Origin of the sequence: Christiangramia crocea (assembly GCF_022410465.1) — a bacterium.
GTDB lineage: Bacteria > Bacteroidota > Bacteroidia > Flavobacteriales > Flavobacteriaceae > Christiangramia > Christiangramia crocea.
In genome coordinates, this window is sequence record NZ_JAJSON010000025.1 from 519,044 (window position 1) to 634,386 (window position 115,343).

Here is a 115,343-nt window from a genome sequence, read left to right on the forward strand (position 1 = left end):
CTATATGGTTGCCGTTGCTGCGGAAAGTCCTGAGGCTATGGAGAAAATGCGTGAGGAGAATATGGAATTACTCGGAGAGGAAGGAAAGAAATTATTCGATGAAATAGAGAATAGCACCTCAAAACAGGAAAGAGTAACCGGTTATTTAAAACCTGAACTATCGTACGTTACCAATAATTAGCATATCTGAACTTTTATTTAACTAAATATCAATCATAAAAACCATTATCATGAAAATCATTCAAAAATTCGGGGCTTTATTTTTCTGCCTCACCATGTCAATTGGCCTATGGGCTCAGGAAACTAAGAATCAGGCATTCTGGATCCATGAAGATAAGGTAAAACCTTCTATGATCGCAGAATATGATAAAGTCTCTAAGGACTTTGTTGAAATCTGTAAAAAACATGATCTAAAAGATGTAGAATGGTCTGTAGCCCAAATGGACGACGGCACTTTTATGTCTATTACTCCTATTGAAGATCTGGCTGATATCCAGAACATTTCTTTTAATCCCTTAAGGGAAAAGATGGGAGACGAAGAGTTTTCAAAGATCTTTGAGAAATTCAATAAATGTTATGATAAGCATGGAGATTATGTGGCTATACTAAACAGTGAGCTTTCTTATATGCCCGATGGACTTACAACTGAAACTGCCGGAAAAAATTATCGCGTCTGGCACCGTATGGAGGTGACTCCCGCAAATATTCAGGATCTAAGAGGGAAAATGAAGGAATTAAAAACCCTTTTTGCTGACAAAGGCTCAAAGATGCACTATCGCATTTATCACAGCGGATTTGGCAATATGGGAAATTATTATGTTGCGGTGATCTCGGCAAAAGATGCCCAGGATTACGATAGGATGTCTGACGAAAATAACAAATTACTCGGTGCAGATGGTCAGAAACTTTTCGAAGAAATGTTTGATTATGTGGAAGCATATTCGGTAAAACGAGGAGGTATGCGACCAGATCTGGCCTACAAGGGCGCTCCAAGCGGTACTAAGATCACCAAAAATTAAGCAAATGAAAAAGCTAATAATATTAAGCCTTTTTATAGGCCTGATCTCATGGTCATGCAAAGATGCCAATGAAGATAAGGAGCTTAGATATACCCAGGATTCTGAAGAGATCAACACCCTGAAGGCTGCCATTAGTGATTATGAAAAAGGAGATTGGGAATCTATGAAATCACATTATGCCGATACGGCTCAGATTTTTCATAACAGCAAGGAAGGACAAGATATAGATGCAACTATTAATTCACATAAAGAATCCCTTACAGGATTATCGAATTATGGATTTTTAGATGAGGAGGAAGAATTTGAAATGGTTTTAACCGATGATGATCATACCTGGGTAAATTACTGGGGTGACTGGCAAGGAACTATTTCAGGCAGTAATGAAGAAATAATAATTCCTGTTCATTTAACGGCTCGTTTTGTAGATGGGAAAATTGTAAGAGAATATGGTTACTGGGATAATTCGGCGATGATGATGGCCATGCAGACAGCAGATACTACCAGAACTGATACCATTAATTGACAGAGATCATGAGAATATTTAAATTTTTGAGCAGCAATTTCCTGTTTGTTCTTCTCTTAATACCTCTTGCAGGGATAAAAGCTCAGGATGCTGTAAAAGTCGATCCTGAGCATTATAAGGTTGAAGTGGATAATCCTCAGGTGAGGATTCTGCGCATAAGCTATAATCCAGGAGAAGAATCGGTAATGCATGGCCACCCGGAAGGAGTTGCGGTGTTTCTTACAGACCATACCGCTAAAATGAAGACAGATGATGGTAAGTCATTTGAGATGGCCGGACAAAAAGGTGATGTAATGTGGTTGGAAAAGTCTAAACATCAACCCAGTAATATTGGGGATAAACCTTTTGAACTTATTCAAATTGAGTTAAAGAATAATATAGCCGGGCAAAAGAGCCTGCATTTGTTTGAACTTCCCGAAGGCGTTACTGAAAGGCAATTAAGTGATCATTTAAAAGAGATGAATCAGGCCATTCGTGAAGAAGGCTATCCGCAAGCCGGATACCATTTATATAAGCTTCAGGGAACCAATAATGAAAATTATCAGTATTTTCTGGAGGGTGTATGGCCGGATGCTGCCACCTATGATAAAATTCATAACTCCGAAAAATGGAAAGAGATAGCCGAAAAAGGAAAGGAGATGATAGAAAAGGTAAGAGCCAGTGAGCTTTATTTAAAAGCTACAAGAGTTGAATAAACTACCTTTTCTTTATGGTTAAACGCTTAAAAAGGAGATCCTTTTTAAGCGTTTTTCATATATAATAGATTAATGAGGTAATTTATCCTTTAATATTCCATAGACAAAAGTTCCTAGGATCGCGGCAAGAAATACCACTATCACAGAAATATATCCTGCCCCAATAAGGGTGTATATAGGGCCGGGGCAGGCTCCTGCCAGTGCCCAGCCAAGTCCGAAAACGATACCTCCCATTATATTCGCGGTGTACTCTTTTTCCTTTGGTGCTATTCTAATATCCTGTCCACTAAAGTCCTTAAGTTTTTTCTTTTTTATAAGCTGGATTCCAAGTACACCAATCACCAGTGCCGAACCCATGATCCCATACATATGAAAGGAATCGAACTGGAACATCTCATAGATCCTGAACCATGAAGCCGCTTCAGATTTGAACATTACGATTCCAAAAAATATACCTGTCAACAAATATCCTACTACTCTCATATCTTAAAATATTAATGGAAATAATAAATGAATCATCATTAGGCCTCCTATGAAGAATCCTACCACTGCGATTAGTGAAGGTAACTGAAGATCACTCAGGCCAAAAATGGCATGACCGGAGGTACAACCTCCCGCCCATCTGGCACCAAAACCTATCAGGAAACCACCAACAATAAGAATACTCAGTGCCTTCCAGTCGGTCAAAGCTTCGAGGCTATATATTTCATCCGGTAGATAAGCCTTACCCGAACTTTCAAAGCCTAATTCATTAAGAGTTGTAACCGTTTGCGGATTGATATCTACAGCAGGATCTGCAGTTAAAAAATTGATCGCTATAAATCCGCCAATGGCAGCACCCAGGATCACGATAAGATTCCATCTTTGCTCCCGCCAGTTAAATTTGAAATAATCGGCCTTCCTGTCAGCCCCGCACATGGTGCAGAGTGTTTGAAGATTGGAGGACATTCCAAATTTCTTTCCCATGAAAATTAGAAGGAACATAATCAAAGCTATCAGAGGACCTGAAACGTACCAGGGCCAGGGTTGTAATATCATTTCCATAATGCATTTTTTTTGGGGGGATGGCAAAAGTAAGTATTCTATACTGTATTTTCAGAACAGAATTCCCTAATTGAAAAGAATTGATCAGGAGTTCCCTTTAATATATTCTTTAATATTCTGTATTACCTTTTCTGAAAGTCTTTCCAGGGTTTGTTCAGACCAGCCTGCACTGGAGTCAGAAACTATAACCCGCGGCATCATTCTCGTCTCTGAGGTCAATTCTTTCTTGCCGTCTGCATCAAAGATCGCAAAATTGCCGGAATTCTTTATCCATTTTTTAAAAGCACGTTTCTCAAAAGGCAACCCAAGCGAAGTATTGATAAGGATTTTCCCGTTTCCAAATATCCTGAATTCATTTTCTGCAATCAATATAGTATTCTTCGGAAGGTGAAATGATATCACCTCGGAAGTTTTTAATAATTCATTTAATGGACGGTATTCAACTCCCTTTTTCTCCCATTCAGTTTGCCTGGACCGACTATAATAAGACAGTTCTGCACCAAACGGTAGTAAACATTTGGCTAGCAGCTGGCCGGTAACACCCATGCCTACAATTCCAATCCTAAGTCCCGTAAGTTCCTGAGGTAGTTCTTTCCATTGTTCTTCCTTATAGCCATTGAGCAATTGTATAAGTTCAGAAATTATGAATTCGGCCACCCCGGGATCGCCATAATCCCTAATTCCTTTTACTGATATTCCATTTTGTCCTGCGAATTTCACTGCTACATTAGCCGACTCATCATCATACAGGCTGCAGGCCATGCCAATATATTTTAATTCAGGACAGGCTTTAATGACCTCCTCGTCTATTTCTGTACGCCATGAAACAATGATAGCTTCAGCATTACCAATACGATTAATGATCTCTTCCTTTTGCTTTGGATAGTCCGAATAAACCACCACCTCCCCGGAAAGTTTTTCCAGTTCTGATAAGGCTTGCTTATTAAGCCTGGTATTGTCCACACAGATTATCTTATTGAATTTCATATACTTTATTTATAGAAAACCACTCGACTTCGCCCGAGGTGACCTAAACAACGTAACTGCGAGGGAGCAAGGCGACCGAAGCAGTCTCATGATGACACCAGCTCCGAAGAGATTGCTTCGCTCTGCTCGCAATGACTCGCGAAACGTCACTGCGAGGGAGTGAAACGACCGAAGCAGTCTCATGATAATTCCTAGAACAAAGTAGAGATTGCTTCGTTTCACTCGCAATGACCTGGACAACGTCACTGCGAGGGAGCAAGGCGACCGAAGCAGTCTCAAGATGATTCCTCGAACCAGGAAGCGATTGCTTCGCTCTGCTCGCAATGACCTTACAATGGAATATTCCCGTGTTTTCTGTTCGGTCTTAAAACATGCTTATTCTCCAGGGCACTGAATGCCTTGATCAGCTTACGACGTGTATCTTTAGGCATGATCACCTCATCGATGAATCCCCGCTGAGCTGCTTCGAAAGGAGTCGCAAATTTCTCTGCATATTCTGCTTCTTTTTCGGCAAGTTTCTTTTCCGGATCATCCGCTTCAGCAATTTCCTTTCGGAAAATAATTTCTGAAGCTCCTTTGGCTCCCATTACCGCAATCTCGGCAGTAGGCCAGGCAAAGTTAAAGTCGGCCCCGATATGCTTGGAATTCATCACATCATAGGCTCCGCCGTATGCTTTACGGGTAATTACGGTTACCTTCGGCACGGTAGCTTCGCTCAGGGCGTATAGCAATTTCGCTCCATGAAGGATGATCCCGTTCCACTCCTGATCGGTTCCCGGCAGGAAACCAGGCACATCCACAAGCACAAGCAACGGGATATTAAAACAGTCGCAAAATCGTGTGAACCTGGCTGCTTTTTTTGAAGAATCAACATCAAGTACCCCGGCGAGGCTCATAGGCTGATTGGCGATCACTCCAACGCTCCTCCCTCCTATCCTGGCGAAACCAACAATAATATTATCGGCATAATTCTTATGTATCTCAAAGAATGAATCCTCATCTATAATGCCTTTAATCACCTCATGCATATCATAAGGCTTATTGGAGCTATCAGGAACTATGCCTTCAAGAACCTCCCGGTGCTCATCACCCAGTTCAAAAGGAAGCTTCTCAGGTGCCGCTTGATTGTTCTGCGGCATATAGCTTATTAATTGTTTGATGTTCTCCAGGCAAACAATATCATTTGCACAGGTAAGATGCGTAACCCCAGATTTAGTGGAATGTGTGCTGGCTCCTCCAAGTTCTTCAGAAGTCACCGACTCATTGGTCACGGTCTTCACCACGTTAGGCCCCGTAACGAACATATAGGAAGTATCCTCAACCATCAGGGTAAAATCGGTCATGGCAGGTGAATAGACCGCTCCACCGGCACACGGCCCCATAATTGCGGATATCTGTGGTATGACCCCGGAAGCCTTTACATTTCTATGAAAAATATCGGCATAACCTCCAAGAGACTTTACTCCTTCCTGTATCCTTGCACCACCGGAATCATTCAACCCTATCATGGGAGCTCCGGTCTTAACGGCAAGGTCCATAACCTTACATATCTTTTCGGCATGAGTTTCAGAGAGTGAACCTCCAAAAACTGTAAAATCCTGAGCGAATACATAGACAAGCCGGCCATTGATGGTGCCATAGCCCGTCACAACACCATCTCCGTAATATTTTTGTTTATCCATACCAAAATCAGTGGTACGGTGGGTAACTAAAATGCCTATTTCTTCAAATGAATTTTCATCCAGCAGGTATTCTATCCGCTCGCGGGCGGTAAGTTTTTTCTTTTCGTGTTGTTTGGCAATCCTCTTTTCGCCACCTCCTTTATGAGCTTCGGCAATCTTTTCTTTTAATTTATCAAGGTTGTTACTCATTACTTCGATTCTGAATTAAAAAAATCTATTTCCCGGTATTCTAATTATGAGGTAATCTTAATTGTTCCCTATCCTTAAAATATTGTTTTAATGCCATGAGAGCAGCCAGGCGGGCTTCTTTCTCTGTTTCTTCTTTAAGTGCCTCAGGTGAATAATACTTCTTAACGAAATGCGTATCGAATTTTCCGCTTCGGAATGCGTCGTGCTGAAAGACAAATTTTCCAAAAGGCAGGGTTGTACTCACTCCCTCTACTATATAATCATCGATGGCCTTTATAATCAACTGTATGGCTTCCTCACGGGTTCTTCCATAAGTGATGAGTTTGGCAAGCATTGGGTCATAATAGATAGGCACATCCATACCTTCCTCAAAGCCATTGTCCAGCCTTATGCCCTCTCCGGAAGGCAGACGGTATTTTTCCAATTTTCCCGTACTCGGCATAAAATCTTCCAACGGATCTTCGGCATACACCCTAAGTTCCATCGCATGACCGTTTATTTTAAGATCTTCCTGTGAGAATGCAAGTTTCTCCCCGCGTGCTACCAGAATTTGTTGCTCTACCAGATCCACTCCTGTGATATATTCGGTTACCGGGTGTTCTACCTGTAACCTGGTGTTCATTTCAAGAAAATAGAAGTTCCGATTCTCGTCAAACAAAAACTCCACAGTACCTGCACCAACATAATCACAGGCTTTTGCCACTTTAACCGCGGCCTCTCCCATTTCCTTTCTTAATGCTTCATCAAGTACGACTGAAGGTGCTTCTTCCACCACTTTCTGATGTCTTCGCTGAATGCTACATTCTCTTTCGAAAAGATGAACAATATTTCCGTGGGTATCTGCCAGTACCTGAATTTCAATATGTCTGGGTGATGCCACATATTTCTCGATAAATACAGAACCGTCTCCGAATGCCGATTCGGCCTCACTAATGGCGCGCTTCATCTGATCCTCTAGATCCTTCTCTTTTTCAACGATTCTCATCCCTTTACCCCCACCACCTGCAGAGGCTTTTATAAGTATGGGGAATCCAATATCATTCCCAATCTTCTTCGCTTTTTCCGTATCGGTGATAGCTTCATCGATTCCCGGCACCATGGGAATATTATATTTTTTGACCGCGTCTTTAGCTGCCAGCTTGCTCCCCATGACCTCAATGGCTTTTGAACCAGGGCCTATCCAGGTAATGCCGTTCTTTTCGACTTTCTCGGCAAACGCAGCATTTTCGCTTAAAAATCCATATCCGGGATGTATCCCGTCAACATTAAGCTCCCTGGCTACTTCTATTATTTTATCTGCTTTAAGGTAAGATTCACTGGAAGGCGCTTCTCCAATGCAAACCGCTTCATCAGCAAACTTCACATGGGGCGCATTCCTGTCGGCCTTGGAAAAAACCGCTACGGTATCGATTCCCATTTTTTTGATGGTTTTCATCACCCTCAATGCGATCTCTCCCCTGTTGGCTACTAATATTTTCTTCATATTTATTTTTTAACAAGACCTCGACTATGCTCAAGGTGACTTCTCATTAATTTTATAATTTTTATTTCGGAAATCCCACTTCCAGTTACTCCATTTCTATCAATAACTGATTCTTCTCTACAGTATCTGTCTTATTTACAGTTATTGATTTTACCACTCCATCTCTGGGAGCTGTAAGGGTATTCTCCATTTTCATCGCTTCCAGTACCAGAAGGTAGTCACCTTCTTTTACCTCATCCCCTTCTTTCACATTCACTTCCAGGATAAGACCTGGCATCGGCGCCTTGATATCGTTTACCTGATGAAGACTTCCCAAAGACAGCCCCATATCATCGATAAGCATATCAAGGTCATTATTGATCCTGACCGAATATATATTGGAGTTTATTTTAATATCATATTTCCGGCTAAGGAAATCGGGTTTAAGTATCTCCGCAGTGAAAGACCGTTTATGTTTAAGAAGATGATAGTGAGAATTTGAAGTTTGCTGTGTGTCAAGAGCATCTACCTCTTCCTGGGTGAATTCAAAATTGTAGGTATCATTAACTTTTACCCTGTATTTTTTATCCATAAAGTTCTGTGTTCTTTTTGAGCATGGTAGCGTAAATATAGAAAAATTAAGCTGTTTCAAATGTTGTAGAAATCTCAAATTATTGAAGGTCCTGGTGAAACCGGATGAGATTGCTTCGCTTTGCTCGCAATGACTTAGGAAACCTCACTGCGAAGGAGCAAAGCGACTGATGCAGTCTTATGATGATCCCAACTCCGAAGAGATTGCTTCGCTGCGTTCGCAATGACCTGGGAAACGGCACTGCGAGGGAGTGAAACGACTGACGCAGTCTCATGATGATCCAGCACCCCTTTAAAGATTGCGTCGCTTCGCTCGCAATGACTGGAATTAGAATTATATTTAATGAATGAGGAAAAGTTATGTTTATATACTCACCAATAAAAACAAAAAAGTACTTTACACCGGAGTAACTTCCAATCTCATTAATCGAGTCTTTCAACACAAAACCAAATATTACAGAGGAAGTTTTTCTGCCAGGTACAATTGCGACCGACTGGTTTTTTATCTTGAATTTGAAAATATTGTTGAAGCCATCAATTTTGAAAAGAAAATTAAAGCCGGAAACAGAGCCCGAAAAGAAAATTTGATTAATGATCAGAACCCCGAGTGGGTTGATCTTGCTGAGGATTGGATACTCCCTATTTGATGAGATTGCTTCGCTTTGCTCGCAATGACCATGGAAACGTCACTACGAAGGAGTGAAACGATTGATGCAGTCTCATTAAGACCCCAGCTCCAAAGTGATTGCTTCGCTGCGTTCGCAATGACCATGGAAACGTCACTGCGAAGGAGTGAAACGACTGACGCAGTCTCATGATGACGCCAGCTCCGAAGAGATTGCTTCGCTTCGCTCGCAATGACCTGGGGAAAGTCATTAGCTTCGTGGGCAATGACACATAAAAAAACCCGGAAGGTTACTTCCGGGTTTAGATAATGGGTGTGATAAGCTTATTGCTTAAACTCCTTTATTGCTTCACTAAGATCATAAACCTTTGTATTTTCAAAACGATTCTCCAGGATACTGCTTCCCGCAGAAGATCTGTAACCTCCTGCACAATGAACCACTACCGGCTTATGTGACGGGATCTCTGTAGTATTATCCCTCAGCTCATTCAAAGGAACGGTAATCGCATCTTCAAAGATCTTCCCTTCACTTACTTCGCTCTGATTCCTGATATCCACAATGGTATAATTATCCTTGTTTTTCTTGAAATCTTCAAGATCAAACTGATCTGATTTTTCAGACAGTTTATTACCTAAAGTAACCACTGCTTTAACCTGTTTCTCATATCCTATCTTGGCTGTTCTTTCAAGTATTTCTTCAAGGCGATCTACGGATTCTATAACCAGGTAAAACTCCTCTTCAGGCTTGATAATGGCTCCAAGCCAGGTTTCATAACTGTCATCTTCAGATCTTGCCATGATGTTGATACTGTTTGGAAGGTGACCTGCTTTATAAACATCTCCATTACGTGTATCAACCACCACAACTCCTTCTTCCGGCTTATCAACATTCAGTCTGAGCTTATTGGCCCATTTGGTTCTCTGAACATTTTCAGGTCCTGTTTTATTGATATCCACATTGAAACCGAAGTAATAAGGAATGAAAGGCTGATCTTTAAGGATCTCTTCCACGAACTCTTCTTCGGTCTGCTCTTTAAAAGCCCAGTTCCCCTGACGCTCATTTCCAAGTGTACTTGAAGAAGCGTCACTCATATTCTTTCCGCAAAGCGAACCTGCTCCGTGAGCCGGATATACCAGGGCATCATCAGGAAGATCGTTGAATTTCGTTTTAATGGTATTATACATCTGCTTGGCAAGGTCTACTCTCTTCGCCTTCATATTCCCGGCCTTTTCCCTCAGGTCTGGCCTTCCTACATTTCCAATGAAGAGTGTATCACCAGTGAATAAAGCGGTCTCATCACCTTCTTTAGCAACAACTGTGATACTATCTGGAGAGTGTCCCGGAGTATTTATTGCGCTGAATTCTATATTCCCAATATTCACAGTATCTCCATCATCAAAGCCTTTATGCGGATAATCGGCTCCCACCAGTTTGCTTACATAAATTGTAGCACCAGCTTCTTCATGTATCTGCAAGTGGCTGCTAACGAAGTCTGCATGGGGATGCGTTTCAAAAACCGCAACTATCTTTGCACCCTGTTCTTCAGCATACCTGTAATATTGCATAGGATTTCTTGAAGGGTCTACCAGCGCCATCTCTCCATCACTAACAACGGCATAAGAATAATGGGCCAGTGGGCTATCTTTAAACTGTTTTATGATCATATTTTTCAATTTTTATATTTTATCTGGTTTTACTTTATTTTTATTTCTGAAAGGGAAAAGCATCTGATTCCCAAAATCTTCCGGGAAATCCTTATCTCCTTCAAATCCAAGTTCTATATTCTTTCCATTCTTTGGAATATGCGCCGTACCAAAAATATAATCCCAGATACTCAGGCTTAAGCCATAATTCATTCCAAAGGGTCTGTCTTCAGGAAGGTCTTTTGAATGATGCCAGATATGCATCTTCGGGTTATTCAAAACATATTTTAAAGGCCCGTAGTCCCACCCAACATTAGCATGGTTAAGGTGTCCTATAAATACCGTTAACATATGAACCACAAAGAATTCCTGTATTCCGAAACCTATCATAGCTAAAGGAATATACTGCACGGTCTTATAGATAATAGTTTCCATAAAATGAAACCTGAACTGAGCTGCGAATCCCATTTCCTTCACGCTGTGGTGTACCTTATGGAATTCCCAGAGCCATGGCTGGCGGTGTAATTGCCTGTGAACATTCCACTGAATGAAATCGGCAATAACGAACATTATGAGTAATTGAACCCATCCCGGCAGATCATCTATCTCTATTGCCACGATATTCTCTATTCCGAAGAGGTTAAGAAAATCATTGAACAGCTCCACTCCAACATTACTCAGGGCATTATAACCTATAAGCGAAAAAAGAAAGAAATTGAAGAGAATGTAAAAAGTATCCAGCCAGAAGCCCTTTCTAAAAAGTTTTTGATCCTTCCTCCAGGGAATCAGGACCTCAAGACCCCATACCAGCAGGGAAAGGCCTATCAGCCAGTAGAAATAACTCGTCCAGGCAGGATGCATAATCTCATTCACCAGGTAATTAAAATATCCGGAAAATGATTCCTGAATTATGTTTATATACTTCTCCAGCACTTTTAAAATTTTGAGATACAAAAATATAAATATAGCTAAGTAAAAGCAGTAACCTTTGTTACAGTTTCTCAAGCTATTTGCTGCCAGTATTTTTTAAGAGAAAACCATTCTGATTTCGGTTATTATGCTCTTTCCATAAGTCTTAAATAATGCTTACGTCCAAAAGTCATGAAATAAACCAGATAGCCAAAAAAGAACATTAAAACACTGGCCAGAAAAAGACTGTTGACCTTAAAATGAAAGTAGATGGCCATATAAATAATCAATGTGGAGAGGGCTGAAGGAAAAAGATATTTAGAAAAAACAAAGCCTGTTATTTCCACCTTCCGTATTTCTCCTTCTTTAAATTCAAGCTCCAGCGGCTGACTGCCACACCAGTCGACCCTGGCCTCTAAACGATATTTACCTTCAGGTATTTCAAATGATAATACCTCGTCATGCCTTATCTCAGTAAATTCCCGGCCATTCAGATAAAGGTGGTAAGTCTTCATCTTATTAGCCCATTCAGAATTTCTTTTTAAAAGAAGCTTTGGCATTTTCCAGATTCTAATTTACTGTGTAACATAGGTTACTTAAAAACATAATCAAGAATTATAAATTGCGACTTCTAAAAAGGAGAAGCCTTTTTGCCCCAAAAAATTGTGTTTTTTCATAGATACCGATGCCAGTTTCGCCCTACCGGAACTGGCATCTTTATTTATAGAATTTGCTTATCTCATCTAATTGTTTTCTATGAATATCGGGTACCAATGCATCTTCTGCCGCATAGCCTACCGGTAAAAGCAGGAAAGCCCTTTCGTTGGCCGGGCGTTCCAGTAGCTCTGCCAGAAAATTCATGGGACTCGGTGTGTGCGTTAGTGTAACGAGCCCGGCATTATGTATGGCCGATATCAACATGCCGCAAGCGATCCCAACCGATTCGTTCACATAATAATTATTATACTTCTCTCCCTTTTCGTCCAGCCCATAAACTTCTTTGAAAACCACGATAAGCCAGGGGGCCATTTCCAGAAATTCCTTGTTTTCATCTGTTCCTAAAGGAGCAAGGTCTTCAAGCCAGCGTTCACTCATTCGGCCGCTATAATTTTCCTTTTCTTCCTGCTCTGCCGCCTTTCTTATCTTCTTTTTTAGATCTGAACCGGAAACCACACAAAACTTCCAGGGCTGTTTGTGCGCTCCGGAAGGGGCTGTTCCCGCAGTTCTGATAATATTCTCAATGACTTCCCGGGGCACCGCTTTATTTGAAAAATGCCGCACAGATCTTCTTTTATCAAGCCACTTATAATATTCCTCTGATCGCTTGAGCATTTCTTCCAAAGAAAAATTCTCTGCCTGATAAGGCACATGTCTGAATCCATTGACTAGTTTTTCCCTGGCGGACATAAATTAACAAGTGTTCATTCAAATTTATTAAAAGGAATTGAAGATTTAGGGTTCCCAACCAGGAAAGTGAGATTGCTTCGCCTGGCTCACAATAAAGAGATTGCTTCGTTTCGTTCGCAATGACTCAGACCACAAGAGATTGCTTCGCTTTGCTCGCAATGACTGAAACAAGGAGTGATTGCTTCACTACGTTCGCAATGACCGAACTAGTCTCATGAAGACCCGGGGGCACAATTGAAGATTGCTTCGCCTTGCTCGCAATGGCTATTACACCTTTGAGAGTGTGCCTAAAACCTGGATGAGCTTTTTCTTAAGGTTGGTATAAGGTGGATGTAAAAGATCTGATGCTGCCAGTCTCTTTTGATGCATTACTGCTCTTTTCTTTGAAAAGGTCTGAAAACCATCAAATCCATGGTAATGTCCCATCCCGCTGGCTCCTACCCCTCCAAAAGGAAGGTTATGCTGCGCTAGATGATATACAGTATCATTGATGGTCACCCCGCCGGAGAGCGTATGCTTAAGCAGCCAGTCTATACGTTTCTTGTTAGTATCAAAGTAATATAGTGCCAGAGGTTTTGGTTTCTCATTTACGTATTCTATAGCCTCTTCAACAGTCTCCATATTTAACACTGGTAAAATAGGGCCAAAGATCTCTTCATGCATGATCTCCATCTCGTCGTTAACATCAAAGACCAGCTTAGGCGTCATAATTCTTTTTTCATCTGAAGAGGTATTGGAAGCCAGTTCTGTAATTGAAGCTCCCTTGTTTCTGGCATCTTCGAGCAGACTTTCAAGGCGGTTATAATGATCCTCATTTATGATCCCACTATACTGCTTGTTATTTAAAATATCAGGGTAAAATTTCCGGGCTGAGTTAGTTGCAGCTTCCTTAAATTCCTCATTTAGTTTACGGGGCAGAATAATATAATCGGTAGCTACACAGGTCTGCCCGCAATTGAAGAGTTTACCGGCCATGATTCTTTTAGCCGCCAGTTCCACCGAATATGAATCGTGAAGGATCGCGGGAGATTTACCTCCCAGTTCAAGAGTCACAGGAGTAAGGTTTGGTGCGGCGGCGGCCATGATCATCTTCCCAACATTGGTTGGACCAGTAAAGAAAAGATGATCAAAAGGCATTGAAGAAAAGTCTTTGGCCAATTGCGTATTTCCTGTTACGCAATGGATATATTCCGGCTGAAAATTTGAATTTATGAGCTCTTTCAGCACTTCGGCAGAGGCCGGTGCAATCTCAGAAGGTTTGATAATAGCATGATTCCCTGCCGCAATGGCATCTAAAAGCGGACTTAAGGTTAACAGGAGCTGGTAATTCCAGGCTCCCATTATACCCACACTACCAAGAGGCTGATATTGATAATAAGCTTTACTGGGCAGCAGAAACCAGGAGCCCGTAACATACTGTTTCTTCATCCAGCTTCTCATGTTCCTCGTCGCATGTCTTATCTGATCATGCAATGGAAATATTTCCAGTACCAGTGTCTCCTCCCGCGACCGCAAACCAAAATCACGGGAAATTGCTTCAATAAGGCTCTCCTTGTTCTCATCAATAATATCGGAAAGCTTTTTCAGGGCTTTAAGGCGCTTTCCGAGATCCGGAGGGGAAGCTTTAAAAGCAGCTTTTTGCTGTATGAGTAATTGCTCTAATTCAGTTCTGGTCATTGGTCCTGCCTTTAAATGTGTTCATTGAACTATAAATCCCGAATAATTTTCCTATCACTAGATCAAGCATCCTTTTGGGAAGAATCCCCTTAACAAAAGGTAATAAATAGATGATCTCAGGAGTTCTTAATATAATCTTATCCTTCTCGATTGCTTTGATGATCCTTTTTGCTACTTTTTCAGGTTTCAATATTGGTATAAGAGGTGAACTTACGCCTTTAAACATGCCCGTATCAATATAATATGGGGTCACCGTAAGGACCTTTACACCTGTTCGTTCCCGTTCCATTTCAATACGCAATGAATCAGACCAACCACTAAGAGCCCATTTGCTGGCGCAGTAAACTGACATTCCCGGGTTGGCGAGCATCCCGGCGGCCGAAGAAATATTCACAATATGCCCACTGCCCTTTTTTATCATCTGCGGAAGCAAGGAAAGGCTAAGTTTCATAGGTGCAATTGAATTTACCTTCATGGTCCTGTCTATTTCCACTTCAGAGTGATCTTTAAAATCCTTACCCGTAACCACCCCGGCATTATTTATAAGGATATCCACCATCAGTTTCCGCCTGTTAATCTCATGTATGGTGGTGGTTAATTGCTCTTCATTTGTAAGATCTACAGGGAAAATAATAATCTCGCATCCGGAACTTTTCAGCTGCGTTTCAGCTTTTAGAAGAGCCGTTCTGTCAATATCAAGAATGATAAGACTGGCTGCTCCATTTTGAATACTGAGTTTGGCCATTAGAAGGCCGATGCCTGAAGCACCTCCGGTAATAAGTATGGTTTTATCTTTAAATTTCGTCAAGTCTCTGATTGAAGTACAGGTTAAATTTAGGAATTTTCAGACGTAACTCCTGCAATGATAAAAAATCTTATTTTTTCCGAAATAAGCCGAAGTTAAAGTTTTGAACCGCATTCCAGGGCGTTACATGATCCACATTTCTGAAATCCTGCATTTGAAAATCATTTTGCATGAGGCTCTCCATATCTTTCTTCGAATATTTCTTTATTTGGATACCGCTACATTTATCCGGGCCATTTTCGGAAAACGTCCCAAGGATAAGATAGCCTCCAGGTTTTAAGGAACTATTTAAACTGGAAATATAGGCCCTGATCCTTTTTTCATCGGTAAGGAAATGAAAGGCTGCCCGGTCGTGCCACAGGTCAAATTTCCGATCCGGGGTAAATTCACTGGCATCGCTTACTATCCACTTAACCTCTTTTGAAATTTCGACTATTCTATCTTTAGCACGTTCAATAGCATTCACTGAGATATCCAGGACATTAAGGTTAGTATAACCAAGATGCAAAAGATTATCAACCAGGAAACTGTCTCCCCCGCCCACATCAATTATTTCCGCGTCTTTTGAAAGGTTCAGGGCTTCAATAATTTCCAAGGAGGTTTCAGGTTTACCCTGATACCAGCTGGTTTCACGGAATTCCTTTTCCGAATAAATATTTTCCCAATGAGATTTAAGGTCTGTCATGCTTATCAATTAAATTCCGTACAGTCTTCAGAAGGCACATACACCCCAGCTGCCTGCTGGTATACCAGCTCTGCTCCCAGATGGCCTACATAGGCCAGGGTTCCGGAGCCCACGAGTAAAACCAGTACAAGTATTAGGGAAAGCATTTTTGTTTTAAAAAGATCTATATAGGAGATAAGAAGCTCTATTACAAGAGCTGCCGAAAATATCCATGCGGTGATAAACGCGAAATTCTCATGATCTTTCAGCATGGTGGGATCGCATAATTCCCTGGAAACTATTCCATCAGCAAGATCTCCGGTATATACAGAGATCCAAACACCTATCACGCCAAGAATCAACAGAAATCTTCCACCCTGTTCCCAGGTGATCTTAGAAGACCAGAGGCCAATCAGTTTAAAGAGGGTGGCCATAAGCAAAAGAACTATCGGAAAATGAACGGACAGAGGATGATAAACCTCTGTCCGCCAGAATTCTGGTATCTCATTCATACCTACTCCATGATTTTCACTGAAATAGGATCCAGTCTTTGCCCTACTTTTTCCACTTCAACCTCAACCTTCTGACCTTCTTTCAGTTCAGAAAAATCTACCTCGCTGCCATTCCTCGTAAGGCTGGTGCTTTCGGTAAAATAAAGTTCGAGGGTCTTATCATCATCTGTAGTCACATAGATCTCAGTCTTTTCAGGCTCCACCTCCTTGATGGTTCCCTGGTAAGTACCTGATTCCACTACATCTGTACTTTCACCACAGGCAAAGAACAGGAGGATGGTATTGAACATTAATCCTTTTAAAATAGTAGATCTCATATCAAATTGTTTAAGATTAGTTTTCAGTTAAAAAGCTGTCTTGAAATTAGTCAAAAAAGCCCTCAAAGCAAAAGCTTAAGCACTATTTATATGTTTTTTAGTAGTTTCAGATTATTGCTCACTCAGCTTTCCTTTTTAGGGTTTATCATATTAAAGGATCTCATAAGGTGAAAAAGACCGGGCAGAATAATGGCACCTCCTATTATCAGTGAAATACCTAGTACCCTGATCACCGAATCTGGCGCTGCACCCGCCAGCAGATCCACTTCAGAAGTATCGGTAATTATGAGATTTGGAAAGTGCGTATTCACCGCCGCAAAAATAACCAGCAGTACCTGTAAACCGGCCAGAATCCTTGTGCGCATACTGTATTGTTTCTTTATTGCCTGCCATAAAGGAATAAGCAGGATGGCTGAAAGGGCTATCGCAATCAAAGAAAAAGGATTGTTCAGAAAGTCTTTCACAAAAACCATTTCGGTAAAATAGCCATAGGTCAGCACGGCTCCACCTATTAGGACCAGGCTTATGGTAAAAACGGCTGATTTACGGCTGTAGATCTTTCTCACTTCACCCGTAGTTTCACCTATTAAAAGGGTTGATGCCAGGAAAGCGCAAAGAGCGGCATAAAAAAGACCGGTAAGCAGGGTAAAAGTATTCAGCCAGGGAAAAATAAAGATATCGGCAAAACCTATTTCAGAATAATCTGTTGTGAGGATTATTTTTCCGCTCACAAGGGTCCCAAAGGACATTCCGAGAAAAACAGGTGTGATAAGACTACCAATCCTGAAAAGCCTGTTATACCATATTTGAGAGGCATCCACCACGGCATCATAATGCCTGAAAATAAAGGCAACGCCCCTGATAGTAATTCCCAAAAGAACCAGCGTTAAAGGAACATGCAGATAAATAATAATGATATTGAAATATGCAGGGAAAGCTATCCATAAGATCACGATTAGAATAATAAGCCAGATATGATTGGCCTCCCAAATAGGGCCCATTACCTGGTAGATAGTATCTCTGGTAAGCTTCCGGTTATTACGCGAGGAAAACAGTTCAACGATGCCTGCTCCAAAATCGGCTCCTCCAAGGAGTACATACAGGAAGAGCGAGAAAAAAGTAAAGAAAAGCACTACATACAGCATAATTATTCAGTTGAATTGTTAAGCGCCTTTATCTGCCTGTTCATTAGCCAGGTAACGGTCACCGCCAGGGCGAGATAAACAACCACATACATATAAAAGCTATATACAAGTCCAGGCATGGGGGTCACTGCATCTTTTGTTCTCATCACATTATAGACTATCCAGGGTTGCCGGCCCACTTCGGTCACCACCCAACCGGCTTCCACGGCAATAAATCCTAAAGGACTCAGAACCGCAAAAAGCCACCAGAACTTTTTGTTATCCCACCAGCCTCTTTTCCTAAGACTGATAAAAAAGATAAGTGCGGCCAGCATAAGCAAGGTTCCAATACCTACCATTAACTGAAAAGCATAGTGAACTATTGCCACCGGAGGTAATTCATCTTCGGGAAACTCATTAAGCCCCTTCACCTCTGCATCAAAATCTCCAAAGGCCAGGAATGACAAAGCCCCGGGTATCTCTATCTTGTGACTTACCTCTTTTTTATCTTCATCCACTATTCCCCCAATGAATAACGGAGCGCCTTTTTCCGTTTCATAATGAGCTTCCATTGCAGCCAGCTTTACAGGTTGTCTTACTGCAACATCCTTGGCCGAAAGGTCTCCGCTTAATGGCTGCAGAATAGCTGCCACCGCACCAAAGAAGATCGCGATCTTAAAAGCTTCTTTATGTAGTTCGGGATTTTTATTACGAAGTATCTGAAAAGCATGAATCCCTGCCACGGCAAAACCGGTAGCGGCAAAAGCAGCGAGCGTCATATGCAGAGCCTGGGTGAACCAGGCTTCATTAAAGAAGGCGGCTACAGGATCAATATTTATAAACTCTCCGTTCACTACATCAAAGCCAGCAGGAGCATTCATCCAGGCGTTGGCGGAAACTACGAGGATCCCCGAAGCCACCCCGGAAATACCAATTATGATCCCGGTGATCCAGTGAAAGGTCTCGGGAAGTCTCTTCCAGCCATAGAGATAGAAACCAAGGGCAATAGCCTCCACAAAGAAGGCCGCCCCCTCCAGGGAGAAAGGCATCCCAATCACCGGACCGGCATGTTTCATGAATTCAGGCCACAACATTCCAAGTTCAAAAGACAAGGCTGTACCGGAAACCGCTCCCGTAACAAAAAAAATAGCTACTCCTTTTTGCCATGCCTTTGTAAGATCAAGATAGACCGGTTTACGGGTATTCAGCCATTTCTTATGGGATACAACCATAAAAAAAGGCATCACCATACCAATACATGCGAAGATTATGTGAAAGCCAAGGGTAAATGCCATTTGAAGCCTGGCGTAATCGAGGTTTTCCATTCAAGGAATATTTTTCGGGCCGGATCAGCTGCAAATCTGCCGAAAAAGGCCTGTTTTTTCGGCTAATAAATTTAGGGAAAATTCCATGGCTTACCCTGGAGCCCGCTAAATATTTTGAAACTTTTAAGGATTGAAATATGGAAATGAAAGGCAGATAAATATGCGATTGAAAATATCCGGATAATGGGTCACCTAACCATTCTAAATAAGCATTGTTATAATTTAAGAATTATTCTTCAGGTATTGAAAGCAAGAGGTCTTTTACTTAAGTCTAAACGTTTATGCAAGCAATAATCAACCCTCCTCTCAGGAACCGGAAAAACACCCAGTTATCCGGATAAATCAAATATTTAACCAATCTATAATTCTGTATATAAACGGAATACCACCAACCATCAATGATAAGGCCGCTGCGTTGATTCCATTATAAACGGGGGGAGTTAAAAAAAAGAATTTACATCTTTCCCTAAATATTGAATGTAACAAATGTTACATTCGGCATGAAAAGGATCTAATTTTAACAGATAATTAATATAATTCCTTCCAGATGATATAAATTCCCATCAATAGCACAAACCAACCGAAGGCAGTTTTCAGTTTCTTACCATTTATAAAATTATTGAGATAGACCCCAAGCCAAATGCCCGCGATAGAGAGTCCGGTGAAAATCATAAGGAATATCCAGTCGATCTCCATATTCTGTACATCCCCAATAAAACCGATAAGAGACTTAATAGCTATAATAAGAAGAGAAGTTGCCACGGCCTTTTTCATAGGCAATTTTGCAAGTAGCACCAGTGCGGGAATAATGAGGAATCCACCTCCTGCCCCTACTATTCCTGTGAGCAGACCTACCACGATCCCTTCAGCAATGATAAGCGGATAATTATAAGTGACCTTCTCCTCTTTTATATTCTTGCCATTATCTCTCTCGCTAATCATTGAAATAGCGGCTACGACCATGATAATCGCAAAAAAGATCATGATCCCAATGTCTTTGGTTATTGTTATTCCAGATATCGTAAAGATCTCTTCAGGGATCGCCGGAACAAGGAATTTTCGGGTTAGATACACAGCTATGAAGGCGGGGATGGCAAAAACGATCCCCGTTCTAAAATCTATTAGTTTCTTCGGAATATTTCTAAGAGCACCAACGAGTGAAGAAGTTCCCACCACAAAAAGTGAGTATGCCGTTGCGGTTACGGGATTAATAGCAAGCAGATAAACCAAAACCGGAACCGTGAGGATGGAACCACCACCTCCAATAAGGCCGAGTACCACTCCAATTAATAATCCACCAAAATAACCTAATATCTCAAGTATTTCCATCCGCAATATTTTTCTGCGCTAAAATAGCCCCTTAATACAGGTATTGCAGTAACAATGGTTACAGAGCTACAGGTCTATTACTTTTATCTGGTTACGCTGAAGGGAGATCTTACCTTCCATCTCCAGTTTCTTTAATAACCTTGAGATAACCACCCTGGAAGTATGAAGATCGTATGCAATTTGCTGATGTGTGCTCTGGATCTCCACCTCGCCTTTTATTTTAGCTCTGTCCCTGAGATATTTCATGAGTCGCTGATCCATATTAAGAAAGGCTATGGCATCTATGGTATCCAGCATTTCCGAAAGTCTCGCATGGTATGCCTGAAAGACAAAATTACGCCATGTCTTATATTTAGAAGTCCACTCCTCCATTTTTGCAATGGGGATCATCACAAAAATAGTATCGGTTTCGGCTACGGCCCTGATCTCACTCTTCTTCTGCCCCAGGCAGCAGCTCAGGGTCATGGCACAGGTATCACCACGTTCCAGGAAATAAAGCAATAGTTCATCGCCCTTGTCATCTTCCCTAAGTATCTTGATGGCCCCATCGATAAGTAGCGGCATACCGGTTACATAATCCCCAATTTCTATGATAGTTTCCCCGGCTTTTACCCTTTTGAGGGTACCCACCTCGCTTATTTCTTCGAGTAGTTCCTTTTCAAAAAGAAATCCGTAAGCTTCCTTTATTTCTTCGTGCATTTATGGCTGATTAAAGGTTAAAATTAGTAAGAAAATTTCAGAATAAACCCTAGCGGTCTGCTAGGAAATAACTTCCTGACGAAAATTAAGCAAAATAACCGATCATTTACCAGGCTCATAATCAGCACCTATCTTCAGAAAATATAAATGCTTCCTTGTTGAAAAATTATACGGTGAAAAGAAACTGATTTTATCCATTAAAACATTCATAATCAGCAATTAACCCCATATAACTTTTACTGGAAATTGATTAAATTAGAATAACGAAATAACCGGAAAGTAATCCTGGAGATCATGATAAGCAATTCCAAATATTTTAACCGAAGTATTCTCTGGATAGCCAGGGGCTGGGGTGGTATCATCCTGGCTTTCATCCTATTTATCCTTATTGCACATATTTTTGGAAATGACGAAGGTGGATCCGGGTTTGCGAATACCAAAGAGGTGATCACTTTTATCCTGTTTCCTGTAAGCACGATCACGGGTCTGGCCATTGCCTATAAATGGGAAGGACTGGGCGGACTCATCTCAAGTCTTGCAATCTTAACCGCAATGTTCATAAATGACGGGATCGACCTGAAATTCCTGCTAACCATCTTCCCTCCGGGTTTCCTTTACCTTGTATACTGGTTCCTGGAACGCCGTGAAAACAGACATCCTGAAAGAATGAAACTTCATTAGGGAGCCGGACGGGACCAACTAACTCCGAAAAGCCTCATCCTTTGAGTCTTACCACGTAAGGTGAGTTCCCCCAGTTCATGCAGGCTGTATATATTTATTTTCTTCTTTGGAAGTATTTCCAGGAGCTGATTAGAGATGATAAGTTTCTCATTGTAGACCTTACACTGTTCCATCATGCGGGCAGCAGTATTAAGGATATCTCCGGAATAGACGATCTCTCTCTTGATCACTCCTATTTCCCCAACAACTACCTTCCCGCTATGGATGGCTGCCTTGAATTGTGGCAGTAGCCCATATTTCTCCATGTAATAAGCTTCCTTTTCTTTCACCTTTTCTTTTATTCTGAAGAAGCATCGCAGCGGCCGCATATGTTTACGCACTGAACGGCGCACCGGCCAGGTGACCACTATCTCGTCACCTATGTACTGATAGATCTCTCCCTGTGTATCCAGGATAGGATCTGTCATATCACTGAAAAAATCCTTCAGCAGATCAAAGAAACGAATATGCCCGAGTTTTTCAGCAATGCTTGTGGAGTCACTGAGATCAAGGAACATAAAGATCCTGCTCACCTCATGCGGGCTGTGATATCGTCCCAGGAAAAGGGAAATGAGTGTAGTTGGCGCATATTTTTCATAGATATTGAGGCCCTGCACGGTGATCCATGCAATGACAAGCCAGGAAACGAGGTTTCGCAGCGCATAAGGGTCAAGTATAAGAAGGTCCAGTGCCCGGGATAAGGGAGCATCTGCAGAATTTATCTCCTCCCGGTAATAGAAAAAGTAAGGGATAAGAGTATTGAGCACCAGGATAAAGCCCAGGAAGAACCAGAAATTCACAAAAACATAATACCAGTAGCTCCTTTTTCGAAGGTTCTCACTAAGGCGGAATATTAAAATACTGCCTCCAATGAAACCTCCCACCGCGGGACCGATTATATTTATAAGGAGAAAAGACCCGAATGACAACTTATTTGGAACCACAAAAATGAATTCATCTGTAGCAGGCATATAGTTCACGCATTTATAGAAAGCCATAAATGCGCCGCTGGCCATCCAGAAGAGCGTCATCCCGAGCACAAGATATAGCTGGGCCCTTATTTTTGATTGCAGATACATATCATCCCGAAGAATTGAAACTGAAAGATATTACCAAAAATCCAATTTCAGTAAAATAAACCAGGCAATGTAAACATCTGTATGACAGTTTATTATATATATAAGAACGTATATGACAAAATAGGCGGTACCGTTAGAAATAAAATAATTAACTTGACCATCAAACCAGGTCTTAGCCGACATCCCGATAGCTATCGGGACCGCACCCCTACTTCAGCTACTTGTGTTAACCGAGACCGTAATCCAGAATTAATATTGTGAGACAACTAAAAATAGAAAATTTAAAAAAGGAAATTGAAAGCTTCAAGGTTGATGAAAAAAATTCCTATTTAAATAGCTATCAGGAATTTATTGAATATTTCGATGAAGTATCAAAAATTGAAAAACACCATCTGATAATTTCAAGTCACTTCGTTTACGGATGGATGCCAACAATTCTAAAACTTAAACTGACTAATTTAGATGAAATACTTCTAATCCTTAATAAAGCCAAAACAGACAAGGTTTTAAATACAGAAGAGCTGGAAAAATTGAGATTTTCAATTAATAATTCTTTAGTAGGAGCCTCAAAATTACTTCACTTTATTAATCCCGGAATTTATCCAATTTGGGATAGCAAAATTTTCAAATACTGGTCAGGAAATAAATCAATTTATGGAATACAAAAACCTGAAAATTACTTAGAATTCACAAACCAGGTTAACAATACTATTCAACATACAGATTTTACTGAAATTCATAAAAAAATTAATAACCTGTTAAATTATAATGTAAGCCCAGTTCGCGCCTTAGAATTATTAATATTTCAATCTTATAATTAGAATCATTATGAGTAACAGCAAAGTGATCGACCTTAAAGTGAAGAAAGGTTATAGTAACAGATTGGATAAAATTGTAGATAAATTAGAGGCTTTTGATAAAGTGGTTTTTGGATCTATGATTGAACTTACTACTTCTGATAAAGTTAAGTAGTAAGTGAAATTCAAAAACAACAGGGCAAAGTATTTAACAAATTGGCCAACAAAAAATAAAAGACCTTTCTCTAAGAAATTGTAAAAAAGCATTAAATCGCATTTTACACCAGCCGTTAGGCAGCATAATTTTTTCGAGTTTAGAATATCTGATTTTTTTACTTATCTTTGACGTTAGTAACGTGAAACAAAATTATTTGTGATAAAATCATTTGCGGATAAAGAAGCTGACAAAATTTGGAATGGAACACAATCAAGAAAGCTTCCTGCTAATATTCAAAATGTAGCAAGAAGAAAACGAAGAATGATTAATAATGCTCAAAATATTAATGACTTAAGAATTCCACCAGCAAATCATTTAGAGAAACTGAGTGGAAATTTAGAAGGTTTTCATAGTATAAGAATTAATAAGCAATGGAGAATAATGTTCAAATGGCAAAATGACAATGCCTTTGAAGTTCAAATTATTGATTATCACTAAAAAAACAGAAAAAATGAAAAAGCTAGAAAACATACATCCTGGAGAAGTTCTAAAAGAAGAGTTTTTAGATCCAATGGAAATCACTGCTTACCGACTTTCAAAAGAAACTTTTATTCCTCAAACTCGGATTAGTGAAATCATTAAAAAGAAAAGAAGAATTACTGCGGATACCGCAATAAGACTTGCAAAATATTTTGGAACAACTGCTAAATTTTGGCTGGGATTACAAGCTGACTACGATTTAGAAGAAGAAAAATCTTTAAAGGCGAAAGAGTTCAATAACATAACCCCGTTAGAAAATAGCGCTGCCTAACAGCGGTTCATCGCAAATTACGGGTATTGGAGAAAAAGAGTAATTTCAGAAACCAGGAGTTTTGTTTCTCACTTACTCGAGTAAAAGCAGCTCTGTTTTATACCATCACATATAGCTTCTTATGGAAGTGCAAAAGCAAGGTATTCATCTCCCGAAGGGCTTCCAATTTTACCTCCACCACAGGCGATTACCAGGTATTCCTTTCCTTCTATAGTATAAACGGCCGGGGTGGCATAGCCTGGAACAGGAAGTTTTGCCTCCCACAGGACCTCACCGCTAGTTTTATCAAAAGCTCTGATCTTCGAATCTTTGGTTGCCGCTATAAAGACCAGACCTCCCCTGGTTACCACAGGTCCTCCATAATTTTCAGTTCCCGTAACCGGAATTCCCTTTTTGCTTAATTCAGGATATTCTCCCAAAGGAACTTTCCAGAGTAGTTTTCCTGTATTCAGGTTTACCGCATTCAGCGTTCCCCACGGAGGAGTGATGCCAGGATATCCATTTTCATCAAGAAACCTATTATAACCAGTCATGGTATAAGGCACCTCATTTACAAGGCTGTTTTCTTCTGAACTATTAAGCGGTTCTTTTATATCCTCATCCTGAAGATCCAGCATGTAGGCCAATAAAGCTTCTTTTTCATCTTTTTTGAGGTTCCCAAAAGCAGGCATCATATTCCTGCCATTTTCAATAATACTTAAAATGTGTTCTTTTTCATATTTTTCCCCCAGGTTATCCAAAGCTGGATAAGATTCACCATTGCCCTGGCGATCAATCCCGTGGCAGGACATACAGTATTTATTATAGACACCTTCCCCTTTATCCTGTAAACTTTTGGGAGCTGTATCTTCTTTGGGAACATCTATCATAGTTAGTGACCAGGGTAATTCACTGGAATTGACATACATTATTTGAGTTTCGGGATCTACGGCAGCTCCTCCCCATTCCCCTCCCCCGTCAAATCCGGGAAAGATCCATCCACCCTCTTTTGAAGGAGGAGTGAACATTTCGGCGTATTTTACACTATCATATTTCTGAAGCAGTTTTTGATGCGTTTCTTCATCTAAATTCGAAACATCTTCTCTACTGAAATGCTGCCTGGCAAAAGGTTCAGGTAAACTGGGAATCGGTTGAGTAGGCCATGGTTTTTCTCCCGGCAAATGCTTCTGTGGAACCGGTTGTTCTTCTATAGGATAGACCGGCTCTCCGGTCACCCGGTCAAAAATAAAAATATAGCCGTGCTTGGTGATCTGAGCCACGGCATCTATCGTTTTTCCATCCTTATGCAAAGTCACAAGATTCGGATTGGCCGGAAGGTCCCTGTCCCATAAATCATGATGAACAATCTGGTAATGCCATATATATTTACCTGTGGCCGCGTCTAAAGCGATCAGGGAATTTGCAAAAAGATTGGTTCCTTCCCTGAAACCACCATAAAAATCGCCGGAAACCGAACCTGTAGGCACATAAACTATACCCCGCTCTTTATCTAAAGACATTCCAGCCCAGCAATTGGCACCTCCCAGTTTTTTCCATGCATCCTTATCAGGCCATGAATCATATCCCTCTTCACCGGGATGGGGAATGGTATGAAAAATCCATTCCAGTTCACCGGTTTTTGTATTATAAGCCCTGATGTGTCCGGGCGCAGCATCGGCTGACTCTGCCACTCGCATACTAACGATCAGCAGGTTTTTAAAAAGAACACCAGGAGTTGTTTCAGCAATGAAAGAATTAAATTCATCTTCCTCCCTTCCCAGATTCCGGGAGAGATCAATAGCTCCATTGCTTCCAAAGTCGGGAAGGTGTTCACCATTTTCAGCATTTATTGCATAGATTTTTTTCCCTACTGCGTGAAATATAATGTCAGGGCCATTTTCTTCCTTCTTGTACACCAGGCCGCGACTAACTTTAAAAAAGGCCATAGGGTCCTCCTTATTTACAGTATCTAAAACTGCAGGGTCGAAAATCCATTTCTGTTTTCCGGTAGCAGCATCCAGGGCAAAAAGTTTCAGCCGTGGAGATATACCGTACAATATCCCCTCAACAATTACCGGATTGGTTTGGATCTGAGAGCGATTATCTTTGTCCCTGTCACCTGTGCTATACCTCCATACCTCCTGAAGATCTGCAACATTTTCCCGGTTAATTTCAGTTGCGGAAGAATACCTCATTCCGGAAACAGTGCCTGCATAGGTTTCCCAGCCAGAATAATCAGTAGTTTTTGAATGATCTTCATCAGAACAGGAAAGAAGAAAGAAAAAGCAACAATAAGCATAGAAAGGAAGGAATATTTTTCCCGCTAAATACATTTCAGAAGATATACGCATAAAAAAAGTTCACTTGAAATAATGTATATGGGAAGATATATTTTTTCTAATAAAGGATATCGCTCTCACCTACAAAAGTTAAAGTTTTCTATCCTTAAGCCTACTCCGCGGTGTTTTTTTACATATTCAGAAGTTTTTGGATCCCCTGATTCCCTGTTCAACAGTTTCTTTTTCTCCACCTTTTAGGAAATACCCCAACAGGAGGAAGTGATGAAATGCAACTAAAAGGGGAAAGGCGGAAAAGTCTTATTTCAGAAACCGGGAAATATGATCTACTGCATTTTAAAAACAGTAGTTTCAATAACACCTTCATTATTATCTAAAACAATCTTCAGTAATGTTCTTTTCTCTATTGCTTTAAGATCAAATGGCGGAGAAGACAAATTCAAGCCACTTTGTTTTTTTAGTCTTGTTCCCTGTCCTGAAATAATATCTTTATTGGGTTCAAAATCTCCTTGGGGAAAATGCTCGGTTAAAATAAGATATTTAAAGTCGCTCAACTTTTTCAATATAGACTGTATCTCTGCATTAGACAGATGCTGCAACACCTGTCTTAGAATTGCAATGTCTCCGGAAGGCAATGGATCTGCTGCAATATCCAGGCAATGAAATTCGAGGTCTTTCTGCCGGAATTTTTTAGTGTTATAGGCTATAAGTGGCTCTACAATATCTACCGCTATATATTTACAGGTGTACTTTACCAGTTCTTTCCCTACATTAAAATCACCACAGCCAAGATCACATACGCTCAGCGGATCTTCAAATGAATTTAAAAAGGAGCTTACCACCTCGATATACGGATTAATGATGTCCGGATGATGAGATCCGATTCCGGAATAAAATTCAGCTTTATTACCTCCCCAAAGGTTCATGCTATAAACCTGTTCCATAGCAGCTTTGGTGGGCCAGGGCTTCTTAGATCTTTTAATTGTCTTCTCTTTCTCCCGCATAAACCATGCTTTGCTAATGAAAGCTACGAATTTCGTTAAACCTCAATACAAATATAACAGAGGTTTCGAAACCTGAGTTTCATCTAAAAATAACGGATAGCTTTTCAATAAAATAATTAACCTGACCAACAAACTAATATTAACCATGCCTATTGCGTGGCAGGTCCGACATCCCGATAGTTATCGGGACCGCGTCCCTTACTCCGCCAACTAGTGATATATCCTATTTCGAGTAATGCGTGGGGACACCCATAAAGCTTTCCGCAGCTTCCATGATGGTCTCTGAAAGTGTAGGATGCGGATGAATGCTGAGCTCAAGATCTTCTGCAGTGGCTGCCATTTCAATGGCCAGGTTGATCTCCGGGATAAGGCTGCCTGCATTTTTTCCTGCCACTCCCCCACCAAGGATCCTTCCGTTTTCAGGATCGGTTATTAGTTTTGTAAGCCCGTTTGAAGTTCCCATGCTTACCGCTCTTCCCGATGCCGACCAGGGGAATTTGAGGATCTTCACTTCTATGCCTTTTTCCTTAGCCCCGGTTTCTGAAAGTCCGGTCCAGGCTATTTCAGGATTTGTAAATACGATTCCGGGGATAGCGGCCGGATCATAGGCTGCCGACTTATCGCCAGAGATCACCTCAGCGGCAATGCGGCCTTCATGGGTAGCCTTGTGTGCAAGCAGCGGTTCCCCGGTAAGGTCACCAATCGCATAGATATTTTCAATATTGGTCTGTCGTTTATCATCAACCTTTATAAAGCCATTTTCATCAGTTTTAATACCTGTATTTTCCAGGTTGAGCCCGGAAGTATTAGGTCTTCTTCCAACTGCCACCAGCACTTTGTCGAACTTAAGCTTATTTTTCTCCTCCTCTTTAGTGCTGAATTCAACTTCTATCTTATCCTTTTTGATCTCCAGTGATTCTACCTTAGTATTGAAATAGGTTTCTTTAAAGGGATTTTCATTTTCCAGGATCTTTACCAGGTCCCTGTCTGCTCCGGGTAAAAAACCCGGGGTCATTTCGGCGATGCTTACCTCACTGCCCAGGCTGGCATAAACGCTTCCCATTTCCAGGCCTATATAACCACCACCAATCACCAGTAATGTATCTGGAATTTCAGTTAGTTCCAGCGCATCTGTAGAATCGATCACCTTTTCATGATCAACTTTAATATCAGGAAGCTCAAGGTTTACAGAACCGGTTGCAATGATGAGATGATCAAATTCAAGTTCTTCTTTCCCTGCCTTGATCTTATTATCTGAAACAAATTCGGCCTTCTCCTGTATATACTCGATGCCTTTGCTTTTAGAAAGTTGTCCCAGGCCTCCGGTTAGTTTTTCCACGACCTTATCCTTCCATTTCCTGATCTTTTTAATATCAATTTCAGGCTCCCCGAATTCCAATCCCCATTCTGAAGCTTCCCTGGCTTCCTGCTTTATCTTACAAAGGTGGAGCAAGGCTTTGGAAGGGATACAACCACGGTAAAGACAAACTCCGCCGGGATTCTCCTGCGGATCTATAAGTGTCACTTTAAGGCCTGATTCAGCAGCCTGAAAAGCGGCGGCATAACCTCCCGGCCCGGCACCAATTATAATAAGCTCTTTATTTTTAGCCATAAGTCTTAGATTAAACGCCGAGTAAGGCTTTATAGGGGTCTTCCAGGGCCTTCGATATCCAGGTGAGGAAACGAACCCCGTCAGCACCATCTATCAGTCTATGATCATAAGAAAGGCTAAGGGGCAGTATATCCCTTGCTTGTAGTTCACCATCCATATAAACCGGTTTTTGCTGCGCCCTGGAAACACCCAGGATCGCTACCTGCGGATGATAGATGATTGGAGTGAAGTTGGTGCCTCCTATCCCGCCTAAATTAGAAATGCTGAAATTACCTCCCTTCATTTCTTCTGGTTTCAGTTTCCTGTCACGGGCTTTTTTAGCAAGGTCTTCTATTTCTCCGGCGATCTCGATAATATTCTTCCTGTCCACATCTCTTACCACCGGAACAAGCAGTCCTTCTTCGGTATCTACCGCAATCCCGATATTCACATATTTCTTCAGGATCATTTGCTCATTCTCCATATCTATACTGGCATTGAAATTCGGGAATTGTCTTAAGGCACTAGCCACTATCTTGGTAAGTACGGCGGTTAGGGTCAGGGAAACACCGGCTTTCTCTGCCTTATCCTTATTCTTTTCAAGGAATTCTTCTATCCCGGTAATATCGGCCTCATCAAACTGGAATACATGTGGAATGGAGCTCCAGGATGCCGCGGTTCCTTTGGCCGTCGCACTTCGTATCCCGGAAAGTTCCTTTGTTTCCGTTTCGCCCCATTTGCTGAAATCTGGTAGTTCAGATACCTGTGGCCCTGCCTTACTTTTACTTCCTTCTTTAGAATGTGCCTTAACATCGTCTTTACTGATGCGCCCATCCTTACCACTGCCTTTTACTTCTGAAAGATCTACTCCAAGCTCCCTGGCAAATCTTCTTACGCCGGGAGAAGCAGGTATTTTCTGTCCTTCCTCCCCGGTTTTATCATCCTCATCACTTTCCTTTTTATCTGAATCTTTCTTTTTCTCTGGCTCCCCGCCTGAATCTTCAGCTTCTTCCTTTGATGAATCTTTTTCTTCTTTATCTTCCTTCTCCTCTTCAGTATCTTCCTCAGAGGTTTCTTTCTTTTTCTTTTTTTCTGCAGAATCCTGCTTCTCTTTTTTATCTTCTGAATCCTCTGATCCATCTGAATCTTCAGAATCCCCTGAATCTTCTGAAGTTTCCAGCTTAATGATCACATCTCCAACATGTACTTCATCTCCTTCGCTAACTTCAACTGAAGCTACTTTCCCTGCTTCTGGTGACGGGATCTCTACTGAAGCCTTATCTGATTCCACGGTAATAAGGGAATCATCCTTTTCTATGCTGTCTCCTTCAGAGACCAGTACTTCGGTCACCGTGGCCTTATCCACTCCTTCTGCTATCTGCGGAATCTTAATTTCTTTCGCCATATTCAAATTTTTTGATCGGTATTATTTATCAGGACCTTCTGGGGTCTCCTTTTTCCGGGTTTATGTTTAGATCTTTCGCAGCCTTTTTAAGCGTATCATTTTTCAGGTCCTTCTTCAGGGCAAGTTCATATAAGGTTGCATATACAATATGGGCTGCATTAACCTCGAAGAATTTCCTGAGCTGTTTCCTGGAATCACTTCTTCCAAAACCATCGGTACCCAGGCTCACCGGTTTTTCAGGGAACCATTTCGAAATAGATTCGGGCAGGGCTTTTACATAATCTGAAGCCGCCACAAAAACACCTTTTTCCTTTTTCAGGCATTGTTCTATATAATTCCTTTCCGGATTCATTCTGGAGCTTAAGCGATTGCGACGATCGGTATCTATCCCGTTATCATAAAGGGCCTTGTAGCTGGTAATGCTCCAAACATCGGCACTTACATCATAATCTTCCTCCAGTATCTTTGCGGCTTCCAGCACTTCAGTCATGATGGCCCCGCTTCCAAAGAGATGAGCTTTATGATCTGAATCCTTTTCTGAACTTCTGAACCTGTACATTCCTTTAAGGATGCCTTCTTCAACATCTTCAGGCATTTCAGGCATAGGATAAGTGTCGTTCCCGGCGGTGATATAATAGAAATAAGATTCCTTATCTACGTACATTTCTTTGATACCGTGCTTCACGATCACTGCCATTTCATAGGCAAAAGCCGGATCGTAGGCTTTTACGGTAGGGAAGGCATAGGCATAGAGATGACTTTGCCCGTCCTGGTGCTGTAGACCTTCACCCGGTAAACTTGTCCTTCCGGAGATCCCACCTATCAGGAAGCCTTTGGCTCCTGCATCTGCCGCCGCCCAGATAAGATCGGCGGTACGCTGGAATCCGAACATGGAATAAAAGAAATAAAAAGGGATAATATTAAGGGCATGATTAAGATAAGCAGTTCCTGCGGCAATAAATTCAGCGGTACAACCGGACTCGGTGATACCTTCCTCGAGGATCGCCCCGTCCCTGACCTCCTTATAATAAAGCAGGCTGTCCTTATCTACTGGTTCATATTGCTGACCGCCGGGAGCATAGATCCCTGCCTGCTGGAAAAGGGACTCCATCCCAAAGGTCCTGGATTCATCAGGAATAATAGGGGTTATAAGGTCAGCTGTATTTTCATCTTTCAATAACTTGCTTAATATCTGAACCAGCACGCTGGTAGTTCCGGCTTCATCATCTCCCGAGCCTTCATAGAATTTGCTGAAAATGTCTTCAGATGGTTCCTTAAGAGGTTCAGAATGATCCTTCCTTTCCGGAATATATCCGCCCAGTTCTTCCCTGCGTTCGTTAAGGTATTCCAGCTCCTCGCTGTCCTTAGAGGGTTTAATGAATTTTATATCCTCCAGGTCTTCGTCTGAAAGGGGCACGTTGAAATAATCCCTGAACTGCTTAAGCCCGTCCATATCCATTTTCTTGGTCTGGTGAGAGACATTGCTGGCCTCGCCGGCCTCGCCCTGTCCATAACCTTTGATAGTATGAGCAAGGATAATGCTGGGCCCATCTGAATATTCGGTGGCTTTTTTATAGGCATTAAAGACCTTTACCGGATCATGACCTCCACGGTCCCTGATGAGTTCCTTTAACTGGTCATCTGAATAGCCTTTTACAAGTTCCGCAAGATCATCGTCTTTCGCGAAAAGATTTTCCCTGATGAATTCACCGTTCTCAAAGGCCAGTTTCTGCATTTCTCCATCGGTGAGTTGGGCAAGGCTATGTTGTAGTTTATTGCTTTTATCCCTGGCAAAGAGTTCGTCCCATTTTCTGCCCCAAAGCACTTTGATCACGTTCCAGCCGGCACCTTTAAAAAGGCCTTCCAGTTCCTGGATGATCTTCTGGTTTCCGCGCACCGGGCCGTCGAGTCTCTGCAGGTTACAGTCCACCACAAAAATGAGATTATCCAGTTTGTCCCGGGCGGCTATGCTTATAGCTCCACGGGCTTCTGGCTCATCCATTTCTCCATCCCCGAGAAATGCCCATACTTTCCTGTTATCATCTTCTATGAGTTCACGGTTCTGCAAATATTTATTGAACCTTGCCTGGTAAATGGCCATGATAGGACCAAGTCCCATGGATACAGTAGGAAAATTCCAGAATTCCGGCATTAATCTGGGATGCGGATATGAGGTAAGCGCTTTCTCTTCTTTGATCTCCCTCCTGAAATTCTCCAGATGCTCTTCGCTTAACCTGCCTTCCAGGAATGCCCTGGAATAAATCCCGGGCGAAGCATGACCCTGGAAATAGATAAAATCTGCCCTGTCTTTTTCGTGTACTTTAAAGAAATGATTGAAGCCTACTTCCCAAAGATGGGAAATGGAAGCATAGGTAGAAATATGCCCTCCAATACCGGCTTTCTTTTTATTGGCCTTTGCCACCATGGCCATGGCGTTCCAGCGAATGATGGCCTGTATCTTTGCTTCCAGTTCCAGTTTACCCGGGTAGGCTGTTTCCTCTTCTGTGGCTATGGTATTGACGTAGGGAGTAACGCGACCGGTTGGCAGATCGATGCCTTTTTTAGCGGCTTCTTCCTGCAATAACTGCAGGATCTCTGTGGCGCGTTCTTCGGGTTCATTGGCGAGGATCCAGCGGTAAGAATCCAGCCACTCCATGTTCTCAATCTCAAATTTCTCCTTTTCTGCCATGCCTTAGAGTTTAGGTTTTATCGAGGTCTCCCTTTCAAATTAGTTTTTAAAGGAATGAGAATCAAATGATTAACATAAGATTATCAGGAATCTAAAAGGGAGGTTAAGAAAAGTTGGTTGTTATCAAGATGTTTATAAGATTATTTAGAGTTAACCGTAACAGGAATTAGTATTCCTTAACTTAGCCTGAAACCTCTGTTTATCCCGGAACATTCTCGGATAAAAATGTATTTTTAGGGACATATAACGAGTTGGCAACAATTTATGAAAAGAGAAATTAGAGAAAAATTACTTCTTGCCGATCTTCCTGAACAGACGGAAGGCGATTATATTAATTTAAAAATCCCAGAACATTTAGAACCTCGTTGTTTAGGGTATGCTAATATGTTTGCAGACCTGGAAATTTGTAGTAATGCACTTGATAAATTAGAAAAGTCAGAAGACGAAATAATTACAAATGCTTTGTTTACAACTATAATAATTTCCTATGGAAGATGCTTTACAGACAGTAGTAGTTCAAAGACACCAAAACTTGAAGACAAAATTTTTAAGAACAATCCTGACTTAGAAAATTTACATAAAGATTTAATGGAAATGAGGCATAATTTTATTGCTCACCGAGGATTTTCAGACCACTCTGTCGGAAAAGCATTTTTACAAATTTCACCTTCAAAAATGCAGGGTAGTATTAAGGTAGGACATCTGTTCACAAATAATTTCTCAGTAGAAGAATTACCTAGATATAAAGCTCTATTTGATTTTACAATGCTGGAAATCAGGAAAAAATTCAGCAAGGCAGAAAAACATATAGTTCAAGAGATTTTTAAAGATTTGAAACCTGGTGATTTAAAAAGATTAGTAATTACAGATTACCCACAATAATGATAGATAATTTAAATGTTAATAAATAGCATCAATTATCTATCTCCTTAAACTTTAAAATTCTATAGTTTTAACGGTAAATATAAAACCAATGGACTTTAAAAAAGCAGTTGAAATTAAAGAGCAAAATCTAGAGTTAGTGGGTAAAAATGTAAATGGTGCTGTAATTGACGAAATTTTAATATACCCAACCAAAAATGAAAGCTTCCAAAGATTTTTACAATTATATAGACGCTACAATGATGCAGACTATGCAATTGCACCTTTCGTAAATGAAAATGTAGAGGTTAGATGCTTAATCGATAAAAGTAGATTCTTTACTCAAAACTTTTTTGCTCATTTAAGTATTGAAGAAGCAAAAAGAAATTAATTTTTGCTAATAATTTTATGCTTTAAATTCATAAACAGTTGCCAACAAAGAACTAAGGTAAAATCCAAGTAGTTTTAAGCTAATTTCGACATATAATTTTCCTGGTAATAAGTTCCGGACTTAGCTATTGCAAATGCCTGTTTCAGGAGCTTATTACATACGGCTATTAGTGCCAGTTTCTTACTCTTTCCCTTCTCTACTATTCGCTCATAAATTTCCCTGCAGGCCTTATTGGTTTTACAGGCAGTGAAGCTACACATGAATAATAAATTGCGAAGTTTTCGGTTCCCTACTTTACTTATTCTGCTACGGCCTCTTACACTTGTTCCGGATTGCCTAATCGTTGGTGTGATCCCGGTATAACAGCAAAGTTGCCTGGCATTCTCAAAACTGGTAAATCCGTCTGTAAGTACAATTAACAGCATCGCCGTTTTCTTTCCCATTCCCGGAATGCTGGTTAATTGCTCCAGTTGCTCTTCCTGGGCTTTTCTGATTAAGAATTCCAGCTTGGTTTCGATCTGAGCCAATTCCTTCTCTAATTGCTTCAACATTCTAACAAGAGATCTACTTACAGTCTTTGAGGGTGTTCCTAAAGCTTTTTCGCCATGGATCTTATTCTTAATAGCTGTTCGTTGTTTCAGGTAAAGATCCTGAAGACTCAGTAGTTGCAAGCATTCTGCCTGAACAGCATTCCTGGCTGTGTACAATGGAACTTCTGCTGCCTGTGCATATTCACAGATCGCCTTAGCATCGCTCTTATCCGTCTTGATCTTGGAGAGCTTCATTTGAATAAAACGCTTTACCGAAAGTGGATTCACAACCGATACCGTTATACCATTCTCGTATAGATATTGAGCCAGCCTGTAATGATAGTAGCCAGTAGCTTCCATAACAACTAAACTGTCTTTCTTAATGAACTTCAGTAAGCCTTTAAAGCCTTTTACATCATTGGAGAATTGATCATGCTTGCCATCCTGGTCAACTACATCAAAGAATGATTTACTGATGTCTACTCCGTAAAAATGTTTAATTTTATCCATAAGAGAATGATTGGAAAGAACAGCTACTTTGGTTTTCATCGACTTAAAAACGAGATCCAGGTCTCACAGAACTAAACGAAATTAAAGTAGAAAAGAGAGGGGATTATCATTGTTGACGGAATCTCTAGTTCCCACGGTTCATGTAATCTTATTCCTCTCTTTTGTTCTTTCTGGTTATACAATCAAAATTTAGAGAAATTAAACTTAAGACGGTTCATCGCCAATAAGCGGCACCGTTAGTAAGAGAATAATTAACTTGACCACCAAACTAATACTAAGCCGACAAATCCGCGTCCCCTACTCCGCCAACTGGCGATAACCGAGACCGTTGCCCACAATATGCAGAAAGATATGATCCAAACTTTATTTATTATAATAGTTCTCGTTATCGGACTATTTTTTGCATTTAATTATGGAAAGAAAACAAAGAATGAAGTTATTGAATATAAAGCTTCACAATCAGAAAAAACTTTAGAAGAAATATCTGAACAAAAAAGTTTAGATAAACCTAATAGAACTCCAGAGTTTGAATCCTTAAGTAAAAAAGCCTACGAATATTTGAATCAGCAACAAAAATATGCCGAAGAAGAATATGGAATTGGTAAATACGAAAAATGGTTTTACGACCAAGAAACAGGTTTGCTAACTTTTTCCGATAATGATGAAATCAAGCTGAAAATAAAATATGAATCAGTAGGGTCAATTTCAAAAATAAGTGAAACCTGGCTCTGGTCATGGGCAAATGAACACTTAGAACAAATAGTAAAATCTGATATTAAAAAAGTTAAGAAATATGGAGAAGAGAATAATATTGAAGCATTAACGAAAAGAAAATGGCATGCAGATCAATATGATGGTTGGGAAATGACAGCTATAAGTGCATATTTAATGAAAGCAAAAGGTGCTTATAGAGTTCCAACGGAGAATACATATTCTTTTATGATTTTTAAAGACATAATCGATTTAAGATAATTGGAAAAGCATACAGTGGGCAACAATGGTACATCGCCAATAGCCGGCACCGCAAGAAAGAAAATAATTAACTTGACCAACCAATACTAAGCCGACATCCCGATAGCTATCGGGACCGTGTCCTTTACTCCCGCAACTTGTATTAACCGGGACCATTGGCTGCAGGCAAATATGCTAGGAAAAGGAAGATGAGAGAAGATTTTAAAAATATTGAATATTTAAAAACCGGGAATTCTAAACAGAAAGAGGTTTATAGAATTTTAAAGGATAATTTAATATTAGAAAAACTTGCAAAATACTCTCCTATTCTGGTTGGAACAATCCCAATAAGAATTGACATTGAAAATAGCGATTTAGATATTATATGTTTTTCCAGGAATCTGGAAAAATTCGAAACTGATGTAAAGGCTAATTTTTCAAAAGAAAATCAATTCATGATTTCAATTAAAAATATTAATAAAAGAAAAAGTGTAGTTGCTAAATTCAGATTGGAGAATTATGATTTTGAAATATTTGGACAAAATATTCCTACTGATCAACAGGATGCCTTTCTCCACATGATCAAAGAAAATGAAATATTGAAAAATAGAGATACCGAGTTCAGAAGATCTATAATTGAATTAAAAAGAAGTGGTCTAAAAACTGAGCCAGCCTTCGCAAAATTATTGGACATAAAAGGAGATCCGTATTCCGGTTTATTAAACTACTAATGCCAGCAGCCAACAACGCATAACTCAAATAGGAGGCAGCCTTAGAAAGAAAATAGTTAACTTAGTCAGCATTCCAGGTCTTAAACCAACATCCCGATAGCTATCGGGACCGCGTACCTGGTACCGCTACTTGCGATAGCCGATACCCTTAGACATCATGAAATCAAATCCTCATAATACGAAATGAAAGCAATTGTACTTAATCAGGAAACTTATAAGCTTGAAATTAGCGATGTTGAACCTCCAAAAGTATCTGATTCTAATGTGTTGATTAAGTTAAAAGCTGCTTCAATTAATCATCATGAACTTTGGTCGCTTAAAGAAAAGGACCTGAAAAGCAATTCGAATATAATAATAGGGTCTGATGGAGCAGGGATTGTCAGGGAGGTTGGGTCTTTAGTGAAAACCTTCAAAACTGGTGATGAAGTTATTATTAACCCATCAATAAACTGGGGCTCAAATGAAAGAGCACAAGGCCCAAATTATCAAATATTAGGATTCCCGGGTCAGGGAACTTTTGCTGAATATATTAGCATCGATCATCAATATGTAGAGTACAAACCCAAACACCTTTCTTTTGAAGAATCGGCAGCTCTACCATTGGCAGGATTAACCGCATATCGTGCTCTATTTACCAGAGGGGAATTTGAAAGCAACGACAAGGTTCTGATTACTGGAATTGGCGGAGGAGTTGCTCTATTCGCTTTAAAGTTTGCTGTTGCCTCCGGGGCTGATGTATATGTTACATCGGGAAGTGAAAGTAAAATATCGAAAGCTATCGAATTAGGCGCGAAAGGTGGAGTTAATTATAAGGCCAATAACTGGAGTTCTGATTTGGAACAAATGGCTGGTGGTTTTGATGTAATTGTGGATAGTGCAGCCGGGGAGGATTTTGAGAAGTTAACTGAATTAGCCAATTCTGGTGGTCGAATTGCATTATTTGGAAGAACTGCGGGCAACATAACGAGCTTAAATCCCAAAACGATTTTTTGGAAACAATTATCTATTCATGGAACGACTATGGGAAATGGTCATGAATTTAAAAAAATGATTGAATTTGTTTCTTCAAAAAGCATACATCCGGTTATAGATTCCGTTTATCCAGCCAACAACATCAATCCGGGATTTGAAAAAATGAATAGAGGAGAGCAGTTTGGTAAGATTATTATTAATCTGGACGAATTCTGAACGACCTCTAACGAATGATATGGCACATGCCCCTACTGAGCCAATTTGGGATAACCGAGACCATTTTGAGCAAGACTAATCAAAATTTTTTAAATCTGATGAGATTAAATTTAGTTCTGTTTTTAATTTTAAACTGTTCAATAGCAACAGGCCAAAACTTCGATACCGAATTTAAATATTCTGATAGTTCCGGAAAAAATATAATAATTGAGAATAGTTTACCTAAAGGAGGAATAGGCTATACTGCTCCTTCTAATGAGAATTTCGTTTATGCAGTATTCTGGACTCGCATAACTAATGAAACTAATACTCCTATAGAATTAAAAATTGATTATCCTGAAGATGGGTTTCACTTACCAAATTCAATAGACAATTCTGTTAAGTTGCTGTTACCCACAAATAGAATGACATTAGAAAAGGTACCATTATTTAATTATGGTTTTACAGATATAGAAGTTTATCTAAATAAAAATTATAACAAAGAAAGTAGCTTAAGTAAGACAATACCCGCAAAGCAATCCTATCTGTTCTACGTGACTGCACTTTATGACAAAGGAGTAGAAGGAATAATTCGAGCAGGCTTTATAATGAAGAACAATCAGCTTTTTTATAAGATCTCAGGATTAGAAATTCCCTGTGGACGAATTAAACCAATTTAAATTAAGATATGGCCAGCTCACAAAAGCGGTTCATCTCAAATTACAGGTATTGTGGAAAAAGTGTATTTTTAGAAACCAGGAAAGGAACTGGTTAACCCAACATCCCGATAGCTATCGTGACCGCGTCCCTACTCCGTCAGCTTGCGATAATCGAGACCCGTTGTAATGCATTATAAAAGACGAAAAAAATGAAACAAGTAATTGGCCTTTTTCTTTTACTAATTATACTCAATTCCTGTAATGAGCAGCCTAAAGAGATGGGACTTTCCAAAGGGTTAAAAGCAACAGGTGAAAATTTGGATAATTATTTTTCAGCATTGACAGATCTTAAAAAATTCAATGGTGTTTTACTGGCATATAAAAACGATACTTTACTTATAGAAAAAGCCTATAATATTTACCAAAGTCCCGACAGTTCAAGTTATGTAACTACAGAACATCAGTTTGATATTCATTCTGTTGCTAAATTAATGACCCATTATTTGATTGTAAAATTAAATGAAGATGAAGTTATTTCTAAAAACGAACCCATAGCCAGGTTTTATCCTGACTTTCCAAATGCAAAAAGGATTACGATTGAAATGCTTCTTAATCATAGTTCTGGTTTACCACGAGAGTTGCAAAATTTAACACAAAAGGAAATCAATTTGACTTCTGATGAAATAGTTAATCTGGCTAAAAAAGAAAAATTACTTTTTCAACCAGGAACGGACGTTCAATATTCAAATGTTGGTTATGAATTATTGTACAACATCATTTCAAAAATTTATAAAAAGCCTTTTGCCGAATGTGTAGTAGACGAAATATTTAAGCCTTTAAATATGAATCAGAGTGGTTCGCATTTCTTTACAGATGAGAACCGATTACAAAATCTTGCAAAAAATCATATCCTGAAGGATTCCACTCTTTTTGAAGTGCCTAATATTCTAGAAGATGAATTTAAAACAGCCCGATTATATTCTACTGTTTCAGATTTGAATACTTTTCTTATTCAATTAGAAAATGAACCCTACAAATCAGCAATGATGAATAAAAATGGGATAATTGCTAAAGATGGCGGTTCAAAAGGAATACGAGCCCAGGTTTATTCTGATTTAGAACACGAATTCAGGTTTGTGCTTTTAGCTAATTATGACGGGATGCCATTTTTCAAAACTATTGAGGATGTTGCGAAAATATTAAAAGAAGAAGCCTTTGAGCTACCGAAAGAACTGAACAGACAGTCCATTGCTGTAAAAAGAGAAATTCTAGAACGCTATGTGGGCTCTTATTCCTTCGCTGATTTTGATGGATTAATTCTAAAAATAGACATAGAGGGTGATAATCTTGTTGTTTTTCAGGACAATGAAAAGATTGCTACACTTAAAGCTGAAACTGAAACAATCTTTTTTGAAAACCCCAAAGCAACTGAATCCTTTGAATTCGTTAAAAATGAATCAGGTTCATATAATGCTTTGATGGGCTGGAAAGGGATAACCGTTGAAGGGGAAAGAGAATAACGCATTACAACAATGTAAATAAGTCATTAAAACGGTCCATATACTAAACCGCTGTGTGTCCTATTTAATACGAATGAAAGATACTAATGATAAAAAATAAACTATATATAGTCATAATTTCATTACTTATTTTAAATTCTTGTAATGGAAAAAAAGGTAAGAGCGAGTTACAACCTATACATTCTGAAAAGAAAACAGAGAACCCTAAATCAAAAACTAAAAACGAAGAAAACACGTTTTTTTCAGATTTCGACAATCAGATAAGTCAAGTAGTAAGAACTATATTTCAGGATAGTAAAGGCAATTTTTGGTTTGGAACCCAAAATGGAGCATTTAAATTAAATGGTGATTCATTAATTCACATTGATAAAATAATCAGTGAATCCGGAAAAGGAGTAACCATAAAGGATATCACCGAAGCTAAGGATGGAAAAATATGGTTTGGACATACAGATGGAGTAAGTAGTATCGATGGAGACATTGTGGTTAATTACTATGAATCTGATGGATTGATCAACAATGACGTTTGGTCTATTGCCTCCGATAAAAAGGGCAATATATGGATTGGAACAATAGATGGCGTATGTGTTTTTAACGCTAAGGGGTTTACAGAATTCAGTCTTCCCGAAGGTAAAGTAGACTCGACTTCAGGTGTTTCAAGTTCAAAAATGGTTCACGATATATTTCAGGACAGTAAAGGCACATTATGGTTTAGCTCGAACGCTGGTCTGTTCTCGTATGCCAATAATTCGCTTACGCATGTTTCTCAAAAATTAGGGTTTGAAACAAATTTTGTCAATGAAGTATTTGAAGATAAAAATGGAGAATTATGGGTTTCTACCAAAGTCGGGCTATATAATTTAAAAGATAATAGTTCAAAAAATATCACAAAAGGGATAATTGAAACTGGAAAAGGGATAGGAAGTATAGCAGAAGATAAAGAGGGTAATCTTTGGTTCGTTTCAGATCAACATTTTTTATATACCTATAATGGAGAAAAGTTGATTGAATATGAGAAAACAGAAAACAATAAAGGTCCAGTAACTTTTGAAATATTTAAAGATCGGGATAACAGACTCTGGTTCGTGGGTTTTGGTGGTGCTTTTAGATTAAATAACGGGAAATTTATTAATGTAACGAGGAATGGACCCTGGTAAAAGAAATACGAACGCTCTACTACGGTTAATCGGTAAATAGGCAGGTAGCCTTAGAAAGAAAATAATTAACTTCACCAGCGAACAAGGTCTTAAGCCAATATTGTGGTGTATTTAAAAATAGATAAAAACTAGAATGGTTATTTCATTACTGTTAATAATTCTTGGGTTTGCAGCTTTGATTTTTGGGGCGAACTGGTTGGTGGATGGTGCTTCTTCACTAGCGAAAAAGTACAATGTCTCTGATCTAGTAATTGGATTAACAATTGTTGCTTTCGGTACTTCCGCACCCGAATTAGTGGTCAATTCCATTGCCTCTTTAAATGGATATCCAGATATTATATTAGGGAATATTATTGGGAGTAATAATTTCAATTTATTTATAATACTTGGTACGGCAGGTTTAATTTACCCTATCACTGTTCAATCCTCAACTGTCTGGCGAGAAATTCCAATTTCATTAGTAGTAGCTATATTACTGGTAGGACTGGCGAATAATTTCTTTTTAGATGAAATTTCTCAAATATCAAGACTTGATGGGGGAATTTTGATCATAGGTTTTACTGCGTTTCTGTTTTATATGTTCAGGCAGATGAAAAAAGATGAAAATATTGCAGTTTCTTACCAGCACAAATCAAATTTGAAAATATGGGGATTTATATTATTAGGTTTTACGGGTCTTATTGTTGGAGGTCAACTGGTTGTTGATAATGGAATACTGATAGCAACAAACCTGGGAGTAAGCGAAAAAGTTATTGGTTTGACTATAATTGCTGCAGGAACTTCTTTACCAGAATTATTAACATCAATTGTGGCAGCCACTAAGAAAAATAGTGATATAGCGATTGGAAATGTGATCGGTTCAAATATTTTTAATATTCTGCTAATATTATCTGTTAGTTCATTCATCAATCCAATTTCATATCACCCAAAATTTAATTTAGACATTCTTATTTTAATAGGAGGAAGCCTTTTTCTTTTTATGGCAATGTTTACAGGTAAAAGAAAAAGACTTGACAGATGGGAATCTGCTATATTATTAAGCTTCTATTTGATTTATACTATCTATTTAGTGTGGAAGGAAATACAATAAAAAACGTACAATCGCCCTATATGCGGAATTCGAACAAAATTGATGATCTAAACTCCCAAATAACAAAACAATAAGCCGACTCCAGAAGGGTCGGGATCACGGCCTTACGATAATCGAGGCCGTTCTAACCAATTTTCACAGGGATTTTTATAAAAGAAAGAATCTGAATATTAGCGAAAAAAAGAATGATACGACGTTATGTTCCCGAAGATAAATCGAAAGTAAAAGATTTATTAAAACGAAATACTCCAGAATATTTTGATCCGTCTGAAGAAAGAGAATTAGAAAAATATCTCGATGAAGAAATAGAAGATTATTTCGTTTTCGAGCAGAATTCTCAAATCGTAGGTGCCGGTGGAATAAATTACTTTCCCAAAGAAAAATTAGCCAGAATTTCCTGGGATATTATTGATCCTGAATTACAAGGCCAAGGAATTGGAAGAAAATTGGCACAACACAGAATTGATCATATAAAAAAGAATACTGGAGTAGACCTGATAATTGTCAGAACATCTCAACTAGCTTATAGATTTTATGAAAAAATGGGGTTCGAATTAGAAAAGATCGAAAGGGATTTCTGGGCAAAAGGTTTTGACTTATACCAAATGAAAAAAAGCAACAAGTCTTAATTCCTGTTCTAAGGTTTATAGAATGATTATTTGTTAGAAAAAGTAAAGCTAAGCCTTGAGAAGAAAACTGGTTATAATATCGGTAAGGGACCAGGATGCGGTATTTGAACAAAATCGATGATTTAAATCCCAAACAACAAAACAATAAGCCAGCAACTTACTATAAAACAGAGTCTTGCAAAGAATTGCTTAAAGAAAAATATTATCTTCAACATAATTTCAATGAAATCTAGCACTACGAAAAAACGTGGTTTTATTTTAAACAACTTACTGGTAAGAAATTTAATACAGGTATTATGAAAAAAGGAATGATCAAAGTAAGCGTATTGTACCCCAATGGAGAAGGTAAATCATTTAACATGGATTATTACTGTAACAAACACGTACCAATGGTTGGTAAATTATTGGGAGATGCAGTACAGGGTGCAACAGTTGAAAAAGGTCTCCAGGGTGGAGCACCTGACTCACCGGCAGCATTTGCAGCTATGGGAAACCTGTATTTTAATTCTATGGAGGAATTTGGAAACTCTTTTGGTCCGAATGCCGATAAAATAATGGCGGATTTACCTAATTTCACAAATATTGAACCTACTGTTCAGATTAGTGAGGTAATGATTTAACTGAAAAAATATAAAAATCGAATAATCTTAAAGTCAGTCCTCTGGTTTTAAGGGTATAAAGATGGAATAAAAAGCAGAACACTGACCAGTATTAATAATAAAAAATTATGAATTTCAATGCCTTCAGGTTTAAAACACTGACCTATATAGAAAAAGTGTAATTTTAGAAACCAGGAAAGAAAATGGTCAAGCCAACATCCCTATAGCTATCAGATCGCTTCCTTCCACACGCAACTTGCGATAACCATAAGGTTGAGAGTAATGTGAAATCATAGAAAATGAAAATAAAACTAATTAGCATTCCAGTACGAGACCAAGAAAAAGCCTTGAAATTTTATACTGAGAAATTAGGCTTTATCAAAAAGAAGGACGAACCTTTAGGAGGTGGTAACAGATGGCTCACCTTAGTTTCTAAAGATTGGCAAGACGGGCCTGAATTGTTATTGGAACCAGCACCTAATCATTTTGAACCATCTAAGGTATATCAAGAGGCATTAATGGAAGCTGGAATTCCCTGGACTCAATTTGACGTTCAGGATGTAGCCTCCGAATATGAACGTTTGACGAAACTTGGTGTAGAGTTTAGCACGAAACCAACTGAAATGGGGAAGGTAATTTTTGCCGTTTTTAATGACACCTGCGGTAATAATATTCAACTCGTGGAAGAATTGTAAAAACACTACTGCCAACAACGCATAACTTAAATAGGAGGCAGTCTTTGAAAGATCATAATTAACCTGACGATAATCCATCTCTTAATCTGACATCCCAATAGCTATCTGGACCTTTGGCTATAGGGACCACTTCCCTACTCCGCTAACTTGCGATAACCAAGACCGTCAGGCACAATATTAAACCAGTATTGTAACAAATAAAGAATTCCATCATCTTATAATTATAATCATCAATCAAAAAATATAATGAAGTACCTGAAAATTCCAGCTTTATTTCTGCTTATCAGTTTCCATTCAATTGCACAGAATAATTCAACATTAGAGACCAAAAATCTATCGCATAATGCTTACGTGATCAAAAACGTAAATATTATCCCAATGACTGCAGATAATGAAGTAATTGAGAATGCTACAATTGTAATCAGAGACAATATAATATCATCCGTTAATAGTGATTCTATTCCAAAAAATGTGAAAATAATTGACGGAACAGATAAATGGCTGATTCCCGGTCTAATTGATATGCACGTTCATAATCTGGCTGATATAAGAATGAGCTCAAATTATCCTACAAAGGGTGCTACCCTATTTTTTAATAATCAAGATTTTATGTTGCTCTACATAGCAAATGGAGTTACAACCGCTTTTGAACTTAATGGCAGGGTAGAACATTTCGGTCAGAGAAACGAAATTATAAATGGGGAAGTCATGGGACCTCGCATTGCTTTAGCATTTCTAATTGATGGTGGAAATTCCGGGAATTATGCCAATACCGCAAGTGACGGAAGACAAACGGTGAGAATTGCCAAACAGCAAGGCTACGAATTCATTAAAGTATATTCAAATCTAAATGCTGAAACATACAAAGCCATTGTTGATGAAGCAAGAATACAAAAGATGAAAGTCATAGGCCATATTCCAACAGTCTTTAAAGGAAATACAAGAGATGCATTTGTTCCTCATTTTGGTATGGTGGCTCACGCAGAAGAATTCTCAAGTCAGACTGATAGGTACACAAATGATGTTGCAAAAGAATTTGCCAAACTTGCCAAAGATAATGGCACCTGGGTTACTCCCAATCTATCGAATTTAGTTTATATAGCGAAACAGGCACGCTCACTTGATAGTGTTAGAAATTTACCTGGTTTTAAATACGTACATCCATTAATGCAAAGTAAATGGATAGTTTCTAACCAGTACAATAAAGGTACATCACCCCAGCGTGTGGCATATTTTGACTCCCTGGTAGATTTCCATATTCAGTTAGTTAAGGCCTTCAAAGAAGAAGGTGTACCAATGGTTGCCGGAACAGACTCAGGAACATCAGGAATCGTTTGGGGTATTTCACTACACGACGAATTAAAACTTCTGGTAGACGCGGGACTAACTACAAAAGAAGCGTTAACTTCTGCAACTCGTCTGCCTGCAGAATGGTTAGAAATAGATGACAGGATTGGAACTATCGAAACAGGAAAATTTGCAGATCTGGTTTTACTTGCTGAAAATCCTTTAGAAAATATAAAAAACACCAGGAAAATTGAAGGTGTATTTGTCAATGGAAAATGGATAGGAAAGGAAAGAATCAACATTATGCTTTCAGAATTGGAGAAGAAAAATGATTTAAATAAAAATGATTTTGACTGGAATAAAAGAGCAGAATATTAGCGATTGAAACTGTGCCTGACAACGCCTATCGGAAATAGGCGGCGCCGTTAGAAAGAAAATAATTAACTTGATCAGCAAACCAGGTCTAAGACATACCAATAGCTACGGAGCCATGTGCTAATTTCCGCACCATGTTGTTAACCCTAACCGTTAACATTAATTTTTAATATGAGAAAGTTATTGATAATAATTTTTTTGATTTTAAGCTACCTGCTTTTCTGGTCTAATTTCACTGCTACAGGAGTGATTATAGATACAAGATTCTTTGTAATAATTTTATCAATAATTTTAGTTTCAATTTTTATTTACTTTCTCTTAAAAGAAAGAAAACCATATTATTATATAGTTTTATCCCTCTCTCTCCTTCTATTAATTCTTTCAATTAAGGAATATTATTTCCTTTATGATGAAAAGGAAATTACTTTTCAAAATGATGGAAAAGACTTCTATGGCACTCTTTATAAGCCAAAGTTTACAGAAAGTAAATGTTTAATAGTTTTTATTCATGGTTCAGGAAGTGAAACGAGAAAGGAATATGCTTTTCATGCCCGCCATTTAGCCCGTAAAGGAATTGCCAGCTTTACTTATGATAAACGAGGTAGTGGAAAATCAGGTGGGGAAACTTATGAAGTTGGATACAGAGGTTATGCTAATGATGCTATTGCAGCAATTAAACGGGTGAAATCTCAAAATAATTTTAAACAAGTAGGCCTTTTTGCTGTAAGCGAGGGTGAATGGGTTAGCCTTATAGTTGACTCCCTGGAGAAAATAGATTTTATATTGATGGTATCGGCTTCAGGAACCTCTCCATTCCAACAAACCCTAAGAGAGTTAACCTATCGCCTGGAAAGAAAAAATTTCAACAATAAGGATATTAAGGAGGCTAAAAGTCTTTATCAGAAAATCTTGGCATTTGATAATGATTCATTGAATCGTAAACAAATAGAAAGCAAGATCATGAAATCACAGAATAAAGCCTGGTTTGAGGCAGGCGAAGATTTCTCTAATGAACTTTACTATTACCCATGGTGGCATAAGGTTATGAATTTTAATCCAAAGGAATATTTAGAAAAAACAAATACAGATATTCTCGTTCTAATTGGAGATGACAATCAATCATTTCCTCCATCAGAAACTATTTCAAACTTCAAAAGATATAAGAATATCAAAGTTGTGAAATTTGATAAAGGAGACCATTCCTTACTCCAGTGGAAGTTCGGAAAAGGTATTCCACCCCCGTTTTTTGTAAAAGGATATTTAAAAACATACACTAAATGGATTAAGAATAATTGCAATAAAAACTAATTGAAACATCGGTTAACAGTTAGCCTTCAGTTAGATAAAAAGAGTTATTTTAGATACTAACAGGCAAAATAACCAGGCCGGCAAGAATGTGACCTTTCTCACCTGGCCTGCGATAATCTCAGCCTTTGTGTTTAATACAGAAGAGATAAAATGACACTTGAAGATTTAGGATATAATTTAGAATTAGAAAATTACAGAAAAGACCAAAATCTTGATTCTTTAAGCGTGGGTAGGGTTATCTCAGAACACAAGGAAAGATACATTGTGAAAACCCCTAAAAAAGAATATGATGGTGAAATAATCGGAAACCTGCGTTTTACAGCACGTAATAGGTCTGATTTTCCCGCTGTAGGTGATTGGGTTGCAATCTCTGAATTTGACGACGACAATAAAGTACTTATTCATTCCGTCTTCCCAAGAAAAACAATTATTGAAAGGCAAGCCGTAGCAAAACCGGGAGAGAAGCAAATTATAGCAACAAACATTGATTACGCCTTTATTGTACAGGCTGTTGACAGGGATTTTAACATCAACAGAATTGAAAGATATTTAACCATTTGTAATTCATCCAACGTAAAGCCAATTATCATTCTCAGTAAAATTGATTTGATAAATGATCGCGAATTATCAAAACTGATCGATACCGTACAAAAAAGAATAAAACAGGTACTTATAATTCCTATAAGCAATGAGTCCCGAGAAGGATTTGAAAAACTGAAAGAGAATATTGAAAAAGGTAAAACCTATTGTTTGTTAGGTTCATCGGGAGTAGGAAAATCTTCCCTTTTGAACAATCTCTCAGGGAAACAGTTGATGCAAACCAATACGATTAGTGAAAGCACGAACAAAGGACGTAACGTTACAAGTCACCGTCAATTATTAGTTCTCGAAAATGGCGGTATTCTTATAGACAACCCAGGAATGAGAGAAGTTGGAATTGCAGATTCTAAGGATGGATTAGAAATTACATTCGGAGAAATAATCGAATTGTCCAAAGATTGTAAATTTAAAGATTGTACGCATACTACTGAAGTAGGTTGTGCAGTTTTGAAAGCAGTTGAAAGTGGCGAAATAGACAGATCGTCCTACGAAAACTACTTAAAAATGGAGCGGGAAAAAGAGCACTTTGAAACAACAGTCGCTGAAAAACGCAAGAAGGACAAGGCTTTTGGGAAAATGATAAAGAATTACAAGAAAAGTAATTACAAAAAGCACTAAGCACAACATGGTGTATAAGTAACAGCGGTTTTATTGATTAAATGAATGATCTTTCAGTTTTTCAACTATAATGATGGTCCTTCACATGAAATACGGCCAGGGTAAAATGAAAACCTCCAGCTTCTTTAAAAGAATTATAATACACAGTTTCAGACTGCCCTATTTCGTTCGGCAGATAATGTTTAAGAGATAATTTCTCTATTTCCCGATTTGTATTTTCCGGAGCCCTTTCGGGACTTAGGGTGATGTGAATTTTTTTCGCCTTCTACCTGTATTTAGAAAGAAACCGGAAAAAATCCTCTTTCAATTCTGCATAAATCTTCCTTTGTAATCCCATACGTTCTCTGAATTCAAAATGATTTTTAGTCAGGTCCCTGTCCATAACCTCTTCGCCTTTCTCAGCATGCTTGGCCATATCTGTCTCATGCACGTGTATTTCGTGCTCCAGGCTGTCTATAACTTCTCCATGGCGAATAAACTGGTTTTGAAAATGTTCTAATTGCGCCAGAACCTTTTCATCTGTCCATCTCTTAGACAGCTCCTCCATCCTTTTTTTGAAAGATTTTAATTCGTCCTGCCAGAAGGAAAGTTCCCCCTGCCAGTGACGATGTTCAAAATGCAGGTCATCGTTATAAATTACTTCGCTTTTCATGATTTTTAATTTTTTTATTTATAGTTTCCGTTTCTCTATTCCGTTTCCCGAGAATGTTTTCCAGATCTTCCTGTTCCACTACCTCTTTCTTTAGTAAAAGTTGAGCCAGTTTTATTAGTTCAGGCTGGTGTTCCAGTAATATTCCTTTTGTGGTTTCGTAGGCAGTATTAATCAAATTCTGTACTTCGCGATCTATAGACTCTGCCATCTTTTCGCTATATGGTTTAACTAATGAACTTTCATAGCGTCCTGTAGAATCATAGAAACTTATAGGCCCTATTTCCTTGTCCAGACCGTAATAGGCTACCATGATATATGCCTGTTTTGTGACCTTTTCAAGATCATCCAAAGCACCCGATGACACCTCATTAAAGATGATCTCTTCAGCTGCCCGGCCACCAAGGGATGCACAAATTTGATCTATGAACTGGGACCTGGTTATAATCTGATGCTCTTCCGGTAGATACCACGCGGCACCCAGGGATTTTCCTCTGGGGATAATGGAAACCTTAACCAGAGCATCCACATTTTTTAAATACCAGCTTGCTACCGCGTGCCCGGCTTCATGATGGGCGATGATCTCCTTCTCTTTTGGAGATATAATCTTACTTTTTCGCTCCAAACCTCCTATTACCCTGTCCCTGGCTTCCATAAAATCTTCCTGCGCCACTTCATTCTTTTTTTTACGCGCAGCGATCAAAGCGGCTTCATTACAGATATTGGCAATATCTGCCCCTGAAAATCCCGGACTCAGGGAGGCTAATATTTCCAGGTCTACATCTGCAGCTTTCTTTATTGGCCTTAAATGCACAAGGAAAATTTCTTTCCGCTCATCTTTATTAGGAAGTTCCAGAAAAATATGCCGGTCAAACCTTCCCGGTCTTAGCAGGGCCTTATCCAGAATATCGGCGCGGTTTGTAGCCGCAAGTACTATAACTCCGGTATTTACCCCGAATCCATCTAATTCAGTAAGTAACTGGTTCAGGGTGCTTTCCCTTTCGTCATTGGTTCTAAGCGCATTTGCTTTATCCCGGGTACGGCCCACTGCATCTATTTCATCAATAAAAATGATACTTGGGGCACTTTCTTTTGCTTTTTTAAAAAGATCCCTTACCCTGGAGGCTCCTACCCCTACGAACATCTCAACAAATTCAGATCCGGAAAGAGAGAAAAATGGTACCTGCGCTTCCCCGGCTACCGCACGGGCCATCAGTGTTTTCCCAGTTCCGGGAGGCCCTACCAATAAAACACCCTTCGGAATTTTGGCCCCCAGTTTGGTATAGGTTTCAGGATTTTTAAGAAAATCTACAATCTCCTTAATTTCGACCTTGGCTTCTTTTAAACCGGCTACGTCCTTGAATGTGGTAGTACTTTTAATGGTCCTGTCCATTAATTTAGCGGTAGATTTCCCAAAATTAAAAAGTGGATTCCCCACACCGCCGGAACGACCGCTGCGTAGAATAATCATCCAAAAGAATATGAGCAAACCTATAGGTATAATCCAGGCCAGAGCAGAGATCCAGTCAAAAGTAGTGCTATAGGTAACCTCTATCAATTCATCTGAAGTGAAATCCTGCTGGGCTTTTCCCAGTTTACTTTCAAAGCTTTCTACAGTTCCTATCTGCATGATATAATGCGGCCCGGTACTACTGGCAAAAACTCCATCGGTTAAACCTTTATATTTATCTTCAGAAAGTTTCTCCGGCTTTATATAGATCTCGGCAATCTCATTGTTAACCACCACAATTTTAGCCACATCATGCTGACTCAACATTTTTTGTTCAAAATCCAACCAGCTTATTGGTTTGGTTTCATTGCCGAACCTGGTGAACACGAAAATAATGAGCATAAAAATGATTACAAGGAAATAGAACCAGCCAAAACCTGATCCAGGCTTCTGTTTTCCAGGTTTTTCAAATTCCTGAAAGCTCTTTTTTCCTTTATTGCTTGTAAGCTTTTTCATCAGTTTAGAAATGAAATAGATGATGTATACATCCTGAGTTATATAGGTAAATACACGGTTCTTTTTTATTTCAGATTAAAGATCTAGTACGTAAAAACCAGTATTTCTATCTATTCGATTTCAGCCTGGCCTGACCCAGTATACACAACCTTCTAATTAGTAAGTTATATTAAATACCGGTTTTTAGAAATGATATATATCAGTTAGATTTTAAGGGTATTAAAAAATAATTCAACTGGAAATCCGGATAGGAATATCGAAACCCTGGAAAATAAAATAGTTCTGGATATAAATCCTTGCTCAACACCGGTTATCAACAAATAGCAGACTATTGGGTAAAAAGTGCTATTTTAGAGACTACGCAAGAAATATTAAAGCCGACAAGAACTCGCCCTCCTCCACGCTACTTGCCGTAACAAAGACCCCTAGCCTTATTTAGATACAGTAAAGGAGCATTCATATATGAAAGACCAGGATGAAATAAAAAATAAATTTAATAGAACCCATCAGGCCCTGACATTAAAACCATCATTAGGCTATGGTACCGGCATTTCTAAAACTCGTATTGTAAATGGGCTTTTTTGCGAGACCAGGGAAGGTGATTGGGTGTTTAACACAGATATGCCTAAACAGGTAGGTGGATCTGGTACTGCATCAACACCCGGTGCATTAGGTCGTGCCGCCCTGGGAAGCTGTTTAGCAATTGGCTATATGATGTGGGCATCTAAACTTGACGTAACAATAGATAGTTTAGAAGTAGAAATACAGGCAGATTATGATGATGGTGGATTATTCGATACTTCAGATTCTCCTCCAGGATATTCAGAGATTCGATACATCGTAAGAATTAAAAGTCCTGCTTCACGTGAAGAAATAGAAAACGTATTGAATTCAGGAGATAAACACAGTCCCTATCTGGACGTTTTTACAAGAGCTCAATCCTGTGTGAGACAAATAGAATTAAATAAGGATTAAAAAAATAAGTTATGAAACCAGATTTACAGCGCAGGGTTCAGAGATATGGCTGGGACAAGGCTGCAGCATATTATGAAAATTGCTGGCAGGAACAGCTAAGACCTGCTCATGACCTTCTTATTGAAGTGTCTGATATTCGACCAAATGAAGATATTCTGGATGTTGCAGCCGGAACCGGATTGATAACTTTCAGAATCGCTGAAAAAGTCGGCTCAAAGGGTAAAATCCTTGCTACAGATATTTCAGACGAAATGGTCAAGATTGGCACTAAAATAAGAGATTCAAAAAATCTTACCAATGTCGTTTTCGAAAGGATGGATGCTGAAAATCTTACTTGTTCAGATAATAGCTTTGATCTGGTTATTTGTGCACTTGGTTTAATGTATTTCCCTGATCCTGATGCTTCGATTGCAGAAATGTACAGGGTGCTCAAACAAAATGGTCGTGCAGTTGTTGCTGTTTGGGGATCCAGAAAGAAATGCGGATGGGCCGAAATTTTTCCAATTGTTGATGCCCGGGTGAATACAGATGTCTGTCCAATGTTTTTTAATCTTGGAGAAAGCGAAGTCTTAAAATATGCGTTTGAAAAGGCCGGATTTAAAGAGGTTTCTTTAGTTAAAATTGAAACCAAACTAAACTATTCTTCTGCCGAGGAAGCTTGTGAAGCATCATTTTTAGGAGGGCCAGTAGCACTGGCCTATTCCAGATTCGATGAGGATACTAAAAATGAAGCTAAAAAGGAATACATAAAATCTATTGAGCCTTTTAAAACTGAAAACGGATATGAAATCCCGGGTGAGTTTGTAATATGCAGTGGGATAAAACATTAAATAAGAAGAAATCGGCATACAGAACGCCATAAATAGTTAAATATTTAATCCTTAGAAAATAGTAATTCTAGTAACTAGGAAAGAAATTGGTTTACTGCAGCGGAGACCGTTGTACAAAATTTTTATGAAGGCTAATAAATATTAATTTTCAAGGGATTTGTTTAAATAAATTTCACCTCTCTTCATTACAAATACCACATTTTCTAAAGTATTTAAAAAATCACCTTCAATATCACCTTTTATCGCAATAATATCAGCAAATGATCCCTGCTTCAAAACTCCAATTTCATTCTCCATATTTAGACTTTGAGCAGAAAGATAGGTTGCTGACTGGAGAATATCCAGGGGGTTCATTCCTGCTTCGTAATAGGTTTTGAACATATCACTCGAAGAAACACCACGGGAAACGCCTATATCTGTATAATTATCTGATCCTGCTACAATAGTTACTCCCATATCAATTGCCTTCATTAATCTTTTTTTCATATTAGACATATAACCATCAATCCAGGTAAGTTCTTCCGGATTACTACCTTCAAGTCTATAATAGGTTTCCATATATTTGCGACTGTTTTCAGTAGGTACCAGGAAAACCTTCTTTTTCGCCATTAAGTTCAAAGTAGAGTCAGCCAGGAAAAAACCATGTTCTATACCATCCACACCAGCTTTGATTGCCTCCCATGCAGATTGATCACTAATTGAATGAGCTGTAACCGTCAATCCGTAATCGTGGGCGGTTTTAACAATCGCTTGAATTTCCTCGAAAGTTAATCTTGTATTATTTGGAAGATTATCTGCACAAATTTTAATTAAATCAACTCCCTGATTAATATGTTCACGAACGGCATTAATAGCATCATTAGGATTTTTAATGATACGATATTCCTGGTCTACAATATCCTGATGCTCTTTCTGAACTCCATAAATCTGGCCTCCGGGACCAGACATAATTTGCCCTGCCGCAAAAATGCCAGGACCTTCTACAGTTCCTTCGTTAATTGCATCACGTAATGCAACATCGAGAAACTGTCCGGAATTACCTAAATCCTTAATAGAAGTTATGCCTACATCGAGATATGATTTAGCCCTGCTGGCTCCTCTTAAAGTTCTCAAGGCCTGGTTTTCCAGTACGAGGGTTCTAATACTATGGTTCGCGAAATCATCTTTTGGAGATTGATCGAATAAAACGTGTGTATGAGCATCAATTAAGCCCGGAAGTACTAAATACTCTCCCAGATCAATAATTTTAGCATTATCGGGAATATCTATATTACTTCCTATTTTCACAATTTTATCCTCCTTTACTTGAATTATCCTATCCTTTAAAATAATATTTTGTTTACTATCATATACATATCCTGCTTTAATGAAAACTTCCTTGCCTTGAGCAACGAGAATGTTAGTAGAGAAAAGTAAAATAAAACAAGTAAGTAAGTTAATTCTGGACATATAGGATTAGTGAATTTCTAATTTGGAGAATTTAACGGTTTTGAGTAAAATGAAAATAAAGATAAAAAACTTTATAAAACAACTTATAACTCTAACAGGGGGGTGAAATCAGAGAAAATAATTAACCAAACCAACAAACCAGGTCTTAATCAGACCACCGAAGTTTGTAGGCTTTATCCCTACTCCTGTCTATTTCGCCTAACCGTTAAATTAATCACTTCAATACTACCCCTACCCCTATTTTCCCTAGTAAATATGGATTATGATCAATGATAAGAGTATCATTGGCTTTGCTTAGTTTATTGAGAATGGCATATAATAGATCTATATCAGCATAGTGTAATCCCGTACTTGGTTCATCTAAAATGTAAAGCGCATTTTTAGCCTGGTCATTCAGCCAGTTCAATAATAACAATCGTTGCTTTTCACCAGAAGAAAGAGATTGTACCGGTTGATCCAGTCTAAGATGTGACAACCCAATCTCCTCCAATTGATCAAGGAACCGGAAGATTGAAGCAGTCGCCTTCACCTTCTCTAACCATTCTTTTAATTCTGTAATATTCAAGGCAAGCACCTCAGCAATGTGCTTCGACTGAACAGTATGCTCCATTATATGTGGCTGGTAGCGTTGCCCCATACATACTTCACATTTCTCAATCGAATTAGCGGCTACATCCAGGCTGGTTTCAGTAAATCCCTTGCCCTTGCAGTTGGGGCACTGACTGGTTTTTGTTTTATATGAAAAGTCCCGAACCTTCAGATCTGATTCGGCTGCAAAAATTTTACTTATATCCTTCAGTAAATCCAGATAAGAGACCAATAAGGTCTTCGCATGAGATCGAAGTTTTTTAGTTTCAAAATAATGTGCTCCTTCATATTTTCCGGGGAACTTTATACTTTCACAATTCACCGGCCTGCCCGTTTGAATACTAGGTATAAGGATCTCTTTTACCAAGGTGGTTTTCCCTATTCCTGATTTACCACTAATGGCTGTGATACCTCCAACAGGCACTTCCAGCGAATCTTTAACCAGTGTATGTTTCGACAACTTTTTGATAGCAATATGATCCTTACCGGATTTCAATTCTACCGCTTTGGATGGCGCCTTCAGAAATGGATGACATTCGGCTTGTTTCAGAAAATCCTGGGGACTTCCCTGATAAGTTATATATCCTCCCAGTTTACCCGCCTGAGGCCCGAGCTCCACCAGTCGGTCAGCCGAAAGAATGATCTCTTTGTTGTGCTCGATCACCAGCACGGTATTGCCTTTTTCAATAAGTTCTTTTAGAATATTGATCAGGTCCGGGATATTGTCATTGGATAATCCTGCTGAAGGTTCATCTAAAAGATAGGTAATACCTTTCAGCGGACTGTTCAACTGTTTGATCAGTGCTACCCGCTGGTTCTCTCCTCCGGAAAGGGTGGTTGATTTTCGGTTGAGTTGCAGGTGATCAATATGCAATTGCTTTGCTCTTTTGATGGTATTGATAAAATGAGGCTGAATTTTGGAAATGAGTTTTTGATCGATCTCTTCATGGTTATCAATAGCGGAAAGCCATTCTTCCAGAGCTTTAAAGTCCATGGCCTTTATATCATGGATGGAGCTTCCTCCAATTTGAAAGGCCAATCGTTCAGGCTTTAATCCACTCCCCTCACAATGGCTGCATTCCGCAGGAGAGAAAAGGGCTTTGAGCTTATCGATATTTTTATTTTTCCGCGTCTTATAATATTCTTCCTTTAAATAATGGAAAAGTCCCTCCCATTTCATATTTACTTCCTGGGTACCTTCCCTGGTTTTAGTTTTGAATAGCCAGTTTGCTTGCCAGACCTTATCCCCTGTTCCCTGAAAGAGAATCTCTTTTTGCTGCTCGGTCAGCTCCTTAAATGGCGTTTCCAGGCTAAATCCATAGGTAGACCCGAGTTCCTTTACGATCGCCATATACTGGCTCCCCGGATGACCATAATAAGCCAGCGCTTTATTGTGCTCAAAGAGCCCATCAGCTATACTCTTGTCCTTATCCAAAACTATTTTATCCAGATCTGGCAGCAATTCCTCACCTAAGCCATCACAAATGGCACATTTTCCTAATTCATGATTATTGGAAAAATGGCTGGCTGATAATTCCTTTCCTTCAAATTGCGCTTTTCTGGAAAAAGCAAAGCGTAAGATTTTATCTATTCCTGTTTGTTTGGCAATATCAGACCGCTCCGTAAAGCTCCTTTCCTTTCGGGTAATACAAATCGTGGGACTTAGACCTTCAATATTTTCAACTTCAAACTGAAAATTCACTCCCGCTCTGGATTGCTGATAAGATGAAAACTGTTTGGTCATTTCCTGCAGTCCGTAGCCATGCAGGGTATCAATCACCAAAGAAGATTTTCCTGAGCCGGAAATTCCGGTGAACACAGTTAACTGATGCTTAGGTAGATCTATGTCCAGATCCTTAAGATAATGAGTTCGGCCACCTTTAATGGATATCTTATCCATATCCTGCTCTGCCGGAACCTTGAGATCTATTGGCTCAGCTTTTATGGCATTATCCACCCACCTGCCGCAGGAGGATTGAAAAAGCTGTTGATTTTCAAAGCAAATAATTCCTGCCGTTTGTTTTTTAAGCTGATGCAAAGCTTTTAGCAACTGCCTCACATTCTGCTGATGCAAACCAATACTGGGTTCCTCCAGTAATAGAAGCGTCCTTTTTGATTGTTTTGCAAAATGCTTGGTGAGCTTGATACGTTGCGCCTCACCGCCAGATAAAGTATTGGAAGGCTGCCCCAGTTTGATATAACCCAGCCCCAATTGCAGCATCAAAGAGAGAATTTTGGTGAGCTGCTTTTCATCGCTAAAGAAATCGTAAGCCTCCTCTATGCTTAAGTTATATATATCTGCAATATTTTTATTATTCCAATGCACTTCAAGTACCTCATCCTTAAAACGCTTCCCGTTACAGCTGGGACAAACCTGGTTAATAGTGCCCATCACGTTCATGGATAAAGTGATCACACCCGCCCCTTCACAGGTTTCGCATCGTCCACGTTTGTTATTAAACGAAAAGGCTCCTTTGCCTAATTTCAGGGACTTAGCTTCCGGTGATTTAGCCAACAGATCACGGATCTTATCGGCTAAACTGGTATAAGTAGCCGGATTACTTCTGGGCGTTTTACCTATGGGCTGATCGGAAACTGCAAGAAGATTCAGATCCTCCTTTTTACAATATCCGGAAAGCCTTTGTAATATTTTAGGTGTTTTTCTGCTCACCACGCATAATTCCCCTGATCGAGGCTGAAATGAATCTTCTGACTCACGTTTAGGTTTTTTATCAGACCTCGGAGTTGAGTTTTGCAATTCTGTCAAAGTGGGACTCTTCAGATCTTCGGCATTTAAAAATTCCTGTATTGGGCCATTAAACACCACTTCTCCCCCGTGTATTCCCGCTTCGGGTCCTAATTCTACTATCCAGTCAGCGGACCGAATAAAGTTTAAGTCGTGCTCCACTACCATGACCGTATTTCCACGGCTGATCAAACGGTCCAGAATATGACGTAAATAGCGTTGGTAATCTTCCGCTAAGCCTATGGAAGGTTCATCAAACACATATAGAATGCCTTGCAGATTGCTGTTTACCTGCCCTATCAATTTGATACGCTGGGCATCACCGGAAGAAATATCGGTGCTGGGAGTGCTCAACTTGTAATCCTCCATCCCTAATCTTATCAGATCGAATAATTGAGTACAGATCTTATCTACCAGTACATTTTCACCTTCTGCGAGCTCGTGTTTCTTCAGCCGGTCATATAGATCGTTTAGAGGAAGATCCATCCATTCCTGAAAGTTAAGGCCTTTCCATTTAAATTTCAGATGATCCGCTTTGATCCGGGCACCATTACAACCCGGACAAATACTGGAGCTCACAAATTTTAAGATATTTGGATTACGGTCCCGTTTTAAAATATCGGTCATGATCGGGAGTATCCCTTTATAATAACCTTCTTCACGAGGCTTCGCCTTAAAGCCTTCCCATCTTAACCGGGACTCCAGACTATGTTTCCCATAAAACACTTTAATACGATCACTACCGTTTAAGATCACATCTTTTTGTTCATCTGAAAGTTCCTTCCAGGGCACGTCCACATTAAAACCATGTGCGTTACATACCTTATTTAATTCTTCAACAGTAACCTGAGAATAAACGATGTAACCGTTAGGCAAGGTAGTAGTAATAGCCCCTTCCCGAAGCGTCTTATTCTCATCTCCCACTAATTTATCTATATCTATATATTCCGCCTGTCCAATACCATTACAACGCTCACAGGCTCCTTTGGGGTGATTAAAGGAAAAGAGTGATTTACTCAAAGCTTCCTTGCCAGAATAGCGGGCAAATAAGATCCTGAATACAGCTGCAAGCTCTGAGAGAGTTCCGAATGTGGCATTTATAGACTGGAAGCGTTTTGACTGTCCCACTTTGATCACTGGCGGCAGCGCTTCTATATCATCCACCTCAGCAGTTGGTATTGACTGGGCATTTTGCTGGTTATATGCGGGGAGGCTCTCTAAAAAATAACGATATCCTTCATTAGCGATCACATCCATAGCCAGGGATGATTTCCCGGAACCTGATAAGCCGGTCACCACGATCAACTGATTTTCAGGGAGGTTTAGATCAATGTTTTTTAGATTGTTTTGGTGTGCATTAATGATGCGCATACAGGGTGATGGTTTCTCTTTTTTAAAAAATAAATATAGAAAGATTATTATGGCTTAGTGGTTTAAATCCTAATAGTTATCCGGGTCGCATCCATACTCACGTAAAGTATATTTAGAGCCAAATCAATAATAATTAACGAAGAAGGGATCTCTTAGAATCCACTTCATTATTTTTACAATATGATCGTAATAATAGGAGCTGGTCTATCTGGCCTTCTAACAGGTTACCGACTAAAGAAAGAAGGTATTCCATTTAAAATTCTTGAGGCGAGATCCAGAATTGGAGGAAGAATCAATACAATATATGGAAGAGAAAATACACCCGTTGAAATGGGTGCAACCTGGTTTGGTAATCAGCACAGACATCTAATCTCACTACTGGAAGAATTAGGTATAGGATCTTTCGAGCAATATATGGATGGCACCGTATTTTTTCAGCCCTTCTCTACTTCACCGGCTCAATCTATACAAATTCCAGGTGAACCACCCAGTTATAGAATTTCCGGGGGCACATCCAATCTTATTAATACTCTTTATAAAAAATTAGATGAAAAGGATGTAAAATTAAATCAATCAGTAAAAGAAATCAGATTTCAGAATGATTCCGTTCAGGTAATTGCGGAAGAGGTTTTTGAAGGAGAGAAAGTTGTTTTGGCCATTCCACCTAAATTATGGGCGAAAAAAATATTATTTGAGCCTGATTTACCCGATAATTTGATGAGAATCGCTCAACAAACGCAGACCTGGATGGAAGACTCTATTAAAATTGCTCTGACCTATAAACAACCATTTTGGGAAGAGGAAAATCTTTCCGGAACTTTATTTAGCAATACGGGACCTATTACAGAACTATATGACCATTGTGATCATCAAAGATCTAAATACGCGCTGTGTGGATTCATCAATTCATCCTTTAAGCAACTCCCTTTTTCAGAAAGGCGTGCAAAAGTAATTGATCAAATAAAGAATGTTTTTGGAGAGAAAGCTGAAGATTTTAGTGATTATGAAGAATGCATCTGGAGTAAAGAACAGCATACTTTTGAAACATCTGATATTCCTCTTTTTCCTCATCAAAACAACGGAAATCAAATATTCAGTAAATCCTTTATGAATGATAAATTATTAATTTCCAGCTCTGAATCAGCCTTAGAATTTCCCGGTTATATGGATGGCGCTGTATATTCAGCAAATGAAACAGCTAAGAAAATTATTGCCCCACAATAATAAAGGTTTGTATTTACTAAATTTGGTGCTCAAACAACCTAAGGAATCCTGAACAAACCCGGGCAATAATTTGAAACAATGAGAACTTTCCCCATAAAAAATACCATTGGCCTTATTCTAATAAGCTTAAGCCTTATAGCCTGTAATTCATCAATAAAAATATCTGGAAAATTAGAAGGCGCAGAAAATAAAGAGACAAAGGTTTATCTAATTGAACCTGGATCTTTAAAGGAAGTAGCCGCTTCATTTTTTGGAAAAGTGATAGATTCGGCCGTGGTAAATTCCGATGGCTACTTTAAGTTTCACAATCTCCCTAAAAATGAAGGGCCTGTGTTGCTCGAAATTGTTTTAAAACAACCCGGAAGGTCTCCTAAATATTTACAAACCGGCGATCCGGCAAAGGCTAATTATATGCCAGTCATATGGCAATCTGGAGTGCCTCTGAAAATCACTGCGAAAATGGATGAATTTCAAAAAAGTTTTGCAATTGAACAGCCTTCAGAAATTAATAAAGCTTTATTAGACTTAAGGGATATCAACCAGAAAGCTTATCAAACCTACCTTGCAGGAAAACAATGGCAAATAGAAGATGGTAGCCAATTGCTGGAAAAGGAACATGCTATCCTACAATATCAGAAGAAACTGATAAAGTTTGCTGACAGTACACAGTATTTAATACCTGCAATGGTGGCATTAAGATGGGTGAGTCCGGAGAAGGATTATGAACGGGTACCGGAATTTCTGGTGAATCAATGTAACAAATGGAAGGAACAACAACCAGGTCATCCATGGGTAGAACAATTATGTAAAGTAAGTAAACCCTCTAATTTACCTGTGCTGGTAGGAGATGTATTTCCAAATCTCAGGCTTCCCATGATTACAAAGGATACAATTTCTCTTAAGGACCAATTAGGAGACAAGGTTACTATTATAGACCTGTGGGCATCCTGGTGTGCTCCATGCCGAAAGGAAAATCGTAATGTTCTAGTACCCATGTGGGATGAATATCACGACCAGGGCCTGCAAATTATTGGTTATGGTCTGGAAAGTGATGAGTCTGCCTGGAGAGCAGCGGCAGAACGGGATGGAGCCAATCGCTGGATACAAGCCTCAGATTTGCAGGGAGACGATGCTCCTTTCTTAAAAAGAATCCGTGTTCGAACCATTCCTGCCAATTTTATTCTAGATGATAAAGGGGTTGTTATCGCCAAAAATGTTCATGGAAAGGATTTAATGGATTTGGTGGAAAGATATATTAAAAGAAAACAACCCGGGAAACTGTAGTAGACTCCATTGATCATTATTCCTTTTATCAGTACTGTTTGTTAAATTTCACAACATGCTCACCTCGTTATTAATACACTCTTTTTATAGTGAGAATGTGACTGATATTTAGTAAATTAGGTATGGTTCAAAAAAGCATGAAAAAGGAATTTCAAACCATATTCGAGTTATGGCTGGTGCTTTTGTTGACAGGGTTAAAAAATCTATTTTACGTAATATCGATAATGAAAAATTCGGTGTTTCAGATCTTGCCAAAGAATTAAATCTAAGCCGTTCCCAGTTGTTAAGAAAGCTAAAAGCTGCGACTGGAAAACCAGTAAATCAGTTTATTCGGGAAATCCGGTTGGAAGAGAGTGTTAAATTACTTCTGAGTGAAGATCTGACTGCTTCAGAAATATCGTATAAGGTCGGTTTTAATAGCCCTTCCTACTTCAATAAATGCTTTTTGAATCATTATGGAGTGACTCCCGGTGAATTCAAAAAAAGCAATGTTGATTTACAAACTTTACAGAATAAAGACCCGGAACCTGTTAATAAAAAGCGGCCAAAAAAAACTATCATTTTTACTTTCCTGATCATTGCCGTTTTCCTAACCGGACTAATGGCAGTGATTTTTGGTAATAAGCCTGTAAATAATAATCCCCGTTCCTCAATTGCAGTATTGCCCCTTTTAGATCTTTCAAAGGATCAGGATAAAGAATACCTGGTTGATGGATTAACCGAAGCAATAACCCTGGAACTGTCAAAGATCAATTCCATACGGGTAATTTCCAGAGGCTCCGCCATGAAATATAAAGGGAAATCTAACCTCTATTCTAAAATTGCAAAAGATTTAAACGTCGATCTGTTATTGGAGGGATCTGTCCTGTATAGTGATGATAGTCTTCGAGTAGTAGTACAACTTATAGAACCATTGCCTAAGGAAAAACATTTGTGGCAAAACAGTTACGACCGTAACCATTCTGATATTATTGGCCTGGTCCATAATGTATCCAATGAAATTGCAAAAGAAATATCAGCAGTTATTGATCCTATAGAGCCTTTGACCGCTTACAAACCCGATGCCGTGGCCTATGACCTTTATTTAAAAGGAAAGCATATCCTGAACACCCAGAGAACAAGAGAGTTTTCACTACAGAAAGCCATTGAATACCTAAATTCCTCTATTGATCAAGATTCGTTGTTTGCTCCAGCCTATGTAGCTCTGGCAGAAACCTATTTAGCATTCAATAATTTAATCGGGGATAACCAAATAAAATTAAATAACAGAAAAAGGGCCAAAACTGCAGTTGACAAAGCCTTGCTTATAGATGCTACACTTGCAGAAGCTTACATCACCAAAGGAAGTTTATTGGGAAAGCTGGACTGGAACTGGGATAAAATGAAAACTTTTGCTGAAAAAGGATTAAAGTTAGATCCTAACAACTCCAAAGCAAGAATCCTTTTGTCTGATTATCATCTTATAAAAGGGAATTACGCTAAAGCTATTGAAGAAGCCCTGATAGCAGAAAAATTAGACCCCATCAACCCTAACCTGGGCTGTTTTGTTGCCGAACGATATTACATTAATCATGAATACGAAAAATCCATAGCAAAATATAATCAGGTAATAGAATTAAACCCGAATTATGGAGGTGCATATGATGGACTGGGTTATGCTTTTTTTAAAATCAAGCAACCGAATAAAACAGTCGAATCCTGGCAGAAACTCCAGCATATTATGGGAAATACGTCTCTGGCAGATTGTTATGATAAAAATGATTTCCAGGAATGTTTACGTTATTATCTGAGCGAGGCAAAAAAGGACACTCCGAGGTTCTGTCGAAACCCAGGTGTTATTTCTTCTATACATATGATGGTAAATGAGGAACAGGAGGCCTTAGAGTACCTGAGAATAGCCTATCAATACAGAACCGAGGATTTGCCGGTTAAGCTTACCTACCCGGACTTTCATCCACTTCACGATTATCTGGAGTTTCAGGAAATAGCCAAAAACATAGGAGTTACCTTAACTGATTAGATCTGATAGGATCTTATTAGCTATCAGTAATGCTCCAATATTACAATCATTGCTTCATTTTTTCTACAGGCTGCCACTTCCCTTCTACTTTTATAGCCCTTCTGAGTATTAATTTAGAAGGTAATCTTAAACATATGAAATCATGAAAAAGCTAATTTCATTATTGTTCATTATCGCACTGGTATTTACAAAATCATCCTGCTCAACAGAAAGCACAGATGATATATTCTTATCAGATTATAATATGAAAACAGAATTATCCAAACATGCCAAACAAAAAGGATATGACCAATGGGGCTTTAATTTTACGGCACACAATTTTAAAGGCTATTTAATTAATGCCATGCTTGGTGATCCTGCATTTGAAGGAATGCCACATTACAGACAACCCGGCTTGATATATCATGGTGAAGGACAGGGGTTTTGGGACGAGCTTGTTCTTGAGTATCCCTACTTTACCCAGATGATGCCTGCCGGCTTATTGGATTGTAGATTAGAAATGAAATGGAATGATGCTATGTTAAATTCAGAGGGCGTTTATCCTCCCACCTGGAATGATGCAGATGCCTGGATAATGTTCAAATACAAAATGCATACACCAAATGAAAACTGGTCGCAGTTACGCAAACTTGTATCTATTTCCACTGGAGATGAACTTATAGATGGAGTCTGGTATGATTCTGATGGAAGGGAAATAGGTATAGAATCCTATTACTGGAGTGATAGGTTAATTATCAAACAGGTAGTGAATACAGGTGAAAACATGTATGTTCCAGCTGCCATGCCAGATGATTATGTTTGTCCTAATTCAGTTGGCTTTGGTAATTTTTAAAAATACAAGTCAAGGTTATTCATCAATCGAATCATGGTTCTATCTCCTTCCGTTTTATAATAAAGCCTGGTATCCACCGGGCTTTATTTTTACTATTGATCCTTTACCTCCCAGTCTTCCTGATTACTTATACTGATTGGATATAATCAAGCGCCTATTACAAAATTTAATCATAAATTTAATTTTTGTAATGTAATATCATACATTATAAAATGCAGTTTGCAGACTGTATTTTAAACCAGCACTAAAGCCAAAAAAACAACTTTTTCTGAATGCAAAAGTCAGTATTCGAAATCTCTAAAATGGATTGTCCTTCAGAAGAGAATCTTATCCGAATGAAACTGGATGGAATTTCCAGCATTAAAAACCTTGATTTCGATATTCCAAATAGAAAGTTAACAGTATTCCATAATGGTGATACGCAGATAATTGAAGAATCCATAGCAGGGCTGAACCTTGGAGGTAAAAGACTTACCACAGAGGAAACTGAGGAGATCGAATTCAAAGAGGATGCACATCAAAAGAAATTACTCTGGACTGTACTGGCAATTAATTTTGCCTTTTTTATTATTGAAATGACAACCGGTTTGATCTCCAAATCAATGGGACTGGTGGCAGACAGTCTGGATATGCTGGCCGATTCGTTTGTATATGGAATAAGTCTCTTTGCAGTTGGCGGGTCTGTGGTTCGAAAGAAGAAGATTGCTACCCTGGCCGGATATTTTCAGATATTATTAGCTGTAATTGGTTTTGCAGAAGTTCTGCGTAGGTTTTTCGGAAATGAGAAACTTCCTGATTTTACCACAATGATCGTAGTTTCCATTTTCGCTTTGATTGCAAATGGAATTTGTTTGTATCTGCTTCAAAAATCGAAAAGTAAAAAAGAAGCTCATATGAAAGCCAGTATGATCTTCACGTCCAACGATGTGATCATAAATCTTGGGGTCATAATAGCCGGACTACTTGTAAACTGGTTAAATTCAAGTAAACCAGACCTGATAATCGGCTCTATTGTGTTTATTCTTGTAATTCAGGGAGCTGTTAGGATCCTGAAGATCGGAAAATAATTATGCTGGAAATGCTTCACTGTTCTGAAACTTCATATAAGCCCTTCCACGAACGTAAGGAGTAATCAGCCCGAGTATTTCATCATTTCACCGGTTACATAGGTTAGTGCCTTCTCCCAGGCCATTAATAATTGGGGTGTTGAATTTTCTCCAAGCTGTTCTTCAATGGTTTCCATCATGGAACTTAGCACTACGGGATAATACTCTTTTGTCACACCATATCGGGAATGGCTTCTTCCAAGAAACTCTAATCCGGACTTAAGGTTTTCCGGCCTGCTTAAAGAATATACAATACTTCCAAGCATATGGGTTAATAATCTTCCCTGGTCTCTCATGTTCTTCTTGAAGAGTTCCCTGGCCTCAGGGGCTTTTGTAAAGACTCTCTCATAGAATTTTTCAGCAAATTCATCCTTATTGGTGAAAAGAAAATCCATGGAACTTTGCAACTCCAGTTGTACATCAAGCTCTTTAAAACCTTTAAGCTCATACAGCGTACTTTCATGTTCATGTCCGGCAAATGTAGTAGCGAACTCCTTTCCCAACTCGAAAGTGCCTTCAGGAACACTTCTTAGCACCGATTGCGATATCAGAATTCTGGTTCCAACATCTTTGTTATATGATTGGATTCGGCTTGCTGTATTTATAGGATCACCCACCACTGCCAGTTGTTTATGTTTTGGATGGCCAAGATGACCTATGAAAGCTTTTCCAAAATTGATTCCTATTCCTGTTTTTATGTTAAGATCAAAATCTACCAGCTCCATCTGGTTCAAATGTTCAATAGCATAATTCATTCCCAGGGCTGCCCTGGCAGCATCCCTGCAGTTCTTTTCCCTTGTACCACCGGCCACACCAAACAAGCCGATAATCTCATCTCCTATATACTGATATATCACACCATTATTGAACAAAATAGGATCCCCAATAGTAGTGTAAAACCTGTTGAGGATATGGGCCATATCAAAAGTGCTGTTTTCAAATGCCATTTTTGTAAAGTTCCTGATATCACAAAAAAGTATGGCTATAGCTCTTTCTTCTGCCATCCCCTCCGGAACGGTCTCTAACTGAAGTATATTGATCTCGGCACTGGTCCATACTAGTCTCTGGATTGCAATATCTCCTTTTACATAACACTGGCACGCCAGCCTAACAGATTGATCCCATCTCCTAATCCGGGCCATCTCCTGCTCTTTCATGGTGGGCGGTGAAATATTTTTACTCCCCTGTATAACCCTTATCCTGCATGTGGAACAGCGGCCATTACCTCCACATTCATGCAAATGAGGAATCTGATGACTTATAGAACATTCTAAAATCGTAGAATCGGGATCGTCATAAGGAACCTTTTGATTAATCCCGGTGTAGTGTATTATGGGGTAATTCTCCTCTGACATTTTCAATTTTTTTCAGTTATTATAATATCCTCAGCATTCAGTTGAATTCACTGAATTAGTGTCAGTTAGGAAAGCCTGAAAGAAAATGGGGATGGGAAAGGCAGCCCTGAAGAATCTGAAAAGCTGCGATTCCAAAATACCGGGATGTATGAGTGACTACTCCATTCGAATATTCACCTTTACCGGATTTCTCAACATATCCAGAACAGGCGAAGTCTTCTGTACATAGTCACAAAGTTCTACAAGTTTTTCGCGCGGGGCATCAGCTTTAACTTTATATTTCACGTCAATATTTTCATAGCCAGGCCGTTTTTTATCTGAAAGGCCCAGGAAAGCATGCAGATCTATTTTCCCTTTCATATCAAAAGAAAGAGACTCGACATTTATCTCTCTTGCCGCAGCATTATAAATAAAACCCACTGTAAGGCATGAAGCCAGTGCATGTAGAATGGCCTCTACTGCATTTGCTCCATGGTTTTCTCCAAGTAAAACAGGAGGCTCATCCCCTTCCATAATAATCGGGGTTGTTCTGGAGGTGTTCTCTTCTTTGGCACCATAGAAATTCTGAATTGTGGTACGCACGTGTCCACCTCCTAACCAATCGGTTTTTGCTCTGAACTCAAAATCGGCAATTTCAGGTTCTTTCTTAACAGCATCAATGGTTCCCATCAACTGTTCCACATTAATACCATTTCTTTCATTCACTACATTTTGCATTTCTAAAGGTTATATTTTTTTAAACTGATTATCAGCACATATACATCCCGGTTTAATACACTGATTATCAACTACCTAATTTAATTTATATTTTTCTAACCCTGAAGAACTTTTAATGGTATTTATCATTTTTAACCTTAAAATTTACAACAAAGAAAAAAGCATCCGGCAACTATTTAAATTAGTACATTAGAGAGCACAAATAAAAAAGAGGATTAGGATAATGGCCCGTTATATAGCTATACTTAGAGGAATAAATGTTGGAGGCAAAAAGAAGATTCTTATGAAAGACCTGAAGGAAGTTTTCATGGAAATTGGCTATTTTAATATACAAACCTATGTTCAAAGCGGGAATGTCATTTTTGATTCTGAAAATGATATTAGCACTACAAAACTTGAAAAGAACATAGAAAATGCCATTGAAAAAGCTAATAAATTCAAGGTTAATGTGATCATCACCACTCCTCCCCGACTAAAGAAAATTATTTCTAATAATCCTTTTAAACCGAAAGCTGATGATCTCAAAAGAAATTACCTGGTATTACTAAAGAAAAATCCAAAACCTGAAGATATCGGTGAACTGGAAAATTTTCATTCCCCAGACGAATTCAAAATAGATGGTGATCACATATATGTTAGGTACTCCAGTAAATACAGTGATTCTAAACTTAATAATAATTTCTTTGAGAATAAGTTAGGTGTTTCAGCATCTACCCGAAACTGGAGAACCATTTTGAAGCTTGAAGAAATTACTGAAAGCACCCCTACCTGAAACACCACTAATTTTAAGCCTATCAAGAGGTTTCTTACCCCCAAATTTATTATTTTGCCGCGCCAAAACTGAGGGCGAACATTTATATCCGGTATGACTGCTAATAAGAAAAGGAAACAACAGGCCAGAACTTTAAGAATTTTCAGAAAGGTACATCGATATACCGGGGCCTTCCTATTCATTTTCTTCTTTTTTATTTCTGTTTCGGGACTTCTTCTAGGCTGGAAAAAAGATAGTAAGGGTATAATATTACCTCCTTCCTATCAAGGTTCTACAGCAGAACTTAAGGACTGGCTGCCCCTGGACAGCCTGCATCAAAAGGCAGTTTTAATTCTTAAGGATTCTGTTTCTCCCACACTCTCCTCGAAGATTGACCGTATAGACGTGAGAAAGGAGAAAGGAATGGTGAAATTCATTTTTGAAGATCATTACTACGGAATCCAGTTAGATGGTGCAACCGGGGAACTTCTTAATATTGGAAAAAGACATTCAGACCTTATAGAAAACATTCATGATGGCTCGGTCCTCGATAATTATTTTGGAACCTCCGGGTGGATCAAACTTTTATATACCAGTGTTACGGGTATTGCTTTACTTACCTTCACTATAACCGGTTTCTGGCTATGGTACGGTCCCAAACGAATGCGGAAGGCAAAACAACAGTAGAAGCTTCAGGTTTAATCAAAAATAGCTATCTTCAATAATGGTTATTGGAATAATCATGTTATGAAGGTTCGTACAATTGGCATACCAGTCCTGGATCAGGAACAGGCTTTAAAATTCTACACACAAAAACTGGGCTTTGTGAAAAGTAAGGATATACCCGTAGGAGAGAATCACCGGTGGCTAACCGTTGTATCCAAAGAAGAACCCGACGGCCCGGAGGTCTTACTGGAACCCTCGCCCAACAACTTTGCGCCGGCTAAAGATTATCAGAATGCATTATTCAGGGCTGGTATTCCGTATACCCAGTTCAATGTGGATGATATTGAGGCCGATTTTAAAAGGCTTTCAGAGCAAGGAGTGAGTTTCAGCATGAAACCTACAGATGTGGGAAGCGCTCTTATCGCCATCCTGGATGATACCTGCGGGAATCATATTCAGCTGGTAGAAATGAAAAAGTAACTTACAAAATAACCAATCAAAATGACAGCCGAAAATCATAATCTCAACGTATTTAGGGTACTTTTTCTAATAAAGGGAATCTTTACCTTGCTCATATCTTTCTTTCCCCTGATCTACATTTTCATGGGCTTATTCATATTCAATAACGAGTGGCAGAATAGTCATGAATTCGGGCTGACAGGACTGGCATTCGTTCTTTTTGGAAGTGTGATCTTTCTTTTTCTTCTGACTTTAGGTGTTCTCACTCTACTTGCGGGTAAGTACATTGGGGATAGACGCAAATATGATTTCATATTCGTAATAGCCATACTTAATTGTTTTACCGGTATTCTGGGAATATTACTTGGTATTTTCACGATTATCGAACTCAACAAACCCCAGGTGAAACAGCTCTTTGGCAAACCCGTTTAAAAGTCAGGATCCTGCCAATATCTCATAGCATTTAAAGCTGGTTTTATTGCTGGTTACTAAAAGAATTTTATAGAAATCTGGAGGGATGCCGATGAGGACATCCCTGTTCTTCAGGACATCAAAAATTTATTCAGGATTATAAAAAGGAACCGGATAATGTAAATTTCTTCCCCTAATAAACCTCGAATATCACCACTTAAAATTTTGATTATTAATTGATTAAAATCATACTTTTTCTCAGTCAAAATTCTTATATTCAGGACAGATTCATGGGCTGAATAGTCCATGAAAAAAGACCCTGCTGGCTTTATAATTTGAAGAATTTCAATAGTAAGCCGGATTCCGAACGATCTGTCTTTTAAGACAATTCCCGCAGTAATATCCAATAATTTAAAAACTTTATCATGAAAACCAAGGCCTCCAATAATTACGGATGGGAAAGGCCAGATTTGATGCACAAGAATTCTGTAATGTGGCATTCCAGATTAAGCTTCATCCTAAAAGAACTTGATTTCCTAAATAATCTGCTAAATGAAAATGTATTCCCCATAGTGGAATCACATATGGTCACAGAAGCTGAAAAATTGAAGGAAAAATTAATGGACCTAAAAACTGAAGTTTCAAATCTTCTTAGTAAAGTAAGTGTTCTAAGAAATGGCTTGAAAATCCTGTTCGAGGGTGTTGAGAAATTCGAACAAGAATGGGATTATAAGCATCAGCACAGAAAAATAATGATTAAAGTGCATGAATTTGATAGCAAGTATCAGAATATCAAAAAAGAGATATTCAAAATGGTTACCCAGGCCATTAGGCATAATAAACAAAAACAAATTTCTATAGAATAAAGTTCTTTTAAAACAGGATATTTAATGCTCTTCTACTTTAAAGCTTCCCCCCGAATTTATCCTGTTTCTTTTTCAATTCTCTTACCATATTCAACCACAGGTTGACACCTTCAAAAAATACTGATCCTTATCATTCCTAAAACGCCAGGGCTTTTGTATCTTACAGTTATGCTGAATTTTAAAAATGCAGAACACCGAGCTTGATATAATAAAATCTTCCGGAGACAAGGTTAAATTCTCATTGTCCAAGCTCAGGAATTCCTTATTAAAAAGTGGTGCCGATAAAAAAACAGTAAAATATGTACTTGATGAAATGCGTAATGAGCTTTATCAGGGTATTTCTACCAGGGAGATCTATAATCGTGCTTTTGCGCTTCTAAAGGAGGTCAAATCTGTTTACGCTTCAAAATATAAATTAAAAAAAGCCATCTACGAACTGGGCCCCACGGGGTTCCCTTTTGAAAAATATATTGGCAGTATACTGTCTTCCGAAGGCTATAAAATTTTGCTTAATCAAAGCTTAACAGGAAAATGTGTAAAACATGAGATCGATATCATAGCAATAAAGGATTCCGTGCAAAATCTCATTGAATGTAAATTCCACAGCGAAGAAGGACGGAATTGCGACGTAAAGGTTCCCTTATATATATATGCCAGATTCACCGATATCAAAGAAATGGCAACGAGATCAGCAAAAGTTTCCGGCTGGCTCATAACCAATACCCGTTTTAGTGAGGATGCGGTTCAATATGCCAAATGTGTGGGACTAAAACTGATAAGCTGGAATTACCCGGAAAAGCACAGCCTGAAACAATTAATAGACCAATCGAAACTATATCCCATAACTGTTTCCACGCTCCTGTCTGAAAAGGAAAAAGACTTCCTTTTGCAACGGGAAGTAGTACTGGGAAGCGACCTGCTAAAAAATGAATTCCTGCTGGATCATCTGGGAATATCAGATTCCAGAAAATCGAGGATACTTTCAGAATTCAATATACTTTGTACTAAAACCAAAAGCGATGGCAGCTAAAACGAAAGTTCAGTTTCTTGGGGCAGCCGGTACGGTTACCGGCTCTAAATTCTACATTGAGACCCATAATATGAAATTCCTGATAGATTGCGGATTATTTCAGGGGCTGAAGGAACTTAGACAAATCAACTGGGAGGATCTCCCGATCCACGTTGAAGATCTGGACTGTGTTATACTTACCCACGGGCATCTTGATCATACAGGTTATCTTCCAAGGCTTATTCAGCAGGGGTTTAAAGGCAGTATTCTGGGTACCTCCCCCAGTCTCGCCATAGCGAGGATCATTCTGATGGATACGGCCAAGATTCAGGAAGAGGAAGCAGAAGAAGCAAACCGGGAGAATTATTCCAAACATCACCCGGCACTCCCCCTTTATACCGAAAAGGATGCGGAAAAAGCAATTGAACTTTTTGAAAGTATAGAGCAGGACAAATGGATCAAACTCTCAGATAAAATCCAGTTCAGAATGAGATCTGCCGGGCATATCCTGGGGGCGTGTTTCATCGAGCTGGACATTGATGAAAAGATCTTTTTGTTTTCGGGTGATCTGGGCAGAAATGATGATCTCCTTCTGGCTCCTCCCCATAAACCCAAATGGGGCGATTACCTGTTCCTGGAAAGCACTTATGGCAACAGGCTGCATCCCCGGGAAGATGTTGAAGAAATCCTGATGAGAAATATCAACGAGATCATCCAAAATAATGGCATACTTCTTATGGCTTCATTTGCAGTGGAAAGACTTCAGCTGCTGAGTTATATCTTATGGAAACTCTTCAAGAAAAATAAAATTCCAAATATTCCAGTATATATTGATAGTCCCATGGGAATAGATGTGACGAGACTTTTTGAAAAATTTCCGGAATCCCACTTAATTCCCATAGAAGAACTAAAAGCTATAAAAGGTCATTTTGAACTTGTTTCATCATATAAAAGAACCTGGGAGATCATCGATGAACAACGACCACGAATCGTAATAGCCGGAAGCGGAATGCTCACCGGAGGAAGGATACTAACCTATTTAAAGCAATTTATAGATAACCCCAACACTCATTTAATACTTACAGGCTACCAGGCCGAAGGTACCCGTGGCAGGCAACTGGAGGAAGGAACCCACGAAATAAAGATCAGAGGCAGGTATTATCCTGTAAAGGCCAAAATAGAAAGAATAGAAAGCCTCTCGGCTCATGCCGATCAGAAAGAGCTTATTGAATGGTGTAAAAACATTAGGAATATTCCGGAGGAAGTATTCCTAATCCATGGAGAAAGACAGGCAGCAGATGCCTTTAGAGTTAAACTGGAATCTGAGTTCAACTGGAACATAAGAATTCCAAAATTAGAGGATAAAATTGAACTCTGAGTATATGAGAATTGCTTGTGAAGAATTCTCTGGTAATTCTTATCTTTAGTTAATGAGCTCATTGTGAAAACACTTCTTAAAAATAATTCCTGAGAATCATGAATACAACAGTAAATGTCTATCTCACCTTCAAAGGTGAATGCAAAGAGGCTTTTGATTTTTACAAATCGGTATTCGGCGGGGAATATTCAAACATAGCCACATTTGGGGAAATGCCATCACAGGCAGATATGCCACCGGTACCTGATGAAGAAAAAGATAAGATAATGCATATCGCCTTACCAATAAGCAAAGAGACCATGTTAATGGGAAGCGATATTAGTGGTGAATGGGCTAAGACTTTTAAAAAAGGTAATAACTTTTCCATTTCGGTTAACACCACCAGGAAAAGAGATGCTGACCGTATCTTTAATAAACTTTCTGATGGGGGCAAAATAATGATGCCAATGGATAATACCTTCTGGGGTTCCTATTTTGGAATGTTCACCGATAAATTTGATGTCAACTGGATGGTAAGCTTTGAATTACCGGGACAGTCCTGATAGATTAACAGAAACCAAGTAACACTATTACTAATAATCAAATAAATAAAACCATGAAAAATTTAATCCTGGCCGCTATTCTTTTTATCAGTATTGCAGCTTATTCGCAATCTGATATTCTACCCCCCGAGATACAAATTAAAACTGCATTACTGGCTGCACCTACTGAAGAAAGAAGTGGTGCTATGGTCTACGGTTATGATAAAAACGGGAAAATGGTAGTATTAAAGGAAGGAACAAACAATATGGTGTGCATAGCTGATAATCCCGATTTCGACGGTGTTCAGGTAGCCTGTTATTCAAAGAAGCTGGAGCCCTTTATGGCAAGAGGAAGACAGCTTTCTGCAGAAGGCAAATCTGAAATTGAAAAAAGAAAGATCCGTAAAGAAGAAGTGGAATCCGGCAAATTGAAAATGCCTGATGCGCCAAGCACCCTGTACGTTTTCGCCGGCTCTGATGAAAAATACGATAAAACAACAGGAGAACTTAAGGATGGAAAATTCAGATATGTGATCTATATACCATACGCAACTACAGAGTCCACCGGCCTGCCTGCAAAACCCGAAGCTCCGGGAATGCCATGGCTAATGGATCCGGGAACCCACAGAGCCCACATTATGATAAGCCCGGCTAATAATTAAACAGTGCTTTTGAAGCTATAATCAGTTCCGTCAAGATGGAACTGATTATACTTTTTCTATTACCCTAAGCAGCTTTTTCGCGATCTCCTTAGCGATATCACCAAGTTCTTCATTCTTTACCGCCTGCATAGATGCGACGGGGTTTACTGCTGCCACTTCTACTTTTCCGTCCTCCAGTTGCTGGAGTATCACATTGCATGGAAGCATGGTACCTATTTTATCTTCAGCTGTTAAAGCTTTATGGGCATAAGGAGCATTGCAGGCACCCAGAATCTGATATCTTTTGAAATCCACATCCAGCTTCTTTTTAAATGTTTCGTTCACATTGATCTCAGTAAGTACACCAAAACCTTCATTTTCCAGTTCATTGGTAACTTTATCGAGAATACTATCAAAGTCTCCTTCTACAGTCTTGTGAAAATAATAATTCATGATTTAATTTTTTTGAAATTTAAAGTTAGAAAATACATCAGAATACTATAGTAACAAAGGTCACATTTATTTAAAAAATTCTACCTGTAAAATGATATTTATCATGTTTTTTCAACTCGATTAAAGGTAAATTCAAAGGTAAAATCATATTAATAATTTAAATAGTTCGTCATGTCATTAGTTAAATCCAAAAAGCAAAGATTTCCCTGGATGAATGGTGGTTTAGCCAAATCATTCGGTTTAGATGATCTTTTTGATGATGATTTCTTTACAATGGATAGGAGACTTCCCGCAATGAATGTAAAGGAACATGAAGACGATTTCGAAATCGAGTTTGCCGTTCCAGGATTCTCAAAAGAAGATTTTGAAGTTAGCATAGAAAATGATCTCCTATATGTTTCTGCCGAAAAAAGCAAGGAGGATATAGAAGACGAAGACGATTACACTCGTAAGGAGTTCAGTTATTCAAGTTTTTACAGGACACTTCAACTTCCTCAAAGTGTTGACGGATCAAAAGATGTAAAAGCTAAATACAAAGATGGTATCCTGAAACTTCAGTTATTAAAGAACAAAGAAGCCGCTAAAACACAACGTAAACGAATAGATATTTCTTAAGTATAACGTCTGATTTTTAAGCAAGGTAGGGGGATGCTAGAAAGTATCCCCTTTTTTATTTGAAAAATCATGATAGCAGGAATGCTAAGCTAAGCCACTGTTTAAGACAGCACTCCTCCAAAAAAAATCAACTGTACAATTCACAATCAAAGATTTTATCAGAGAATTCTGGATTTTCATCCTTATAGACCATTCCCCTGAAGCCGCTTACCTTACCATTTTTACAAGAGTAGCCCAGTAAACCCATTTCATATCCCTGGTTTCAATCCCTTTTGACATTTCATTCTCCAGGGCGGGAGTCATTCCTGCGTCAAAGTTCATCGACTTCAAATATTGTTCCCAGTTATCGAACATATTCACGGTTATATGTGAAGTATAAACATCGGTTCCCTGAGGCATAAGCACCCTTAATAATTGCCAGTTCCCCTTCACGCCACCATCAACAAATTTTTGATGCCAGGGCTTGAATGTGTTACTTTCGGCATTTTCATAGGCATCATACTGACCATCTTTAATCTTCATAAGATCAATAGAAGTTATCATCCCTGGTTTCATTTCAAATTCATCTTCTGTACTGTCTATCACCTGCAGAAAAAGTCTCACTGCAAGGTTCCGGGAACCCCCTGCCATATTCAAACGATTATCTAGCTCCTCATCGCTAAGATCAGGATAGGCCATTTTTGCGCTTTCAAGAATTCCCTCACCAGCCCTCATCATCTTTAATGGATCGTCAAAAACAGTAACCGTTAGATACTGATAACCCTGGTCTTCACCCCCAGGTAATAATTGCCAAAGATCCCAGCCTACAATATCACCGCTGTTAACACGCTGTTCATGTATGTTTTCCCAAAACTCCTCGGTTTCAAAGTAAAATGCTTCCTGTTCATTATCTACCTCCATGAATTCAAAAATGAGGTAGGTTTCTTCCTGAGCAAAACTAATGTTGCCCAGAAACATTACTAAAATCAAAATAAATAATCGTTTCATAATCTTCTGGTTTAGTTATATATAAATATACCAAAAAATACCCATAAACAACTTTTAATCAGACTGTTGGAGTTGAAAAAATTCAAATTAATTTAAAATAGATTCCTTCCTGGGGAAAATCAAATATGGAAGTTCTTTTATTAGTTAACCTGAAACACGTGCTCCGAGAATTGAAGGTTTTAAAAGTAAACTGCAAAGTGCGCTAAATCCTAAAACTGCAAATTCATTCATGGCACCACTTATTTCCACTTTGAAAAAACTAATTCCCAGCACATAATATATTACAGCTCCCAAAAATCCCATTAATATCCCTGCCATAAATAACTTCCAGGGATATTCCTTACTTCTTTGGAAACCAAAACGAATTAATGCTCCTACCAAACCACCTATCAATGAAAAAATAAGGAAGACAAATGGAAATTTTTGATGAATAACAATAATATTCGAATCTTGTATTGCAACCTCTGAAGAAGAAGTGGAAGCCTGAATATTTATACTATCCAAACCTTCAGACCTCAACTTAACCGTTTTTATTTCATTATAAGCCAATTTAAAAGAGCTGGGGTCTATAATTCCATTACTACTCTTTACTATTACATCTTCTTTCTTAGAATTACCTGAACCTTTAAATTGAACCGAAATAGGTATTTCCTGTATACCCAAACCTTGCATGCTATGTCTGTTCGTACTTATTTCCAGCACTGGTGTAACTTTCAAAAAATATGGATAGCCTTCAGGGATATTACTATTAGTAATTATACGAAGCTCTACAGAATCATTAGCCGATTTAGCAAATACTTTTACCCTGGTTGAAGGAAGATTAACATGCTCTATAGACAATTGTTCCGGATCAGGCTGAAGAACTGGGGATTTTATCTCAAGATGAATAGGATTTTTAACTTTCTGCCCATTTTCGTTCCCACTTTCAGAGTACATTATAAAATTTAATTCAGCTTCATAACCTTTCTCATTATTGTAAGTTAAGGGCTTTGAATTAATAATTACAGGAGTGACAATTAATTCTTCATCACTTCCATTCGGAGAGAAAACATAATACTCAGGAATAATTTTCAAATTGTTTTTCGGAATATTCAGATTGAACTTGCGCTCCATTTTCTCTTTTTCAGGCTCGGTGACTTTTATAATTTGATCATCATACTTAGCTATTATTAGCTTATTCATATTATCAGGCAGAGAAAATGAACCAGCATTTACAACCTCCTCTGCTTTTTTTTCAGAGTTCTCATATTCCTGAATTTTCACCTTTTGAGTTGCCGGTAAACTATTGATCTTTTGGTTGAGTTGTATTTTTGTTTCCTGACCTGTAGCCACAAAGAATGGCATCCAAAACAATAATAAAATTATATTTTTCATAGGATGATAGTTTTATTCTTAAGCTTTAAGCCGCCAGAAGGTTAAGACATCATTTTAAATTGTACTCCAGAGCTTCATTCATCCATTTCTGCATTTTTTCATTGTACATCTTTACCAGTGAAGTTTCTTCCAGCACTTCTTTTTCCTCTTCGGTAACAATATTCTTTTTAATCTTCTTCTCTTGCAATAATCCCTTAAGTCGCTTGATCTTAGCTTTGGTTTTTTCATCAGGTTCAAAATTGGTGACCTGTCTAAACTTCAAAATATGATTGTAGGCCTGAGATAACGTATTCTCCTGATACCAAACATTCATAGTAACATCACCGGTTACACCGCTGGTATCTGGTACCATATCACATAGTCGTGAGAGATTTTCGGCCTGCATATATTTCCTGTTAACATCCTGGGCCAGTAACTGATTAATTTCCTCAGGAGTTTTTTTCGCAGGAGGTTCAGTCTCTTCGCCCTCCGGGCGTTCAGGTTCACGTACAATTCCTGTAAGTCCGGTAGAAAGAAAATCAAGTTCTTCAGGAGGATATGGCATGCCCACTGAAAGCCAGGCGAGATAATTATCCTCTGATTTTGGGGCAACATCATCCCCATTGGTCAATACATCAAAGAGTTTTCCGAGCACTGAGTTCATCAGTTCATCGGGCAATACATCTTTTGCCATAATATTATTTTTTTGGTTTATTACTTAGATTTGAGAGTCTCTACCATGAATTCCCGGGTTGGTTTATCGAGTACACCACTGATAGTTAAGGAGCGATCGGTTGCCTGAAAATCTTTCAGGGCTTCCTCCGTTTTGGGTCCGAAGACTCCATCTGAAGTTCCACAATTGAAACCTAATTGTTTTAACGCATCCTGTAGTTGAACCACATCGATACCCGTATCGCCTTTCTTTAGAATCTTATTTGTGAAGTTGAGACGACCCACCGGGCGTAGCCTGCGATAACCTAATATACGGTCCATGGATTTTGCAGTTACTGAAACCTGGTTTCCCTGATTTCCTCCGAGACAATATATACGGGAGGAATTTGGAGAAAAACCTGTAAATATTCCAACATGACCTTTCCAGGATTCCCTGCTTTCACGCCAGAAAATAACAACATCGCCAGGTTCAGGATTCTCTAGAGGAATTCCTACATTCAACCAGGACCTGGCCGATAATTTATTTGTACGTTCCAGACCCGCCTTATGGGCCACCCAGTTCATAAAAAGACTGCACCAGGCCGAATCATCGTTTGTGTAATTAGTGAAGCCACAATCTTTGGCGTACTGGAGAATTTTCGGATTTGACTTTTTACCTGGAATTTCTTTAACACCGATTTCCGCCGTCGCAATGTTTAGTAGATTTTTCATGGTGATAGGTTTATATTAATCGACTAAAGGTGGGGCGAGTATGGACTTAAATTTAAGAATTTATTTAGAATAAAAATACCTAATACTTTGATTTAGTGGTGTTTATTAATATCATCCAATCGAAATGAAATGAATCACTTGTAGGTTTATACTTACATATATAAAATTGCTTACATTTTAGAGTATTCTGACAATCAACAAGTTACAACTGGAAATGAAACCCATGGAAGGTCCAGTAGATTGAGGGATTCCTTAAATTATCACTCTGACCAAAGGAATCTGGATACTTATCCTAAAAGCATAGTAATCCCGGGTAATTATCAGTCTAGTTTCTCTAACCTTTTTCATTATAAGAAACAGTAAAAAAATAGTATGATAACCTATATTTTTACAAAGGCATCCACAACATTTATTATATTTGTCCAACCCGGATAGAGGATATAATCCCCTTTAAGTTCAGGTAATTTTTCCTGATACCACATATTGATCCATTTTGCAAAAATGATTCGATAGTATTCTCTCGCGGCAACTAAACATCTTTATTAATATTATTATTTCCTAAGTATAATCTCCAGGCAGGATATGCTTTGAAATATAATTTGTAAGTATAATAAAATGTAAAGGAGCCCTATGAATCCATCTCTAAATGTCCGTCTTAAATCAGGAACATATTACCATTTAATATACTCCTTCCTTAATTTATTGGTGCTTTCTTTAGCTGGCTGTAAGAATGATATGAAAGAGGTCTATATCAGTCCCGATCAAGCCGAAGTTCATTATGGTAATTTTATAGGTTCAGAATCCTGTATGGACTGCCATCAGAAAGAGTACCAGAGCTGGGAAGGATCCCATCATGATCTGGCAATGAAAATTGCAGACACCAATACTGTAATAGGAGATTTTAATGATGTCGAATTTATCCATAAAGGAATCACTACCCGTTTTTTCAAAAAGGAAGAGGATTTTATGGTGAATACTGAAGGTCCTGATGGTGAATATCATGATTATAAAGTTAAGTATACCTTTGGCGTGGAACCGCTTCAGCAATACCTTGTAAAATTCCCGAAAGGGCAGTATCAGGTTTTGCTAACAGCATGGGATTCAAAGAAGAACAAATGGTTTGCTCTTCAGAAAGAGCTGGATATAAGGCATACAGAATGGATGCACTGGAGCAGAGGTGCCATGCGCTGGAATACTATGTGCGCTGATTGCCATTCCACCAATCTTCAGAAAAATTTTGATCCTGAAAAAGAAATTTACAACACCGAGTTCAGCGAAATTAATGTGAGCTGCGAAGCCTGTCATGGTCCTGCCAGTCTCCATGTACATTTCTACAAAAACCCCGAACCTGGTTTGGCCCCTCCTCCACTCTATATGGAAACTGATATGCCTTCAAAAGAAGTGGTAGAAAAGTGTGCACGCTGCCACTCAAGAAGATCTCAGATCACAAAATATTTTAATTATCAAGGGCATTTTCTTGATCATTATGATCCTGAGCTACTGGTATACCCCACCTATGAAAGGGATGGTCAGATAAAGGATGAAGACTACGTATATGCCTCCTTTATGCAGAGTAAGATGTATCATTCCGGAGTATCATGTATAGACTGTCATGATGTGCACACAACAAAAACGAGGAGCACCGGGAATGATCTCTGTTTAAAATGTCATGAAAGTAGTTATGATAAGCCTTCACATCATTTTCATCAGGAAAATTCTCAAGCCTCTTTATGTATTAACTGTCATATGACGGGAAAGACATATATGGGAAATGATTTTCGAAGAGATCATAGTTTCAGAATACCAAGACCGGATCAAACGCTTAAGTACGGAACGCCCAATGCTTGTAATTCCTGTCATGATAATAAAACCGCCGAATGGGCCAGTGAGATTGTGACCAGTAAATTTGGAGAAGAACGTGCTGAACATTTTTCAGATTATTTAATTCCGGGACAGCTTGGAGATTATAAGGCATTGGAATATTTAATCAGTAACAAACAATTTCCTGCAATTGTCAGGGCTACAGCAATACGGGAATTCTCTAACAGACCACTTTCTCCCGGAGAACTTGAACTTCTCCAAAGACAGCAAAATGACTCTTCAGCGCTTGTGAGAAATGAAGTGGTGAGAGCATTAACCAATATGGCACAACCTGATCTTTCACAATATATCAATGAATTATTAAACGATACTGTTCGCCTAGTGAGGATAAATTCTGCCAGATATTTCACTATAAGTAATCAAAACGCTCGGAATGATGAGGCCTTTAAAAAGGCCAAAGAGGAACATCTGGAATATTTGGAGATGAACGCTGATTTTCCTTCTGGACAGCATCAAATAGGAGTTTATCATGAAGCAAAAGGAGATATTGAAAAGGCTATAAAAGCATATCAAAAGGCCATAGAGATTGATGATCTTAATAATCATTCAAGGATGAATCTGGCATTACTTCTTTACAAGCAGGGTAAGATTGCAGAGGCAGAAGATCTTTACCTCAAAGTGATCGAACAGGAACCTCAATTTGCTGAAAGCTATTATATGCTTGGGCTTTTATATAATGAAACAGGGCGGCCGAAAGAAGCCATGAAATATCTTTCCAGGGCATGTGGGCTGGATACACCCTTAATGAGAGCCTGTTATAATTATGCCTTGCTATTACAGCAAAATGGTCAGCATACCGAATCTGTATCAGTTTTGGAAAAAGCTTTAGAATCCTTTCCCATGAATGAAAACCTGCTTTACGTTAAATTACTCGGTGAGCTTAAAAGCGGTAACAATAATGCGGCATTAAAAACAGTAAATACACTTCTGATTATCTCACCACAAAACCTCAGATACCAGGAGATCGAAAAACAGCTTCAAATAGAAAACAGAAGTCCAGTTAGAAATTAAAGAAATAGGTTTCTATATATTTAAAAGTTAAAAAGGGGAAAATCCCCCTTCTTTTTAAATTATATTAATGATATTTTGCCTTGCAAAATCCCCCTATGATACCTAACAGATTCATTCATCATCCTGATGTAAAAAAACTTGTAGAAGAAGCTGTTTCTATAAAAGTGAAGGGCACTCCTTTTTCTGACATTATCGATGAGGAAGGCAACCAATATGTTGACCTGGTCCAGGAAGGTGGTGGAGTATTGGGTATCGCCCTGGTTGGATATACTTATATCCTTGAAAAGGCCGGTATAAGATTCTACAGTCTGGCCGGGACCTCTGCCGGTTCTATCAATGCTCTGCTTATGGCCGCACTTGGAAAACCCGGTGAAGCCACTTCTGAAAAGATAATAGATATCATAGGAAACAAGAACTTCTTTGATTTTGTTGATGGCCCATCAGGAATCAAAAGCTTAATCCAGAAGAAGATCGAAAATGGAGGCAGTATTTTCTGGAATATTATATTTAATGCTCGTAAGATCTACCTGCTTTTGAAAAACAAGCTTGGCATTAATCCGGGAGATAATTTCGAAAACTGGCTTAGTAATATTTTACAATCCAACGGTATACAAAATCTCAAAGCGCTAAAAGAACACAGAGAAAATATTCCAGGCATTAGACACCGGAATAATCCTGAATACAAGGCTACTCCCCCCAAACTTTCAATTATAACCTCAGAGATCACAACACATTCTAAGGTAGAATTCCCAAAAATGGCAGATTTATACTGGACCAATGCTGAAACTATAAATCCTGCTAAATTTGTACGGACTTCAATGTCCATTCCCTTATTCTTCTATCCTTACGAGGTTAAAAATATACCCAATGCTGGTAAAATTGGTGATATGAAATGGGATGAATACGTAAGCTATAATGGAAAGGTACCAGAAAAAGTAAAGTTCGTGGACGGAGGTATGCTTTCTAACTTCCCTATAAATACTTTTCATGTCCAAGGAGTTCCTTCCCGCCCTACCTTTGGGGTACGATTAAGCACCTACCGGGAGAAATACTCTGATACCAATAAATTCTTCAGTTTTTGTGGTTCAATGATAAGTACCATGAGACAAATCCATGATTATGATTTTATCCTCAAAAATCCTGATTATAAAAAGCTTATATGTAAAATTGATGCAGACGAGAAATTTAACTGGTTAAACTTTGGAATGTCTGAAGAAAGACAACAACAGTTATTTTTACTTGGAGCCCAAAAGGCAATTAGATTTTTGTATGATTTTGACTGGGAAGAGTATAAAAATATAAGAAAGGAGTACTAAATATTTTCCAGGGTAAAGAAATTGAGAATCAGCACTACTGATGGAAAAATCATTCTTTACACGAATAATACATTCCTGAAACAGAACATACTTTTAGCCAATATTTAATTAACCACTCTGGTAGATTTTAAAAAAAGAGGAGTGATCATTTCCTTACGTTATTCAGCAAGTTCGCCTTCAAACTTTTAATAGATGGTTTCGAACCAAAGATTTTGCCTTATTCCAAAATTATTCTCGCTTATCTTAGGCCTATCTTCGACAGCTGTTTTTACCATGTACTTTTATTGGGTTTCCCAAATGATCAAGTGACTTAAAAGAATAGGAAGATGTTGCAGAAAGAATAGTTTTCCCTGAAGGTGCAAGACACCGTGCAGTCTTAAAAATTTCGCAAAAAGAAAAAGGAAAAATTAAATCATCCGGTAGATTCGCATCTCAATATCCTTTAATTATTTAATATTTTTACATTACTAAACTTTATACATTTATTAAAGCCCCTTAATTATTTCAATATTGGGATCTTCTGGTTCTTCCATGTCCTCACCAATATAAAAGCTAGGATGTGGCGGCTGATTATAGCTAACATTTTGCCAGGCTACACTAACTCTGTATTGTGGATTATGCATTAGAGTTATAAAATGATATGAAGTTGGGATATTTGTACTGTACAGCCTGAGAGAATTACTATCCTCGGCCCTAAAAATCACCTCCTCTCTCCAGTCTCCCAGGATATCAGCACTTAAAGCAGGAGTAGCTTTTGTCCAGTTATTAGATAATGATCCTTCTGCCCTTAACAGCTCTTCCACTTTCGATTCTTTGTAATCCCATTTATAAATAATATTCCCGTCCAATAATTCTCTTTGAAGATCTCCATCCCACCATATAGCAAAATTCATTGGCAACCTACGTTTGGATATTTCCTTTCCTTCGGCGCTAAAAATTCCACCCACAGCTCCCCACATTTCGCTTCCTGGAAAATTAGGATCTATATTGGCTGAAAGTCCTCTACCAACATCACCATTGGCAGGTACTCCCCACAGGGTATCACCAGTTTTTGCATCTCTTAACCACAGTCCCTTCCCTCTGTATTTATTTCTATCTTCTTGGGCTGTCCATATTTCCAATCCATCTCTTCCCGGTACAAGATCGGAAACGTGCATGGCGTCTCCATGTCCTAATCCAGAATTATAAAGACCGCTTCCGTCATCATCAACCGTCATGGAACCAAATATTACTTCATCCTTTCCGTCTTGGTCCACATCAGCTATACTTAACTGATGATTTCCCTGGCCTGCATAATTCGAATATGCGTTTTCATTAGAATCGAATATCCAGCGTTTGGTCAATTTTCCATTCTTCCAGTCCCAGGCCACCAGAACACTACGAGTATAATAGCCCCTTGTCATTATCAGGCTTGGTGTTTTGCCATCAAAGTAGCCTACGCCAGCCAAAAAACGATCAATCCTATTTCCATAACTATCACCCCAGATTTTATTTAAATCTTCAGGTTCCGGATTTTCCTTACTGGGATGCCTGGAGGGAAGATAGTTAGTTGTTTCTAGTGCTTCTCCAGTTTTTCCGCTGAAAATTGTAAGAAATTCGGGGCCCTTTAAGATTCTTCCTTTATCATTCCTATGATCAGTATTCGGATCTCCAATAATTTTGCCTTTTCCATCCATTGTACCGTCAGCAGTTTTACATGCCACCTCAGCCAGACCATCACCATCAAGGTCATATACTATAAATTGAGTATAATGGGCTCCTGCCCTAATATTTTTCCCCAAATCTATTCTCCAAAGCTGCTCACCATTAAATTCATATGCATCCAGAAATACATTACCGGTATAGCCGTGGTGAGAATTATCTTTAGAATTAGAGGGATCCCATTTTAATACAATCTCGTATTGCCCGTCTCCGTCAAGATCCCCTACACTTGCATCATTAGCTTTATACTCATAATTTTTACCGTCGGGTGAAATACCGGCTTCAGGTTTTTGAATCGGAATTTCGAGGTAGGCATTCTCCCAGACCTCAACCTTTTCTGACACAGCCAACTTATTATTTGAGCTTATGGGTTTAACAACATACCCCCCTTTTCCATTAGTTGTATCTACAAAACAGGTGCATTCGGTAATTGGTTCTTCATTTAATTTGACGCTGTCTTTGTATATATTGAAACTGATATCCTTTGAGTCATCAGCTAATAAACGCCAACTCACAAACACGTTTTGGTCATCTGTTTTAACCGCTACTACTCCTCTATCCAGATATTCCATTTCCTTTTGAGCATTAACACTCAGGATTGTAGAAAAGACACTAATTAAGATTATTACTTTTGAAAAATTAATCCTTCTGTGCTCATCACCTTCTAAGCTTTTATTTTTTTTCATAGTAATTGTGTTAGAGTTTTATGAGGGTTAAAAAAATTTGGAATTTAGGCCATTTGCGATAGCGGTCAGGTAGGTTAGAGAGATTTTTAAACATGGCCACAACTCCTTAAACTTAAAATTAAGAAAGAGCCCTCCCTTAGCTCTTTCCTTAATTCAAAATCTACAAACTACAAGTACATTTTATCTGAACGGTATTTGAACTCACTCTTTATTGAATGATTTTAAGATAAAACCTTTTTAGCTTAAATATATTGATTCTTCTCATGTTTCATTTTCCCATTCAAAGGGAACAATGTCCAAATTAATATAAAATTATAGCTTATGGTTTTGAACTGTATCCTGCAGTATCCTGATATATAATTTGGTGATAATTAAAGGAGGGAGAAATTCATTTTAATGAGGTACTATATCCTGAAACAATTTAGTGGTTTTATCTCTCCCTAAATAATCAGGCTACTACAGGATAGCATTATAAAATGCAAGAATAGTTTAATTCGAAATAAGTTCACTGTAGATTAAAAAAATTTGTTTTCGTTAATCCTTTATATAATATAATGACTAATTGGGATGATTTGACGCTATGCAATTCCACTTTCTACTAAAAAATTTTACGATTTTCCTTACTTCCAATATCACCTTACCACAATATAAGTCATGAATGTAATTTGATAATTCTTATCTCATATATTTTACTTAAATGAAGATTTCCTTTTTAAAATTGATAGGTTTGAAAATGTATGCTTTATTCATCCTGAATCACATATAAATAATCTGTTACCATTATTTAATTTGGAATTCACGGTAAATCTTTTCAAAAGAATTGGTATTAAATCACTCTTTAATCCACCTTTATTATTAACTTAGAAGTGTATTTATTACATTATTAATGAAAAGCTCTTCTGGTATTATCACGTGCCTTTTTACTCTCTGCCTGAGTATGTCAACATTTGCTCAGGCTCCTAAACTAGCGGCCAGCGGGGATCAGTTATATTGTCCTTTATCAACTATTCCTATCGTCACATCCTTCAGTATACAAAACCCATCTTCGTCTCCTATTAATGCGGTATTCATACAAATTTCTGAAGGATATGATGCACAACACGACAGATTATATTTAACTGGAAATCATCAAAATATCTCTTCGAACTGGAATCAGACTACTGCAAAGCTTCAGCTTAACATATCACCAGGAACTACTTTGGAGCAGATAACTGAAGCAGTTTCTAATATATATTTTGAGAGTACCAATAACAGTTTTAGGGGTGAAAGAGTATTTTCCATCACCACGGGTCAGGCTAATTACCTCGCTTCTACAGGTCATTATTATGAATATGTATCAGATTTGGGAATCTCGTGGGAAGATGCAAAAATAGCTGCTGCACAGCGTACTTACAATGGACTGCAAGGATACCTTGCCACTCTAGTATCTGCTGAAGAAGCCCAACTTTCCGGAGAACAGGCTGATGGAGCCGGCTGGATTGGCGGAACAGACAAAAATGCAGAAGGTGTCTGGAAATGGGTGACCGGTCCTGAAGGGCTAAATGGCGGACTTGTTTTCTGGTATGGAGGCTCTTCAGGTTATTCACCAAATTATGCTAACTGGAATATTAATCAGCCAGATAATGCCCATGGCGGACCTGGCGAAGATTATTTACATATAACAGATCCTTCGGTAGGTAATAGAGGTGCGTGGAACGACCTCCGGGTAGATGGAGATCCTCCAGGTGTATACCATCCCAAAGGCTATATCGTAGAATACGGTGGCATGCCAGGCGATCCCGAAATAGACATTTCAGCAAGCACCCGTATTTATGCGGCTGAAATCACAGAAACATCAGCAACATACATATGTGGTCCAAATATGGTCTCAATCAGTGCTGAAGCTAATGCAGGAACAGTGTACTGGTTCACCGCTGCTTCAGGAGGAACTCCTATTCATGAAGGTACAAATTACAATCCCACGGTTAATTCCACGACAGATTTTTATGTTTCGGCCGGTCCTAAGGGATGCAATGAGAGTCAGCGCGAGAAAATCACAGTTACTTATTTTGAACCTATAACAGTAATAAACAATAATGTCAAGCTCACCATTTGTACAGTGGATGGTTCACAGGAAACTTCCTCAACTTTTGATCTGGAAGAAGCAATCCCAATGATTAGTTCTGATTCCTCCTATTATTTTGAATTCTACACCTCGCAGGCTGATGCTGAATCTGAAACCAACATGCTGGATGAAACTCTGTTGAATATTTCTACGAGCAGCGAAGTTTTTGTTAAGGTAAGTAACCAATCGCCATGTTTTGAAATTGTAAGACTTAGCCTGGAAGTCTCTTCTTCGAACCTTCCACAAAACTTTATCCATACTTTATCTACCTGTGATAATGATGAAAATCAGGACGGTTTACATAACTTTGACCTTTCTGAAGCCAGAGGAACAATTTTAAACGCGTTGCCTGCAGATCAAAATTATTCCATTTCGTTTTATTCCAATTCTGAAAATGCATTAAATGAAATTAACGAAATAACCAACGAAGCGAATTTCATTAACGAAACTCCAGGCCGTCAGGAACTCTTTGTTAGAATAGAAAATGAAAGTACAAACGGATGCTATGCCATTGGCCCCTATGTGGAACTGGTGGTAAGGGAAATGCCGGAATTCGATTTGCCTGAGTTCGGCCAGTTTTGTTCGATGCAACCTTCATACGATATAATTCCCATTGATACTGATGAAACTTATAATTATGCATGGTATGATGAAGAAGGAAACCTGATTAGTAACAACCGGGAACTTACGGTTACCTCACCAGGATGGTATTCGGTTTTCGCCACTTCCAGTGAGGGCTGCACTTCAGAAACAAAGATGATCGAAATCATTGACTCCGGACCTGCTGCTCTAACCTGGGAAAATGTCAGGGTTACAGCTACAGGAGATACTTACGAGATCAGTATTATAGATCCTGAACTTTTGGGAATCGGGGATTATGAGTTTATCCTGAACACTCCGACGGGACAATATCAAAATGATGGAAATTTTTATAATGTTCTTCCAGGGACTCATACCCTCTACATAAACGATAAAAATGGCTGTGGGATCAGCAGCCTGGAATTATTCCTTTTTGGTATTCCAGAATTTTTCACCCCTAATGGTGATGGCTACAATGATAGGTGGAATATTAAAGGGATCCCAAATCAGGAAAACTTTTTATTATCAATTTATGACCGCTATGGAAAACTTTTAATAAGGCTCGACCAACAGAGTAATGGATGGAATGGCAGGTATCTGGGCAAATTGATGCCTGCTGATGATTATTGGTTTCATCTAAATTTAAAAGACGGTACTTCTTATAAAGGCCATTTCTCACTTATTCGTTCAACCCGATAACAGAAAAGTCAATAATTATTTCGTAAACAAAGCGATAAATAATCAGGCAGGAACTCAAATAAATTCAATATACTTTAAGATAACCTATTTAATTTCAGATAATTTATATTCTAAATTTCTCATTATCACCTTCGGCCTCTTCTATTAGGAGGCCCGCCACCAAACTTGTCCAGTTTATACGTAAAACTCAGCATTGCATAACGGGTTAAAATAAGGCTACTGGTATCCTGAATAAAATCATCCCCAATATCTCTGCGGGTATCTATATTCTGATCCAACAGGTCATAAACTTTAAGTTTTACTGTTGCATCATCTTCCATAAATTGATAGCCAAGGCTCATGTTCCAGAACCAGGAAGAGTTTTTAAAACCTGGTGATGCTATCCCAAAATAATTAAAAGAGATATCATTCCCGAAGATCACATTTTCCGGCCAGAAAGAGGTTACTTCCAACCCAGCCCGGTGATCAATGAAGTTTTCATTCCTGTCTGGATTAATATCATATCTTGTTTCGTTATAGGTTAAATTATAATTGGGATTGATCTCGATAAGTTCTTCAATTGCATAGGTAAAGCGAACAGAGGGGCTTACCCGATACCTGTATGCCTCATACTTCTCGCCATTGGTGAATCCCACATTCTTATCAAAATTGGCTCTAAGGCCCATCCTGTACCTGAATTCCTGTTCTTCCTTCTTGGTTTGTTTATTATAGAATACCCCCACACTGGCATTGACAGTTCCATCCACATTTGTGAAGGTAGTAGTTCTTACAAGATCTTCGTTTAGGGTAGTTACAGATACGACTCTGTCATCGGTTAAATTCAAATTGGCCCAGGTGAAGATCCCCGTTCTGGTTTCAAAATCAAAATTGCGATAATTAAAATCAAAACTTTGACGGTAAGAAGGCTCCAGACCAGGATTACCCACAACGATGTTCAGCGGATTCGTCCTGTCTTCTACGGGTTGCAGCTGTCTTATGGATGGTATATCCACATCGGTCTCATATTCAAAAGATAAGCTCTTGGAACGCTCTATCTCATAGCGAACCTCAGCCTCCACGTACAGATTATTATAACTGTTGTCCAGGGAATTATCCTGAAGATAATCGGTATTCAGGAGCTCGGTATAAAGTAGTCCTATCTCTGTTTGGACTCTCCAGATCTCTCCTTCATAATTAAGTCCTATGTTTGGCGTATGCCTCCTGCTGGTCGTTTCAAAATCGTTACTTAAGGTATTATTCAGAATATTGTAGTTGCCGCTGGTTTGCTCAGCCTCATAAACATATCTTTTGTTCGTTGAATTTGAATAATCAAAGTCATAAGAAATATCGAGAAAAAAGTCTGTGACCAGTACGCTTCGGTTACTTGCTTCGAATGAATAGGAATTCTCTTTCTCATCTTCATCTATATACTGATCCTGGATCTCAATGTTCTCTCCACCTTCTTCCCTAAAAACACTTTCAGAATAAAAGAAGTTATCGTTCTTCTGCTCCCTGTGCCAGTTGGAAAATTCCAGTCTTAGAAAAGCACCATTACCTCCAAATCGCTTAATGAAATCTATATCATTACTAAAGTTCGTCCTTTCAAGTTCTTCGTCGCTTTGGGTTTCTGTAGCATTGATCTGCTCCCGGTTTTCGTTAAGGGACTCGGCTGTACTATTCCGATGTGATTCACCTATATTCATATCAAACCGTGGTCTTACTGAAAGACGTGTGAGGGAATCGAATTCCACTTCGAACCTTAAGTTAGCTCTGTGACTATCATTTATAAGATTCTGGCTTTGTTCTGAATTAGTGAAATATGTAGAATCCGGGAGAATATTTTCTCTGGAAACACGGGTTCTGCTTTCAGTGTTGTTTCGTCCAAAGAAGTAATCGCCGTTAACTTCATATTTATCTTTCCATTTATTCACAAAGTTAAGTCCCGCGGTCTCCGACTTGGTAATACCGCCACGGTTACCTCCAAAAACATTTCTTCCGGCGCTTCTGCCCATCATCCCATACACCTCATCATAACTAAATCCTGAACTGTTGATATTATTTGAACTTCCCAGCGCACTGAGTCTTAGATCATCCTTGAAGTAATTTGCAATAGTACTGAGCTCATATCTTTCGTTGGTCCCGCCACCGGCCGTAGCCCGGGCGAAATACCCCTTGTTCTTATCCTCTTTAATGGTGATATTAACGGTTTTATTATCGGGATCTCCCGGTTTACCCGTGAACTCTTCAGCTTGTGTTTTTGTATTGGTTACCTGTATTTTATTGATGATCTCCTTGGGAAGGTTCTTCGTGGCTATCTTAGGGTCATCTCCAAAGAATTCCTCGCCATTTACAAGTATACGGGACACGGGCTTCCCGTTCACTGTAATATTTCCATCACTATCTACCTCTACCCCGGGAAGTTTTTTCATGAGTTCTTCCAGGTTGGCATCGGGACGGGTAGTGAAAGAATCGGCATTAAATTCAAGAGTATCTTTCTTTACCGCAATTGGCGCACTTTTAGCAGTAAGTACAACTTCTTCCAGTTGATTATCCTGAATTTCCATCTTTATAGGATCTAAATCAAGCTCATTTTTTACCTGAATGATTGCCTGATGTGGTTTGTAACCTGAAAAAGAAATGATAAGATTTAATTTTTCTACTTCAGCATTACCTGAAAGATTGAAACCTCCATCTTTTTTAGAAATGGAATAAGTCACCAGGGAACTATCGGCGGGTCTTTCCACATAAACAGTTGCCGATTCAAGGGGATCACCCTGTTCATCCAGAACCACCCCACTGATCTTAAAATTCTGAGAAAAGATTAAATTGAAAAAAAGAAGGGCCAGGCAGGTAAAAATAGATTTCATAAATGATTGGCTGTTTGGTGTTATATTAACACTTTATATGAGTAGGACTTCATTTGTAAGCAAAGGTTTAATTACCAGTGCCCTTTCTGGAAAATTAAAAGTTATGTTTCTGTTCTTTATGAATAAAAAATGGGATTTTAATATGAGCTTTTATCAGCAATTACCTAGATTGGCCACGGTAAAGAAATTCATGCTGGATTATGAGACATTTTCCGGGCCACAACTGGAAAACTTACGGAACAGGCTGCAATAAAAAACCTGAAAATAAAGCCGAGGATCGTAAAGTTTGATGCCGTGGTGATTCCTAGTACAGGTTTAAAAGAACTAAATACAGAGAAGAAATTATTAGCCTACCAAATTACATCACGGCTCCACCAAATCTATGCCCTTATTTGAATATCAACTAATTCGCAACTCATGGAATCATAATATCTTTTTGCATAGGTCATTTCTTAGGTTGGATCCGGTTCGGGCTGCAAAATAAAATGCCTGATCCAGGAGAATCCTAATCCCTTGCAATTCTCATGGTATTAGAATACATCCAGACTCTAATTGCTCCAAATAAATCGTGGGCGAAAGAGTTTTTACGGTTATTACCAGCAACTTTTATAGTCACTTCATTAAAAAAAATCCATTTATTCAGCTAAAAATATATAGGTTTTACCCTTTTGTGTGGGAAAATCATAAACCCGATATTCAGGTAGGTCTGTTTTTTCTATTTCAGCTTTTTCAGACACCAGTATCTTTTTTATCTCAGGGTTCTGATAAAATTTATTTGGATTTTTACCTTTTGCCCCGGGTAATTCAATTCGGTTCTCATCTAAGAGAACTTTCGTTGTCCTTATTCTGCAGACTCCTCCCAAATTAGAATGGATTTTAACCTTTTTCAAATGGTTTTCTTCCCATTTAATATCCACTTCGAAATTACCACGGGCCTTTAAGCCTTTAATTTCACCCTTATGCCATGCTTTTGGTAAGGCAGGTAATAAATGGATAGCGCCATCATGCGATTGTAATAACATCTCCGCTATTCCTGCAGTACAACCAAAATTTCCATCAATCTGAAAAGGTGGATGGGCATCCAGTAAATTAGGATAAGTCCCTCCTTCTTCAGGACCGTCACCGACTTTTGTTAGCTGGGTTCGTATCAAGTCGTATGCCCGGTCTCCGTCAAACAGACGTGCCCAGAAATTCACTTTCCAACCCATTGACCACCCGGTGGATTTATCACCCCGATATTCCAAAGTATTTCTTGCAGCAGAAAATAATTCAGGATTTCTAAATGCCGATATCTGAGCAGAAGGATGTAAGCCATACAAATGTGAAATATGCCTGTGCTTATCTTCCGGATCGTCCCAGTCTTTTATCCATTCTTGCAGTTGTGAATATTTACCTATTTGCATGGGAGGTAAGCGTTTCCGGTAATTTTTCAGTAATTCAGAAAATTCCGAATCCTTTTTAAGTATTTCGGCTGCCCTGATAGCATTCGAAAACACATCAAAAACCAGCTGATTGTCCATAGTAGTTCCATAACTAACCGCTACACCATTTTGATAAGTGTTCTCTGGCGAAACAGAAGGAGCTATAACCGACCAGCCATTTTCTGGCTCTTCATAAAGTATATCTGTATAAAATTCCGCCGTAGATCTTAAGATCGGGTAATATTTTTTCAGAAATCCCAAATCTCCTGTAAAGAGATAATGTTGCCAGATATGCTGAGTGAGCCAGGCGCCGCCCATCGGCCACAAACCCCAGCTAAATGCACCATCTATAACCCCTGTAATTCTCCATAGATCTGTGTTGTGATGCATATTCCATCCCCCAGCATTGTACATTGCTTTGGCACTTTCCCTGCCGGTTACGGATAATTCCTCTATCATCTTGAATAATGGCTGATTTAACTCACCCAGATTAGTAATGTCTGCCGGCCAGTAATTCATTTCTGTATTAATATTTACAGTATACTTACTGTCCCATGGTGGGTAAAGTTTATCGTTCCAAATACCTTGAAGATTAGCAGGCTGGCCTCCATGACGGGAACTCGAAATTAAAAGATACCGCCCAAATTGAAAATATAAACCAACCAATCCAAGATCATTGGAACCTGAAAAGTTTTCCAGGCGTTCATCAATAGGAATATCCTGAAATTCTGGATCCCCAAGTTTTAATGAAACCCGATCGTACAAGCTCTTATAATCTTCAACATGAGAACTTATCAATGCCTTGTATGATTTACCTTTTGCTTTCTTAAGATATTTAGCGGCTATTTCGTTTGACGAGTTACTGAGGTCTTTATAGCTTTTGAAATTTGTATCAATACTCACCAGTACCAAAGCTTCATCAGCATTCTGAATTTTTATGCTATTTTCTTTTACAATAATATTTCCGGAATTGATTACCGGATAGGCCAGACTTGTAAACTTCACTTTACCGATTTTATTTTCCACATCACCAGTAGTAGCGGAAAGCTTAAGAATATTATCTTTAACAGAAACCTGAGAGTCCTTATGTGCAGTCTCAAAACTAAGTTCCAGGGAAATACTTTTCTTCTTATCTGCTGTGATTCGAACCACTAAAAGTTGATCTGGATAAGAGACAAAATATTCTCTTTTAAAATTTACATCACCAATATTATACTCTACTCCTGCAATAGCATTACTAATGTCCAGAGTTCTTTTATAAGAATTAACTTCCTTGTGTCCCGGAAAACTTAATACCAAATTACCAACCGATTGGTAAGGCATACCATAATTGTTTCCTTGAATAGCCTCCCTTGGAAAAATTTTATTGGCTAGATCCTGTGCCTCCTGATTTTTTCCGCTAAAAAGTAAGTTGCGAATTTCCTCTATTTTTGAAGATACACCCTTGGGAACATTATTACCAGGTTCACCAGCCCAGACTGTCTCTTCGTTAAGTTGAATCTTTTCTTCAGTAGGAATGCCATATACCATTCCTCCTATTCTTCCATTACCAATCGGTAAAGCCTCATTCCAATTTTCTGCCGGGCTGTTATACCAAAGCAAATGATTAGGTTCCTGGGCGTTCCCAAATTTTAATACGAACGCGAAGCATAATTGTAATAGAATTATTTTTCTCATTATTAAATTTATTACACCCATTGATTTGCAAATAAAGCCCTCATATTTACTTTGTCTATATCTGCTCTAAAGTGATAAAAGATAAATTTATTAACGGCAAAAAGATATTTCGGCCTATCCTTCTATATACTCAATCCTTTTTTATTTCAACCTTTAAGACCAAAAACTCCGACTCTTAAAAATAATTTGCCCTATTTATTAACCGTGGTAGATTTAATTACCACATGCTCTTCTTCTAGTCCGGGGGAGGATGCCTTAAGAATCATTTCACCTGTTTCTTGTGTGCTTTTTATAACCACCATGGCCCTTCCCCTCCAGGCCTTCCTGGTTTTTGACACATAAGAGTCCGTATCTTTCAGGTTTGCATTATCTACCGCAATGATCTCTCCCGGACCTTCCAGGCTAAACTGAAGTTCGTCATCGGCATTGGGCTGGTGGACTCCTTTCTCATCGGTAATTTCAACTCTAACAAAAGAAAGGTCCTGCCCGTCTGCAGCAATTGTGGAACGATCGGCAGAAAGTGTAATTTTAGTTGCTTCACCAGCCGTTACAAGATTAACCGATTCAACTTCCTCGTTATCCTGGATGCCAACAGCTTTCAGTTTACCCGGTTTATAAGGAACTTCAAAAACTGCTTTAAATTCCTGTTCTTTTCCCGTAAGTTTTTCTCCAACCAGACTGTCATTCAAATACAAACGCACCTTCGGATATCTAGAATACACATCTACCTTCACCTCTGCGCCAATATGCTCCGGCCATGTCCAGCTTTCCCAGGTCGGCCATACCGCCCACATGGTCAATTTAATTTCTCCTTCCTCAGGATTTGGTTCCTGAACGGCCATATAAAGTTTTTCATCTCCATTGTAAAGCATGCTACGGTAATGGGAAATTGGTTTTCTCCACCCTATTAGGTCTATATCCCCACAATAGGCACCATGCCATGGGAAAGTATCAAGCATCCAGTGCTCTCCATCCGGTTCTCCCGGGTAGTAATATCTTCCAATCCCGGATTCACCTAAATAATCTATCGCAGTCCAGACAAAATCACCAAGAATATAGTCATGCTCAGTGGCCATTTTCCAGATATAGAATGCATTATTAGGATAAGATTCCGTATTCAAAATTTTTCTTGAAGGCACTCGCTCATGATCACTTTCGGCGCGATGCAGCTGGTAATTATAACCGGCCACATCATGTTCAGCCATTAAGGGATCAAAGATCTCCCAATCGGCATCCCAGGTGGACATTGCTGAAGTAATGCCGCGGGTAGTATCGATTTCCCGAACGGCTTCGGCCAGTTTATGTGCGGCTTCCACGGCTTCTGGCTCTTTTCTTTCAATAATTTCGTTACCTATACTCCACAGTATAATCGACGGGTGATTTCTGTCACGTTTAACCATCGACTGAATATCATGTTTCCACCATTTATCGAAAAGCGTTGAGTAATCATGTTCTACCGGCGTAAAAGTGGTTTTCATTGCCCTCCATCCATCAAAGGCTTCATCTACCACCAGCAATCCTAAACTATCACAGGCATGTAAAAAGGCTTCTGACGGAATATTGTGTGATGTTCTTACGGCATTAAATCCACCTTTCTTAAGCAATTCCACCTTTCGAACCTCCGCTCTATCATATGCTTTTGCTCCCAGGCTACCATTGTCATGATGAACATTTCCTCCATTGATAATTACCTTTTCTCCATTCAATTCAAAGCCATTATCGGCAGAAAATTGAATATCACGAATCCCAAAAGGTTCTGTAACCTGGTCTATAGTTTCTGAATCCTGAATTATGCTGATTTCAGCCTTATACAGTTCAGGAGATTCCGGAGTCCATAATGAAGGATTTTCCACGATTACTTCCTGGGTTACCTCCTTTTCCTCATTAGGCTGAAGGTTTACTTCCATTACATTTTCTTCTGAATTCTTTATCCGGGTTGAAAGTGAAAAACTTTGAGGTGAAGATGTCTCATTTTTCAGCTTTGTCTTGACATGAACTTTGGCCTGAGCTTCATTGATCTCGGGTGTGGTAATAGCGACACCCCAATGTGCAATGTGCAAGGGATCGGTTACCTTTAACCATACATACCGGTAAATACCCGAACCGGTATACCATCGGCTATTCGTTTGGTTGGAATTATCAACTTTCACCGCCAGGACATTCTCCTGCCCGGGTTTTAAATACGGAGTAAGATCAAAATCAAAAGAAGTATAGCCATAAGGCTGAACACCTAATTTTTCACCATTGATATATACTTCCGCATTCATATATACACCTTCAAAATAGACCAGCACCTTTTTGTTGCTCCATTTTTGAGGCACTTCAAAAGTCTTTCTGTACCAACCTGTACCAGTGGGATAATACCCCCCATCTCCTTTAGACGGATTTTCAATGTCTGGTTTAGATTCTATACTCCAGTCATGAGGGAGATCGAGATCTCTCCAGTTACTATCATCAAAATCAACTGTGCCGGCACCAATAGTTTCCCCTAAAGAGAACTTCCAGTCAGCATCAAATAATTGTCTTCTTTGAGGATTTTCCTGCTGTTCTGAAGAACATCCCACGATGAAAACTATAAAAGTTAAATAGCATAAGGATTTAAAAGTTTTCATTGTGCTTTTAATTATTTTTTTAAAAAAAGTGCATACTTAGAATTCTATATCATATTCCCAATAATCTGCAAGGGATTTGGCCTCAGCAGCAGTTAAATGAATTATAGCTCCATGTTTAGGGGATGAAAAATTGGTCGCCTTCATAACTCCATCATTAAAATGACCCAGATCTTTAAAATTTTCAAAATCTGTAGTTTCAAGAAAACCAAAATTATGAGGATTTATTCCATAAACATCATACATAAGAATCCATCGATCTTCTCCGATGATCTTCCAGACATTGGGTGCTTCGCTGGCCTCTTCCTCGGTATCATACCAGGCAGGGTCGTATGAATATCCCGAATTTATCGTATCGGAGACAGCCTGTTTTATCCCTGGTATCCCATCATGAGGTGTATAGAACATATGGTATTTATTGTTCACCCAGGTTATATCTGCATCAATATATGATACCTCCTTCGGATACTTAAATAGCAGTTCAGGTTTGGTGAGGAGTTTATCAAAATATTCATTTACATAGCTGTAATACAGTTTATTCTGTCCGTTTTTGAACCTCATGGTGTAATAAAGCATGAGTTGCCCTTCCACAGGATCGTAGATAGTCTGAGGTGCCCATGCGGCTCCTACATTTTCGAAACCTTCAAAACTCTGGTCAATTCGAAGGTTAGCCTGGGACCAGTTTATTAGATCATCAGATTTCATTAAAACAAAACCCCGATTATTGCCCCAGCCATATTCCTCGCCAGGTCTCTCCCATTCTGTATCCCGCAGGCCTTCCCGTTGAGCAAAAATATGCAAATCGGTCATCGCCAGATAAAAATTACCGTTAGGTCCGCGATAAATATGAGGATCCCGAATTCCTCTCTGCTCGGCAATACTATCTCCCGAAATTACCGGCTTACCATTATTGATGTCGGTAAAAGTCCTTCCATCGGTACTCAGAGCCATATGCAAACTATGGTCATCATCCTTGAAATACACAAGCAGATAAGCCCGTAATTCCTCTTTAGTTTGTTCTAATTTAGTAGAACCTGATTCCCCTGTTGAATCTTTATCGGATTTACAGTTTTGAAATAGCAAAATGATGAAAAAAAGTATCATGGCTGGGAGCCCAACTTTCTTCAAGTTATTAAGATCATACATTCTACAAAAGAATTAATTACCAATAAATAAGACTCCGCCTTCAGATAAAAATTCCAGCTTCACCCTCCCCTTATTATTAATTTTCACTTCTTTACTGGCTGCCGAACCATCTTCCTTATCGAATATCATCTGAACCTTTTTTCCTGCAAGCATAGGAAGTTCAACTGTCACCTTTTTATCTTTTCTTTCACCATTTACTGCTGTGACATACCATTTCTCTCCTTTTCGGCGAGCTATGACAACTTCTTTTTCTGGTGCTCCATCTATAAAAATGGTTTCATCCCAGGTCACTGGAACATTCCTTAGGAAGTCCAGCACAAATTCCGGCTGCTCATCCAGATTGCTTGGTGTTAATCCAAAATGCTGAATGGGGGAAAAATACAAGACCGCTGTGGCCAGTTCAAAGACATCTGTAGTGGAACGAATAGTTCCATTTTGCTGATCTCTGGATAAGCGGTCGTTAAGAAATACAGGGGCAAAGTCCATAGAACCAACTGCATTTCTGGTAAACGGTAAAATGGTCGCATTTAAAGCATGCTTATCTAAGGCCTCCTGTCGAAAGACAAGATTTTCAGAAGCCAGAACAGCTTCCGAAGTCACAAAATTCGGAAACATTCGCTGCCATCCTCTGGGCAGGGTACAACCATGAAAAGTAACACCTAAACCATAATCATTCGCGTCACTGAGAATATCCTCGTAAAGCTGCATGGTGATTTGTTTATCGCCTCCAAAGAAATCAACCTTAATACCTTTCACACCAATATCCTGCATCCATTGCATCTCTTTCTTCCTGGCGTATGCCCTATTCATTTTATCCTGTGGAGTCTGTGGGGCATTGTTCCAGTATCCGTTAGAGTTATACCAAAGTAATACATCCACATTTTTTGATTCGGCGTATTTAACCAGTTCCTCCATTCGATCGTAGCCAATATTATTGTCCCACCAGTTATCTATCAGTACGTATTCAAAACCGAGCTCTGATGCGAGATCGATATACTTTACCTGGTCCTCATAGTTGATACTGTTATCCTGCCATACGATCCAGCTCCAGGTGGCCCTTCCCATCTTGTAATCTTCTGAAGCCTCATAAAGTGGCTTCACCACATCAAAAGCAACAGTGGACTCTACAATTGGCTTTAAAGTTGCTCCTATTGTAATCGTGCGCCAGGGAGTTTGTGCCGGTAAAGCCATAGAAGGGAATGTTTCCCCAATACCATTATTTTCACCTTCCTGGGGGAACTCAAGTTTATAAAGTCCATCAGATGTTCCTTCTCCAAGTCTTGATCCTACATACTGCCCATGAACGCCTGTTTCTGAAATCAAAACCCACCCATTTTTGGCTAATTTGAACAGCGCAGGAAAGGTATATCCAACACCGTTAAGGGATGGTTTACTCATATCCCCATTCAAGCTATATTCTTCTTCATAACTTGGTTTGGTTTGTTCCCAACCAGTCATCGGTAATGCCTGTGGAGTGATATATGTAGTCGCGTAATCCGGAAGATTGAACCCTGTGGTTTCCTCCTGAATGCGAATTTTTGTCTGATTCTTTCCTCCAATCACCTTATAAGAAAAAGCGACATCCCTGTTACTAAGTCTGAAGATCACCTTCAAAGTGTCATTAGTCTGATTAGTAAAAGTACTTATCAGTTGATTCGCGTTATATTCAACTTTGCTTACTTTAGCGCGATCCATTTCATAAGTTTCAGAGATCACAGACTGATCACTGGAAACAAATTTCAGATCTTTTGAAAAATCTCCGATTGATGTTCTCATCCCCAGAGGCGAATTTTCAAGGAAGATCTCTTCATCCAAACTAATATTATAAAAGGCTTGTCCACTCGTGGTTAAATTAACTTCAAGCTTCAGCCTGTCATCCGGACTTTTAATTTCTAGAGATTCCTGTGAAAAAACTGAAAAAGAGAAAGAGGTGAATAGAATTATGAAGATTGTATAAAATTTCCTAATTGAGATATAACCTGTCATTACTTTTTATTTTTAACAAATCAGTATTTAGTTGTAAATTTTTTCGGTTTTCCTTTCCTATCCTATTCCTGAATTAAAGGATCTACTCCTTTAGAGGTCATAATAACCTTATCTAAGCTTCCGCCATTTTTATATTTTAAGGAATCTATACAAACAGATCTACTATAGCTGTTTCCACCATTTTGTAAACCTCCATTATGATATATGAAATATCACTGATCTTTTAACTTAACTATCGCCTGATGATTAGTGTTACCATTTCCGGCGATTTCATTTAATATTCCTTTATATTCATACGGGCGTAGGTAAAATTTATATTCTCAAATCTCAGAATAACCCAAGCTTAGTATATCTCATAAGGGATTGAATAAATATGAATTCTACTCCAGATTCAAATCGTAACCCCAATGATCGGCCAGAACCCTTGTTTCTTTAGCGGTTAAAGAAATCACTGATCCATGTTTTGGAGATGTAAAGTTGGTTGTCTTCATAACGCCCTTGTTGAAGTGTCCTAGGTCTTTAAAATTTTTAAAATCGGTCGTCTCAAGAAACCCAAAATTATGTGGGTTTACGCTAAAAACATCATACATTAAAACCCATTTATCAACTCCATTACGCTTCCACATGTTTGGTGCTTCGCAGGCTCCAGGCTCTTTATCGATCCATTCCGGATCATACTTATATCCTCTATTTATATGATCAGAAAACGCCATTTTGATGCCTCCTGGATTTTCCTGAGCAACATAAGTCATACAATACCGTCTGTTGGGCATTTGAAGAATATCTGCATCCAGTACCTGAATTTCACTTTTTGGATAATCAAATAAAAGTTTTGGAAAGCTTATAAGTTGAGTAAAATCTTCATCGGCATATGCATAGTACATTTTAGTTTTGCCATGCCCAATCCGCATGGTAAAATAGACCATCATCTTGTCTTTTTCCGGATCATAAATAGATTGAGGAGCCCATGCACAGCCTATATCCTGTAATTCTTCAAAAGCTTCATCAAAAAGAAAATTACTATGTGTCCAATGAATAAGGTCATAAGATTTCATCAAGACAAAGCCTCTGTTATTTCCCCAATCATATTTCTCCTGTGGCCTTTCCCATCTAGTCTCACGATATCCCAGATCCTTTGCGAACAGATGAAGATCTGTCATGGTAATATAAAAGGCTCCATCGGGACCCCTCGAAATGTGAGGATCTCTTATTCCTTTTTGTGAAGCAATTGTATCACCGCCTACTACCGGTTTACCATTATTAATATCTGTGAATGTGTAGCCATCCTTACTAAGAGCCATATGCAAGCTATGGTCATCGTCCTTAAAGTAAACCAGCAAATATGCTTCAAAATCCTGGCTTTCCTGGTTTTCTATTTCAGCAGAATTATTCCCTGGCTTTGCGGCTACCTTACAACTCTGAAATAAGAATATTCCCCCTATAAGAAGGAGTAAAAACCTTAACCATAGGCTTTTTTTGAATTTTTCCATTCGGATATTCTTATTTTCCAAGAAGTACGTGACTTTAAAGCATTTTAATTACTCTTTCCTTTGGATTACTATTTTAACGGCTTTAACTATCGCATCTGCATCCAATCCATATTTTGCAAATAGCTGTTCCGGAGTTCCGCTTTCCCCAAAGGTATCCTGGGTAGCCACAAATTCCTGAGGTGCCGGGTGATTCAAAGACAGAGTTCTTGCCACGCTTTCTCCCAGACCTCCAAGAAAATTATGTTCTTCCGCGCTTACCACGCAACCTGTCTTTTTAACAGAGTCCAGAATTGCCTTTTCATCCAGAGGTTTAATCGTATGAATATTGATCACCTCAGCGGAAATCCCATTTTCAGACAGCTTTTCAGCGGCCTGTATGGCCTCCCAAACCAAATGACCAGTCACTACAATAGTGACATCGGTTCCCTCAAGCAGATGAACAGCTTTTCCTATTTCAAATTTCTGATCTTCGGGTGTGAAATTCGCGACCTTTGGTCTTCCGAATCGAAGATACACAGGCCCTTCATGCTCTGCAATAGCAATCGTTGCCGCCTTGGTCTGGTTATAATCACAGGTGTTGATCACCGTCATTCCCGGAAGCATCTTCATTAACCCGATATCTTCAAGAATCTGGTGAGTGGCTCCATCTTCACCCAGGGTCACCCCCGAGTGAGAGGCACATATCTTCACATTTTTTCCCGAATAGGCAATACTCTGACGTATCTGGTCATAAACCCTTCCGGTAGCAAAATTAGCAAAGGTTCCGGCAAAAGGGATCTTACCTCCTATGGTAAGCCCGGCTGCCATTCCCATCATATTTGCTTCGGCAATTCCCACCTGGAAAAATCTTTCAGGATTTTCATCGATAAAATCCTGCATTTTCAGAGATCCCACAAGATCGGCACATAAGGCTACCACATTAGGATTACTTCTTCCCAGTTCAGTTAATCCGTCTCCAAAACCTGAACGTGTATCTATCTTACCAGTATCTGTGTATTTTTTTATTTCAATTTTTTCCATGACTAATAATCTCCTAAGGTTTCCGGGTTTTGAGCAAGTGCTTTTTCCAATTGTTCATCGTTCGGCGCTTTGCCATGCCAGGCATGGGTATGCATCATAAAGTCTACCCCGTGTCCCATTACGGTGTGCAGCAATACACAAACAGGTTTGCCTTTTCCGGTCCTGGATTTTGCTTTTCTAAGTCCTTCGGCGACCTGCTCAAGATCATTTCCGTCTTTGATTTCCAAAACATCCCAGCCAAAAGCCTCGAATTTGGCTCTTAGATTTCCCATAGGAAGCACATTGTCTGTACTTCCATCTATCTGCTGCCCGTTGTAGTCTATGGTAGAAATTATATTATCCACCCCATTACCGGCAGCATACATAATAGCCTCCCAGTTCTGGCCTTCCTGAAGTTCTCCATCACCGTGAAGGGAAAATACAAGGTGCTTATCATTATTCAGTTTTTTTGCCTGGGCTGCTCCAAGAGCCACACTCATTCCCTGTCCTAATGAACCGGAGGCAATCCTTACTCCGGGCAAACCTTCATGTGTGGTAGGATGTCCCTGTAACCTCGAATCTATCAGTCTGAATGTATTCAGCTCTTTTACCGGGAAATAACCGGTACGTGCCAGAACGCTGTAAAAAACCGGTGAAATATGACCGTTGGAAAGAAAGAAAAGATCTTCGCCTATACCGTCCATATTAAAATCAGGATTATGTTCGAGTATCTCTTTGTAGAGCACCGTAAAGAACTCGGTACAGCCCAATGATCCTCCGGGGTGTCCCGAATTCACTTTATGAACCTGTCTTAAAATATCCCGTCTTACCTGTGTGGCAAAATCTTCTAATTCATTTACATCCATAGCTAGAGATTAAAAGATTTAGCATCCTGAAGGAATTTTTCAAGTCCACTATCGGTTAGCGGATGTTTTAATAATCCATCGATTGATGATAACGGTCCCGTCATTACATCGGCACCAAGCTTAGCACAATTAATTACATGCATGGTATGCCTTATAGATGCTGCAAGGATCTCTGTTTCAAAACCATAATTATCATAGATCAACCTTATGTCTTCAATCAGCTGAAGCCCGTCAGTTGAAATATCGTCCAGTCTACCTAAGAATGGTGACACATAAGTTGCCCCGGCTTTGGCAGCAAGCAAGGCCTGACCAGCAGAAAACACCAGAGTACAGTTGGTTTTGATCCCTTTATCACTAAAGTATTTAAGAGCTTTAACTCCCTCTTTGATCATCGGAACCTTTACAACGATTTGCTCGTGCAATTCCGCAAGTTCTTCTCCTTCTCTTACAATTCCATCAAAATCGGTAGCGACAACTTCGGCTGATACATCACCATTTACGATCGCACAGATATCCACATAATGTTTTAGAATATTGTCTTTACCGGTAATTCCCTCCTTCGCCATGAGCGAAGGGTTTGTCGTCACTCCGTCTAAAACACCCAGATCCTGGGCTTCTTTGATCTGATCAATATTTGCAGTGTCTATAAAAAATTTCATAATTATTCTCCGTTAAAAAATATCATTACTCCCGCTACTATCGCTAGAATTATAATTGAAACCACAATATCCTTCCAGTTATAACTCGTTTTATTATTTCTCTTTTCTTCTTCTGAAATTGTCTGGAACGTAAGGTTTTCAATTTTTTCATCTGAAGGTGCAGGAGTAAGCAGACTTACCGCCACAATCAACACAATACAGAAAAGGAAAAACCAGGCTCCGAAAGAAAGGAAATTCATATTTCCAAGCATATATAAGATTCCGTCCGGATCCAGAGAATCCTTTACAATTTCAAGAGTAATTCTAACCGCACCTACTACTAGGCCTACAACAAGTGTTGTTATAGCTCCCTGAGCATTGATCCTTTTATAAAATATTCCGAGAAGGAATACGGCCGTTATAGGTGGTGCAATATAAGACTGAACACTTTGCAGGTATTCATATAAAACTCCGGAAATATTCGCCATGATTGGTATCCAGGCGATTCCTATAATTACAATAATTACTGTTGCGATCTGTCCTGTTTGCACAAGTTTCTTTTCCGGTGTATTAGGTCTTAATTTTTTATAGATATCTACGGTGAATAAAGTAGAGCATGAGTTAAATACGGAGGCTAATGAACTCATTAGAGCTGCAAGTAAACCTGCCGCTACAAGTCCGCGTAAACCGGATGGCAATAAATTACTCATCAATACAGGAAAGGCTTCATCTGGTGAATCCCAGTGCAGTTCTCCTCTCATCTTAAGCGTAAGTGCAATAATACCCGGAATTAAAAAAAGAAATACAGGTAGCAATTTCAATAAGGCTCCAAAAATAGTACCTCTACGTCCTTCTTTAATATTTCTTGCAGTGAGCGCCCTTTGTACAATATACTGATCTGTACACCAATACCAGACACCTACAATCGTACTTGTTATTAATAACGACGGCCATGGAAAGTCAGGATCGGTTGCTGGTCGCCACATATCAAAATATTCAGGTCCAACGGTCTGGGTCATACTTTCCCAGCCACCAACTTTATCAAGACCTATAAAGGTTAATGCTGCTGCTCCAATAACCAGGATGATGGCCTGAAGGGTTTCAGTATATACTACTGCGCGCATTCCACCAAGAACAGTATAAAGTCCGGTTAAAATAACAGTTCCTAAAGCCCCTGTCCAGAAATCTATTCCCAGCAAAGCAGAAACAACCACACCACCGGCATAGATAGTTACCGAAATTTTGGTAAGAACATAAGCAATGATCGAGAAAACCGAAAGTACCCATCTTGACCTGGCGTCAAATCTTTTTTCCAGGAATTCAGGCATAGTGAACACACCACTTCTTGCATAGAAGGGCAGAAAAACCCAACCCAGGATAAGTACTACCCACGCCTGAATTTCATAGATAAGCATGGGAAGTTTATCCCCTGCTCCGGCTCCGGCAAGTCCCACCACGTGCTCTGAACCGATATTGGAAGCAAAAATGGAAGCACCAACCACAAACCATCCAACATTTCTTCCCGCTAAAAAGTAATCTTCGGTATTCGATTGTTTCTTATTGATCACCCAAACCGCAATTCCAAGGAGTATAGCGAAATATATGGATATAGTGATCCAGTCTAAAGTATCTAAAGTCTGCATATTATTTTACTGAAAATTTGTAAGAAGTTTGAGAAGCATATTTTTCTCCTGGTTCAAGTACTACAGAAGGAAAACCTTCCTGATTTGGAGAATCCGGATAATGCTGTGTTTCCAGACAAAAACCTGTTCTCTTTTCATAAGTCCCACCTCCTTTTGCCGGAAGTGTTCCATCAAGAAAATTACCAATGTAGAACTGAATTCCCGGCTCATTAGTGAATACTTCCATAAAACGACCACTACCAGGGTGATAAGCGGAAGCGGCAAATCTTACGCCACTATCCTGCTCATTCAAGACCCAGCAATGATCATAACCCAGTCCGCGTTTTAGCTGTTCATTGGTCCCCTCCTTATCCAGTTCTGCCCCTATTTTTTTTGGTTCCGTAAAATTGAATGGGGTTCCTTCTACCGGTTTTAATTCTCCGGTTGGAATCAGGGTTTCATCGACAGGCAGAAACTGATCGGCATTGATCTCAACTACATGGTCCAGAATCTTTTCACTGAAATCTCCAGAAAGGTTGAAATAGGAATGCTGTGTAAGATTCACTATAGTCTTTTTATCTGTGGTCGCCTCATAATCTATATCCAGGGTGTTATCTGAAGTAAGGGTGTAAGTAACCACTGTTTCGAGATTACCCGGATAGCCACCTTCCATATCCTTGCTGGTATAAGAAAGCTTTAGGGAAACCGAATCTTCAGCTTCGGTAACTTCTGCATCCCATACAACCTTGTCAAATCCTTTTTCCCCACCATGTAGATGATTTTCACCATCATTAGTTTCCAAAACATATTCAGTTCCGTCTAGCGAGAATTTACCTTTAGCGATTCGGTTTCCATAGCGGCCGATAATAGCGCCGAAATAAGGGTTCTTTTCCTCATACAGAGAAAGCGAATCCAAACCAAGGACAACATCTTCATATTCTCCTTCTTTATTGGGAACTTTTAAGGATGTAATGATACCACCATAAGTGATAACAGCCATTTCAAGTCCTTCATCGTTCGAAATTATATATTTCTCGACGGCCTCTCCATTTGAAGTTTCTCCAAAGCTTTCTGTTTTAACACTAAATCCTTTTTCTTCCATTTTAGATTCTTCTTGTTCAGATTCATTTTCAGTAGCATTCTTACATTGTATAAAAACAAGCAAAACTGCCAGGAAGGCTAATCTGAGAATTTTATTATAATTTTTCATAATCAATTGGTTATAGTATTCTTACATTCCGTGCTGGAACAAGTGATAATAGGCTTCGTTAGCATTAAGAGTATCTTTGAATTGTCTTACCGTAGTCTTATCATCGATAACTAACAATTCGATTCCGGCTATATCTGCAAAATCCTCCAGGAATTCTGTAGATAAGGCCTGGGTATAAACCGTATGATGGGCTCCTCCGGCAAGGATCCATGATGTCACGGCCGTATCCATATCTGGTTTGGGATCCCAAAGTACCCTGGCAACCGGTAGGTTAGGAAGGTCTGCTTCTGGCTCAACAGCTTCTACTTCGTTTACAATAAGTCTGAAACGGTTACCCATATCAACCAACGAAGCATTCAAGGCTTCTCCTTCAGGTGAGTTGAATACCAGTCTCACCGGATCTTCTTTTCCACCAATTCCTAAAGGATGTACCTCACAAGATGGTTTGGCGTCTGCAATACTCGGACAGATCTCCAGCATGTGTGAACCTAATACATAAGATCGTTCAGCCTTAAAATGATTGGTGTAGTCTTCCATAAATGAAGTACCGCCTTCAAGTCCCTGAGCCATTACCTTCATCGCTCTTAATAAAGCTGCTGTTTTCCAGTCACCTTCGGCTCCAAAGCCATAACCGTCAGCCATTAGCCGTTGTACTGCAAGTCCCGGTAATTGCTTGAGTTCCCCAAGGTTCTCAAAAGTATCAGTAAAGGCTTTAAATCCTCCTTCCTCTAAAAAGGCTCTAAGTCCCAGTTCAATCTTCGCTGCATCAACCAGGGATTGTCGCTTATCCCCTCCTTCCTTTAAGGAGTCTGTAAGCGTATAAGTCTCTTCATATTCTTTAAGCAGTGTATTTAGATCAGAATCGGAAACGGCATTAATATGTTTTACAACATCGGAAGAATCATAGCCGTTAACCTCTACGCCAAATTTGATCTGGGCGGCCACCTTATCTCCTTCGGTCACTGCAACCTGCCTCATATTGTCCCCAATACGGGCAACTTTCAGGTTTTGCAATTCGTCCCATCCCATAGCTACACGTTGCCAGTTCCCAACTTTACGCTGAGTTGCTTCAGTCTTCCAGTGACCAACGACCACCTTACGCTTTTTACGCATTCTTGACATAATGAATCCGAATTCACGATCTCCGTGCGCCGACTGATTCAAATTCATAAAATCCATATCTATCTTACTCCATGGGATCTCTGCATTAAATTGAGTATGGAAATGACAGATCGGCTTTTTAAGAATACTTAATCCATTGATCCACATTTTGGCAGGAGAAAAGGTATGCATCCAGGTAATAATCCCTATACAATTCTGGTTATTATTTGCCTCCAGCATTACCTGGGTAATCTCATCCGGGGTCTTTACCGTGTTTTTATGAACCAGTTTTACCGGAACAAAAGCTGATTTGTTTAACCCCTTAACTATTTCTGCAGAATTGGCCGCAACCTGTTTCAGGGTTTCTTCGCCGTATAAATGCTGGCTTCCGGTAATAAACCAAACTTCTTTATTTTTAAAATCTGTCATTTTTAATTTTTTATATGGTTATTTCTGACCGTAATAGGCATCCTTACCATGCTTACGCTCGTAATGTTTTTTAATTAATGAATCTTTTAAACGGGGTGCATCAGGGTTTATCTGAAGTGTTAAAAAGGCCATTTCAGCCACTGCTTCCAGAACTTTACTATGATATACAGCTTTTGCAGCATTCTTACCCCAGGTGAAAGGGCCGTGGTTTCCTAAAAGAACCATAGGTACTTCCTCATAGGAAATTCCTTTTTCTTTAAAACAGTCGAGGATCTGTATGCCGGTGTTGTGCTCATAATTGCCTTCAATAAGATCATCTCGCATTGGGGCCGCACAGGGAATATCTTCGGTTAGGTGATCGGCATGGGTAGTTCCAAAAATCGGGATATCCTTCTGAGACTGCGCCCATGCCACAGAGTAGGTAGCGTGGGTATGTGCTATTCCTCCAATATTTTCCCAGTTCTTATATAAAAAAGCATGGGTCTTGGTATCTGAGGAAGGCCTCATTTCACCTTCGATCACGTTATTCTCAAAATCCAGGATCACGATGTCTTCCGGCTTCAGGTCTTCATAAGGCACTCCGCTAGGTTTGATAGCGAAAACTTCTTTTTCACGATCCACCGCGCTTACATTTCCAAAGGTATAAATCACAAGACCAAGATCGTTTAACTGCATGTTGGCCTGGTAACACTCCTGTTTCAATTCTTTATACGAGCTCATTATTATTGATTTTATTGCTGATGTTCTTCTCTACAAAAGCAGCAAGTTCTTTATATTCTTCCAGATATTCCTGGTACGCTTCTATCTTTTCAGGTTTCGGATGGTACTCTGCCTCAAAAGGGCTTCCCAGTTTCTTACTGGCTTCAATCACATTGGGGAACAAGCCAGCGGCTACCGAGGCATAGATAGCGGCTCCAAGGGCCGGCGCCTCATCAGATTCCGCCACCTTTATCGGCATGTTCAGAACATTGGCAAGAGTTTGCATGATATAAGCCGATTTACGGGCCACTCCTCCAATGCCTATTACAGTATCTATTTTCACTCCTTCACTTTGAAAACGCTCCACGATCATTTTGGAACCAAAACAAATGGCATTCACTAAAGCATTAAAGATATGAGGAGCTTTTGTTCCCAGGGAAAGATTGCTTATAGCACTCTTAAGTTCCTGGTTGGCATCAGGAGTTCGTCTTCCGTTAATCCAATCTAAAGCTATCGGAATACTTTCTGAAAGCTCCAGTTTTTCTGCCTGTTCCGATAATTTTGGTATAAAGTCATTATTAACTTCCTTCTGGAGTTTTCTCTTCTGATCTTCAGAAAGCACGTTGGAGGTATAAACCAGATTATCCAAAGGCCAGCTAAGCACATCCTTAAACCAGGCCAGCACATCTCCAAAAGCAGACTGTCCCGCCTCAAGCCCTATCATACCCGGGATAACCGAACCGTCCACCTGTCCGCAGATACCTTTAACCGTATTATTCCCAATTTCAGAATCTTCAGACACGATAATATCACAGGTGGAAGTCCCCATTACCCGTACCAGAGCGTGTTTGTCTATCTGTGCGCCAACTGCTCCGGCATGTGCATCAAAGGTTCCCACAGCTACTACACAGTCTGTGGTAAGACCTAACTTATCGGCCCATTCTTTATTTAATGTTCCGGCAACCTCATCAGAAGTATAGGTCTCCCGGTAAAGCCTGGTTCTCAATTGGGCCAGATAGGGATCCAGTTTCCCAAGAAATTCTTCCGAAGGCAATCCGTCCCATTCCTCGTGCCACATAGCCTTATGCCCTGCGGCGCAACGACTCCGTTTAAAACTCTCAAGATCGGAATCTACCAGCATATAGGTCATTAGATCGCAGTGCTCCATCCAGGAATAAGCTGCATTCTTTACAGCTTCATCTTCCCTGGCTACATGCAGGATCTTGGCCCAGAACCATTCCGATGAATATATCCCTCCTTCATATTTGGTATAATCCAAACCTCCCCAGCTCCTGGCCAGTTCATTGATCTCATTGGCTTCCTTTATAGAAGTATGATCTTTCCAAAGTACCATCATTGCATTTGGATTCGCTTCAAATCCCTTTTCAAAGGCAAGAGGTTTTCCTTCTTTGGTCACAGGTACCGGAGAAGATCCGGTGGTATCTATACAGATACCTTTTACTTCTTCAGCCTTTACCTTTGACAAGGCAATTACTTCTATTATCGTATTTTCAAGCCCCTCCACATGGTCCAGGGGATGCTGCCTGAACTGGTTTTGAGAAGGTTTGCAGTATAATTGCTTCTCCCATCTCTTATACCAATGCACCGCAGAGGCTACTTCCTTTCCAGATTCGGTGTTCACCAGAACGGCGCGAACCGAATCTGAACCGTAATCCAAGCCAATTACATAATTACTCATCTTTAAAACTTTGGATTCAAATATATCAATTTCATTTAATAATTGTAATTAAAACACTTATTAATTTTAGGATTTATCTAATTATTAGAAATGCAATCATATTGCTTATTTGTAGTATATCCTTTTTTCACCTCTTTCTAGTAAAATTCAAAAATCGGTCTTCCGTTTTTATCAAACTTTACCTCCATCATTCTTGCATGACGATTAGGATCGTATAAAGGATCTGCCTTAATTGCTTCTAACGGTCTTTTATCTGATTCAGGCACCATTTTTGGATCTCCAACTGCCTTTTCGTAATCTCTTGCATGATAAATCATTAATGGATCTCCGTCCTTATCGACGGTAAAGGAATTATGTCCCGGACCATATATACCCTTTTCTTCATTAGTTTTTAAAACAGGATATCTTGACTTTTTCCAGGAATTTCTATCCAATAAATCAGCATTCGCATCGGCTTCCAACATTCCCATACTATAAGCAGGTCCAGTGGAACTGGCTGAATAAGTAATGTAAATTTTGCCTTTATTTTTAATAACTGCAGCTCCTTCATTCACCCAAAAATCAATACGCTCCCAATCGTAATCTGGTGTGGTTAGCATAAACTGGACTGTTTTTAACTTAATTGGCGATTCCATTTCAGCTAAATACAAATTAGAGGCAGCGAATTGTCCACCTGTTTTTTCTGCCCAAATGAAGTAGCGTTTTCCATTGTGTTCAAAGACAGTTCCGTCTAGAGAAAAATCGGTAAAGCTTTTGGGATCATCGTCTGCAGCTTGCATCATTCCAAGCTCAACCCACTCATCCTTTAATGGATCCTGACCTTTTAATTCCAACACATAAGGTCTCAACTTCCATATATCGTCTTCTTCACTCGCTGCAAAATATACATACCACTTTCCATCTAAATAATGAATTTCCGGTGCCCAAATGTGACGACTCATCGGTCCACTTTCGTGCTTTTTCCATACCGTAAAAGGCTCTGCATCTTGCAACCCCTCAATGGTTTTTGCCCTTCTAATTTCTATAGCATCGTATGTTGGGACAGAACCTGTAAAATAATAGTAACCGTCTGTATGTTTGTAGACAAATGGATCTGCTCGTTGCATGACGATTGGTTCGTTGGATATCTTAATATTTTTATTCTCAGCCGTATGATCTTGCGCATTTACTTGCGAAAAATTTGTAACTCCCAACAAAGAAAAAGTTACAAGTACCAGGTTTATAAATGATTTTGTCGTCATATCAGTTCTTATTTTAATTATCCTTATTCTAAGGTCAGGTTTTTATATCTAATCATGGCACCATTTTATTCCTTTAATTCATGGGCTGTACAGTAGGCCAGCCATTCACCCATTCAATTTCCTTAATTCCTAATTTGGGAGCTCCATCATCATTGGCATCGTAGGCATGGAAGAACATATAATCCTTTCCATCGAAGCTATAGACACTGTTATGACCTGCACCGTACCAGTTCTCATTTCCCTGAAGAATAAGAGTTCCTCCACCTTCGTTCAATGGCTTACCGGATTTGTCCACATAAGGGCCGGTAGCATTTTTCGATCTTCCTACCACTACCTTATAGGTACTGTTCTCTCCTCTGCAACAAAGATCCCATGAAAGAAACTGGTAATACCAGTCTCCCTTTTTAAAAATAAAAGGAGCTTCCAGAGCTGCATCTCCCGGATCCTTATTATCTAATTCAAAGGACCTTTCTCTCCTGGCAATCGTACGCCATTCTTCTGGTTTGGCGATCCCGGTAAGACTATCATTCAGCTTTACCATTTTCAAACCATTCCAGAAGGAGCCAAAAGACATCCACGGAGTACCGTTATCATCATAGATGATATTAGGATCAATAGCATTCCACATATCACGGTCCGGAACGGAACGAACAACAATGCCATGATCTACCCATTCATAATCTTCACTTTCAGGATCGAGGGTTTTATTAGTAGCTACTCCAATAGCCGAGGTATTCTTGGCAAATGAAGAAACCGAATAATACAAATACCAGGTATCTCCTTTTTTAATAATATCGGGAGCCCAGATATGATTTCTGAAATCTGCCACCACAGAATCTGTCCATTCAGGTTTTTCGCTGAATACGGCTTCTCCTCTTTCCCAGTTTTGCAGGTCTTTCGAAGTATAAACTCCTATGCCTCTACCGGTATTGAACAAATAGTAGGTATCACCTTCTTTCGCGACTACAGGATCGTGGACCCGGATCTCCCGGGTATCCTGGGCAGATGCACTGAACCCTAATAATAAAGTAACCAGGAAAATTAAATTTAAATTTTTCATATCTCTATTCTTCTAGTTTTGAAATTCCTTCAGAAGTCATTTGAACCCTTTTCAAAGTGCCATCGGCATTGTAAAATAACTGATCAATACAAACTGAGCGCCTGTAACTTCCTCCTTTAGTGGGTTTGCTTCCATTGTGATAGATAAAATAATCTATTCCTTTGAATTCTATGATGGCCTGGTGATTGGTATTACTGTTGCCGGCTACTTCATTCAGGATCCCTTTATACTCCCAGGGCCCTTCAATAGATTTACTCATTGCATAAGCCGTTTTCTCCGGAAAGTCATAGGCATAGGAGAGGTAATACCAATCTCCCTTTTTATGAATATATGGTGCCTCTACAAAATGGGGCAAATCCACTGTTTGTATATCTCCATCCAGCTCAATCATGTTATCTTTTAATTTCACCCAGTACAATTGGGTGTTTCCCCAGTATAGATAGGCCTGTCCATTATCCTCGATCCAGACAGTAGGGTCTATATCATCCCAGCTAATGCCTGTATATTCCGTAGTCATATCATTAGTGATAAGAGCTTTTCCTATTGCATCTTTAAAAGGTCCTATAGGACTATCAGCCACAGCAAC

101 protein-coding genes (2 of these 101 running past the window's edge) are annotated in these 115,343 nt (G+C 39.1%); 46 read left to right on the forward strand and 55 right to left on the reverse strand.

Annotation, left to right across the window (positions count from 1 at the left end):
• The 4 genes in view from LU635_RS13875 to LU635_RS13890 are tightly spaced (at most 49 nt apart) and all read left to right on the forward strand, a layout consistent with a single transcriptional unit that may run on beyond the window.
• Positions 1-181, forward strand: partial view of a hypothetical protein gene (locus tag LU635_RS13875; RefSeq protein WP_240100090.1) — the 3' end only. The gene continues 587 nt to the left of window position 1, outside the view; the window shows 181 of its 768 coding nt (coding positions 588-768); the start codon falls outside the window, past its left edge; its stop codon occupies positions 179-181.
• Between the two features lie 49 nt (positions 182-230).
• Positions 231-1,019: a hypothetical protein gene (locus LU635_RS13880; protein ID WP_240100091.1), complete on the forward strand. Its 789-nt coding sequence runs from the start codon at positions 231-233 to the stop codon at positions 1,017-1,019.
• Between the two features lie 4 nt (positions 1,020-1,023).
• Complete coding sequence (locus LU635_RS13885; protein ID WP_240100092.1) at positions 1,024-1,542, forward strand: nuclear transport factor 2 family protein; 519 nt, start codon at positions 1,024-1,026, stop codon at positions 1,540-1,542.
• A gap of 8 nt (positions 1,543-1,550) precedes the next feature.
• The gene (locus LU635_RS13890; RefSeq protein ID WP_240100093.1) at positions 1,551-2,237 is read left to right on the forward strand and encodes a cupin domain-containing protein; all 687 of its coding nucleotides are present in this window, start codon (positions 1,551-1,553) and stop codon (positions 2,235-2,237) included.
• Between the two features lie 69 nt (positions 2,238-2,306).
• On the opposite strand, the gene LU635_RS13895 is transcribed toward LU635_RS13890, so the two are convergent.
• The 6 genes from LU635_RS13895 to LU635_RS13920 form a co-directional block, all read right to left on the reverse strand.
• Entirely contained in the window at positions 2,307-2,720 is a 414-nt protein-coding gene (locus tag LU635_RS13895) for a DUF6691 family protein (protein ID WP_240100094.1), read from the reverse strand.
• Between the two features lie 3 nt (positions 2,721-2,723).
• Positions 2,724-3,281 carry a YeeE/YedE family protein gene (locus tag LU635_RS13900; RefSeq protein ID WP_240100095.1) on the reverse strand — a complete coding sequence of 186 codons (558 nt, stop codon included), beginning with the start codon at positions 3,279-3,281 and terminating at the stop codon, positions 2,724-2,726.
• A gap of 84 nt (positions 3,282-3,365) precedes the next feature.
• Positions 3,366-4,268 (reverse strand): NAD(P)-dependent oxidoreductase, encoded by a 903-nt coding sequence (locus LU635_RS13905; protein ID WP_240100096.1) that lies wholly within the window; start codon positions 4,266-4,268, stop codon positions 3,366-3,368.
• 329 nt (positions 4,269-4,597) lie between these two features.
• Positions 4,598-6,139: an acyl-CoA carboxylase subunit beta gene (locus LU635_RS13910; protein ID WP_240100097.1), complete on the reverse strand. Its 1,542-nt coding sequence runs from the start codon at positions 6,137-6,139 to the stop codon at positions 4,598-4,600.
• Between the two features lie 40 nt (positions 6,140-6,179).
• Positions 6,180-7,622 carry an acetyl-CoA carboxylase biotin carboxylase subunit gene (accC, locus tag LU635_RS13915; protein ID WP_240100098.1) on the reverse strand — a complete coding sequence of 481 codons (1,443 nt, stop codon included), beginning with the start codon at positions 7,620-7,622 and terminating at the stop codon, positions 6,180-6,182.
• Positions 7,623-7,707: 85 nt separating this feature from the next.
• Positions 7,708-8,193: an acyl-CoA carboxylase biotin carboxyl carrier protein subunit gene (locus LU635_RS13920; protein ID WP_240100099.1), complete on the reverse strand. Its 486-nt coding sequence runs from the start codon at positions 8,191-8,193 to the stop codon at positions 7,708-7,710.
• A gap of 346 nt (positions 8,194-8,539) precedes the next feature.
• On the opposite strand from LU635_RS13920, the gene LU635_RS13925 reads away from it, so the two are divergent.
• Positions 8,540-8,839, forward strand: coding sequence for a GIY-YIG nuclease family protein (locus LU635_RS13925; RefSeq protein WP_240100100.1), 300 nt, complete (start codon positions 8,540-8,542; stop codon positions 8,837-8,839).
• A gap of 302 nt (positions 8,840-9,141) precedes the next feature.
• On the opposite strand, the gene LU635_RS13930 is transcribed toward LU635_RS13925, so the two are convergent.
• The 13 genes from LU635_RS13930 to LU635_RS13990 form a co-directional block, all read right to left on the reverse strand.
• Positions 9,142-10,482, reverse strand: a complete 1,341-nt coding sequence (locus LU635_RS13930) for an MBL fold metallo-hydrolase (RefSeq protein WP_240100101.1) — start codon at positions 10,480-10,482, stop codon at positions 9,142-9,144.
• 12 nt (positions 10,483-10,494) lie between these two features.
• Positions 10,495-11,391, reverse strand: a complete 897-nt coding sequence (locus LU635_RS13935; RefSeq protein ID WP_240100252.1) for a sterol desaturase family protein — start codon at positions 11,389-11,391, stop codon at positions 10,495-10,497.
• 125 nt (positions 11,392-11,516) lie between these two features.
• Positions 11,517-11,930, reverse strand: a complete 414-nt coding sequence (locus LU635_RS13940) for a hypothetical protein (RefSeq protein WP_240100102.1) — start codon at positions 11,928-11,930, stop codon at positions 11,517-11,519.
• Between the two features lie 157 nt (positions 11,931-12,087).
• Positions 12,088-12,777 (reverse strand): nitroreductase family protein, encoded by a 690-nt coding sequence (locus tag LU635_RS13945; protein ID WP_240100103.1) that lies wholly within the window; start codon positions 12,775-12,777, stop codon positions 12,088-12,090.
• Between the two features lie 267 nt (positions 12,778-13,044).
• Positions 13,045-14,454: a coniferyl aldehyde dehydrogenase gene (locus tag LU635_RS13950; RefSeq protein WP_240100104.1), complete on the reverse strand. Its 1,410-nt coding sequence runs from the start codon at positions 14,452-14,454 to the stop codon at positions 13,045-13,047.
• On the reverse strand, positions 14,441-15,262 hold the full coding sequence (locus LU635_RS13955; protein WP_240100105.1) for an SDR family oxidoreductase: 822 nt from the start codon (positions 15,260-15,262) through the stop codon (positions 14,441-14,443). The genes LU635_RS13950 and LU635_RS13955 overlap by 14 nt, the downstream gene beginning before the upstream one ends.
• Before the next feature lie 67 nt (positions 15,263-15,329).
• Positions 15,330-15,944 carry a class I SAM-dependent methyltransferase gene (locus LU635_RS13960; protein ID WP_240100106.1) on the reverse strand — a complete coding sequence of 205 codons (615 nt, stop codon included), beginning with the start codon at positions 15,942-15,944 and terminating at the stop codon, positions 15,330-15,332.
• 5 nt (positions 15,945-15,949) lie between these two features.
• Positions 15,950-16,435, reverse strand: a complete 486-nt coding sequence (locus tag LU635_RS13965; RefSeq protein WP_240100107.1) for a DUF2231 domain-containing protein — start codon at positions 16,433-16,435, stop codon at positions 15,950-15,952.
• Positions 16,436-16,437: 2 nt separating this feature from the next.
• Entirely contained in the window at positions 16,438-16,752 is a 315-nt protein-coding gene (locus LU635_RS13970; RefSeq protein WP_240100108.1) for a hypothetical protein, read from the reverse strand.
• A 122-nt stretch (positions 16,753-16,874) separates the two neighbouring features.
• Complete coding sequence (locus LU635_RS13975; protein ID WP_240100109.1) at positions 16,875-17,897, reverse strand: cytochrome d ubiquinol oxidase subunit II; 1,023 nt, start codon at positions 17,895-17,897, stop codon at positions 16,875-16,877.
• A 2-nt stretch (positions 17,898-17,899) separates the two neighbouring features.
• Entirely contained in the window at positions 17,900-19,201 is a 1,302-nt protein-coding gene (locus LU635_RS13980) for a cytochrome ubiquinol oxidase subunit I (protein ID WP_240100110.1), read from the reverse strand.
• A 528-nt stretch (positions 19,202-19,729) separates the two neighbouring features.
• Positions 19,730-20,530, reverse strand: a complete 801-nt coding sequence (locus LU635_RS13985; protein ID WP_240100111.1) for a sulfite exporter TauE/SafE family protein — start codon at positions 20,528-20,530, stop codon at positions 19,730-19,732.
• Positions 20,531-20,596: 66 nt separating this feature from the next.
• Positions 20,597-21,229: a Crp/Fnr family transcriptional regulator gene (locus LU635_RS13990; RefSeq protein ID WP_240100112.1), complete on the reverse strand. Its 633-nt coding sequence runs from the start codon at positions 21,227-21,229 to the stop codon at positions 20,597-20,599.
• A 294-nt stretch (positions 21,230-21,523) separates the two neighbouring features.
• Here LU635_RS13990 and LU635_RS13995 point away from each other — a divergent pair, with 294 nt between their 5' ends.
• Positions 21,524-21,910 (forward strand): DUF7670 domain-containing protein, encoded by a 387-nt coding sequence (locus tag LU635_RS13995; RefSeq protein ID WP_240100113.1) that lies wholly within the window; start codon positions 21,524-21,526, stop codon positions 21,908-21,910.
• Here LU635_RS13995 and LU635_RS14000 read toward each other — a convergent pair.
• Complete coding sequence (locus tag LU635_RS14000; protein ID WP_240100114.1) at positions 21,907-23,028, reverse strand: adenylate/guanylate cyclase domain-containing protein; 1,122 nt, start codon at positions 23,026-23,028, stop codon at positions 21,907-21,909. The two genes, LU635_RS13995 and LU635_RS14000, sit on opposite strands and share 4 nt — an antisense overlap.
• Positions 23,029-23,285: 257 nt before the next feature.
• Between LU635_RS14000 and LU635_RS14005 the strand changes: the two genes are divergently transcribed.
• The 4 genes from LU635_RS14005 (at position 23,286) to LU635_RS14020 (ending at position 24,793) form a co-directional block, all read left to right on the forward strand.
• Positions 23,286-23,849 carry a hypothetical protein gene (locus tag LU635_RS14005; protein ID WP_240100115.1) on the forward strand — a complete coding sequence of 188 codons (564 nt, stop codon included), beginning with the start codon at positions 23,286-23,288 and terminating at the stop codon, positions 23,847-23,849.
• Between the two features lie 7 nt (positions 23,850-23,856).
• Positions 23,857-24,000 (forward strand): hypothetical protein, encoded by a 144-nt coding sequence (locus LU635_RS14010; protein WP_240100116.1) that lies wholly within the window; start codon positions 23,857-23,859, stop codon positions 23,998-24,000.
• A gap of 198 nt (positions 24,001-24,198) precedes the next feature.
• Entirely contained in the window at positions 24,199-24,480 is a 282-nt protein-coding gene (locus LU635_RS14015) for a type II toxin-antitoxin system RelE/ParE family toxin (protein WP_240100117.1), read from the forward strand.
• A 13-nt stretch (positions 24,481-24,493) separates the two neighbouring features.
• Entirely contained in the window at positions 24,494-24,793 is a 300-nt protein-coding gene (locus tag LU635_RS14020; RefSeq protein WP_240100118.1) for a HigA family addiction module antitoxin, read from the forward strand.
• Between the two features lie 119 nt (positions 24,794-24,912).
• Here the strand turns inward: LU635_RS14020 and LU635_RS14025 are convergent, their stop codons facing one another.
• The 5 genes from LU635_RS14025 to aceE all read right to left on the reverse strand — a co-directional run bounded on the left by LU635_RS14025 (position 24,913) and on the right by aceE (position 33,758).
• Positions 24,913-27,123, reverse strand: coding sequence for an outer membrane protein assembly factor BamB family protein (locus tag LU635_RS14025; protein ID WP_240100119.1), 2,211 nt, complete (start codon positions 27,121-27,123; stop codon positions 24,913-24,915).
• A gap of 272 nt (positions 27,124-27,395) precedes the next feature.
• Positions 27,396-28,073, reverse strand: a complete 678-nt coding sequence (locus tag LU635_RS14030) for a class I SAM-dependent methyltransferase (protein WP_240100120.1) — start codon at positions 28,071-28,073, stop codon at positions 27,396-27,398.
• Between the two features lie 223 nt (positions 28,074-28,296).
• Complete coding sequence (lpdA, locus tag LU635_RS14035) at positions 28,297-29,685, reverse strand: dihydrolipoyl dehydrogenase (RefSeq protein WP_240100121.1); 1,389 nt, start codon at positions 29,683-29,685, stop codon at positions 28,297-28,299.
• Positions 29,686-29,695: 10 nt separating this feature from the next.
• Positions 29,696-31,069 (reverse strand): 2-oxo acid dehydrogenase subunit E2, encoded by a 1,374-nt coding sequence (locus LU635_RS14040; RefSeq protein WP_240100122.1) that lies wholly within the window; start codon positions 31,067-31,069, stop codon positions 29,696-29,698.
• A 28-nt stretch (positions 31,070-31,097) separates the two neighbouring features.
• Positions 31,098-33,758, reverse strand: coding sequence for a pyruvate dehydrogenase (acetyl-transferring), homodimeric type (gene aceE / locus LU635_RS14045; protein WP_240100123.1), 2,661 nt, complete (start codon positions 33,756-33,758; stop codon positions 31,098-31,100).
• 264 nt (positions 33,759-34,022) lie between these two features.
• Here aceE and LU635_RS14050 point away from each other — a divergent pair, with 264 nt between their 5' ends.
• A complete protein-coding gene (locus tag LU635_RS14050) occupies positions 34,023-34,640 on the forward strand; it encodes a hypothetical protein (protein WP_240100124.1) in 618 nt (205 codons plus the stop codon).
• A gap of 91 nt (positions 34,641-34,731) precedes the next feature.
• Complete coding sequence (locus tag LU635_RS14055) at positions 34,732-35,010, forward strand: hypothetical protein (protein WP_240100125.1); 279 nt, start codon at positions 34,732-34,734, stop codon at positions 35,008-35,010.
• A 74-nt stretch (positions 35,011-35,084) separates the two neighbouring features.
• Here the strand turns inward: LU635_RS14055 and LU635_RS14060 are convergent, their stop codons facing one another.
• Positions 35,085-36,050, reverse strand: coding sequence for an IS110 family RNA-guided transposase (locus tag LU635_RS14060; RefSeq protein ID WP_240100126.1), 966 nt, complete (start codon positions 36,048-36,050; stop codon positions 35,085-35,087).
• A 351-nt stretch (positions 36,051-36,401) separates the two neighbouring features.
• On the opposite strand from LU635_RS14060, the gene LU635_RS14065 reads away from it, so the two are divergent.
• From LU635_RS14065 to rsgA, 13 genes are all read left to right on the forward strand, one after another.
• The gene (locus LU635_RS14065) at positions 36,402-37,022 is read left to right on the forward strand and encodes a DUF6882 domain-containing protein (RefSeq protein WP_240100127.1); all 621 of its coding nucleotides are present in this window, start codon (positions 36,402-36,404) and stop codon (positions 37,020-37,022) included.
• A gap of 155 nt (positions 37,023-37,177) precedes the next feature.
• Positions 37,178-37,732 carry a DUF4269 domain-containing protein gene (locus LU635_RS14070; RefSeq protein WP_240100128.1) on the forward strand — a complete coding sequence of 185 codons (555 nt, stop codon included), beginning with the start codon at positions 37,178-37,180 and terminating at the stop codon, positions 37,730-37,732.
• 183 nt (positions 37,733-37,915) lie between these two features.
• The gene (locus tag LU635_RS14075; protein WP_240100129.1) at positions 37,916-38,920 is read left to right on the forward strand and encodes a zinc-binding dehydrogenase; all 1,005 of its coding nucleotides are present in this window, start codon (positions 37,916-37,918) and stop codon (positions 38,918-38,920) included.
• Between the two features lie 98 nt (positions 38,921-39,018).
• Positions 39,019-39,579, forward strand: coding sequence for a hypothetical protein (locus tag LU635_RS14080; protein WP_240100130.1), 561 nt, complete (start codon positions 39,019-39,021; stop codon positions 39,577-39,579).
• Positions 39,580-39,836: 257 nt separating this feature from the next.
• Positions 39,837-41,078 (forward strand): serine hydrolase domain-containing protein, encoded by a 1,242-nt coding sequence (locus LU635_RS14085; protein WP_240100131.1) that lies wholly within the window; start codon positions 39,837-39,839, stop codon positions 41,076-41,078.
• Positions 41,079-41,164: 86 nt separating this feature from the next.
• On the forward strand, positions 41,165-42,235 hold the full coding sequence (locus LU635_RS14090; RefSeq protein WP_240100132.1) for a ligand-binding sensor domain-containing protein: 1,071 nt from the start codon (positions 41,165-41,167) through the stop codon (positions 42,233-42,235).
• A gap of 133 nt (positions 42,236-42,368) precedes the next feature.
• Positions 42,369-43,325 (forward strand): calcium/sodium antiporter, encoded by a 957-nt coding sequence (locus LU635_RS14095; protein WP_240100133.1) that lies wholly within the window; start codon positions 42,369-42,371, stop codon positions 43,323-43,325.
• Between the two features lie 185 nt (positions 43,326-43,510).
• Complete coding sequence (locus LU635_RS14100; protein WP_240100134.1) at positions 43,511-43,954, forward strand: GNAT family N-acetyltransferase; 444 nt, start codon at positions 43,511-43,513, stop codon at positions 43,952-43,954.
• Positions 43,955-44,250: 296 nt separating this feature from the next.
• Complete coding sequence (locus tag LU635_RS14105; protein WP_240100135.1) at positions 44,251-44,574, forward strand: EthD family reductase; 324 nt, start codon at positions 44,251-44,253, stop codon at positions 44,572-44,574.
• A gap of 278 nt (positions 44,575-44,852) precedes the next feature.
• Entirely contained in the window at positions 44,853-45,248 is a 396-nt protein-coding gene (locus LU635_RS14110; protein WP_240100136.1) for a VOC family protein, read from the forward strand.
• 246 nt (positions 45,249-45,494) lie between these two features.
• Entirely contained in the window at positions 45,495-46,913 is a 1,419-nt protein-coding gene (locus LU635_RS14115) for an amidohydrolase family protein (RefSeq protein WP_240100137.1), read from the forward strand.
• Between the two features lie 168 nt (positions 46,914-47,081).
• Positions 47,082-48,218 carry an alpha/beta hydrolase gene (locus LU635_RS14120; protein ID WP_240100138.1) on the forward strand — a complete coding sequence of 379 codons (1,137 nt, stop codon included), beginning with the start codon at positions 47,082-47,084 and terminating at the stop codon, positions 48,216-48,218.
• A gap of 150 nt (positions 48,219-48,368) precedes the next feature.
• Positions 48,369-49,436, forward strand: a complete 1,068-nt coding sequence (gene rsgA, locus LU635_RS14125) for a ribosome small subunit-dependent GTPase A (protein WP_240100139.1) — start codon at positions 48,369-48,371, stop codon at positions 49,434-49,436.
• A 265-nt stretch (positions 49,437-49,701) separates the two neighbouring features.
• Here rsgA and LU635_RS14130 read toward each other — a convergent pair whose 3' ends face one another.
• Entirely contained in the window at positions 49,702-50,088 is a 387-nt protein-coding gene (locus LU635_RS14130) for a hypothetical protein (protein WP_240100140.1), read from the reverse strand.
• Positions 50,066-52,051, reverse strand: a complete 1,986-nt coding sequence (gene ftsH / locus LU635_RS14135) for an ATP-dependent zinc metalloprotease FtsH (RefSeq protein WP_240100141.1) — start codon at positions 52,049-52,051, stop codon at positions 50,066-50,068. The genes LU635_RS14130 and ftsH overlap by 23 nt, the downstream gene beginning before the upstream one ends.
• A gap of 462 nt (positions 52,052-52,513) precedes the next feature.
• Between ftsH and LU635_RS14140 the strand changes: the two genes are divergently transcribed.
• Both LU635_RS14140 and LU635_RS14145 read left to right on the forward strand, forming a co-directional pair.
• A complete protein-coding gene (locus LU635_RS14140; RefSeq protein ID WP_240100142.1) occupies positions 52,514-53,026 on the forward strand; it encodes an OsmC family protein in 513 nt (170 codons plus the stop codon).
• An 11-nt stretch (positions 53,027-53,037) separates the two neighbouring features.
• On the forward strand, positions 53,038-53,856 hold the full coding sequence (locus LU635_RS14145; RefSeq protein ID WP_240100143.1) for a class I SAM-dependent methyltransferase: 819 nt from the start codon (positions 53,038-53,040) through the stop codon (positions 53,854-53,856).
• 141 nt (positions 53,857-53,997) lie between these two features.
• Here LU635_RS14145 and LU635_RS14150 read toward each other — a convergent pair whose 3' ends face one another.
• A complete protein-coding gene (locus LU635_RS14150; RefSeq protein ID WP_240100144.1) occupies positions 53,998-55,143 on the reverse strand; it encodes a metal-dependent hydrolase family protein in 1,146 nt (381 codons plus the stop codon).
• Between the two features lie 376 nt (positions 55,144-55,519).
• Complete coding sequence (locus LU635_RS14155) at positions 55,520-60,010, reverse strand: excinuclease ABC subunit UvrA (protein WP_240100145.1); 4,491 nt, start codon at positions 60,008-60,010, stop codon at positions 55,520-55,522.
• Between the two features lie 180 nt (positions 60,011-60,190).
• Here LU635_RS14155 and LU635_RS14160 point away from each other — a divergent pair, with 180 nt between their 5' ends.
• From LU635_RS14160 to LU635_RS14180, 5 genes are all read left to right on the forward strand, one after another.
• On the forward strand, positions 60,191-61,234 hold the full coding sequence (locus tag LU635_RS14160; protein ID WP_240100146.1) for a flavin monoamine oxidase family protein: 1,044 nt from the start codon (positions 60,191-60,193) through the stop codon (positions 61,232-61,234).
• A 78-nt stretch (positions 61,235-61,312) separates the two neighbouring features.
• Positions 61,313-62,518, forward strand: a complete 1,206-nt coding sequence (locus LU635_RS14165) for a TlpA family protein disulfide reductase (RefSeq protein ID WP_240100147.1) — start codon at positions 61,313-61,315, stop codon at positions 62,516-62,518.
• A 169-nt stretch (positions 62,519-62,687) separates the two neighbouring features.
• On the forward strand, positions 62,688-64,538 hold the full coding sequence (locus LU635_RS14170; protein ID WP_240100148.1) for a helix-turn-helix domain-containing protein: 1,851 nt from the start codon (positions 62,688-62,690) through the stop codon (positions 64,536-64,538).
• A gap of 142 nt (positions 64,539-64,680) precedes the next feature.
• A complete protein-coding gene (locus tag LU635_RS14175; RefSeq protein ID WP_240100149.1) occupies positions 64,681-65,370 on the forward strand; it encodes a hypothetical protein in 690 nt (229 codons plus the stop codon).
• Positions 65,371-65,642: 272 nt separating this feature from the next.
• Positions 65,643-66,437, forward strand: coding sequence for a cation efflux transmembrane domain-containing protein (locus LU635_RS14180; RefSeq protein ID WP_240100150.1), 795 nt, complete (start codon positions 65,643-65,645; stop codon positions 66,435-66,437).
• A 65-nt stretch (positions 66,438-66,502) separates the two neighbouring features.
• Here LU635_RS14180 and LU635_RS14185 read toward each other — a convergent pair whose 3' ends face one another.
• Entirely contained in the window at positions 66,503-67,831 is a 1,329-nt protein-coding gene (locus LU635_RS14185) for an adenylate/guanylate cyclase domain-containing protein (protein WP_240100151.1), read from the reverse strand.
• 156 nt (positions 67,832-67,987) lie between these two features.
• A complete protein-coding gene (locus LU635_RS14190; RefSeq protein ID WP_240100152.1) occupies positions 67,988-68,548 on the reverse strand; it encodes an OsmC family protein in 561 nt (186 codons plus the stop codon).
• Positions 68,549-68,771: 223 nt separating this feature from the next.
• On the opposite strand from LU635_RS14190, the gene LU635_RS14195 reads away from it, so the two are divergent.
• From LU635_RS14195 to LU635_RS14235, 9 genes are all read left to right on the forward strand, one after another.
• Positions 68,772-69,320, forward strand: coding sequence for a DUF1697 domain-containing protein (locus tag LU635_RS14195; protein WP_240100153.1), 549 nt, complete (start codon positions 68,772-68,774; stop codon positions 69,318-69,320).
• A 93-nt stretch (positions 69,321-69,413) separates the two neighbouring features.
• Positions 69,414-69,986, forward strand: coding sequence for a PepSY domain-containing protein (locus LU635_RS14200; RefSeq protein WP_240100154.1), 573 nt, complete (start codon positions 69,414-69,416; stop codon positions 69,984-69,986).
• Positions 69,987-70,046: 60 nt separating this feature from the next.
• Entirely contained in the window at positions 70,047-70,445 is a 399-nt protein-coding gene (locus LU635_RS14205) for a VOC family protein (protein ID WP_240100155.1), read from the forward strand.
• Positions 70,446-70,466: 21 nt separating this feature from the next.
• Entirely contained in the window at positions 70,467-70,856 is a 390-nt protein-coding gene (locus LU635_RS14210) for a hypothetical protein (protein ID WP_240100156.1), read from the forward strand.
• 404 nt (positions 70,857-71,260) lie between these two features.
• A complete protein-coding gene (locus tag LU635_RS14215) occupies positions 71,261-71,701 on the forward strand; it encodes a hypothetical protein (protein ID WP_240100157.1) in 441 nt (146 codons plus the stop codon).
• Between the two features lie 184 nt (positions 71,702-71,885).
• Entirely contained in the window at positions 71,886-72,731 is an 846-nt protein-coding gene (locus LU635_RS14220; RefSeq protein WP_240100158.1) for a restriction endonuclease, read from the forward strand.
• On the forward strand, positions 72,721-74,088 hold the full coding sequence (locus LU635_RS14225) for an MBL fold metallo-hydrolase RNA specificity domain-containing protein (RefSeq protein WP_240100159.1): 1,368 nt from the start codon (positions 72,721-72,723) through the stop codon (positions 74,086-74,088). Before LU635_RS14220 ends, LU635_RS14225 begins: the two co-directional genes overlap by 11 nt.
• 98 nt (positions 74,089-74,186) lie before the next feature.
• A complete protein-coding gene (locus tag LU635_RS14230; RefSeq protein WP_240100160.1) occupies positions 74,187-74,630 on the forward strand; it encodes a VOC family protein in 444 nt (147 codons plus the stop codon).
• A gap of 53 nt (positions 74,631-74,683) precedes the next feature.
• On the forward strand, positions 74,684-75,271 hold the full coding sequence (locus LU635_RS14235; RefSeq protein WP_240100161.1) for a hypothetical protein: 588 nt from the start codon (positions 74,684-74,686) through the stop codon (positions 75,269-75,271).
• Between the two features lie 45 nt (positions 75,272-75,316).
• On the opposite strand, the gene LU635_RS14240 is transcribed toward LU635_RS14235, so the two are convergent.
• Positions 75,317-75,703 (reverse strand): DUF302 domain-containing protein, encoded by a 387-nt coding sequence (locus LU635_RS14240; protein ID WP_240100162.1) that lies wholly within the window; start codon positions 75,701-75,703, stop codon positions 75,317-75,319.
• A 171-nt stretch (positions 75,704-75,874) separates the two neighbouring features.
• Between LU635_RS14240 and LU635_RS14245 the strand changes: the two genes are divergently transcribed.
• Positions 75,875-76,318 carry an Hsp20/alpha crystallin family protein gene (locus LU635_RS14245; protein ID WP_240100163.1) on the forward strand — a complete coding sequence of 148 codons (444 nt, stop codon included), beginning with the start codon at positions 75,875-75,877 and terminating at the stop codon, positions 76,316-76,318.
• A gap of 207 nt (positions 76,319-76,525) precedes the next feature.
• Here the strand turns inward: LU635_RS14245 and LU635_RS14250 are convergent, their stop codons facing one another.
• From LU635_RS14250 to LU635_RS14265, 4 genes are all read right to left on the reverse strand, one after another.
• Positions 76,526-77,305: a hypothetical protein gene (locus tag LU635_RS14250; protein ID WP_240100164.1), complete on the reverse strand. Its 780-nt coding sequence runs from the start codon at positions 77,303-77,305 to the stop codon at positions 76,526-76,528.
• A 144-nt stretch (positions 77,306-77,449) separates the two neighbouring features.
• Positions 77,450-78,679, reverse strand: coding sequence for a CrcB family protein (locus tag LU635_RS14255; RefSeq protein ID WP_240100165.1), 1,230 nt, complete (start codon positions 78,677-78,679; stop codon positions 77,450-77,452).
• A gap of 49 nt (positions 78,680-78,728) precedes the next feature.
• Positions 78,729-79,352, reverse strand: a complete 624-nt coding sequence (locus LU635_RS14260; protein WP_240100166.1) for a hypothetical protein — start codon at positions 79,350-79,352, stop codon at positions 78,729-78,731.
• Positions 79,353-79,372: 20 nt separating this feature from the next.
• Positions 79,373-80,041 (reverse strand): C40 family peptidase, encoded by a 669-nt coding sequence (locus LU635_RS14265; RefSeq protein ID WP_240100167.1) that lies wholly within the window; start codon positions 80,039-80,041, stop codon positions 79,373-79,375.
• Between the two features lie 630 nt (positions 80,042-80,671).
• Between LU635_RS14265 and LU635_RS14270 the strand changes: the two genes are divergently transcribed.
• Together LU635_RS14270 and LU635_RS14275 are read left to right on the forward strand one after the other, a co-directional pair.
• On the forward strand, positions 80,672-82,933 hold the full coding sequence (locus LU635_RS14270; protein ID WP_240100168.1) for a tetratricopeptide repeat protein: 2,262 nt from the start codon (positions 80,672-80,674) through the stop codon (positions 82,931-82,933).
• A 95-nt stretch (positions 82,934-83,028) separates the two neighbouring features.
• Positions 83,029-84,249 carry a patatin-like phospholipase family protein gene (locus tag LU635_RS14275; protein WP_240100169.1) on the forward strand — a complete coding sequence of 407 codons (1,221 nt, stop codon included), beginning with the start codon at positions 83,029-83,031 and terminating at the stop codon, positions 84,247-84,249.
• A 485-nt stretch (positions 84,250-84,734) separates the two neighbouring features.
• Here the strand turns inward: LU635_RS14275 and LU635_RS14280 are convergent, their stop codons facing one another.
• Positions 84,735-86,636: a rhamnogalacturonan lyase gene (locus tag LU635_RS14280; RefSeq protein ID WP_279343901.1), complete on the reverse strand. Its 1,902-nt coding sequence runs from the start codon at positions 86,634-86,636 to the stop codon at positions 84,735-84,737.
• A 937-nt stretch (positions 86,637-87,573) separates the two neighbouring features.
• Between LU635_RS14280 and LU635_RS14285 the strand changes: the two genes are divergently transcribed.
• Positions 87,574-90,018 carry a T9SS type B sorting domain-containing protein gene (locus LU635_RS14285; protein WP_240100170.1) on the forward strand — a complete coding sequence of 815 codons (2,445 nt, stop codon included), beginning with the start codon at positions 87,574-87,576 and terminating at the stop codon, positions 90,016-90,018.
• A gap of 125 nt (positions 90,019-90,143) precedes the next feature.
• On the opposite strand, the gene LU635_RS14290 is transcribed toward LU635_RS14285, so the two are convergent.
• Complete coding sequence (locus LU635_RS14290) at positions 90,144-92,864, reverse strand: outer membrane beta-barrel protein (protein ID WP_240100171.1); 2,721 nt, start codon at positions 92,862-92,864, stop codon at positions 90,144-90,146.
• Positions 92,865-92,901: 37 nt separating this feature from the next.
• On the opposite strand from LU635_RS14290, the gene LU635_RS14295 reads away from it, so the two are divergent.
• On the forward strand, positions 92,902-93,117 hold the full coding sequence (locus LU635_RS14295; protein ID WP_240100172.1) for a hypothetical protein: 216 nt from the start codon (positions 92,902-92,904) through the stop codon (positions 93,115-93,117).
• 382 nt (positions 93,118-93,499) lie between these two features.
• Here LU635_RS14295 and LU635_RS14300 read toward each other — a convergent pair whose 3' ends face one another.
• The 16 genes from LU635_RS14300 to LU635_RS14375 form a co-directional block, all read right to left on the reverse strand.
• Complete coding sequence (locus LU635_RS14300; protein WP_240100173.1) at positions 93,500-95,962, reverse strand: glycoside hydrolase family 95 protein; 2,463 nt, start codon at positions 95,960-95,962, stop codon at positions 93,500-93,502.
• 191 nt (positions 95,963-96,153) lie between these two features.
• Positions 96,154-98,574 (reverse strand): glycoside hydrolase family 2 TIM barrel-domain containing protein, encoded by a 2,421-nt coding sequence (locus LU635_RS14305; protein ID WP_240100174.1) that lies wholly within the window; start codon positions 98,572-98,574, stop codon positions 96,154-96,156.
• Positions 98,575-98,610: 36 nt separating this feature from the next.
• On the reverse strand, positions 98,611-99,675 hold the full coding sequence (locus LU635_RS14310; RefSeq protein WP_240100175.1) for a glycoside hydrolase family 43 protein: 1,065 nt from the start codon (positions 99,673-99,675) through the stop codon (positions 98,611-98,613).
• A gap of 54 nt (positions 99,676-99,729) precedes the next feature.
• Positions 99,730-101,703 carry a glycoside hydrolase family 97 protein gene (locus LU635_RS14315; protein ID WP_240100176.1) on the reverse strand — a complete coding sequence of 658 codons (1,974 nt, stop codon included), beginning with the start codon at positions 101,701-101,703 and terminating at the stop codon, positions 99,730-99,732.
• A 380-nt stretch (positions 101,704-102,083) separates the two neighbouring features.
• Positions 102,084-103,193, reverse strand: coding sequence for a glycoside hydrolase family 43 protein (locus tag LU635_RS14320; protein WP_240100177.1), 1,110 nt, complete (start codon positions 103,191-103,193; stop codon positions 102,084-102,086).
• Positions 103,194-103,241: 48 nt separating this feature from the next.
• Positions 103,242-104,198, reverse strand: coding sequence for a transketolase family protein (locus LU635_RS14325; protein WP_240100254.1), 957 nt, complete (start codon positions 104,196-104,198; stop codon positions 103,242-103,244).
• 17 nt (positions 104,199-104,215) lie between these two features.
• The gene (locus LU635_RS14330) at positions 104,216-105,058 is read right to left on the reverse strand and encodes a transketolase (RefSeq protein ID WP_240100178.1); all 843 of its coding nucleotides are present in this window, start codon (positions 105,056-105,058) and stop codon (positions 104,216-104,218) included.
• Positions 105,059-105,060: 2 nt separating this feature from the next.
• The gene (fsa, locus tag LU635_RS14335; protein ID WP_240100179.1) at positions 105,061-105,717 is read right to left on the reverse strand and encodes a fructose-6-phosphate aldolase; all 657 of its coding nucleotides are present in this window, start codon (positions 105,715-105,717) and stop codon (positions 105,061-105,063) included.
• 2 nt (positions 105,718-105,719) lie between these two features.
• On the reverse strand, positions 105,720-107,339 hold the full coding sequence (locus tag LU635_RS14340) for a sodium:solute symporter (RefSeq protein WP_240100180.1): 1,620 nt from the start codon (positions 107,337-107,339) through the stop codon (positions 105,720-105,722).
• Position 107,340: 1 nt separating this feature from the next.
• On the reverse strand, positions 107,341-108,528 hold the full coding sequence (locus tag LU635_RS14345; RefSeq protein ID WP_240100181.1) for an aldose epimerase family protein: 1,188 nt from the start codon (positions 108,526-108,528) through the stop codon (positions 107,341-107,343).
• 21 nt (positions 108,529-108,549) lie between these two features.
• Complete coding sequence (araA, locus tag LU635_RS14350; RefSeq protein ID WP_240100182.1) at positions 108,550-110,058, reverse strand: L-arabinose isomerase; 1,509 nt, start codon at positions 110,056-110,058, stop codon at positions 108,550-108,552.
• An 18-nt stretch (positions 110,059-110,076) separates the two neighbouring features.
• Positions 110,077-110,781, reverse strand: a complete 705-nt coding sequence (locus LU635_RS14355; protein ID WP_240100255.1) for an L-ribulose-5-phosphate 4-epimerase — start codon at positions 110,779-110,781, stop codon at positions 110,077-110,079.
• Complete coding sequence (locus LU635_RS14360; RefSeq protein ID WP_240100183.1) at positions 110,765-112,456, reverse strand: ribulokinase; 1,692 nt, start codon at positions 112,454-112,456, stop codon at positions 110,765-110,767. The genes LU635_RS14355 and LU635_RS14360 overlap by 17 nt, the downstream gene beginning before the upstream one ends.
• 137 nt (positions 112,457-112,593) lie before the next feature.
• Positions 112,594-113,697, reverse strand: coding sequence for a glycoside hydrolase family 43 protein (locus tag LU635_RS14365; RefSeq protein WP_240100184.1), 1,104 nt, complete (start codon positions 113,695-113,697; stop codon positions 112,594-112,596).
• Between the two features lie 73 nt (positions 113,698-113,770).
• Positions 113,771-114,757 (reverse strand): arabinan endo-1,5-alpha-L-arabinosidase, encoded by a 987-nt coding sequence (locus LU635_RS14370; RefSeq protein ID WP_240100185.1) that lies wholly within the window; start codon positions 114,755-114,757, stop codon positions 113,771-113,773.
• A gap of 4 nt (positions 114,758-114,761) precedes the next feature.
• On the reverse strand, positions 114,762-115,343 hold the 3' portion of the coding sequence (locus tag LU635_RS14375) for a glycoside hydrolase family 43 protein (protein ID WP_423738495.1). It continues 408 nt past the right edge of the window; 582 of the gene's 990 nt are visible here — the last part of the coding sequence; its start codon lies beyond the right edge, outside the window; it ends in the stop codon at positions 114,762-114,764.

Coding starts and splice junctions, on each gene's coding strand:
- LU635_RS13880 (WP_240100091.1), top strand. CDS start 231: ATGAAAATCATTCAAAAATTCGGGGCTTTATTTTTCTGCCTCACCATG.
- LU635_RS13885 (WP_240100092.1), top strand. CDS start 1,024: ATGAAAAAGCTAATAATATTAAGCCTTTTTATAGGCCTGATCTCATGG.
- LU635_RS13890 (WP_240100093.1), top strand. CDS start 1,551: ATGAGAATATTTAAATTTTTGAGCAGCAATTTCCTGTTTGTTCTTCTC.
- LU635_RS13895 (WP_240100094.1), bottom strand. CDS start 2,720: ATGAGAGTAGTAGGATATTTGTTGACAGGTATATTTTTTGGAATCGTA.
- LU635_RS13900 (WP_240100095.1), bottom strand. CDS start 3,281: ATGGAAATGATATTACAACCCTGGCCCTGGTACGTTTCAGGTCCTCTG.
- LU635_RS13905 (WP_240100096.1), bottom strand. CDS start 4,268: ATGAAATTCAATAAGATAATCTGTGTGGACAATACCAGGCTTAATAAG.
- LU635_RS13910 (WP_240100097.1), bottom strand. CDS start 6,139: ATGAGTAACAACCTTGATAAATTAAAAGAAAAGATTGCCGAAGCTCAT.
- accC (WP_240100098.1), bottom strand. CDS start 7,622: ATGAAGAAAATATTAGTAGCCAACAGGGGAGAGATCGCATTGAGGGTG.
- LU635_RS13920 (WP_240100099.1), bottom strand. CDS start 8,193: ATGGATAAAAAATACAGGGTAAAAGTTAATGATACCTACAATTTTGAA.
- LU635_RS13925 (WP_240100100.1), top strand. CDS start 8,540: ATGAGGAAAAGTTATGTTTATATACTCACCAATAAAAACAAAAAAGTA.
- LU635_RS13930 (WP_240100101.1), bottom strand. CDS start 10,482: ATGATCATAAAACAGTTTAAAGATAGCCCACTGGCCCATTATTCTTAT.
- LU635_RS13940 (WP_240100102.1), bottom strand. CDS start 11,930: ATGCCAAAGCTTCTTTTAAAAAGAAATTCTGAATGGGCTAATAAGATG.
- LU635_RS13945 (WP_240100103.1), bottom strand. CDS start 12,777: ATGTCCGCCAGGGAAAAACTAGTCAATGGATTCAGACATGTGCCTTAT.
- LU635_RS13950 (WP_240100104.1), bottom strand. CDS start 14,454: ATGACCAGAACTGAATTAGAGCAATTACTCATACAGCAAAAAGCTGCT.
- LU635_RS13960 (WP_240100106.1), bottom strand. CDS start 15,944: ATGACAGACCTTAAATCTCATTGGGAAAATATTTATTCGGAAAAGGAA.
- LU635_RS13965 (WP_240100107.1), bottom strand. CDS start 16,435: ATGAATGAGATACCAGAATTCTGGCGGACAGAGGTTTATCATCCTCTG.
- LU635_RS13970 (WP_240100108.1), bottom strand. CDS start 16,752: ATGAGATCTACTATTTTAAAAGGATTAATGTTCAATACCATCCTCCTG.
- LU635_RS13975 (WP_240100109.1), bottom strand. CDS start 17,897: ATGCTGTATGTAGTGCTTTTCTTTACTTTTTTCTCGCTCTTCCTGTAT.
- LU635_RS13980 (WP_240100110.1), bottom strand. CDS start 19,201: ATGGAAAACCTCGATTACGCCAGGCTTCAAATGGCATTTACCCTTGGC.
- LU635_RS13985 (WP_240100111.1), bottom strand. CDS start 20,530: ATGGAAATACTTGAGATATTAGGTTATTTTGGTGGATTATTAATTGGA.
- LU635_RS13990 (WP_240100112.1), bottom strand. CDS start 21,229: ATGCACGAAGAAATAAAGGAAGCTTACGGATTTCTTTTTGAAAAGGAA.
- LU635_RS13995 (WP_240100113.1), top strand. CDS start 21,524: ATGATAAGCAATTCCAAATATTTTAACCGAAGTATTCTCTGGATAGCC.
- LU635_RS14000 (WP_240100114.1), bottom strand. CDS start 23,028: ATGTATCTGCAATCAAAAATAAGGGCCCAGCTATATCTTGTGCTCGGG.
- LU635_RS14010 (WP_240100116.1), top strand. CDS start 23,857: ATGAGTAACAGCAAAGTGATCGACCTTAAAGTGAAGAAAGGTTATAGT.
- LU635_RS14020 (WP_240100118.1), top strand. CDS start 24,494: ATGAAAAAGCTAGAAAACATACATCCTGGAGAAGTTCTAAAAGAAGAG.
- LU635_RS14025 (WP_240100119.1), bottom strand. CDS start 27,123: ATGCGTATATCTTCTGAAATGTATTTAGCGGGAAAAATATTCCTTCCT.
- LU635_RS14030 (WP_240100120.1), bottom strand. CDS start 28,073: ATGCGGGAGAAAGAGAAGACAATTAAAAGATCTAAGAAGCCCTGGCCC.
- lpdA (WP_240100121.1), bottom strand. CDS start 29,685: ATGGCTAAAAATAAAGAGCTTATTATAATTGGTGCCGGGCCGGGAGGT.
- LU635_RS14040 (WP_240100122.1), bottom strand. CDS start 31,069: ATGGCGAAAGAAATTAAGATTCCGCAGATAGCAGAAGGAGTGGATAAG.
- aceE (WP_240100123.1), bottom strand. CDS start 33,758: ATGGCAGAAAAGGAGAAATTTGAGATTGAGAACATGGAGTGGCTGGAT.
- LU635_RS14050 (WP_240100124.1), top strand. CDS start 34,023: ATGAAAAGAGAAATTAGAGAAAAATTACTTCTTGCCGATCTTCCTGAA.
- LU635_RS14055 (WP_240100125.1), top strand. CDS start 34,732: ATGGACTTTAAAAAAGCAGTTGAAATTAAAGAGCAAAATCTAGAGTTA.
- LU635_RS14060 (WP_240100126.1), bottom strand. CDS start 36,050: ATGGATAAAATTAAACATTTTTACGGAGTAGACATCAGTAAATCATTC.
- LU635_RS14065 (WP_240100127.1), top strand. CDS start 36,402: ATGATCCAAACTTTATTTATTATAATAGTTCTCGTTATCGGACTATTT.
- LU635_RS14075 (WP_240100129.1), top strand. CDS start 37,916: ATGAAAGCAATTGTACTTAATCAGGAAACTTATAAGCTTGAAATTAGC.
- LU635_RS14080 (WP_240100130.1), top strand. CDS start 39,019: ATGAGATTAAATTTAGTTCTGTTTTTAATTTTAAACTGTTCAATAGCA.
- LU635_RS14085 (WP_240100131.1), top strand. CDS start 39,837: ATGGGACTTTCCAAAGGGTTAAAAGCAACAGGTGAAAATTTGGATAAT.
- LU635_RS14090 (WP_240100132.1), top strand. CDS start 41,165: ATGATAAAAAATAAACTATATATAGTCATAATTTCATTACTTATTTTA.
- LU635_RS14095 (WP_240100133.1), top strand. CDS start 42,369: ATGGTTATTTCATTACTGTTAATAATTCTTGGGTTTGCAGCTTTGATT.
- LU635_RS14100 (WP_240100134.1), top strand. CDS start 43,511: ATGATACGACGTTATGTTCCCGAAGATAAATCGAAAGTAAAAGATTTA.
- LU635_RS14105 (WP_240100135.1), top strand. CDS start 44,251: ATGAAAAAAGGAATGATCAAAGTAAGCGTATTGTACCCCAATGGAGAA.
- LU635_RS14110 (WP_240100136.1), top strand. CDS start 44,853: ATGAAAATAAAACTAATTAGCATTCCAGTACGAGACCAAGAAAAAGCC.
- LU635_RS14115 (WP_240100137.1), top strand. CDS start 45,495: ATGAAGTACCTGAAAATTCCAGCTTTATTTCTGCTTATCAGTTTCCAT.
- LU635_RS14120 (WP_240100138.1), top strand. CDS start 47,082: ATGAGAAAGTTATTGATAATAATTTTTTTGATTTTAAGCTACCTGCTT.
- rsgA (WP_240100139.1), top strand. CDS start 48,369: ATGACACTTGAAGATTTAGGATATAATTTAGAATTAGAAAATTACAGA.
- LU635_RS14130 (WP_240100140.1), bottom strand. CDS start 50,088: ATGAAAAGCGAAGTAATTTATAACGATGACCTGCATTTTGAACATCGT.
- ftsH (WP_240100141.1), bottom strand. CDS start 52,051: ATGAAAAAGCTTACAAGCAATAAAGGAAAAAAGAGCTTTCAGGAATTT.
- LU635_RS14140 (WP_240100142.1), top strand. CDS start 52,514: ATGAAAGACCAGGATGAAATAAAAAATAAATTTAATAGAACCCATCAG.
- LU635_RS14145 (WP_240100143.1), top strand. CDS start 53,038: ATGAAACCAGATTTACAGCGCAGGGTTCAGAGATATGGCTGGGACAAG.
- LU635_RS14155 (WP_240100145.1), bottom strand. CDS start 60,010: ATGCGCATCATTAATGCACACCAAAACAATCTAAAAAACATTGATCTA.
- LU635_RS14160 (WP_240100146.1), top strand. CDS start 60,191: ATGATCGTAATAATAGGAGCTGGTCTATCTGGCCTTCTAACAGGTTAC.
- LU635_RS14165 (WP_240100147.1), top strand. CDS start 61,313: ATGAGAACTTTCCCCATAAAAAATACCATTGGCCTTATTCTAATAAGC.
- LU635_RS14170 (WP_240100148.1), top strand. CDS start 62,688: ATGGCTGGTGCTTTTGTTGACAGGGTTAAAAAATCTATTTTACGTAAT.
- LU635_RS14175 (WP_240100149.1), top strand. CDS start 64,681: ATGAAAAAGCTAATTTCATTATTGTTCATTATCGCACTGGTATTTACA.
- LU635_RS14180 (WP_240100150.1), top strand. CDS start 65,643: ATGCAAAAGTCAGTATTCGAAATCTCTAAAATGGATTGTCCTTCAGAA.
- LU635_RS14185 (WP_240100151.1), bottom strand. CDS start 67,831: ATGTCAGAGGAGAATTACCCCATAATACACTACACCGGGATTAATCAA.
- LU635_RS14190 (WP_240100152.1), bottom strand. CDS start 68,548: ATGCAAAATGTAGTGAATGAAAGAAATGGTATTAATGTGGAACAGTTG.
- LU635_RS14195 (WP_240100153.1), top strand. CDS start 68,772: ATGGCCCGTTATATAGCTATACTTAGAGGAATAAATGTTGGAGGCAAA.
- LU635_RS14200 (WP_240100154.1), top strand. CDS start 69,414: ATGACTGCTAATAAGAAAAGGAAACAACAGGCCAGAACTTTAAGAATT.
- LU635_RS14205 (WP_240100155.1), top strand. CDS start 70,047: ATGAAGGTTCGTACAATTGGCATACCAGTCCTGGATCAGGAACAGGCT.
- LU635_RS14210 (WP_240100156.1), top strand. CDS start 70,467: ATGACAGCCGAAAATCATAATCTCAACGTATTTAGGGTACTTTTTCTA.
- LU635_RS14215 (WP_240100157.1), top strand. CDS start 71,261: ATGAAAACCAAGGCCTCCAATAATTACGGATGGGAAAGGCCAGATTTG.
- LU635_RS14220 (WP_240100158.1), top strand. CDS start 71,886: ATGCAGAACACCGAGCTTGATATAATAAAATCTTCCGGAGACAAGGTT.
- LU635_RS14225 (WP_240100159.1), top strand. CDS start 72,721: ATGGCAGCTAAAACGAAAGTTCAGTTTCTTGGGGCAGCCGGTACGGTT.
- LU635_RS14230 (WP_240100160.1), top strand. CDS start 74,187: ATGAATACAACAGTAAATGTCTATCTCACCTTCAAAGGTGAATGCAAA.
- LU635_RS14235 (WP_240100161.1), top strand. CDS start 74,684: ATGAAAAATTTAATCCTGGCCGCTATTCTTTTTATCAGTATTGCAGCT.
- LU635_RS14240 (WP_240100162.1), bottom strand. CDS start 75,703: ATGAATTATTATTTTCACAAGACTGTAGAAGGAGACTTTGATAGTATT.
- LU635_RS14245 (WP_240100163.1), top strand. CDS start 75,875: ATGTCATTAGTTAAATCCAAAAAGCAAAGATTTCCCTGGATGAATGGT.
- LU635_RS14250 (WP_240100164.1), bottom strand. CDS start 77,305: ATGAAACGATTATTTATTTTGATTTTAGTAATGTTTCTGGGCAACATT.
- LU635_RS14255 (WP_240100165.1), bottom strand. CDS start 78,679: ATGAAAAATATAATTTTATTATTGTTTTGGATGCCATTCTTTGTGGCT.
- LU635_RS14260 (WP_240100166.1), bottom strand. CDS start 79,352: ATGGCAAAAGATGTATTGCCCGATGAACTGATGAACTCAGTGCTCGGA.
- LU635_RS14265 (WP_240100167.1), bottom strand. CDS start 80,041: ATGAAAAATCTACTAAACATTGCGACGGCGGAAATCGGTGTTAAAGAA.
- LU635_RS14270 (WP_240100168.1), top strand. CDS start 80,672: ATGAATCCATCTCTAAATGTCCGTCTTAAATCAGGAACATATTACCAT.
- LU635_RS14275 (WP_240100169.1), top strand. CDS start 83,029: ATGATACCTAACAGATTCATTCATCATCCTGATGTAAAAAAACTTGTA.
- LU635_RS14280 (WP_279343901.1), bottom strand. CDS start 86,636: ATGAAAAAAAATAAAAGCTTAGAAGGTGATGAGCACAGAAGGATTAAT.
- LU635_RS14285 (WP_240100170.1), top strand. CDS start 87,574: ATGTCAACATTTGCTCAGGCTCCTAAACTAGCGGCCAGCGGGGATCAG.
- LU635_RS14290 (WP_240100171.1), bottom strand. CDS start 92,864: ATGAAATCTATTTTTACCTGCCTGGCCCTTCTTTTTTTCAATTTAATC.
- LU635_RS14295 (WP_240100172.1), top strand. CDS start 92,902: ATGAGTAGGACTTCATTTGTAAGCAAAGGTTTAATTACCAGTGCCCTT.
- LU635_RS14300 (WP_240100173.1), bottom strand. CDS start 95,962: ATGAGAAAAATAATTCTATTACAATTATGCTTCGCGTTCGTATTAAAA.
- LU635_RS14305 (WP_240100174.1), bottom strand. CDS start 98,574: ATGAAAACTTTTAAATCCTTATGCTATTTAACTTTTATAGTTTTCATC.
- LU635_RS14310 (WP_240100175.1), bottom strand. CDS start 99,675: ATGATACTTTTTTTCATCATTTTGCTATTTCAAAACTGTAAATCCGAT.
- LU635_RS14315 (WP_240100176.1), bottom strand. CDS start 101,703: ATGACAGGTTATATCTCAATTAGGAAATTTTATACAATCTTCATAATT.
- LU635_RS14320 (WP_240100177.1), bottom strand. CDS start 103,193: ATGGAAAAATTCAAAAAAAGCCTATGGTTAAGGTTTTTACTCCTTCTT.
- LU635_RS14330 (WP_240100178.1), bottom strand. CDS start 105,058: ATGGATGTAAATGAATTAGAAGATTTTGCCACACAGGTAAGACGGGAT.
- fsa (WP_240100179.1), bottom strand. CDS start 105,717: ATGAAATTTTTTATAGACACTGCAAATATTGATCAGATCAAAGAAGCC.
- LU635_RS14340 (WP_240100180.1), bottom strand. CDS start 107,339: ATGCAGACTTTAGATACTTTAGACTGGATCACTATATCCATATATTTC.
- LU635_RS14345 (WP_240100181.1), bottom strand. CDS start 108,528: ATGAAAAATTATAATAAAATTCTCAGATTAGCCTTCCTGGCAGTTTTG.
- araA (WP_240100182.1), bottom strand. CDS start 110,058: ATGACAGATTTTAAAAATAAAGAAGTTTGGTTTATTACCGGAAGCCAG.
- LU635_RS14360 (WP_240100183.1), bottom strand. CDS start 112,456: ATGAGTAATTATGTAATTGGCTTGGATTACGGTTCAGATTCGGTTCGC.
- LU635_RS14365 (WP_240100184.1), bottom strand. CDS start 113,697: ATGACGACAAAATCATTTATAAACCTGGTACTTGTAACTTTTTCTTTG.
- LU635_RS14370 (WP_240100185.1), bottom strand. CDS start 114,757: ATGAAAAATTTAAATTTAATTTTCCTGGTTACTTTATTATTAGGGTTC.